Here is a 115343-nt window from a genome sequence, read left to right as displayed (position 1 = left end):
TGAGCTGGCTGGAGTCGGCGAAGCCGGCCGTCTTGAGCCCGCTCGCGCCCTGGAGCTTGATCAGGGCCAGGTCCTTGTCGGGGTCGGTGCCCACGACCCGCGCGGTGTACGTCTTGCCGTCGCCCGCCTTGACGGAGAGCTGCGACGAGCCCGCCACCACGTGGTTGTTGGTGACGATCTCGCCGTCCGACGTGATGATCACGCCGGAGCCCTGCGAGGTGCCGGAGCTGGACGTCGCCGTGATCTCGACGACGGTCGGGGAGAGCGCCTGGGCGACGCCCGCGACCGTGCCCTTGCTGCTCTGCGAGACCGTCGTACCGCTGAAGGCGCTGCTGGTGCCGTCCCCGCCGTTGCCGGTGACATGCTCCACGAGCGCGGCCGAGCCGCCCCCGACGACCGCCGCCGCGATGGCGACAGCGGCGAGGAGACCGACAGGGCCCTTGGCCCGGCGGCCGTGGTGGGCGGTGTGCGCGGTGGGCGCGTACGCCGGGGGCGGCGGGAAGGCCGCCCCGTACGGCTGCGTGTGCTGCGGCGGGGTGTGCTGCGGCTGGGTGTACTCGTGCTGGGTGTACGAGTCCTGCTGCTGCGGTTCTTGCCGGCTGCCGCTGGTGCTGTCGTCGTCGCCGCTGTGGCGGAAGTAGTTGGTCATGTCACTGACTGTCGCCGCCGGACATGAAAACAGGCTGAGTACGCTGTGAGAAGGCCGACAGAACCGCGTTCGCCCCATATAAAGGCGGCCCGAGGGCCAGGGCCGAGGCATCAGGCCCGGAGCGTCAGGGCCGTGGCGTCAGGCCCGGAGCGTCAGGCCCCGGCTGTCACTCGCAGCCGCAGGAGCGCCGCACGATCAGCGCCGAGGGGAACTGCTTCACCCGCTCGCGCCGCGACCCCGCCACCCGCAGCCCGTCGTCCAGCACCAGATCGACGGCGGCCCGCGCCATCGCCGGCCGGTCGGAGGAGACCGTCGTCAGGGGTGGGTCGGTAAGCCCGGCCTCCTTGACGTCGTCGAAGCCGGCCACCGCCAACTGCTGCGGTACGTCGAGACGTAGCTCCCGCGCCGCCCGCAGCACACCGATCGCCTGGTCGTCCGTCGCGCAGAAGATGGCCGGGGGTCTGTCGGGGCCCGCGAGCAGGTCGAGCGCGACGCGGTAGGCGTCGTAGCGGTTGTAGGGCGCCTGGAAGAGCCGCCCCTCCACGGACCGGCCGGCTTCCTGCATCGCCCGCCGCCAGCCCTCCACGTGGTCGGCCACCGGGTCGCCGACGGCCGGCGTCGACTCCATGCCGCCGAGGCAGGCGACGTACGGATGGCCGTGTTCCAGCAGATGGCGGGTGGCGAGCTGCGCGCCGCCGATGTCGTCGGTGACGACGGCGACGTCGTCGATGGCCTCGGGGCGCTCGTGCAGCAGCACGACCCGCGCGTCCCACGCCTCGATCTCGGCCGCCGCGCGCTCACTCATGCCCTGGCTGACCAGGATCAGCCCCGAGACCCGCATCCCGAGGAAGGCCCGCAGATAGTGGACCTCGCGCTCGTCGCGGTAGTCGGAGTTCCCGACGAGGACCATCTTCCCGCGCTCGGCAGCCGCCTGTTCGACGGCATGTGCCATCTCGCCGAAGAACGGCTGCCGGGCGTCGGGGACGATCATTCCTATGAGGTCGGTGCGCCGCGAGGCCATGGCCTGGGCCACCCGGTCCGGGCGGTAGCCCAGCTCCTTGATCGCGTTGAGCACCCGCTCGCGCGTGGCCGGGGCGACCGGCCGGGGTCCGTTGTTGATGACATAGCTGACGACAGCGGTCGAAGTCCCCGCCAGTCTTGCCACATCGTCCCGCGTCACCTTGGCCACGCGCGGCAGTCTACGCGTGGTGAACTACCGGTCGGCAGGCCGTACCTCGGCATGCTCGGCGGGGGTGTCCGCCGCCTCCGAGGAGGGTTCCGCCGATGCCGATGCCGACGCGGGTGCCGATCCCGCCGCTGATCCCGAACGGGCCTGGTGGCCGGGAACTTCGCCCTGGTCGGGCTTCTCCGGCGTGACGAAGCGGTAGCCCACGTTCCGTACCGTCCCGATCAGGGACTCGTGCTCGGGGCCGAGCTTGGCGCGCAGCCGCCGTACGTGCACGTCAACGGTGCGGGTGCCGCCGAAGTAGTCGTATCCCCAGACCTCTTGGAGCAACTGGGCGCGGGTGAAGACCCGGCCGGGGTGCTGGGCGAGGTACTTCAGCAGCTCGAACTCCTTGAAGGTCAGGTCCAGGACCCGGCCCTTGAGCTTCGCGCTGTAGGTGGCCTCGTCAACCGAGAGGTCGCCGTTGCGGATCTCCATCGGGGAGTCGTCCGAGGTGATCTGCTGCCGGCCCATGGCCAGGCGCAGCCGCGCCTCGACCTCGGCCGGCCCTGCCGTGTCGAGCAGCACGTCGTCGATGCCCCAGTCGGCGGTGACGGCGGCGAGGCCGCCTTCCGTCACGACGAGGACCAGCGGGCAGCCGGGGCCCGTGGAGCGCAGAAGCTGGCACAGCGACCGCACCTGCGGCAGGTCGCGGCGGCCGTCGATCAGGATGACGTCGGCACCAGGTGTGTCGACGAGGGCGGGTCCCTCCGCCGGTGCCACCCGCACGTTGTGGAGCAGCAGTCCTAGGGCGGGAAGCACCTCCGCCGACGGCTGGAGGGCGTTGGTCAGAAGCAGCAGAGAACTCATCGCCGCTCACCTGCCGGAGCCGTACAAGCCGTACATAGGTCGTGCGTGGTTCGCTTGCCCATCACGTCGGTTCCTCCTCGGTCCCTGCGAGGACGTATGCGGCACTGTGAATCTGTGTTGCGAGTTCCCGTCTGTTCATCTGTCTGTAACACCGGACGGGAAACACAAAAGGACCCGGGGGCTACGTTGCCCGGATCCTCTTGGAAGCAGAATAGCCCACATGCGTTCCGTGTCAGAGGGGCAATCCCGCAGATCATCTGTTTCCTCCCACCCGGCGGAGCCGGTACGGACCGTCCTGCGCACCGAGGACGGGGTCCGGATCGAGGCGATGTACGAGCCGTGTACGGCAGATGAAGCCGACGATCCCGCACCCGCGCCCGGGACGGCGATCGTCGTCGCGCACGGCTTCACCGGCTGGCTGGAGCGGCCCGCCGTGCGGCGCGCCGCTCGCGCGTTCGCGCAGCGTGCGGCCGTGGTCACCTTCTCCTTCCGGGGGCACGGCGGCTCCGGGGGGCGCTCCACGGTCGGTGACCGGGAGGTGCTCGATCTGGCCGCCGCCGTGGAGTGGGCCAGGGCGCTCGGACACGAGCGGGTGGTGACCGTCGGGTTCTCGATGGGCGGGTCCGTGGTGCTGCGGCATGCCGCGTTGCACAGGGGGCGCACGGAGTCGCGGACGGACGCCGTGGCGTCCGTAAGCGCTCCCGCCCGTTGGTACTACCGGGGTACGGCCCCTATGCGCCGCGTTCACTGGGTGGTAACACGACGGGTCGGCCGGATCGTCGGCCGTTACGGGTTCCACACCCGCATCGTCGACCGCGACTGGGACCCGGTGCCGCTGTCCCCCGTCGAGTCCGTGCCGCTGATCGCGCCGACCCCGCTGCTGATCGTGCACGGCGACCGCGACGGCTACTTCCCGCTGGACCATCCGCGCATGCTGGCGGCGGCCGGGCCGGCGGAGCTGTGGGTCGAGCCGGGGATGGGGCATGCGGAGGACGCCGCCGACGACGAGCTGCTGTCGCGTATCGCTGACTGGCTGATGAAGCAGTGACGAAGCCGGTCGTGAGCCGGCGATGAGCGAGCAATGAGGGAGCAGTGCCCCGCATCGGCCATCATGGGGGGCCACACGAGGCAACGGACCGCCGACCGAAGACGGAACGGGAAGACCGAAGGGAGAGCCGCTATGGCAGCGGGCACGATCCGCTACTGGGCCGCGGCGAAGGCGGCCGCAGGTGTCGCAGAGGAGCCGTATCTGGCCGATGACCTGGCCGCGGCGCTCGACACGGCACGGCAGCGGCACCCGGGCGAGCTGGTCCGGGTACTCCAGCGGTGTTCGTTCCTCGTCGACGGTGACCCCGTCGGGTCCAGGGAGCATGAGACCGTACGGCTTGCCGAGGGCGGCACGGTCGAGGTGCTCCCGCCGTTCGCAGGAGGGTGAACCGCAGAAGATGAGCAGCGATCAGCAGTATCCGTACGGCGAGCAGGGCAGCCGGGGCGGCCGGTACGGCGGTCAGCAGCAGCCGAACCGGCACCAGCAGGCCAACGGCCAGCACCAAGCCAACGGCCAGCACCAGGCCGACGGCCAGCACCAGGCCAACGGCCAGCAGCAGCCGTACGACGAGTACGGCCGGTACACGCAGCGGCAGGCGCCGTACGACCCGGCGCCCCAGGCCCCCTCGTATCCGGACCCCTCCTACCCGGACCCCTCCTACCCGGGCCGGTCGTACCAGAACCCGGCGCAGAACCCGGCGTTCCAGAACCCGGCACAGGACCCTGCGTTCCAGAACCCGGCACAGGACTCCGCGTTCCAGGACCCGGCGTACCACGATCCCGGGACCCAGACGTGGCAGGGCCAGACCTGGGACACCCAGTACCAGCCGCAGATCCAGCCCCAGATCCAGCCGCAGCCGCACGCGCCCGCTCAGCCGCAGCCCCGCCCGCAGCCCCGGCACGCCGCGGCGGCCGACACCGCGTACCTCCCGCCGCAGGGTGCCTACCCGCTGCCGCCCGAGGTCCCTTCGCCGTCCCCGGTCGCGCCGGCCGCCGCCTCGTACGAGCCGTACCAGCCCCCGACGCCGTCACAAGCCGTCCCGCCGCACGCGGCCCCGCCGCAGACCACCCCCCGGTACGCCGCCGCCCCCGCGCCCGGAGCTGCGGCTGCCCCCGATCCCGCCGCCGGTTACAGCGCGCCCACCACGATGGGCAACACCCGCGTCACCGACGCCCAGCGCGCCCGCGCCGAGGGCCGGTCGCCGATCATTCCGCCCGGGATGCAGCCCGCGGGGCTGACCGCCGCGCTCGGCCTGCTGCTGGCCGGCGGCGCCGCCGTCGGGCCGTACGCGCTCGTCGTGCCGCTGGTGATCCTCCAGGCGGTGACCGCGGCCGGCTGGTTCCGGCTGAACGGCATGTGGCCGGCCCGGCAGGGCATCGCGCTCGCCTTCCTCGGCGGGCTCGTCTCCGACGTGGCGCTGCTCGTCGCGGGCAAGGAGAACGCGCCCGCCGCCATCATCGGCACGCTCGGCGTGTGGGTCCTGCTCACCGTCGTCCTCCAACTGCGCAGTCACGCGGCGGGTGACGAGCGCATGCAGAGCCTGATGGCCACCGTCGCCTCCGCCGCGCTCGCCATCATCGCCACCGGCCATCTCGCGGCCCCCTCGGACGCGGTGGTCGTCGGCGGGATCGCGGTGGCCGCCGCCACCGTCGCCCGTGCGCTGCCGCTGCCCGCCGTCGCGTCCGTCGTGGTGGCGCTGCTGGTCTCGGCCGGTGCCGGGATCGCGGTCGGCGGCTTCACCGACCTGGGGTCGGGCGGCGCGCTGCTCGGCCTCGGCGCCGGGGTATGCGCGCTGATCGGACTGCGTGCGGCGAGTTACGACTACCCGTCCCGCTTCGTCCATATGACCGCTGGTGTGGCCCTCCCGCTGGCCGCTGCGGCGCCCGCCGTCTACTTGCTGGGGCGGGCGCTGACCTGATCGTCGCCACGTTAGGCTCACCGTCGTCAGGGGGACCTGTACGACCGATGGTGGGGGACACCGAGCGATGCGTGGGCTTCGAATACTGCTGATTCTTGTCGTGATCCTGGCGGGGCTGTTCGTCGCCGCCGACCGGCTGGCAGTCAATTTCGCCGAGGGCAAGGTCGCCGACAAGATCAAGTCGAGCCAGGGCCTCGACAGCGATCCCCAGGTCTCCATCAAGGGCTTCCCCTTCCTGACGCAGGTGGCCAACTCCCAGCTCGACGAGGTCGACATCACCCTCGACGGGGTCACGGCCACGACCGAGGGCCACTCGGTCCGGGTCACCGAGGTGCGGGCGGTCCTGAAGGACGTCCGGATCAGCAGCAGCTTCTCCTCGGCGACCGCTTCGCAGGCCCACGGCGCCGCGAGCATCTCGTACGCCGACCTCAGCGGCTCGGCGCCGAAGGGCGCGACCGTCAGCTACGCGGGTCCCGAGCGCGCGGCCGACGGGCAGGTCAAGGTGGCGGGCAAGCTGACCGACATCCTCAAGGGCGCGGGCATCCCGATGCCGGACGCGGTCGCCGCCCTGCTCGGCGACCGGGTCTTCACCGCGTACAGCCAGGTGTCCGTCTCGGACGGCAAGACCGTGCGGCTGCGGGCCAAGAGCCTCCCCGACCTGCCGGTGCCGGGCCTGGACGAACAGCTCCAGAAGCTCATCGACTACGACCTGAAGATCGATGGAATGCCGTCGTCGGTCGCGCTCAGCAAGGTGACGGCGTCGCCGGACGGCCTGCGCTTCTCGGGAACGGGCTCGGACGTCTCGCTGACCAGCTAGGCCCGACCCGGCCCGGCTCGGAGCGCTACGCACTCCCGGCCGGATGGTGAGACAACGGTGTCCGGCCCGTAGAAGCCCGCAGAAGAAAGACGACCGGGGGAGCGCCGACAGGCCCGGGAAATCGCATGCGTGAGCCAAAAGTCTCATGAAGCGGACGATCGCGTCTCATCATGTGACACACCGGTGACATTGCCGCCGCCACGTCCTTACGATCGACACCATGCAGTGCTTCATCTGTGGCCTTCCGCAAGGAGGCCGCGCGGATCTCACCAAGCGGCGGGCAGTAGACCTGTGCCGCGTTTCCGCCATGCTCTGTCGCACTGTCTGAGCGGGACATTCGCATTCCCGCATTCCCGGCCCTCGACCGTGTCAGGCGCGTCAGGGCCATCCCCGCGCCGTTCAGCGGGTCTCCGCCCTTCGCGCCTGTGGCGCCCGGAGACTGTCCACGAACCCCGCACCATCTCGCCGCACCTGCCCCGGAGGAGAACAGCATGAGCCGTAGTGACGTCCTGGTAGACGCCGACTGGGTCGAGGCCCACATCGACGACCCGAAGGTCGTCATCGTCGAGGTCGACGAGGACACCTCGGCGTATGACAAGAACCACATCAAGAACGCCGTCAAGATCGACTGGAAGTCCGACCTCCAGGACCCGGTCCGCCGCGACTTCGTCGACCAGGAGGGCTTCGAGAAGCTCCTGTCGGCCAGGGGCATCGGCAACGACGACACGGTCGTGCTGTACGGCGGCAACAACAACTGGTTCGCCTCGTACGCGTACTGGTACTTCAAGCTGTACGGCCACGACTCCGTCAAGCTCCTCGACGGTGGCCGCAAGAAGTGGGAGCTGGACTCCCGCGACCTGGTCGACGCCGTGCCCGAGCGCGCCGCCACCACGTACAAGGCCAAGGCGCAGGACACCTCGATCCGCGCCTACCGCGACGACGCCGTCGCCGCGATCGGCAGCCAGAACCTGGTCGACGTGCGCTCGCCCGACGAGTTCAGCGGCAAGCTGCTCGCCCCCGCGCACCTCCCGCAGGAGCAGTCGCAGCGGCCGGGCCACATCCCGTCCGCCCGCAACATCCCGTGGTCGAAGAACGCCAACGACGACGGCACCTTCAAGTCGGACGACGAGCTGAAGGAGCTGTACGCCGAAGAGCAGGTCGACCTGGCGAAGGACACCATCGCGTACTGCCGTATCGGTGAGCGCTCCGCGCTGACCTGGTTCGTGCTGCACGAGCTGCTCGGTGTGCAGAACGTCAAGAACTACGACGGCTCGTGGACCGAGTACGGATCCCTCGTCGGCGTGCCGATCGAGCTCGGCGCCGCCAAGTAAGCACGCACGACCAGAACGCACGCCCGACCAGAACGCACGCCCCGACCAGCAAGCACGCCTGACCCCGGAGGACTGAACAGTATGTGTGGAGCACAGGCCGGCGGCCCGGACGCCTCGACGATCAAGCCCGGTGAGACCACGATCCAGGGTTCCGTGACCCGCGACGGCGAGCCCGTCACCGGTTACGTACGCCTGCTGGACTCGACCGGCGAGTTCACCGCCGAGGTGCCCACCTCGGCGACCGGCCAGTTCCGCTTCTACGCCGCGGAAGGTACCTGGACCGTGCGCGCACTGGTCCCCGGGGGCACGGCCGACCGTACGGTCGTGGCGCAGACGGGCGGTCTCTCCGAGGTCGCCATCGCCGTCTGACAGTCGCTGCTCGAACGGCCGGAGGGCCGCGCCCCAGGGAGTTGGACGCTCACTGGAAGGGGTGCGGCCCTTCGTGCCGTCGTACGCTGGAAATATGTACACGCGACGGCGTCGCGCTTATTTCCTGCTCATGGGCGGATGCCTGATCCTCTTCGTCTCCGCCTGGTCCTTCGTGCGGCTGTGGTCGGTTCCGGCAGCCGTCGCCATGGCCGTCGTCGCGATGGTGATCCCGCCCGTCGCCGCGATCGTCGGAAACCGGCGGGGCAAGGACGACCGCTGGTGGGACGAGCCGCCGGACGACACCAAGTCGGACGACTGGTGGGACCAGATGGACGGCAAGAAGGGCCCCCGCCGCCCTCAGTAGGCTCCCGCCGTCCTCAGCCGTCATCAGCGGCCCTCAGTAGACGAGGGCCTGTACGCCGTCGGCCATGATCTCGCTGACGAAGACCTGCGCCCCGGCGATCCGTACGCCCTCGATGACATCCTTCTCCGCGATGTCCCGCCGCGCGGCGCACTGGGTGCAGAGCGTGATCCGGCCGCCGGCCTGGATCGACTCGATGAGGTCGGGCAGCGGCGCCGAATGCGGGAGTTCGAACTCGGCGGCGCGGCCGGGCAGCGCGAACCACGCGGATTCGCCCGTCAGCCAGAAGGACACCTCGACACCGCTGGCGACGGCGACGGCCGCCACCGTGAAGGCCTGGGAGCAGCGTTCGGGGGCGTCGGCCCCTGCCGTCACTTTGATCACGAGCTTCTTCGCGGATTGCATATACCGAACTGTAATCCGCCCTGGTACAACCGCGTTCACCTCTCACAAGTCAGCTCTGTGCGCAGGTAATTGGTACCTGCAGCCAGGTCTCGTGGGGGACCCCCTTGAAAACGAAACGAAGACGCGGCCGTACGACGCTGATCGTCGTCGCCGCGGCTGTGCTCGGCGTCGTCGCCGGCACGGCGACCGGCTACGCCGTACAGGCGGACCGCGCGCCGAAGGCGCTGCCGCCGCTGAACCAGCCGGGTCTGGCGTACCCGGCGAAGTCCCTTCCCGAGGGCAGGGAGCCCGAGCCGCTGACCGTGGCGCACGACGCCAGGCTCAAGACCTCGGGCGACCTGCGGAAGCTGTTGATCAGCAAGCCCAGGGGCGCGACCAAGGTCGAGGCGAGGGAGGACGGCTGGATGGCGCTCGACACCTACGCCGGCCACTCCTCCGACCCGGAATCCCTGATCACGTCTCTGGCCCCCAGTTTCCGGCGGGCCGTGAACGCCTCCTGGAACGAAGGCGAGAACCGTGAGGTGGTCGTCACCCTCGTCCAGTTCAAACCCAGCGCGTTCCAGGACGCCGCCGGTTATGCGCTGGACCAGCAGTCGTACATGCCCGAGGCGACCGCGGCCGGCAACAACGGCTCGCTGATCGAGGGCACCGACGACGGCCGCTACTGGGTGTACGACAACCCCCGTCACCTGTCGCGCAACAGGGCCAGAGCCGTGGCCTGGCGCGGCGACATCATGATGGAGATCGACATCTTCGACAGGGGCACGATCCGCGAGAGCGCCATCAGGACGCTGGCCGAGCGGCAGATGGAGCGCCTGTGAACGAGGAAGAAGTCAGCACGCCCACGCCGGAGGCCGCGCCGGTCACACCGGACGACGTTCCGCAGGTCCCCGCGCCCCGCCGCCGTATGCGCCGGATCCTCGGGATCGCCCTGCCTGTCGTACTCGTGCTCGGTGCCGTCGGCGGCGGTGCGGTGTACGTCAAGTCCACCGTCGACGGTGCCGACAGGACCGTCCCCACCAAGCTGTGGCAGGCGGCACGCGCCAAGCCGAACCGGGATCCGGCGGCGAACGCGTACAAGGGCCGCACCGACACCGAGCTGAGCGGGCAACTGCTGCCCGCGCCCGAGGGCTACCGCCTCGGTCCTGACCTCGACGAGTTCGGGAACGACACCTCGCTCTCGGCCCGGCAGGCCAGAGCGCTCCTGAAGGGCAGCGGTGAGGGCCTTCCGAGCAGGGTGCGCACCCAGATGAACAAGGAGATCGAGAAGGTCGGCATCAAGGGCATGGCCGCACGCTCCTACGTGGCTGCGACCGGCGACCTGGTCGTCGAGACGTTCGTGACGCAGATGAAGGACCGCTCGGCTGTGGCGGACATGTACCGGAACGCTTCGAGCATCGGCGGACGCAAGGGTCCTGCCGTCAAGGGCCAGAAGAACGCCAAGTGCTTCCTGGCGCCCCGGGGCTTGGAGTTCGATCTCGGCTTCATGGTGTGCACGGCGTACAAGGGCGAACTCTTCATCAGGGTGAACGCCTTCGGTACGGAGCCGCTCGCGGCGTCCGAGGTCGCCGACCTGCTCGGTGACCAGCTCGACCGTATCGACACCCCGGGGAAGGCCGTATGACCGAGCAGATCACCCCGCTGTCGGCCGACGCGACCATGGCGGCCGCCGAGCCCGCGCCCGTACCGACCGGGGAGTTCCCGCCCCCGCCCACCGAGCCGCCGGTCGTCGGCGTCCGGCCGCCCCGGCGCGTGCTGCGCGCGGTCGCCCGGTGGACACTCGCGGCGGTGGTCTTCGCCGGGGTCGGCGGCGGGGTCGCCTACGGCATCACCGGCATGGACCGCGACGACGTCCCCGGCCTCGCCACGCAGAGCGACGGCCGCTGGGACTACCCGAAGCTGTCCCTGCCCGCGCTGCCCGCGGGCTCCCCGCGCCCCTTCACCGTGGGCAACGACGGCGAGATCCATTACGCCGACCTGCGGAAGCTGCTCCTGCCCGCGCCTGCGGGCGCCGTCCAGGACAAGAAGCTGACCGGCGGCTGGATCAGTAACGCCCAGTACCTCGCGGAGTACGAGGCGGACAGCCGCGAGGTCATGGCGTCGGGCCTGCGCAACCTCCCCGTACGGCACATCGCGGCGCGTGGCTGGACGATGCCGGACGGCACCAGCACGCGGATCTACCTGCTGGCGTTCCTGTCGGTCAGCGCGGCCAACGACTACAAGGACGCGCAGATCCAGTCCCACGCCGGCCTCGACGCCGGCACTCCGCTCACCTCCGCGCCTCAGACCACGCTCGACGGCGGCTGGCCCGGCGATCTCCAGGTCTCGGACACCTCGATCAGCACGTTCACCGAGCTCAAGCCGTACGGGGCCACCCATGTCCGGCAGGCGTACGTACTGGCGGGTGACACCCTCGCGCTGGTGATCGAGGAGAAGAAGGGCACCGCTCCCGCCGTGCCGTTCCACCAGACGCTGCTGCTGCAGAGCCAGCTCCTCGGCTGACCGGCCCACCTCCGGAAGAAGGCCCGGTCCCCACCCATTAGGCTGGGGACCGGCCGTTCCGCTCATCCCGCTCATCCGAGGAGCACTCCGTGCTTGAGGACACTTACACCTCTCTGCTGATCCTGGTCTGCGTCGCCGTGCTCGCCTTCACCGTGCTGGTCGTGAAGAAGCTGTACCAGGGCCAGCGCTAGCCAGCCTTCAGCACCGGCCGCACCGGTACGGCACCGGCAAATCCCAACCAAGAGACTGAGCCGCCATGATCGAGATCCCGTCCGACCTGAACCCGGGCCTTGTCCCCCTCGCCTTCCTCCTCGGCCGCTGGGAAGGCGTCGGCGTCTTCGACTTCCCCGGTGACGAGAAGGCCAACTTCGGCCAGGAAGTCACCTTCAGCCACGACGGCCGGGACTTCATCGAGTACGTCTCGCACACGTGGGCGCTCGACGCCGAAGGCAGCAAGGTCAGCCCCATCGAGTCGGAGTCCGGCTTCTGGCGGATCGACGAGGACCGCAAGGTCGAGGTCGTGATGGTCCGCGACCAGGGCGTGGTGGAGATCTGGTACGGCGAGCTGGCCGACCAGAAGCCGCAGATCGACCTGGTCACCGACGCGGTGGCCCGCACGGCGAGCGCCGGCCCGTACAGCGGCGGCAAGCGGCTCTACGGCTATGTGAACAGCGACCTGATGTGGGTGGGCGAGAAGTCCACCCCCGAGGTCCCGCTGCGGCCGTACATGTCGGCGCATCTGAAGAAGGTCGTCACCCCCGAGCAGGTCGCCGCCTGGGCCAAGGACCTCGGCGACCTCCCCGACGACGGCATCGCCTTCTTCAAGTAGCACCCCTTGGCGTTCTTCCAGCAACTCCCTTGTCCAGCCCCCCCTACACTGGGGGCGTGGTGAGCATCGACTGGAAGAGCGACCTGCGACAGCGCGGCTACCGACTGACGCCCCAGCGCCAGCTCGTCCTCGAAGCCGTCGACTCACTGGAACACGCGACGCCCGACGACATCCTCTGCGAGGTGCGCAAGACGGCGTCGGGCGTGAACATCTCCACCGTGTACCGGACGCTGGAGCTGCTGGAGGAGCTGGAGCTGGTCTCCCACGCCCATCTGGGCCACGGAGCGCCGACGTACCACCTCGCCGACCGGCACCACCACATCCACCTCGTCTGCCGCGACTGCGGGAACGTGATCGAGGCGGACACCGAGGTCGCCGCCGAGTTCGCGGAGAAGCTGCGCGGGGACTTCGGCTTCACGACCGACATGAAGCACTTCGCGATCTTCGGCCGCTGCCGCGACTGCACCGCTCGCGCCGCCCGCACGGCACGCGGCGAGTCGTAGGCGCACGCGCGGAGTCGTAGGGCCGGCACGCGGCGAGTCGTAGGCCGCCGCGCCGAGTCGTAGGCCGCCCGCGCCGAGTCGGAAGCCGCCCGCGCCGAGTCGTAAGCCGCACGTGGAGTCGTACGCTGATAAGCATGAAGAGCCCTCTGCTGTCGCTGCCCGGAGCTGTCGCCGCCGAAGGACAGGACGAAGGTGTCGCCGCCCACTACGGCGATCTGTTCCGTGAACAGCGCGCCCTTGCCGACGGCAAGGGTCTCGTCGACCTCTCGCACCACGGAGTCGTGACCGTCACCGGCGCCGACCGGCTGAGCTGGCTGCATCTGCTGCTCACACAGCACGTCAGCGAGCTGCCCGCAGGACAGGCGACCGAGGCGCTGATCCTCTCCGCCAACGGCCACATCGAGCACGCGCTGTACCTCGTGGACGACGGCGAGACGGTGTGGATCCATGTCGAGCCCGGGACGCAGGAGGCGCTGATCGCCTACCTGGAGTCGATGAAGTTCTACTACCGCGTCGAGGTCGCCGACCGCACCGCGGACTTCGCCGTCGTCCATCTGCCCGCCGGGTCCATCGCGGAGGCGCCGGACGGCGTCGTCGTACGGGAGACCCCGTACGGCCGCGATCTCTTCCTGCCGCGCGCCGACCTCGAAACGTACGCGGCGGCGCACGGCCCGCTCGCCGGGACGCTCGCCTACGAGGCGCTGCGCGTCGAGGGCCACCGGCCGCGCGTCGGCTTCGAGACGGACCACCGGACCATCCCGCACGAGCTGGGCTGGCTCGGCACCGCCGTCCATCTGGACAAGGGCTGCTACCGGGGCCAGGAGACCGTGGCGCGGGTGCAGAACCTGGGGAAGCCGCCGCGCCGGCTGGTCTTCCTGCACCTGGACGGCAGCGACGTCCACCTCCCGGGCCACGGCACGCCCGTACGGCTCGCCGCCGATGGCGAGGACGGCCGCCAGCTCGGCTTCATCACGACGTCCGCCCGCCACCACGAGCTGGGACCGATCGCGCTGGCGCTGGTGAAGCGCAACGTGCCGCTGGACGCCGAGCTGATGGCGGGGGACACGGCGGCGGCGCAGGAGTCGGTCGTCGAGGTCTGAGCGGACCGCGACGACGGCGACCGCCGGGCGTTACATCCCGATCGTCACATCTCCAGTTGCACCGTGAACGGGCCGTGATTCGTGAGCGAGACGCGCATGTCCGCCCCGAACCGGCCCGTTTCGACGTGCGCGCCCAGCGCCCTGAGCTGCGCCACCACCTCGTCCACCAGCGGCTCGGCGACGGCTCCCGGCGCCGCGGCGTTCCAGGTGGGGCGGCGGCCCTTGCGGGCGTCCCCGTAGAGAGTGAACTGCGAAATCACCAGGAGCGGGGCGTTCACCTCCGAACAGGACTTCTCGCCCTCCAGCATCCGTATCGACCAGAGCTTGCGGGCAAGCTGCGCCGCCTTCTCCTCGGTGTCCTCGTGGGTGACTCCCACCAGCACACACAGTCCTTCGCCGATGATCTCGCCGACGGTTTCCGTCCCGGATCCGGTCACGACGGCGACGCTCGCGCCGTCGACTCTCTGCACCACAGCTCGCATACGGACCAACCTATCCGGGGCCGAACGGGTGCAGAGTGCCCGCACGGGCAGCCGCATGAGTGGCACGATGCAGGGAGGCGGTGCGCTCGCGCACCGGTCGAGGGATGGGGGTCTCCCCAGCGGAGTGAGGGGAAGCACGCGCGATGAGCACATCTGGAGCCGGGCAGTCGCCCGGTCCCGTACCGACGACCCGTACGACGATGGGGACCGGCAGCAGCCCCGCCCTCCCGGGCGAGGCGGGCGGGTCGCGACCGCCGGCGCAGCGGCAGCGGACGGGCGGCGACACCGGCCAGGACGGCGCGGCGCCGGCCGGCAGGCCCGTCGCATCGGCCGGTGAGCCCGTCGCGCCGACCGGCAAGTCCGCCGGGCTGACCGCTCTCGCCGCGCTGCCGGCGCCGACCGACCCGCTCCCGTACGACTTCACCGAGCTGGGCCTGCCCGAACTGCGCATGCTGCGCAGGGACTCGCAGCGCGACGAGGCCGATCTCAGCTATCTGCGGCGGCTGTTGCAGGGGCGCATCGACATTCTGCGCGCCGAGCTGTCGCGCCGTAACGCCCCGGAGTCCCTGCCGACCGCCGGCAACCCGGCGCTGCTGGAGACCCCCGTGGTGGACCGGCTCTCCGAGATCCTCACCGACGCGCCCTCGCGCCACCGCTCGTCCGCCCGGCATCTCACCCTGTCCACGCCGCGCAGCGCGGAGTGCCGGCAGTTGGCGGCCGAGACGCTCGCCGAGGTGGAGCTGTCGGATCTGGACGCGCGGACGAGCGAGGAGCTGCACGCCGCGATGGGCCGGCTGGTGCGGCACGAGCGGCAGATCTCCCGCCGCAGGCACCTGCTGCAACGGACGGTCGACGATTGCAGCGCGGAGATCACCCGCAGGTACCGTGTGGGAGAAGCGCAGGTGGACGACCTGCTCACCTAGGGTCTCCCGGTTGGATCAGCCCGGATCGGGCGGATCGACCCGGATGAGCCCGGATCGGGCCTGATCGGCCCGGACCGGGGTCGGGCGGGGGTCCCCAGGCCCCAGCACTCCCGGAAGGCCGACCGACCATGACGACCCACCAAGCCCGCACCGCCCGTACCGCCCGCACCGCGCACAGCGCACACACCGCGCACACCGCTCCCGTCCTGCCGGTCCTGGCCGAGGTCGTACGGTCCGGCTTCGTGGAGGGCCACCACCGAGGCTCGCTGGTGCTGCTCGCCGCCGACGGGGGTGTGGAGTTCGCGCTCGGCGACCCCGGCGTACCGGTCTTCCCGCGGTCCAGCAACAAGCCGATGCAGGCGGCCGCGGTGCTGCGGGCGGGGCTCGATCTGTCGGGGGAGCGGCTCGCGCTGGCCTCGGCGAGCCATTCGGGCGAGGAGTTCCACCTCGCTCTCGTCCGTACGATGCTCGCCGAGCACGGGCTGACGGAGGACGATCTGCAGACGCCGCCCGACCTGCCGCTGGACCGGGAGGCGGCCGAGGCGTATCTCGCCGCGGGGCACGAGCGGGCCAGGATCGCCATGAACTGCTCGGGCAAGCACACGGCGATGCTCGCCGCCTGCCTGCTGAACGGCTGGCCGACGGCCACGTACCTCGACCCGGACCACCCGCTCCAGCGGCTGGTCCGTACGGTCGTGGAGGAGACGTCGGGCGAGGAGGTCGCGGCTGTCGGTACCGACGGCTGCGGCGCCCCGCTGATGGCGCTCAGCCTCACCGGACTCGCCCGCGCCTTCCGGCACTTCGTGCAGACCGACGCCGGTACGGCCGAGGGCCGGGTGGCCGCCGCCATGCGCGCGCACCCCGAGTACGTGGCGGGTACGCGCCGCTCGGACACGTGGCTGATGCGGGGGCTGCCGGGCGCGCTGTCCAAGAACGGCGCTGAGGCGGTCCAGGCGGTCGCGCTGGCCGACGGCCGGACGGTGGCCTTCAAGATCGACGACGGCGGCGGGCGGGCGGTGGGCCCGGTGCTGGCGCGGGCGCTGCGGATGCTGGGCGAGGACGACGAGGTGCTGGAGCGGATCGGCCGGGCGCCGGTGCTGGGCGGCGGCGCGGAGGTGGGCGAGGTGCGGGCGGCGTTCTGACCGTGCCGCCTCACACGGCCTCCGACCGGCGCGTCTGACCCGGCCTCCCACCGGCGCGCGGGGCCTCCGACCGGCGCGTCTGACCCGGCCTCCCACCGGCGCGCGGGGCCTCCGACCGGCGCGTCTCACACAGCCTGCCACCGGCGGAAAACCGAATGCGCGCTCGGACGGGCTTCGCCTAGCGTGGCGGGCATGAGCCTTGAGGTCCGTACGGTCACCGAATCCGAGATCCCCGACTGGCTGCGTGCGCTGGACACCGGATTCCTGCGGCCGCCGGTGGCGTCCGAGGAGGCGGCGGCGGCCAGGCTCGCGTACGGCGACCTGGCGCGGACGCGCGGCGCGTTCGACGACGGGCGGTGCGTCGCGACGTTCCGCTCGTTCGACCAGGAGCTGACGGTGGTGGGCGGCGCCGCGCTGGCGGCCGACGCGATCTCGAACGTGACGGTCTCGCCCACCCACCGCAGGCGCGGGCTGCTCAGCCGCATGATGGCCGACGACCAGGCGCAGGCGAAGGAGCGCGGTGACGCCATCTCGACGCTGATCGCCGCCGAGTACCCGATCTACGGCCGCTACGGCTTCGGCCCGGCCGCCTCGATCACCGAGTGGAGCATCGACGTGCCGCGCGCGGGGCTCGACCCGCGCTGGTCGGGCCCCGACGACGGCGGCAGGATCGATCTGGTCGACGCCGCCGACGTACGCAAGCTCGGGCCGGAGTTCCACGACCGCTTCCGCGCGGCGCAGCCGGGCGCCATCAGCCTCGACGACCTGTGGTGGAAGGTGCACACGGGCCAGGACCCGTTCGGGCGCCCCTGGACCGAGCCGTTCTACGCGGTGTACCGCTCGGCGGCGGGCGAGGTGGAGGGGCTGGCGGCGTACACCGCCGACGCCGAGTGGGGCGATGCGAAGCAGCCCCTGAACACCGTGAGCGTCCGGCGCCTGGTCGGCCTGACCCCGGCAGCGGACCGCGCGCTGTGGCGGTTCATCTGCGCCATCGACTGGGTCAACACGGTCCGCACCGGCCGCCGCGCCACCGACGACCTGCTCCCGTACTTCCTCCCCGACCCGCGCGCCGCGAAGGTCGTCACACAGGCGGACTTCCTCTGGGTGCGGCTCCTCGACGTCCCGCGCGCCCTGGAGGCCCGTACGTACGCCACGTCGGCCACCCTCACCCTGGAGGTCCAGGACAAGACGGGCCTGGCAGCGGGCCGCTTCCGCCTGGACGCCACCCCGCAGGGCGCGAGCTGCACACCGACGACAGGGTCGGCCGATCTCACCCTGGACGTGAGGGAGTTGGGGTCGCTCTACCTGGGTGAGGAGTCGGCACTGCGACTGAGCGCGCTGGGCGCGCTGACGGAAGACACCCCAGGCGCGGCGACAACAGCGGAACACCTCTTCCGCACTCCCCGCCGCCCCTGGTGCCCGGACATCTTCTGAGCGGGCAACCCGAAACGTAGCTGACGGGCAGTCAGTTTGCCTGTCGTCGGGGAGGCGTTGGACCCGTCCCGCGGCCTGCAGATGGTCGAGCAGCGGTATCGCCTGGGGTGCAGCCGCAGTGATTGATAGTCATATGATCGGAGTGTGGGAATTGCTGACGTCACGCGTGAGTACATGCTGCCGACCCAATCAGGGCAGGCGCCCGCCGACTCACCCTTCAGGACGCGTCTGTTGGTCTCTCCTGCGTTCGGCAAGCCCGAGTCGCGGCAGCACTGGAAGGACACGCTGGACCAGCCGGTGCTGTTCACCGAGTCCAAGTACGCCGAGAGGCTGACGGCCGGCCAGCTGGATCGACTGACGCAGCTCCACCCGGAAGGCGAGGCCCGCTTCTGGGGTGCCAGGGCCAGCCATGACGGCAAGATGGCGGAAGTCGCCACAGGGGACGTGGTGTTCTTCACCGGGAAGAATCACGTGCGTGCCATCGGTGAGATCGGGGCGATTTTCCGGAACGGCTCCTTCGCCGACGCGATGTGGCCGCCGAAGCCGGGTGGCGAGAGCTGGCATACGGTCTACAGCTTGCGCCAGTTCGTATCGGCGGACATTCCGTACACCACGTTGAGTGCTCTCCTCGGCTACAAGGCCAACTTCAAGTACCCAGGGCAGTTAGTGCTGTCCGGGGAGCAAGCCCAAGCAGGAATCGACGGTCTGCTCATCACCACCAGGACCGCACTGGAAATGGCCGGGGCCACGGCACCGTCTGACCCTGTCCGTGAGCTACCCCTGGAGCGACAGCACACTCGCTCCACGACGATCGAGCGTGCCGCTCAACAGTTGCTCTTCAACCGGGACGAATCGGCGCTGGTCATCGAATTCTGTCGTACCCTCACCGACACCACGGCGACACGCCGGTCCAGTGCGGCAGGCATCTGCGACATCTTTTTGACTGGTCCCGAGGGACGTGAACTCATCGAGGCGAAGTCCCGGACCGATCGCGGCTACGTGCGCGAGGCATTGGCTCAACTCCTCGACTACGCGCGGTACGTGCCGGAGCGGATCGACCGCCTTTCAGCGCTCTTCCCCCTCCCACTCAAGGCAAAGGAACGCGAGCTGCTGCATCACTACGGGATCGACATCATCCAGCGGGTTGCCCCAGGCAGCTTCGAACGAGTCGCCGCCCCCGCCGAGGCGCGCGAGCAGATGCGTGGTCTGTGGGAGCGAAGTTGATCATTTCGGCGAACGCCACCCGGTATGCGTGATGTTCGCTGTCCGTCTTCCGCAGCTGACTTCAGGTAGTTAAGATCAGCGCCCTGGCTCGATCCTTGGGGGGAAGATGTCAGGGGGGTTAGATGGCTGGTTGCTTGCTGCCGTCGCGGAGTTCGGACGTGTGTCCAAGCTCAAACTGTCGGGGGGCGGAAGCCCTGAAGCCGCCATTCGCGCACCACTTGAGGCCCTTCTCCAAGCCGTAGGCGACCACCATCGGCAGCCAGAGGTCACCTGGCACGATGAGTACCGTCTTGCTGACCTCGGGGTACGCCCCGACTACGCCATCCGTGCCGGCGGAGAGCTGACCGGCTACATCGAACTCAAGAAGCCTGGGCTGTCGGTTGATCCCGACACCTTCAGAGGAAGCAACCGCGAGCAGTGGGAAAAGCTGCGGAACCTTCCGAACCTGCTGTACTCCAACGGAACAGAGTGGCGGCTCTTCCGCGACGGTCGGCAACTCGGTGACACGGTACTCTTCGTCGGATCCTTGAAAACTGCCGGCGACAAGCTCATTCCGGCTGATCCGGCTGCTTTCGACGCCTTGCTGAAGACCTTCCTGCTCTGGAAGCCTCCGCGCATCTCACAAGTCGCCCGGCTCGTACAGCATGTCGCGCCGCTGTGCCGTTTGCTGCGTACAGCCGTTCTCGAACAACTCGACGCCGAGGCCAAGTCATCCAGTCGGGATGACAACGTCCGCGCCCGGCCGTTCACCGGCCTGAAGAACGATTGGCGCCGGATGCTGTTCCCGTCCGCTGACGACAACACGTTCGCGGACGGTTACGCCCAGGCAGTCACCTTCGCCCTACTGTTGGCCCGCTCTGAAAACGTCTTGGTAGAGGGGGCGAGCCTCCACGACATCGGTCGCCTTCTCGATGCCGATCACGCGCTCATGGGCAAGGCACTGCAACTCCTCACCGACAATGTGAACGATCGGTTCACCGTCGCTCTTGAGTTGCTCCAGCGCACCATCACGAAGGTGGACTGGCCGGCCATACGCGCCGGAAACAAGGACGCATACCTGCATCTGTACGAGCACTTCCTCACCGTGTACGACCCGGCTCTGCGGCAGAAGAGCGGCTCCTACTACACGCCGCACGAGGTCGTCGAGGAGATGGTCCGTCTCACTGAGGATGTTCTGCGGACCCGGTTGGGGCAGGCCCGCGGCTTCGGCGAGGAGGCCGTACGGATAGTGGACCCGGCCATGGGCACGGGCACCTACCTTCACACCATCATTGAGCGTGTCGCGGCGCAGGCCGCAGAGCGTCACGGGCCCGCGATGGCGTGCGACGCCATATCGAGGCTTGCCTCTCGCCTGTACGGCTTCGAACTGCAGATGGGCCCGTTCGCCGTCGCGGAATTACGTGCCTCGGAGCTCCTCAAGCGGTACGAATCACCTTTGCCCGATGGGGGACTCAATCTCTTTGTCACCGACACGCTGGACAACCCGTTCGCAGAGGACGAGTACCTGGCGTCCACGTACGGCGCTCTGTCCGATTCCCGCAGGCGTGCCAACAGTGTGAAGGCGAACACCCCGGTAACCGTCGTCATCGCCAATCCTCCCTACGACGACAAGGCAGAGGACCGTGGCGGCTGGGTCGAGAAACGGAGCGCCAAAGGGGACGTGCCTCTGCTCGACGCCTTTCGTCACCCGGGCAACGGACGCTACGAACACGTACTCAAGAACATGTACGTCTACTTCTGGCGCTGGGCCACGTGGAAAGTCTTCGACGCGCATGAGCAGGATCGCCACGGCGTCGTTTGTTTCATCACGCCTTCCGGTTGGGCGACCGGACCTGGCGGCCGAGGCATGCGCGAGTACCTTCGGCAAACGTGCGACGAGGGCTGGATCATCAACCTCTCGCCGGAAGGACAGCGGCCGGACGTCGCCACGCGCCTCTTTCCCGTGGTCGCCCAGCCACTGGCCATCTCCATCTTCGTGCGCAAGGCCGGCGTCGACAGGGGCGACGACCACCGAGCGAAAGTTCACTACCGGGCACTTGAGGGCCGGCGTGCCGACAAGTTCCAGCAACTCCGCCTGATCCGTTTGGACGATGGAGGCTGGCGCGATGCGCATACCCAAGGCGTACGGCCCTTCACTCCGCAAACCCAGTCGGGTTGGGAGGACTTCCCAGCGCTGGACGACCTCTTCCCCTGGGGTACTCCAGGGACCAAGTCGAACCGCTCCTGGGTGAGCGATCCGTCCGCCGAGATCTTGCGTAGGCGCTGGACAACGCTGATACGCGAGAACGATCCAGAGGAAAAGGCCAGACTGTTCAAAGAGACTCGTGATCTCAGCCTGACATCAGATCGAGCGCCGTTACCTGGTCATTCCGCTCATCATGGTCCGATCGCCCGGGAGACATCCTTACGCCCCGAACTCATACGAATGGCGTTGCGGAGCTTCGACAGACAATGGCTGATCGCGGACAATCGTGTACTCGACTACCCGCGCCCCGATCTCTGGGACTCGCTTCGGGACGGGCAGTTCTTTCTCAACCAGCAGTCGTCACACGAGATTCGATCCGGACCTGCCGTTGTCGCAACCCACCTCGTCCCTGACACGCACCACTTCAACGGCCGCGGCGGACGGATCATGCCCGTCCTGCATCCCGATGGCTCCCCCAACGTGTCGCCAGGTCTGCTGAACCACTTGGCTCGTTCCTTGGGAGAGGAGGTCACCGCCCCTCAGCTTGCCGCCTACATCCTGGCCGTTGCCGGACAGAGCGCGTTCACCGAGCGATTCGCCGAGGAACTGCTCACGCCCGGCGTTCGAATACCCCTGACCCTGAACCGGGTGCTATGGCACCGCGCTGTCGCCCTGGGCAAGGAGATTCTGTGGGCTTCGACCTACGGAGAGCGCTGCGCCGACCCAGGCGGCGGGAGACCCGGCGGGAAGGTCGAGTTCGTACCGGGGGACAGCCGGCAGGTCCGCTATCTCACTCCCATCGGTAGCAGAGTCCCGGATCGGCTGAGCTATGACGCTACGGCACAAACGCTCAACGTGGGTGCCGGGTCGTTCGCTCCTGTGCCCGAAGCCGTGTGGGCCTACGAGGTCGGCGGCATGCGGATCGTCACGAAGTGGTTCGGCTATCGCAAGGCCAGTCCCACCAGTAAGCGCACAAGCCCGCTGGACGACATCCATGCTGACAACTGGCCGTATGAGTGGACGACCGAGTTGATCGAGCTGCTCTCCGTCCTACGCCGTCTTACCGACTCCGCCCTCGAGCAGAGTGAACTCACCGAAGAAATCCTGGCTGCTCCCGTCTTGACGCAGAGGGACTTGACGGCGGCCGGAGTTCTGCCGGTGTCCGTTGCCAGTCGCAGGGCACGGCGACTGGGAACTGATGCGCTGTTCACCGAACAGGACGTGACCTGAGCAGGCCAACCTCACACTGGATCACCAAGGCTGGCCTGCGCCTCTGCGAAGGAGCTGGTTCCGTCGGCCAGCCGACGTACTGCCTGAGCAAATCGGGGCGCCAGCGCCCGGTGCAGCTCGGCCAGTTGCGCGACTTCGCCCAGCCGTTCCCTGGACGACTCGAAAAGAGCCCGATACTGGATCGCTGCTCCGAGATCGGTGATCAGGAGACAACCGTCTTGCCGCGCGATGAGCCTCAACCAGATCAGCTCGGGAAGATCGGCACGCACCTGATCAGGATCGAGACCGTGGGGGAGAACGGCTCGGGCGGAAAGCCGACGGTCGCTGGGATCGGGGAGAGTCCCGGACACCAACCGTGCGAGTAGTCGCCACTGCGTATCCGTGAGATCCACGTGGGGTAGAGGGGCGGGGGAGTGCATGACGTCATGCCTAGCACATGGCACTGACACCCCTACGCAGTCTTCGAGACCAGGGTCGGAGTCGGTCCTCCCTCAGGGAAACCGACCCTGGACTGGTGCTTTGGCCGAGAAGCACGGGGGTGCTCCGGAGTCGACTTGGCCCGGTGTATCGACGACCTTCGGCCAGCATTCGCGCCGAACCCCAGCCATCTCGGCCAATGCTCCGAACCACGCCCTGAACCCCTCGCACACACAACCGACGGTGGGATAGAACGGCGAGGTGGATGGGGGAGAGTTCGTGCTTGCAAAGACGAATCACGGGAGGGGACGCTCATGAGCGGTGGGCTGGCGCCTGATGTGAAAGTGATCGCCGAAGGCATGATCCGTAGCGCCATGGGGTTGGCGACCGATGTCATGAGGGGCGCCCGGGACACCGCGATTGCGCTGTCCCACGAGTTGGACCGGCAGAACGGGATGGCTGGTGATGACGACGCGGGACGCGACTTCGCGAAGGTGTACAAGTCCGCGTCGGCGACCACACTCGACCAGATGGGATTCAGTTCCTACGTACTGGGTGAGTCGGGCAGAGGCCTGATGCGCAATGCCCGTGAGTTCATGGCGCAGGAGAGCCGCGTCGTCGCGTCCATCATCGGTAAACAGGCCGACCTGACGGCCGGCATGGGCGACCCGGGTGAGGACTGTACGGAGAACTATCTGGGGCTCGGACAGCAACTGCCCGAAGTGGTGGGCGAGACGGCGTGGTACGACCAGTACGCGCCCGGCGGCCGGAGTGATCGTTTCCGGGGTTCGCCGGAGAAGCTGAGAGACGTGGCCGGTTCGTGGCGGCATGCCGGGACGCTGGTGCAGCGCTTCCTCGAAGACGCCCAGACCTACGCCTCGACAGCGGACAAGGCGCACTCTGGCGAGGCTGCGGATTCCTTCCGGACGTACTTCAAGAACTGTGTGGGGAACACGTGCCCTTCGGACCGGGCCCAGCAGGACGAACCCCTTGTGGTGAACCTGGTGGCAGCCTGTGCTCAACTGGCCAAAGCGTGCGATCGGTACGCCGACCACGTGGAAGCCGCCAAGGAAAAGATCGTTCAGCACCGAACGGAACTTTTCGAGATGGACATGCCCTGGGACCAGCCGATGTTCGGCGGGAACGGGTATGACGGCGGTCTGCGCGATGCCGTGCTCGGGGACCCTTGGATCCACCGGCTCGGAGAGGTCGCTCACGCTCTGGAAGCGTCGGAGGCCCGTATAAGGCTGCCGCACGGCTCGGACGATCCGCGGAGCCCCGGAATGCCCTTCCTCCCTCCGCTGATCCGCATACCCGTCCCCGTGCCCTTGGCGCTCGCGTCCTACCGAGGACAGGCACCGGCTCTGCTGCCTTTGGTCAATCCTGTTGATCCGGGCGTTCCGGTCGCTGACCCGATTCCGCCTGTGCCTGGTACGACCCGGTTGCTCACCACGGCCGAACAGCAGCAGTTCCGCACCTGGATGAACTCCCTCAACCGGGGCGGGCTGGCGGGCGGTGGAGGCCCGACCGATCCGGACAACGCGTACCAACTCCGTATCGCCGGCTATCCCGAGCGGGAGGTGCCGCTGGCCGGGAAAAAGCGTGGACTGATGGCGGACGGCATCCGCCCGGCAGACGGATATCTCGTTGAGGCCAAGCATGTGCGGGATCCGGACTGCAAGAAGAAGAGCTTCCGCTCTCTCGACCGAGTCGAGGGCACGCTGGCGAAGCCCGTCAAGGTGAACGGAAGAGGAGAGATCGCGTGGGACCCCGTCGTGGACGCCATGTACGGCGGTGACGAGAAGGAACTCGTACGCTACAAACAGGCCATGGCCAATCCTGCGAACGGCGAGATCCAGGGCCTGGAGATCGTCACGAACGGACAGGACAACGCTGCCTACTGGCAGTCAATGATGGCTATGACGGGTACGCCCGGCTCGACGCGATACGTGCCCTGAGACCGAGGAAAGACAGTGACCGCTGAGCGGAACATCCGGACCAACTTCGCCTTCTACCCGCCCGAGATGGACGGCGGAGCGTGGCAGGCCACCCTTGATTCCCTGGAGAGGGCGTTGCGGCAGGCGTTTCCCGAACTCACCGTGGAATACCGGAAGTCCGGAATCCATGACATGACCGCGCTCGATTTCGAAGTCGAGCTGGCACCGGACGTATGGGTGGACGGAACGGCCGCAATGCCCAGGCCCGACTACGCCTACATCACCCTCACCGACGTCACGGCCGACGATGCCGCCGCCTTCGCCGTCTGGCTCCGCGACTCCTTCGTCCCCGCCCCGAACCTCGTACGCTTCGCCAGCAGCCTGGCCATGGCCAACGGTGCTGACACTCCAAGGCCTTTGCCGGCCACGGGCGGCACCGAGGAGGTCACGGCCGCGCTGCGTGATTACCTCGACGCCATCGACACGCAGTAGCGGGGGCTGGCGCGTCTCCCGCGCTTAGTGCCGATGATGGCTGCGGAATGCTCAGGGAGTTTCTCCATCCATCTGCCGAGGTGCTCCCGTACGGCCCGCCGACGGAGGTTCGTACGGTGACGTCACCGAGCACACCGCTGGTGGCGCCTTCGAACTTGGGATGGTCCAGCTTCACCGACACGGCCGCCGTCAGCCCTAAGCAAGCACCGCTTCGAGCGTGTGGACCCGTCCGTCTCACTGCTGGCCTACTGACCACGCTAGACGCGTGCCGCCTCCCGCCGCATACCTCACGCCGCGGGAAGCCATGACGGCCACTCCGGCTCAGGTCGGACGGTGGTTCTTCTGGTGCAGGGCCGGCAGGAGGGCGCGTCAGTCGTCCGGCATACCGGATGGTCGACGCTCACTCAGTTTTCTTGTCGCTTTGCTCGTCGTTCCCGCGCAGACGACGCGCTCGCTCGGCGATACCGCTGGAGAGCTTGTTTTTCACCGAGTTGGCCCGATCGAGGGTCTCGTTGCCAAGGCTTACGGCAGCACCAACACCAGTTATTCCTTTTTCCAACGCTCTGTCCTTCACCTCCAGGGCAGCTTCCGTCCATCGCCTCGCCTCAGATGAGTCGCGACCGGACGCGATTCCGAGCCGCACGTGAAAGTCATGGACGCCGGTCGCGACCTGGTTGCTCGACTGGACCACAGCCGGGGATGTGGTCGGGTGCAGCAACACCTTCGCGTTGGCCACGCCAGCAGCGGCGTTCATCCTGGCCAGCAGACTTTCGGTGCTCCGCGCGATGTGCTCCAGCCGGCCCTGCCGGGCGGCCTTCAGGCCGAGGCGATGCCCGTTGAGCTCGTCGGGGGACGTGTCCAACACCCTGTCGAGTTCGAGTACAGCGACCGCGTCCTGCAACTGGAAACAGCGAGCCAGAACGGCGAGCCATTCTCGAACGATGCCCTCAGCCTCCTTGACCATCGTGGCGAGATCGCCGATCTTGGTCTGGCGCTCCATGTTCTCCGCGAGCGCGTCGAGTTGACGCAGCGCGTACGCTTGCGTCTCCGCGATCGTCGCCGGCGCGGCGTGCACCTTCGACCAAGTGACCGCGTCGACCCTGCCCCGCTTCTCTCGGATGGTCATGGCCTCCTCGATCACGAAGCCCACTCCGATCATGCGGGCCAACATAGCGTCCTTCTGCGCACGCAGTACGTCGTCGACCTTCTTGTCGATCGCGGCGAGATAGTCAGTGATCTCGTCCATGGTCTGTTGCATTGCAACCTGCGCCATGAACTTCCCGGCGTTGGCAAGAGTCGCCGGGTTGGACAAGAGCGATCGGGGCGCGTGCGTGAACTCGAGGAATCCCTTGATTTGCCCCTTCTGCCCCTTCAGTACACCCGTGCTGAGCCCCGTCTTCGCGCTCTCCCTCAGGCCATACTTCTTGAGAAGCAGGGCCGACTTCGGGGTCAGCTTCACCCAGTGAGCGGAGTTGGCGGCGATCTCCGATCCTGCCTCGGCGACTGCAGCACCCGTAGCGAAGACGGACTTGTACCATCGCGGTCCGAGGCTTTTGGACGGCAGTCCCTCCGAAGCGAGGAAGCTTTCGACATCCTTCACGCTCCCCATGACTGTCAGCCCATCTTCGTCGCTGATCAGCTGGATCTCGTTGTCCATGGTCCGCTCCTGCCAGTGGCTTCTCGCCGTCGAAGGTGGTCGGGGTTCGCTGCTCTTGCGTCGACGTGGCCGGGCGGGCTCAGCTGTCCGGCATACCGGTAGTGGCCCACTCGTCCGCGAAGTACTCCATCTGCTTCAAGACCAGCTTCACCGACTCCGCACGGCGGTCTGGCGGATAACCGTGGCGGGCCAGCAGGCGCTTGATGCGCTGTGGAGACCGGCACGGACCGGCTCGCGGGCGATCCAGTCCGGCTTGAGCTTCTTCTGGACCTCTGCGACGAGGTCACGGGCGATGCTCGCCAGGACCTCGTCGCCTATGAGCTCCTGAGCCGTGCCGTGCTCGGCCACAGCATCGTAGAAGGCGAGCTCGCGCCAGTTCAACGGCGGCTCGAACTTCTCGCCGCGCCGGGCGTCTTCGACCCCTTCCTTGACCATCTTGACCAGCTCGGTGATGAGTTCGGCACTCGTGTACTGCTGCCGCGTGTACCGGATCATCAGGTCCTGCAGACGGTCAGAGAAGGCCGTGCGGCGGACGATGTTGTGACGCGTGACCTCGCGCATCTTCTGGTCGATGAGCCGCCGCAGTGCCTCCGCCGCAAGGTGGGGAGTGTCGCTGCCCTGGAGCTTGGCGACGAGCGCGTCGTTGAGGTGCGTCAGGTCGGCCATCTCCAGGCCGGCCTCGGAGGTCCGATATCCCGCCGGTCCGGCGCCAGGTCGGGTGGTCCGGGAAACGCTCGCCAATATTCGTGGCGCTGGCGGTCAGCGCGTAGAAGCGCTCCGGGCGGTGGGAGTGCTCGCGAAAGCGCTGGCCGACGGTCTGGCGGGGGTCGTCCAGCTTCTCTGGGTCGTTGCCGGGGGTACGAGGGTTTCGGAGGTACTCGGCGACCCCGCCAGCGGCGTTGACGAATGCCTTCGCTGTCGGCTGTTCAAGACGGGCACGCCAGTTGAAGCCGCGCAGGATGTCGCTGAGGATGTCGTACTCGTTGTGCAGCTCGTCCAGCGCGCGGTCGAGGTCCTGGCCGAGGGTGCGATCCTCCTGGTCGGCGTCCGTGTACTCGGCGATCGCCTTCTGCAGGTTCTCCGTCAGCGGCGCGTAGCCGACAAGCGGACCGTCCTCCTTGCCGCGGAAGCGGCGGTTGACCCGGGCAAGGGCCTGCATCAGGTTGGCGCCCTTGAGCGGACGGTCCAGGTAGATGGTGTGGATCGGCGGGGCGTCGAAGCCGGTCAGCAGCCTGCTGTTGACGATGAGCAGCTCTAGCTCGTCGTCGGGGTCCTTGGCGCGGTTGATGACCGCCTTGCGCTGGCCGTCGGGCAGCGCGCGGTCAAGCAGGCGGTCCTCGTCCTTGCGGGAGTTCGAAGAGAAGACGATCTTCATCGCGCCCTTGGACGGCTCGTCGCTGTGTCACTCAGGCCGCAGCTCGCACAGAGCGTTGTAGACCCGGACACAGATCTCACCAGTCGCGCAGACGACCATCGCCTTGGTAGCCGCTCCGCCCTTCTCGGAGACTCCGACAAACGGCCGCATCCGGTCGCGCCGCTCCTCCCGGTGCGCCACCAGGTCCTCCGTGAGATCCCGGATGCGAGCCGACAAGCCGTACATAGCGCTCATCGTGGCGACAGCCGTCTCGACCCGGAGGCGCTCGGTGTCGTCGAGGCCATCGGTGATGCGGTCGGCCTCCTCGTCGATCTCCGTTGGGTCGACGTCTTTGTCGAGGATGAGCTTGATGAGGCGGCCCTCGTGGAAGACCTTGACCGTCGCGCCGTCGTCGGCGGCCCTCTTGAGGTCGATGTAACCGCCTAGGACCTGTCGAGTGTTGCGGTCGGCCTCGGAGATAGGCGTTCCGGTGAAGGCGAGGAGCGGGGCGTGCGGGAGGGCATCGCGCAGATGACGTGCGTAACCGTCAAGGTTGTCGTAGTGGCTGCGGGGGGCCTCGTCGACGACGACCACGATATTGCGCCGATCGGAGAGCAGCGGGCGGTCGGCCTCCGACTCCTTCTCCTCCTTGGTCCTGCCGAACTTCTGCAGGGTGGGGACCTGATTCACCGCGACGACGGCTCCGGCATGCGGTACGTGGCTCACCGCTACCGCCACATCATCGTTGACGAGGCCCAGGATCTGCGCCCCGCCCACTGGAAGACGCTCCGCGCCATGATGGCGCCGGGTTCCGACGACGACCTCTTCATCGTGGGCGACACCCACCAGCGCATCTACGACCAGCAGGTAACCCTCGGTACGGTCGGTGTCCACATCCGAGGGCGGTCCTCGCGTCTTACCTTCCGCTACCGCACCACCAAGGAAATTCCCTCCCGCGCCATGCGAGTTGTGGACTTCAAGAACACCCGCCCCTACGACGACCTCGACGACGGCTCCGACAATCTCGACGGCTACCGGTCTGTCCTGCGCGGCCCTGACCCGACGCTGGTCGCTTGCAACTCCTGGCAGGACGAACTTGCCCGGCTCGCTGATATCCTCACGGCTTGGCGGGAGGAGATAGCCACCGGCGCCGGTGGCAACGGCCCCCGCCGAGACCCACGAGGCAGTATTGCTGTCTGCGTCGCTGATCGGGACATGGTCAACCAGGTCATGTACTTCCTCGTCACCAAGGCCGGCATCAGTACGGCCGAGCTGACCAAGGATGGCCCCAAGGGCGACGGGGAAGTGCACGTCGGGACCATGCATCGCTTCAAAGGGCTTGAGTACCAACGCCTCGCGATCGTCGGTGCCCGCGACGGCCATCCCCCGTACCGGCGTCATGGACCGCTACCGGGAAACCGATCCCCTGCGCTACAAGCGGGAGGAACTCAGAGCTCGTTCACTCCTCTTCGTCGCGGCCACCCGTGCCCGCGACACCCTTTACATCAGTTGGCACGACAAGCCCAGCCCCTACCTATCGGTATGACCCCCATCAGACAACCAGACAGTCAAACCCGCACCCCGTACACGCCCACCCTGAGTGTGTCGGGCCGACCCGCGCGTACGGCGGCGGTGGTACTCGCTGACAGCGGATCATGCTGGTGTGTGCCTGCGCGGTCGTCGGAGCGAGGAACGGGAACCGTTCAAGACGATCTTGCGCGGGTGGTGGCGAAGGGAGGGTGGATGATCCTTATCCGGCCGCTAGGTTTGCCACTGCTCAAGCCTTAGTTCGATCGGCGATGGCTGGCGCGTGAGTTCTCGCGCTCCCGCTTGGAGGAACCCCCGCCGGGATCGTCTCCCAGATTTCTCCCCAACTATCTCAGGAGACGCAGGAAAGGCCTGACCCTCAGAGAGGATCAGGCCCTTGACCTCGTGCTTTGGCTGTCGGGGTGGCGGGATTTGAACTCACGACTTCTTCGTCCCGAATGAGGGTCGGTTACCGATCTTGCCAGTGTCGATGGTGTTTTCCCAGGTCAGAGCGTCGGTCTGTCGTGGTCTCGGGTGGTGTCAAAGGGGGTGGGGGGCGGGTTGGCTCCCAGATGGCTCCCCGGATGCCCCAGCCACCGCCTCTGGCTGGTCGGCACCGAGATGCGGCCCGGTCGGGAGTCATACCCAGTCCCGTCGTGCAGTCCTAGGCTCACGCAGCCCGCGGTCTCCCAGCTGGCGTCTCGGCTCCAGCAGAGGGCACGAACGTGGATCCCGCTGTGGCGCTTCCACCCTGCCGCAGCTGGAGGCGATGTCCTATCGTTGAGGGCCTGCATTCGCCCGCACCGCTCGGGCGGCCGCTGCAACTCCGAGAGGCCTTTGGCCGCTGGCAGTGCGTCGAACATTCTGCCTCGGGCTGTCAGAGTCTGCAGCTAGTGTTGGTCCGTCGCTGGATGCGCCAGCGCGGTGGTTAACGGAGACGGTGCGGGTGTCGAGTAAGCGGTTGGCGTTGACTTGGTTCAATCAAGACAAGGCCCTGCTGCCGTTGCCAACGGGCGGCTACGAGTGGGTCGAGCGGGACGACCCCCGCGTGACGGAAATCCGGCTCCTCAGCGAGACCAGCCGCGTGGGTGAGGTGGTCGGCACGACCGCTGACAACCTGCTCATCGTGGGAGACTCGTTTCAGGCTCTCAATGCTCTGAATTCCATTCCGGAATACGAGCGGGAGTACAAGGGGAAAGTCAAGCTGGTCTACATCGATCCACCGTTCAATACTGAGCAAACTTTCGGTGAGTTTTACGACGATAACTTTGATCATTCGGTCTGGCTCACCATGTTCCGTGACCGCATTAAACAGTTGAGTCGACTGATGAGCGATTGCGGCGTGATCTGGGTGCATCTCGACGATGCTGAAGTGCACCGTGCGCGAATGGTTCTGGATGATGAATTCGGCATTGAAAACCACTTGGGCACAGTCGTTTGGCAGAAGGCTGACGGGCCGCGAAATGATCTCCCCAATTTCTCGCCAGACCATGACACTTTGCTTGTTTACGGGAAGTCCCCGGAGGCGCAACTTATCCGGTCTGCGCGTGATGAGTCTCTGAATTCAATCTACAAGTCCGTAGATGGTGATCCCCGCCCGTGGTACGACGACAATCCCACAGCACCCTCTGCGCACCGTAACCAGACGTGGGTGTACGCAATCCAGTCGCCTATCACTGGTGATTTGATGTACCCAGCCAATGGGCGTTGCTGGGGCACGAAGCAAGAGACAGTTCTTGCAGCTCTGTCGGAGTACGCGCCCTATAAGCAGGTGGTTCTCGACGATGACGAGAGGCGCGCTGAAGTATGTGGCGTTCCCGTTGAGGAGCTACGCAAGGGCATTCCAGCGTTGCTCTTGGATGTGCCTCTAAAGGAAGCGCGCGAGCTTACCGTGAAGCGGAAAACTGCTGGCGTGTGGCCCGAATACATTATCCGCAATAAAGGGTCGCTCGGCCGTAAGAGGATCCAGCCAGATAAGGGCTCTAACGCTCGAACCATGTGGTTCAACTCAGAAGTTGGCCACAATCGCGAGGCTAAGGCAGAAATCAAGGCGCTCTTCCCGGGTGTGAACCCCTTTTCCACGCCGAAGCCGGAGAGGTTGCTGCGTAAGATCATCGAGGTGACTACGCGGCCGGGAGACATCGTCGTCGACTGCTTCGCGGGATCAGGTACCACAGCCGCAGTTGCGCACAAGCTCGGGCGGCGATGGATCACGGTGGAGGCCGTGAAAACTACGGTGGACAACTTCACGGCGCCACGCTTGACGAAGGTGGTGGACGGTTCCGACATGGGCGGCATCACCAAGCCCAAGGACCGTGTTGCGAGCATTCCCCTCCCGGATGATGTGACAGTGGCTGCCCTCGATGAGGCACGCAAGGTATTCGAGAAGCTTGTAGAGGCGGAAGCGCTGGAAGCCGAAGCTGAAGTGCTTGCTTCCCTCTCCAAGCAGATGAAGACGAAGCCTTCAAAGGAACGACTCTGGCACGGAGGTGGGGGGTTCCGCGTGTTGCGGGTAGAGGAGCCGAAGAGCTTGGTTGCCGGCGGCCGACCGTTCCTTGCAGATGGTGTAACCGAACTGGGCCCGTGGGTTGCTGCGCAGCTGGGCTACACACTCGCGTCTGAAAGGCGCGGAATTGTCGGGTTGAGGAACCGTGATGCCCTCGTAGTAGTAGACGGCCTGGTAGACGAAACGCAGATCAAATATGCCGTTTCCCTGCTCAACGACAACGAGACACTGACCCTCGCTGGTGTCGCTGTACACCCCAATGCCGTCTCCCTGCTTTCGGATGTGCGGGTTGGCTCTCGGGTAATCAAGGTGCCGAACGGTCTCTTCAAGCAGTCAAAGGTGATCCGATGAGTTGGGTTAAGTACGAGCCGCAGCAGGTCGAAGCTATCGCAGCTCGGCTGGACCTCCGTGACGCCAATCGGCGAGCGCTCCACAAGGTTACGGAACACCTTGCGGCGGGTGATGGGCGTGAGTTTATCTGCGACCTAGCCACCGGTGTCGGCAAGACTTACCTTGCCGCAGGTGTCCTTGAGTACCTTGCTGAAGCGGGTGTGCGCAACGTCGTCATGATTGTGCCGCTGGATGTCATCTATGAAAAGACTATCCAGAACTTCACTCCTGGTAGCCGGAAGTACATCGAGGGCACAGCTTGGGAGCCCGTGGTGGTCACGGCTGAGAACTTCAAACAGCGCGTGGACGACATGAATGACCGCACCAAGCTCAAGCTTTTCGTCTTCAAGGTGCAGACCCTCCTCAAGCCGAGCGAAGACATGCGCCGAAAGATTCACGACGAGAACGAGAGTATGGGGGAAGCGCTCTATGCGCACCTGCGGGGGCTCGACGACCTCGTGGTACTGGCAGACGAGCACCACGTTTATTCGGGCGACGCAGAGAAATATGGGACCACTATTCGTGAGCTAAATGCTCGCGCAATCGTAGGGTTGACAGCGACTCCCAACAAGGCCGATGTGAGGTCGGGAAAGGTCGTCTTTCGCTACACGCTTGCGGAAGCCATTGCAGACGGGCTCGTGAAGATCCCTGTCGTGGTCTACCGCGAGGACGGCACTAAGGACACGCACTCACAACTTGCTGACGCTTGCCACCTGCGGGATGTGAAGGAATCTGCATGGCGGGCTTATGCGCAGGCACTTGGCAAGGCGACAGTTGTGCCCGTCCTGTTCGTGGTGTGCGAGGAGGTCAAGAAGGCCGAGCGGGTAGCGGAAACGCTCCGTGCCGAGTTCCTGACCGGCCCCGATCAGGTCTTGCTCATCACTGGTGGATCGAGCGATAAGGCACTTCGGGCGCTCAAAGCGGTGGAGGATCCTACTTCGCCCGTCCGTGCCGTCGTGAGCGTGGACAAGCTCAAGGAAGGGTGGGACGTTCGGAACATCGGTGTCATTGTGAGCTTCCGCCCTCTGCTGTCTGCCACTCTCACGGAGCAGGTACTCGGCCGTGGCCTGCGCCTGCCCTTCGGGGAGCGCACCAGTATCGAGGCTGTTGACACCGTGGATATCGTCGCCCACGAGTCATACCGACAGCTGCTTGCGAGTAAGCGGGCGCTCCTTGAGCAGGTGCTTGAGGACCGTGCTGCTGCGGCCGCGGAGTTGAGCATGACGCCGACTGCCGAGAAGGCAGGTGAGGAGGGTGCTAGGCCGGCTGCTCCTGTGGCAACCCAGCCGGGCTTGACTTTCGTTTTCGACAACACCCACGGCGGCGAGGTGGTCGACCCCTCCGTGCTTCTCATGGTTCAGGAGTACGACACAACGGTGGAGCAGCAGAAAAAGGGCGCTGCCGCCACTGTTCAATTCGTATCGCCGGTCAGTGGGGCTCCCCGCGTCAACTTCCCACGCCTTGAACGACAGGCGATCCCAACGAAGTTTTCCCTGCGTTTGGTCACAGAGCAGCAGGCACGAGATCTCGGACGCAAGTACCTCTCCGATGAGTCGGTTTATATGAAGCGCGTGGCGCTCGATGCCGAACGTGCTATCGATGGCGAGGTGGTGGTGGGCGAGCGCTTCCTGGAGGAGGAAAAAGCCTATATCCAGACGCTGTCCTGGTCCACGGTGAAGAAGCAGCTCGAAGACAAGGTTCTTGGACTAAGCGTAGTTACTTCCACGCTCACCGAGTTCCAAGCCGCAGATGACGTCATTGGCTGGTTTCTCGACGGGGCAGGGGTGACTGGCGATGAACACGCCCAGTGGAGCGTGAAACGCACGGCCCTCGCTACGCGTGCTATTGAGGCCATGATAATCAAGGCGTACGAATTTCGCGCGACGACGCCTACTTGGGAATTTAACGTCATAGAGGTGCCAGTCTTTCCGCCCTCGCGCCCTATGCCTTCTCCAATCCTGAGTAAGTGGGTGGAATTCGCGAAGGGTGTCTGGTACGGAGAGTGGCAGAAGAACATCGAGAACGTCTCAAGCTTCGATGCTCGTACTACGGAGTTTACGTTGGCTCAGATGTTTGACTCTTCTTCGCAAATTAAGTGGTGGTTGCGCATCTACACCAACGGTCCAACGTGGATCGAGTGGGAAGGCGGACGCTACTTCGCCGACTTCATTGCCATCGACACCAATGGGGTTCACTGGCTCGTTGAGGGTAAGGCCGATGATGACGCGAACGACGCGAGCGTAGTGGCCAAGCGGAAAGCTGCCGAAGAGTGGGTAGAGAAGGTCAATGACGTGGGCGCGTATGGCCAGTGGCGGTATCTCTTCGCCACGGAAACTGCCATAAAGGCGGCCACTGGGCGCTGGCTTGATCTCATCAAGTAGGTGATAACTTCGCCAGGTGCGTTGGCATGATCGACGGTGTCATATTGCGGGACTTTATTGGCGTCTGGTGGCGCAAATGATTTCTGCGCCACCAGACGCCATCGCGTCGGCCGATTGAGCGGATCAGGAGCGGCCGAGTTTGGCCATTCGTTGGTCGCCGCCCGACTGCTGGGGCCTCGCTGCTGGTATCGGCAGTCGTGAATGGGTGCGGGTTGCAGAGAATTGCCAGCGCTGCGCTGGCAAGGGGTGTACCTACTGCCCCGTTGTCAGCTTCGAAGCGACGACTCCACGAAGGGGAACGGGCACGGAAGGGTACTGGGCATCGGTAGTCTTAGGGGCATGTCTACTGCCCCGGTTCGCGTTCGTTTTGCCCCGTCTCCGACCGGCATGTTCCATGTCGGTGGCGCGCGGTCCGCTGTCTACAACTGGGCCGTGGCACGACAGTCCGGCGGCACCTTCGTCCTGCGGATCGAGGACACCGACGCGGCCCGGAACAAGCCGGAGTGGATCGACGGCATCATCAGCGCGCTCGCGGCGATCGGCATTCATGGCGAGGACCCGGCGTTCGAGGGGCCGTACTTCCAGTCGCACAACGCGGCCCGGCACAGCGAGGCCGCCCAGCAGCTGTACGCGGCGGGCAAGGCGTACTACTGCGACTGCACCCGGGAGCAGCTGAAGGAGCGCACCGGGTCGGAGCACCTCGGGTACGACGGGTTCTGCCGGGACCGGGGGCTGGCCTTCGAGGCGGGGCGGGCGCTGCGGTTCCAGACACCGGACAAGGGCGAGACCGTCGTGGTCGACCTGATCCGCGGGGAGCCGGCGTTCCCGAACAGTGCGATCGAGGACTTCGTGATCGCCCGTGGTGACGGGTCCCCCGTCTTCCTGATCGCGAACGTGGTCGATGACCTGGATGAGGGCATTACTCAGGTCATCCGCGGCGAGGAGCACCTGTCGAACACGCCGAAGCAGCAGCTGCTGTGGGAGGCGCTCGGTGCCCAGCCGCCGGTGTGGGCGCACCTGCCGGTGATCGTGAACGAGAAGCGGCAGAAGCTGTCCAAGCGTCGCGACAAGGTCGCGCTGGAGGACTACCTCGCTGAGGGCTTCCTTCCCGAGGCGATGGTGAACTACCTGATGCTCCTCGGCTGGGGCCCCGGCGGTGACCGGGAGCTCATGCCGTACGAGGAGCTGGAGCAGCTCTTCCGGATCGAGGACGTCAACACTGCCCCGGCGTTCTTCGACGTGAAGAAGCTGACGGCTTTCAACGGCGACTACATCCGTGCCCTGGCGCCCGCACAGTTCGCCGCCGCCTGCGCGCCGTGGCTCGTCGCCCCGTACGCGCCATGGCAGCCGGAGGCGTTCGACCAGGCCGTCTTTGAGACGGTGGCACCGCTGGCCCAGACCCGGCTGGCGTTGCTGTCCGAGATCACCAACAACGTGGACTTCCTGTTCCTCGACTCGCCGGTCGAGGAAGAGGTGTCGTGGAACAAGGCGATGAAGGCGGGCGCCGATGGCATCCTGGCCGACGTCCGCGCCGAGTTCGCCGGCGTCGCGGAATGGGAAGCGGACGGCCTGAAGGCCCTCACGCTCGCGGTGGGCGAGAAGCACGGGCTGAAGCTGGGCAAGGCCCAGGCACCCATCCGAGTTGCGGTCACCGGCCGAACGATCGGACTCCCGCTGTTCGAGTCCATGGAGCTGCTCGGCCGGGACCGCGTGCTGGCCCGTCTGGACGCCGCAGCCGAGAAACTGGCCGCACAGGCGTAGGCGACGCCGGTCAGGCGACCTGCGCGAGAAGGTCGCCCCAGGCGTCTCCGAAGTAGTGCAGGTCGAACTGGGCCACGGCCTCGTACGCGGCCTTGGCTTCGGTTCGGCGCGCCGTAGCGTGTTCCCGGACCTGCGTCGACAGACGGTCGAGGTCTGGCGCTGGCTGGCCGGTCAGGGCCGCGAGATCGCCGAGTCCGGCGACCGGTCGGATCAGGCAGGGCAGGCCGAGAAGCAGTGCCTCGGCTGCGCAGCGGCTCCAGCCCTCCCGCATCCGGGGCAGGAAGACGCCGACGTCGCATGCCCGCAGCAGCCGCAGGTATCGCTCGCGCTCCACGTCGTAGTGCGCACCGTCGAAGCCGATGGTGTTGCTGCCGCTGGTGATCACTTGGAGCCCGGGTGCGCCGGCCAGGGCCGCCGCGACCTCCGCGGTGCCCTTCCAGTGGACGGCCTTACCCGCGTACACGGCGATAGTGTCCGGAGCCAGGTCGAATTCGGCGCGGCACTCCGCCCGGTCGAGGTCGCGTGCCCGTTCGATCTCGGTCATGTCGAAGGCGTTGTAGATCACCCGTACGTTGTGGACACCGCGGGACCGGAGGAAGTCAGCCCAGTACGGGGATACGCACACCACGGCCGCACACTGTGGCAGCACCCGGAACAGCCGTTCCCAGAGCATGGCCTCCACGGGAGTGGAGTCGTGCTGCAACGGCTCGTAGTGGTGCAGGAGGAACACCGTGCGGGCCCGCATCTCCGGTGTGAAGAGCAGCAGGCTGAGGTCGTCCCACACGAAGGTGCCGGTGGCGGCGGAACTCAGCGCCCGGACGGTCGGGGCCAGTCGGGTGAGGTGGCGGATCTTCCGCCAGCGGCGGACGCGGTAGATGCGCTTGTGGTCCGGAACCGTGCGCCACTCAACATCGCCGGCGGTCGCCTCGTGAAGCATCCGGAGGTAGACCCGGCCGCCGGTCCGACCAACCGGCTCCATCGAGTACACGATCCGTCTCACGGGCGTATCTCCTGTTGGTGGTGGATGTACTCGGCGTTGAGCAGCGTGTGCGCAGCTTCCAGGTGAGGGCTGAGGCGGCGTGCGGCGGCGGCCAGGGGGAGGTGGAAGTCTGTGAGGTTCCGTACGAACTTCCGCCGGCGTTCATGGTTCGGCGAGGCGGCCAGGTCGCGCAGGTTGTGGATGCGGTCGGCCAGCCGTACCAGGAGCTCCTCCGCGGGGAGGGCCGCTGTCTTCACGCGCCATCGGTTCTCGTCGCCCGGAACCTTGGGCCGGCGTTCGAGCCGATGGTCGGGCGTCATCGCGCGTAGGCGTTCAGCGAAGGGTGCCCCCAGCTGGTGGGTGACGAGAGCCTCTGAGCCCGGATCGACCTCAAGGGCGTCGTGCAAAAGGCCGAGGAGGAGGGTTTCGGGCTGTGTGACGCCGAGCTCGGACCGCAGAACCGTGACGACGGCGAGCGGATGCTGGACGTACGGGGTGCCCTGATCTCGGGTATGCCCGGCGTAGATCGCAATGGCCAGACCGGCAGCCACACGGGCGCGGGAACGGTCCCCGACGGCCCATGTGCTGGTGGCGAGCGTGGTCAGGATGTGAGGCAGATTGGCAACGGCCATTTCCGTCACCCCTCTCGTAAGGATGGCTGGGGTAGTGCCCGGGGGTCGGGGACGTGGTCGGCGATCAGGAGGGTGTCTCCGACGGCGAGGGCGTCGAGTCCGAGGCCGCCTGCCGCCTGTACGGCCTGCTCGGCGGATCGCAGGATCGGCGTGCCTTTGAGGTTGAAGGAGGTGTTCAACAGCAGCGGCAGGCCGGTGTGCTCGTGGAACCGCTGGAGGAGTTCGTGCAGGCCTTGGTGGTCTTTGGCCACGGATTGGACGCGCGCAGTGCCGTCGTGGTGGGTGACCGCGGCTATGCGGTCGGCTCGGCACCGGCGGATGTGGGCGACGCGGTTCATGAAGGGGTCGCCCGCCGACATGAACCACTCCGTGGCGTGCTCGGCGAGGACGGCCGGGGCGAACGGGCGGTACGCAGCTCGTTGCTTGATCGCGTTGAGTCGGTCCCGCGTGACGGCGTGGCCCGGGTGGGCGAGGATCGAGCGGTGCCCGAGGGCCCTGGGCCCGAATTCGAGCGGTCCCTGTACCCAGCCGACAACGCGGTGCTGAGCGAGCAGCGCTGCCGCCGCCGGTGCCAGGTCCGCCCCCAGGCCGGTCAGAGCGCGGTACCCGGATGGCATCGCACCCACTTTCAGAGTGCCCGGGTTAGGGCCCCAGGCCGCGTCGGTCGGCACCTGGAGACGTTCCTGCCCGAGCTGGTAGTGCCAGGCGTACAAGGCGGCGCCCACAGCGGTGCCCGCGTCGTGTGGTGCCGGCGCCACGAAGAGGGTGTCGAAGCCGCTGTCGTCGGCCAGTCGGCCGTTGAGGTGGGAGTTCAGGGCGCACCCACCCGAGAACACCAGCGCCGAGGCTCTTGTGAGCCGTTGAAGATGGCGTGCGATGTGGATGACCGACTCGGAGAAGACGTCCTGGACTGCGGCGGCCAGGTCGGCCCGATCCGAGTCGGCTTGCTCCACGACGTTGTCAGCGGTCCAGACGCGGCCACGGAACAGCAGCGGTGTGCTGTTGTCCGCCGAGCCCCAGGGGTGGCCGATCCGGACCTCGCCGTCGTCGCCGAGCCGTACGAGTTCGCGGATCTGCGGCCCGTAACGCTGGGGGTCGCCGAACGCCGCAAGCGCCATCATGCTGCCCTCGGGTTCGTCGCCCGGTGGGATCACTCTGCGGGCCAGGTTTCGGTAGAAGTGCCCGAGGGAGGAGTGAACGCGCCGAGGGCCGACAGGGCCGGGAACCACGGTCGGCATGCTCTGGTGGACGCGGTCGATGCGATCCGGCCGCAGGTCGTAGCCGGTGATGCGTTCCCGCCCCGGACCGAAGTCGGAGCCGAGGGAGGAGCCGCCAGCGTCAATGACGAGGCCCGCCGCGTGGTCGTGTCCGGAGAGCAGGTACCCGGAGAGCACATGGGCGGAGTGGTGGGAGAGGAGGCGGAGATGGTCACCGAGCGGGGCAGGTAAGAGAGCGGCGAGTTCGTCCCGCTCCTCGGTGAGCCACCAGCCGGCGGCAGGATTGGGACGCATGGAGGCGGCCCAGACGGCGTCGATGTCTTGCGGTTCGATGCCGGCGGCCTCCAGACACCACTGAAGGGCACGGACCGGCGCGGCGAGCGTGCCCTTGCGGGTGGGGTGATTGTGCTTGACGCCGCTCCAGCGTTCCTCTTCTGCCGCGTAGAGGCGGCCGTCGACGATCAAGGCGGCGGCGGTGTCGTGGTGGAAGTTCAGCCCGAGGACAGCGGGCATGGTCGTGTACCTCCGGTCTGGAGTCATGCGGTCGGAATGCGGGCAGGCAGGAGAGCGGCGCCCGAGTCGGTGTATTCGTGGCAGCGAAGGCAGAACCGGAAGTGATGGCCTCGGGGAGCGAACACTTTGGCCGCGAAGTCCGCGTCCCAGATGCTGAATTCGCTGTCGACCTTCGCCATGGCGTTGAAGCAGCGGTAGCAGGACCCGTCCATCTCGATCATCAGGTGCTGGTCGAGGTAGCGGTCGCAGATGCCGCGTAGCTCGTTCGACGGCTGGCCGACGTCGACGTGGTGCACGTGGTTGGTGACGTGGATCGCGCCGTACGTGTCGCATAGCCTCGCGAGCTCCACGAGACGGGATGAACTGATGCCTTCCAGAACGCTGTTGACGACCACGGTCTTGCCGGCTTCGCGGAGCCGGGGCACGACGGCGTGCACTTCGGCGTAGTTCTCGTGCTCGTCGTCGCAGCCGATGAGGATCTGGTCGTACGAGCGGAGCGTGGCCTCCATGATCCGCTGGTTGCGGGCCAGCGTGATGGCGTTCGTGCCCAGAACCATGACCTTGTCCGGCAGGCGTGTCCGGGCGGCTTCGCTGAGAGCGGGGAAGTCCCGGTGCACGGTGGGTTCGCCGCCGTTGATGTGCAACTGCTGGAAAGGGATGGTCTCCAGCCGGGCCAGGATGGTGGAGAACAGCTCTGGGGCCATGTTCTCGCCCTGGGCGCCGTCGGCGAAGATACAGAAGTCGCAGGACCGGTTGCACTTCGTCGTGATCTTGATCTTCGCCGTCTTCAGGGCGCGGGGCTGGGACGCACGCGCGGGCATGGCGAGGCTCCTTGTGTCATGGGTGGATGGCGCCGGGCGGGAGGCTGAGGAATTCCTGCACCGTGGACCTCTGCCGGTGCCAGAGCGCGAGGGTGGTGCGCAGGGTGTCGGGAGTCGTCGGTCCGGCGGGGATCAGCCCGGCCATTCGGGCGGCCAGGCGCTGGGCGGGAGCGGTCCCGTCCTCCGCGAGCGCGTTCAGGGTCTGCGCGGCGGAACGGAGTTCCTTCGCCTCCCGCCCGATCAGGTACTCGGTCGCGACACCGGGCGGCGGATCGAGGTAGTACAGCCAGCGGGCGACACGTACGCGGAGCATTCCGGCAGTCATTACCCAGTCGACAGCAGCGGACTCCTTGCCCCTGTCGGGAGGGTGGCTTGCCTGCGGAATGCGGCGCATGGCCGCTTCCAGGGAGACGTGTGCCGCGCGGAGCAGGTGGCGCGGGCTGCGCAGTCGCCCGTCGGGTCCGTCTTCGGAGTGCCGGAGAAACAGCTCGGCGTACGCGTCCAGCCCGTCCGGGCGCCACTGGGTGAGCGCGGCGGTCTTGCCGGGGCATCGCGTCCGTGTCGCGAGTGCGGCGGCGGCGAACCAGCAGGGGGCGAGGTAGTGCCAGGCCACGCAGTGACGCCGGTACGCAGTGATGTCCTCGACCACGTTGTCCGTACTGTCCGCCGCGAGCTGGTACCGGCCTCCGAGCCTCGACTGGAGGATTGCCCGGTAGAAGCGTTCGTCGATCTCGCACCAGGGGGCCATCTGGGCCCGGGACCTCCAGCGTTGCAAGTCGCGGGTGCTACCGCTGATCAGCGACCAGGTCGCCAGCTCAGGTGCGCAGACGAGCCGTCCGTCCGCTTCGGACACGGTGAATGCGAACCCGGGAGGATGCTCCAGAAGCCTCCCGTGGGAGACCTCCCGGCGGACGGCGGACTTATGCGCGGCGGCCAGACGGTGATTCCACTCCTCCCAGTTCGCGGGGGCCTCGGGAAGGAGGACACGCACGTCGATGTCGGAGTGGGGAGCCAGCAGATCGGCCGGCTGCCACTTGTGCGTGAGCATCACGGCCCCGACCCCATGGACGTCCAGCTCGTGTTCGTACAGCGTTCCGAGACCCGGGTAGAGCGGCGGTGCTTCGGCCACGACCATCACCGCTCCCCGGTGGAGGATCGGGTGCACGACGGCTGGGCCGCGTCCGAGGGGAGGACGGGGAGCAGAGGCAGCAGGACCGGGGTGCCCTCGGGACGCTCCATCCGGTCCCAGCGAAGGTCGTAGTCGACGTAATGAAAGCCCTGCCAGGCGTCGTTCGTGTTGCGGTCGAGCATGGCCTGGAAGAGGTGGGCGAAGGCATCGCTGAGGGTGTTGTCGGCGAGGTGGGGCTTCAGGGGGATGTCACGGTTGTGAAGGATGCAGGGACGGGCCACACCAGTGGGCGTGATCTTGATGCGATTGGCGTCGGAGCATGTGGCACAGCTGGAGTTGGAGATGAAGCCAATCGAGCCCGCCCAGCCGTCGGGACGGAGATACTGCCCGGGGCTACGGACCCCGAGCTGTTCACGAGAGACCTCCCCCGCACCCGCGAACCATTCATGGAGACGATTGCGGACGTCCGCCTCGTTGATGAACTCGGTGTCGAACAGCGCCTGTGCGGGCCCGATGTTCTGGAGTTCGATCAGACGGACGGCGACAGGCAGGTCGCGGGCCAACTCGGCCACGGCGAAGGCGTCGTCCAGGTAGGTGCGCTGGAGGACGCAGTTGATCTTCACCCGCATTCCGAGGGAGAGGGTCTCGTCGAGGGTGCGCATAGTCGTACGCGGATCGCCGCCGCCCATGATCGTGGCGGATCGCGTCGGGTCGAGGCTGTGGAGGCTAAGGTTGAGGTAGGTCAGTCCGGCGCGGTGCAGCTTCTCCACGCTCAGCCCGCGGCGTAGGTTGCCGTGGCTCGTCATGCCGATCGCGGCGTCGGACCCGAGGCCGTCGGCGAGGCCCTCGATCACGTCGAGGATGTCCGCCCGCAGGGTCGGTTCGCCGCCGGAGCAGTGCGCCTTCCGGATCTTCCAAATCCCGGCCTCGGCAGCGATGGCCGCGTAGTCGGCGGTGGTCAGGGGGCGGTCTTTGTGCCCGTAGTCCGGCATGCAGCGGGGCTTGCAGAACACGCAGTCCAGATTGCACAACGAGTTCAAGGTGAAGGCCAGGTAGGGGTGGTTGCGGCCGGTAGCCGCGAAGGCGGCAGCCAGGTCACGGTGGCGGGTGGTGGGCATCGGTCAACCTCCTGCGAGGGGAATGTGCGTCGGGTGGTTCGGCCAGACCGGTGAGCGGCTGACCAGCAAGGAAACGGCGCAGGTTCTCGGCGAAGAACGCGACCGCCTTGTCCATGTACGTGTGGCAGAGCGTCGAGCTCTTCGGCGTGAGCACGACCCGGGGGTGGAGCCGCAGCGGATGGCGAGCGGGCAGGGGTCTCGGGTCGGATACGTCCAGCGCGGCGCCCCGCAGGTGGCCGGTATGGAGGGCGGCCAGGAGGGCCGACTGGTCGACGGTTGTCGCACGGCCGAGGTTGAGGAAGACGGCTCCCGGCTTACAGGCCGTGAAGAGGGCGTGGTCGAAGAGATGGTTCGTGGCCCGGGTGGCCGGCAGCAGGTCGACCACCACGTCGGCGATGGCGACGGCCTGGTGCACCGCCGAGGCGTGCATCCAGGTGATCCCGTCCCCCGCCGCCACAGGCGGTGTCCGTCGTACTCCGATCACGTCCATACCGAAGGCGCGCGCGGTACGGGCCAGATGGCCACCGATGCTGCCGCAACCGACGATGGCCATCGTCGACCCGGCCAGGTCGAAGAACTCCTCGGCGAGGTCGTCCTTCCACCAGGTCCGGTTCCGCTGGACGCGCTGGCTCGTGAACAACCCGCGAGAGAAGCCCAGGACCAGCCCCATGGCGTGCTCGGCCATGGGGCGGCCGTGAAACCCGTACGAGCGGGTCAGGGCCACCCCGGCGGAGTGCGCCTCGGCAACGGGCAGATGGTCGGTACCGGCGGCCGGAGACGCGATCCAGTTCAGATGCGGCGAGCCGACCAACCACGATGGTTCGAACCGCCAGCCGAAGTAGATGCTGGCTTCCGCTAGCCCGTACGGCACGTCCTCCTCGGCGGCCGTACGGAAATCCACGCCCGGGAAAGAAGCACGAAGGGAACGCTTGTGCTCGGCGGACAACCGCCAGAACGAGTGCGGGGATTCCAGGCTGATGAGCACCACCGGCCGGCTCATCGGCCCCTGCTTTCCCCGGTGGGCGATGGAGCCAGAGCCCATGGGGCGATGCGGCCGATGGCGGAGCCAATGCTCGCCTCGTAGTCGTGGCGTGAACGCACCAGAGCCGCACCGGCGTTCCGGAGCCGCTCGCGCTCTCTGGGCAGGGTGGTCAGGGCTCGGTGCAGGGCGGACGCCAGAGACTGGGAGTCCCTGGGGGCGGCGGTGAATCCGGTCTCGCCTTCAATGACGGTCTGGGCCAGTCCGCCGGCGCTGGTCGCGACGACCGGCCCCGCCCCCGCCGCGAACGCCTCCAGAGGTATCCGTCCAAAGGGCTCCTCGCGCGAGGGGACGACGACCGCGTGCAGCGCGGGGCTATGCAGCCAGGAGCGGATGGAGGGGGTGAAGCGGGTGATCAGCGTCGCGTCCAAGCCGTAGGCGCGGATACCTGCTGCCAGATGCCTCTGGTACGAGCTCAGATGCTCGTGATCACTCGACGTGACCGCCGCCAGGAGTAGATGCGGCAGGCGGACTCCTCGTTCCTTCAGAAGGTGCAGCGCCTCCAGTAGGTCTTCGAACCCCTTGGTGGGCACCGCGCGCCCCATGGCAAACAGGAAGCCGGCTTGGGCCTTGAAGGGCAGGGGCCGAACATGCGTCGGCCTGGCCATCTCCTCTCGGATCAGCCCGTTCGGGATGTTCACGATGCCCGCCCGCGGGATGGCACAGTTCGTGACGAGGTGGTTTCGCATGTGGGTGGAGATGGCCCCGATACGACCGCCCTGAGCGGCCGCCGCCCGCAGGGCCTCACGTTCCCAGCGGATTCGGGACAGGTCTCCAGGCCGCGTCAGGGCAGCTGCGGAGCGAGGGATGAGCAGCAGATCTGTGGTCGGTGGCGTGTTAGCCGCGAGGCCGAGGAAGGGAACGTCGAGGCCGACGAGCAGGCAGCGGCTCGTGCGATCGGCGACGCGTGCGGCAGCTTTCCCCGCCAGGGCGCACAGGTGCGTTGAGCCGCGCACCGAATCCGGGAGCATCTGGACCTCGGGAATCGTGATCACCTCGGCCTCCGCCTCGTCCAGCATCAGCTGGACCTCGCGGCTCCACCGCCGATCGTGCGCGACCGCTGTTTCAGAGACGGGTGGGGAGATCACGGAGAGGCGGCCCGTCGGCAGGAGGCGAGCGAGCGCCATGAGGAAGGCACGGTTACTGAAGCCGGTGCCCGACTCAGCGCCGTAAAGGCCCTCGTGAAGGGCGACGACTACGCGAGGGTGGCGAACGGCCGTCGGCGCTTCAGCGGACGGGGACGGTGGGGTCGCATGGTCGATGCGCACCGTGTGGTGCCTCCTTCGAAGAAAGGATCTTGCAGGCGCCGGCATCAGAGCGTTCTCGCAGGCGAAGAGCTGGACGCACGCGTCAGCCGGCACCAGGCGCGGGTGCCGTCGGCGCCGGTCGTCAGGGACCAGGCGTCGGCCAGTGCCTCGACGAGGACCAGGCCCCGCCCCGATTCGGCCTGCTCCTCGGACGCCGGGTGAGAGGTAGGCGCGGGTGGAAGGCAGCCACCGTCGGTCACGGTGATCTCGACCTCCAGGCCACCGACGACCGGGCTCCTGCGGTCCACGCACAGGACCAGGGGCGGGTTCCCCGAGGCGAACGCATTCGTTGCGAGTTCCGACCCGATCAGTCGGGCGTCGTCGAGCAGGTCCGCCTCGGTGCCGAGGAGCGCCACAGCGACGGCTTCCCGAGCGACCGCAGCCGCCCTCGGCCCGTAGGGCAGGTCCGTGATCAGCGTGGTCGTACCGCCGCCATCGGCGTACCCGTGTGAGGGCGCGGAGACCGGGCGCCCGGTGTCGCGCTCCAGCACACTGCCCGGACGGTCTCGGGAGGTGCTCGTGTGGTTTCTCAAAGCCCACCTCTTTCTCCGTCGGCGTCGAAGGCGGCGCCTTCCGCTGTGACTCAAGAACACCGGAGGAGGCCGCTCGTGCAGCACCCGATCAGTCGGTCAACTCGGTCAACTTCACTGATAGGCAGGAGATTCGGCAGCTGCCTGCCCCACCATGGGGAGCGCGAAGTGGTCGACGAACCCCTGGGACGCGAGGTGGTCGCACGTGGCACAGCAGGCAGGGGGACCGAACACCGTGCTGTCGGGCTGCCTCGACGAACTCGGCTGGAGCCCCAAGGCGCTTGCTCGCAAGCTCAACAGGGTGTTCGGAGCGGGCACCGTCGCCGAGTCGGCGCCATACCACTGGAGGGACGGCGGTTCCCTTCCGCGTTCGCCGTTACCGATGATGGCTGCCTACGTGCTCTCCCAGGAGTTGGGCAGAGCCATCTCGGTGGCCGAACTGTGGCAAGGCCGCGCGGGCGACTCCTCGGCTCTCGTCCCTGCGGACACGGATCTCGCACGGCCCTGGACCGTGCAGGGCATGGAGGCGATCGTGGGGGACTGGGTGATGGGAGGGCTTGTCGACCGACGTCGATTCCTTGCGATCTCAGGCGCGGGGCTACTCGCGATCGTCGCCCAGTACCTTGACGGAACGGCAGGGCGAGGCCAGTACGCGCCCCGGATAGCTCCGTCGAACGGCGCCGATCCACTTGTCGACCAGGTCGAGCAGCACCTGCCCATGCTCCAGTTGCTTGACGACGAGCACGGAGGCGCGCGACATCTCCCTTACGTAGGTGCACAGTTCCGTGCGGTGGGGCTACTCATTCACGATGGTGGTCACTCGCCCGTCGTGACAAGCAGGCTTATCCGCGCGCTCGCGGAGATCGGCCAGCTGGCCGGATGGATGGCCTTCGACGCCGCCGATCACGGCCTGGCGCAGCGCTACTTCGCCACGGCGCTGAGAGCCGCACATCAGGCCAACGACCTGCCCCTGTGCGCCCACATTCTGGGCGACCTCTCCTTCCAAGCAGCGAGCCGAGGACACCCAGCGGACGCAATCGCCCTCGGCGAGGCCGCCCGCCGCGCCAGCGAAGCCGCTCCGCCTGCCGCCCGGGCATCCGTCCTTTCCCGGCTCGCCTACGCGTATGCCGCAGCCGGCCGTGACAACGACTTCGCGCATACCCGGGGCTCTGCCCGAGAACTGATCGCAAGTCGGGACGGCAGCCAGGAGGAGCCCCGGTGGATGTACTTCCTGACCGACAACCACCTGGACTGCCAGGCCGGCTACGGCTTCATTCAGATGGCGCGCGCGCGGGCGAAGGCGGACGGCGGCACGAAGGCCCGACGATTCCTCGCGCAAGGGACCGAGATGCTCCGGTCCGGGGCATACGACGTTCCGCGTGGCGATCCCAGCCAACGTAGGGCCATGTTCGAGGGTGCCTGGCTGGCCTTGGGGCACAGCGCTCACGGAGAGCTGGAGGCGGCCTGCCAGATCGGACAGATCGCGGCTGACCGCCTTGACGTTGTGCGTTCGCCGAGGAGCGCGGCCCTATTGCACCAGCTTGCCGCGGACCTCCGCCGCCGCCAGCGCAACCCACACGTCCGCAGCTTCCTCCCGGTCCTCGAAGACGCACTCGCCCGACATGCTCCATCGACGCCACCCGGCCGTTAGTGTCGAGATCATGAACGCAGGGGAGCGCGTTGTCGTTGTCGGGGCTGGGGTGGCAGGACTGACCTCCGCCGTCGTTCTCGCCGAGGCCGGGGCCTTGGTGCGAGTGATCGCCGAGCAGGTGCCCGGTGCCACCTCGCTGGCCGCCGGGGCGATGTGGGGCCCGTACCTGGTGGAGCCGAAGGACAAGGTCAACCGGTGGGGGCAGCGGTCCCTGGAGGTGTTCCGGGAGCTGGCCGAGGACCAGGCCACAGGTGTTCGGCTCACCAGAGGCATCGAGGCATCGCGTACGGCCGAGTCTTCACCGGACTGGGCTACGACCCTGCCGGGATTTCGGCCGTGCGAGCCGACCGAACTTCCGACCGGGTTCACCGCCGGGTACCGGTTCACAGTGCCGCTGATCGACATGCCCGCATATCTCGACTACCTCCTGCGCCGGCTGCATGCGGCCGGCGCAACGGTCGAGCAGCGACGTTTGACTTCGCTCGCGGAAGCCGGCCCAGTCCCTGTGATCGTCAATTGCGCGGGCCTGGGAGCCCGCGACCTGGTCCTGGATCCAGAACTGCGGCCGATTCGCGGCCAGCACGTAGTCGTCACCAACCCGGGGCTCACCGAGTTCTTTTCCGAGGACACCGGCACTTCACCGGATCTGTTGTGCTTCTACCCGCATGGAGAGACTGTCGTCCTGGGCGGCACAGCCATCGACGGCGAAGGCGGCCTCGCCCCAGACGGCAAGGCGGCGGCTGGCATTCTGGCTCGATGCGCCAAGGTCGAACCCCGTCTCGCCCGTGCCCGTGTTCTGGAGCACCGGATCGGCGCTCGGCCGACCCGATCCACGGTTTGCGTGGAGGCGGAGCGGAGGGAAGGCGGTGCGCTGTTCGTGCACAACTACGGTCACGGGGGTGCCGGTGTCACCCTGTCGTGGGGGTGCGCCGAGGAGGTTCGGGATTGCTTGCTCTGAACTGACTCTGGGTCTACGGCCGCCAGACGGAGAGCAGCAGACCACTCAGCTCACGGAGGCTTCTGTCCAGCAGGCGCTCGGTGCGGTGGTTGGTGTGGCGGGTGCGCTCGACAGTGTCGAGCTGTACCTCAAGCTTGGCCGCAAGGCGGCTCTCTCCACAGCGACTTCGTTCACGGAGTGCCACCGCGCCTATAGCCCACCCACAGCCGACCGCCGACCTGCTCCAGCACCTCGTCCACGACTTCCACGAGCGGCTCAATCCGCCTCGCCAGTACGTCACGAAGGCCGTCGTGAAGGCGCATGCTGAGTCCCGGCGCCGTGGTCTCAAGACGGCGCGCCAGCCACTTCCCGCCTCCGTTCCAAGATCCGTCGGCGGTCAGCTTCAACTCGCCGGTGCGTCGCACCAATTCGGTGGCAATGAACAACCGTTCGCTCTGATCTTCGCTCCCCGCAAGGTCGTCGAGAAGGTCAGTGATCGCGTAGCGGCGATCATCGATCTCTTCAGCCGACACCGTGGGCGGTCCCGCCGTGGCCATCTTCCGGGCCTCAGCGGCGACGGAGGCGCCGACCCCGTCGTGGTCGAAGAGTAGGATCCCGTCAGCGCACATCCAGAGCAGCGGTGATCTGCGCTTTCGTACTTCCCGTTCGACGAATGCGTGCCACGTTGCCTCGGTGTGCACGAACATCTCCACGGGCCACTCACCGTGCTGAATGCTTGCCCGGTACGGGGCTGGGGATTCATGGAGAAGCACCACGAGGTCGAGGTCCGACATCGCCGTGCAGCGGTCCGTCACGACGCTGCCTCCCAGGAAGGCGGCCCGGGCGTCAGGGTGGTGCTCCTTCGTAACAGCACGTGCGGCGTCGATCGCATCCATGCAGCAACTATTCAGCACTCTGTCTGTCGTGCGCACCGGGTTTCTATGGGGATACGGCAGAGCGGTCCCCTGGGCAGACTGCTGCTCCATCTGGCATGTCTCCAGGCCAGCGGGCCCGTGCCTGCGGGCAAAAGGTGGTGGCCTTGGCCTCCCTCTGCGCTGACATTGACGCGGGATGGGGTTCACGGCTCCTACGCGGCGCTTCCGGCGACGTATAAGCGTCGCCCGTATCCAAGTTGTCCGTTGGCGTCGAACCCAGTCGTCTTGCCATCGAACCGAGCCCCGCCGACTCCGGAATGCCCCCACCCGCAAAGTAGTGACGCCCCATAGACCGCTACGTCATCTCTATAGACAACCCAAGCCCCACTCCGTAACACTATCTATAGCGATCAATAGAGGTCACATAGAGTGCTGGGGGATCCTTTTGAGGTTCACCATTGAAGGTGCGAGCGAGGAGTTCGAGGGCAAACTCCTCGCCCTGATCGCCGAGCACCGAGACGAACTGGCCATGTCCGTCGACACCGCATGGGGTGCCGACCGGGCGATGGTCTTCCTGAACACACTCAATGAGGACGCCCGCCAGTTTGTGCGCCTGGTCGTCGAGTCCGACGGCCATCTGGAGGCCGTCGTGCTGCGCGAGGCTTTCCCGCGCGGACTGCGCGGCCCCACAGTGGCCCTGACCTACGCCCTCAAGCGCGGCTACAAGCACGGCTGGTGGCCCGAAGGTACCGAGGCGCCAGTCACAGTTGTCTACGGCGGTGGCCCACAGGACGGATGGCGGCAGGCATCGGCCTACGAGATGTCCGGTGAGAATCTACCCGTTTTCCGCGCCGCCCTAGGTCACTACGACGCCACCACATCCCGGCCCCCTTGGGACGAGGAGGCACCCTCCGCCTTCGTAGTGCATCCAAGCTGGGCCGATGCTGACGCACCGAGGGTGCTGTACGACGATCCGCCGACCGCCCCCAACTCCCCGGACGGAGAAGCATGATGATCGGGGTTGCGCAGCTAACCCCCGCCTGACGCATCCTCGGCGCGGCCCGTCACAGTGGCGGGCCCCACCCGCCTCGCAGGAGTGATGCCGCCGTGTCCGCGCTCTTGGACAAGTTTCTGATTCCGACTGCAGTTGGCCTGGTCGTCACCGGTCTCGCTGCCGCAGCCAGCTGGCTCTACCGGCGTCGCCGGACCAGCCCGACACCACCCCGCGTGGTGCGCCGCTTCAGTTTGCTTGGAACCGCCGACGCCGGCGGCACTCCTCTGTACTACGAGACCACCCGGGCCCCCGGCAGCGTCGTCACCCGCCGGGTCGGCAGCCTGCCCCAACGCTTCGAGCTAACCGATGCGCCACTCGGCGACGGCACATACGCCGCCGAACCCCTCGACCACTTGTAGGACGGCCAGTGCATGGAGGGTGTGTTACCGCGCGTGTCCTCGTGTTGGGCTGCCCACCAGCACTTTCACCGCACGATTCCGTTAACAACCGAAGCGGCTACGTCCGCTGTCAAACGACTGGATTGAATGACAGCGGACACCAGTTCGCCGGGGGCAGACAGGAAAGAGCCACGAAAGACTGGGCAGCGAGGGCAGAGGGATGTCAACGTAGACGACCCGCCAGAACCACAGGTCAGAGCGCTGATCGGCGTGCCTGCGGCTCCCCCTGGCCGCAGCTCCTCCACTCGTCTGTCTAGCTGGCGGCGCGACGCCGACAGTGGGCTCGGGAGCCTGCCGCTTGAACCCGCCGTCGCCATGAACCGGCAGGCTCCCATCCAGGCGCTGCCGCGCCGCGTTGCCGGCGACCAGTACACCCGAACCCGGCCCTTGGAGGCACTCCTGAATCCGCGCTACCCGTTCGATCCGTCCTTTGCGGCTGGCGCTCTTCCCGCGTAGTGGGTCAGCCCCCGGCGCTTGGCCGGCGATGACGGTCGTCTCTGCGATGTCGTCGCGGACAGTCTCGTCGGTCTGGGCTGGGCGAGTCTGACAGCCGTGCGAGGATGGTGAGACTTCGATGAGCTGGGAGATCACCAGGTGGTGCGCGGCACCGTCCTGCACATCAGTCCCGATGCTCTTCGGTGGGCACAGCGGGTGCTGGCGGACGAGCCGTTCCACCTCGATGGTCTGCCGATCGCGTGGCAGGTCTCGGCCCGCTCGGGCACCGTCAGTTCGCTCGCGGACTGGTCCGCCTATTTCACACAGGCGTACCGGGAGAGGCCATCACCGAGTTTCTCCTGGCGCTCGACCAATGTAACCAGCCCACCACCTTGTACGACGGTCCCGAATTGGTCCTCGCCGCGGCCACCGGGCACGATTGGTTCCGGGACGCTGAGCAACCGCACGCGGCGGCGATGCACCCCACCATCACCGCCCGCCTCAGCCTCAGCGAGGTGCCGCCCCTCATCCAGGATGCCGACCCCAGCGCCCTGACTGCCGCGGGGGAAGGGCAGGTGGCGATGGGCTGTCAGGCGTGGGCTGACCCTGCAATGGGGGCTCCGTACCTGTGGGCCGCCTCATTCAGCGCGAGCGTGCCGCACCGTCTGGTCGCTGCGTTCGCCTCCTCGCTTAGCGACACGGCGCCGGTACTGCGCCGGGTGCTGCCGGAAAGCACGCGGGACCAGCTCCCTGTTGTGTGCCTCCACCAGCTGAGAAGCGCCCCCCCGCGTAACGAAGCCGGGCCTCCCGTCTGGGAGGCCCGGCTTTGTGCTGCTCTAGCAGGTCTTGTGTGCAGCGGACTTGTGGTTGCCGGGGCGGCACCGTGTCAGCACTGGGTGCTATGTCCAGCTTGGTGGCAGCGATGCGAGATGGTGCTATCGGATCTCTCGTCGCTCCGATCGCTGAGGCTGGTAGGGCTCTGGCAGGGTCCATGCCTCGCCGCGGTCGAACAACGACGCGGCCCTTCGTCAGAAGGTGTTGGCGGTGAAGGGGCGCGGGGGTTTGGCTACGAGGCCGAGCAGTCGATTGAACTCGTCTCGGTCAGTTTCGCTCATGAGGTCGTGGGCGTTGCCAATGTCCTTCACCATGAGCTGCTGCACGAACGGGGCGAAGAAGTCCTGCAGAGCTTCCGGGGCGTCAGCCCATTCCTGCCGGTACTTCATGAAGCGCTTGAACTGCGCTTCAAAATCATGCAATTCACTTCGAGTCGCTGTGAGGGCATGAGCCTGTTCGTCCTTGCTGAACGGCCGTCCGTCGCGATGGCTCCACGTGTTGGTGTCGGCTCGGTACTTGAAGTCCGCGTCGGCGAGGAGGGCGATGATGTCGGGTGGATGAGGGTGCGGTCATACGGGTGTGAGGCTCCTTGTGGGACTGGATGGGGAGCATCAATCGTCTGGAGAATCGCCGGTTGAGCTAACCGGCGATCGTCGGCTATGTTGCGCCCGTTTCCCCGGGCCAGTGCCTGCGGCTGGAGTGGTTCGACGCCTGAGCCGCAGGCGGTGTGGCGAGGGCCGGCGTCGGGATGTGCCGGCCGCCTCGGGCGGGCGCCTGCGGTCTGGAGATTCTCGGGTGCTGCTGCGGGCAGGTGGGCGCTGCGGCGCAGGCGCCAGATGAGGACGTCACGAATGGAGTCGGCGCTGCCGAGCTCGCGTCGCCGGGCGGCGTCGGCGAGCAGCGCGGCGGGGTTGTGGCCCGCTTGTCGGGCGTCCGCAAGGGTGGCGGCCAGGGCGGGCCAGCCGGGCTCGGCCTGGATCCGTTCGGCAAGCTCTGGCAGCGCCTGGTGCAGGAGATCGGCCTGCCGCTCTCGAATACGCGGTGCCATCCGCTGGCCTCGCCGACGGAGGGCGGCGATGGGGTGGGCCGCGGCAGCCTGGTAGGCGGAGCGCAGATGCTCGGCAGCTTGCTGGGCTGCCGCTGCCTGCTGGCTGTGGTGCCTCTTGGCGTGCCAGTTCGCTGCGGCGATGGCGAGGAAGACAGACATGTCGATGACCATCGCCGTAGTGGCACCATGGCAGCGAGCAGGGTGTGTAGACCGGTCTAGCGCTTGCCGGTGCCGATGAGCTGCCTGGCCAGCCATGTGAGATCGGTGTCCGCCAGCTTGGCCCATTTCTCAGGGTCGACGTCGGCGGGCACATGGGCGGTGTCCACGTCCCACCACGTCGTTCCCTGTATGCCGTCGGCGGTGCGACCGGTCACGCCCGTAAAGATGTGATTGGCCAGCCCGGTAGGCGAGTAGGAGGCTCCGTCCGCGTCCCAGACCAGTGGCTTGGCGGTGTTGTTGGCCCAGGTGGCGGTCGCTCGACGGGTGTCTTCGGCCACCCAGGAGTGGATGTCGTTGCGTATGGCGTCCGTCACGCCATGGCGCGGCCTCATCAGTAGCCTGGTTCCGTCGGGCAGCAGGCCCGCGTCGACGAGCACGTGGACGGCGTTGCGCGAGCGTGAGCGTTCCTGCAGTTTCTTGGCCGCCGCCTCGCCTTCGACCCGAGCCGGTGCGAGCGTGAACTCCTCCACCTCCGGAGTCGGGTAGACCTTGGTGAAGCCGGCGACGAGGTGACCTTCCACCTTCCACAGGCCCACCTGGATGAGGTCGATGTCGAGGCTCATCTCCGACAGCCAGACCACGGAATGGGTGACCTGCTTGGGGAAGTCGGCGGCGATGATCACTTGGCGGGGGCGCTGGAGCAGCTCCGGGCTCCATTCCCCGTCCACGTGATCGAGTAGGCGCTGCGTGCACGCGTCGATGTTGAGGTCCTGCCCCCTGCGCGACAGGAAGTCGCGGTGCGCCTGGGCCAGGGTGCCGAGGTCGAACCGGGACACCAGAGCGGCATATGTGATCGCCTGGAGGTGCACGTCCCGGTCGGCCGTTCCGCGCTTCAGCTCGACCACGACGAGGCGCCCGGTCGCGTCCAGCCCCAGTACGTCCAGCCTGTCGCGCGCCGGCACCCCGTCCGTGTCGGCCCACCGGTCGTACTCCGCGGTTACCACGAGCACGGACTCCCCGAGCACTTGCGGATGGGCGATCACCCACTCCTGAAGGTGCTGCCGCTCAAGAAGGCTTTCTGCGGCTAGCCCAGTGCGCGATATGGGCGTGGCCGTCTGGCCGGCGACGGTAAAGAGATGATCCACGGTGCCCCCCTGGTACGCGCCCGGTAGTGGTGCGCCGGACCTCCAGAGCCTATGTGGTGGGCTTACCTCTCGAAGGTTCTTTCGCCAGACCACGGACACGTTCTCTCGTCGCCGTCAAGGAGCCGGATTCCGAGATCGGTTCCCAAACGGCTCCAAGACGGCCCCAGGAACGAGTCAGGGACTTGATCCACTTAGTGAATCAAGCCCCTAACCTGGTGTTTTGGCTGTCGGGGTGGCGGGATTTGAACCCACGACCTCTTCGTCCCGAACGAAGCGCGCTGCCAAGCTGCGCTACACCCCGATGTCGCCCGTGTCGCGGCGACATCGATTACTTTAGCCCACCGTCGGCCGGAGGCGAAATCCGATTCGGTTCGGTCAGGGGCGGGCTGTCAGGGTCAGGAGGGTGGCTTCCGGGGGGCAGGCGAAGCGGAGGGGGGTGTAGCGGTTGGTGCCGCAGCCTGCCGAGACGTGGAGGTGGGCCGTGTGGCCTGCTGTGGTGTGGGTGGAGAGGCCCTTCACGCGGGCCGTGTCCAGGTCGCAGTTGGTGACCAGCGCGCCGTAGAAGGGGACGCAGAGCTGGCCGCCGTGGGTGTGGCCGGCCAGGATCAGGGGGTAGCCGTCCGCCGTGAAGGCGTCCAGCGCGCGCAGGTACGGGGCGTGCACGACGGCGATCGAGAGGTCCGCCGACTCGTCCGGGCCGCCGGAGACCCGTTCGTACCTGTCCCGCTTGATGTGCGGGTCGTCCAGGCCCGTGAAGGCGATCTCGTGGCCGTCGATCTTCAGCCGGCCGCGGGTGTTGGTGAGGCCCACCCAGCCCGCCGCGTCGAAGGCGTCGCGCATCGGCTCCCACGGGTTGTGGACCGCGTGGACCGCCGGGGCGTTGCCGTTCAGGCCGTGGCTGCCCTGGGCCTTCTCGAAGAGGTAGCGGGCCGGGTTGCGGAGCTTCGGGCCGTAGTAGTCGTTCGAGCCGAAGACGTACACGCCCGGCCGCTCCAGCAGCGGCCCCAGCGCGTCCAGCACCTCCGGGACACCGTCCGGGTCGGAGAGGTTGTCGCCCGTGTTCACCACGAAGTCGGGGCGCAGCCCGGCCAGCGATTGGAGCCAGCGCCGCTTCTTGTTCTGGCCGCTCACCATGTGGATGTCGGAGACCTGCAGCACCCTGATGTCGTTCATACCGCGCGGCAGTACGGGTACGGTCACCCGCCGCAGCCGGAACGAGCGGACTTCGAATCCGGCGGCGTAGGCGATACCCGCCGCACCGACCGCCGCGATGGACAGGGGTACTCCGTAGCGTGCGCGCATGCGCCCATCGTCGCAGACGCCGCGGGGCGCGGAAATCTGGGCGGGCCGGTAATCGCACCTGCCACACTTGGCCGTATGACCAGCCTCAAGTCCAAGCTGCACGACGACCTCACCGACTCCATCAGGGCGCGTGACGAGCTGCGCTCCGCCACGCTCCGGCTGACCCTCTCCGCCATCACGAAGGAGGAGGTCTCGGGCAAGACAGCGCGCGAGCTCTCCGACGAGGAGGTGCGCAAGGTGATCGCCAGGGAGGCCAAGAAGCGCCGCGAGGCCGCCGACGCCTTCGCGCAGGGCGGCCGGCCCGAGCAGGCCGAGAAGGAGCGGGCCGAGGGCGTCATCCTCGACGCGTATCTGCCGCAGCAGCTCTCCGACGATGAGCTGGGCGCCATCGTCGCGCAGGCCGTCGACGAGGCGCGGGCGGCCGGGGCCGAGGGGCCGCGGGCCATGGGCGCCGTCATGAAGATCGTCAGCCCGAAGGTCGCCGGGCGCGCCGAGGGCGGCCGCGTCGCCGGCGCCGTCAAGCGGCTTCTTGCCGGGTGACGTTCGTGCAGGGCGGGATTCTTGCCGGGTGAGATCTGTCTTCGCCGGGTCCGCTCTCTTCGCCGGGTCTGCTCTCTTTGACGGGTCAGGTCTCTGTGGCGGGTCCGCTCTCTTCCTCGGGCCCGCTTGTCGGATGACCGCGCTGACGCCCGCCTGACACGCCGGAGGGGCGGGCGCCTCTCCGGCGCCCACCCCTCCGTTCACGTCACATCAGCCGCTACGGCCCGTTCCCGCCGCTACGGCCCGTTCCGCCGTTCCCGTTGTTGCCGCCGTCCTGCGGGCCGCCGTTGCCGCCCGTCGTGAAGCCCGGGAAGCCCGGGTTGCCGACGTCGCCCGGCTTTCCGTCGCCGCCCTGGTTCCCACCCTGGTCTCCGCCCTGGTTCCCGCCCTGGTCGCCGCCGCCCTGGTTCGCGCCCTGGTCGGTCCCCTGGTCGCCGCCCTGGTTGCCGCCGTTGTCGCCCGGCTTTCCCTGGCCCTTGTCGGGGTCGTTCTCCTTCGGCGGGTCCGGGATGTTGATCTCGTTGAAGTTCATCACCGGCACGCCCTCCAGAGCGCCGCTCATCGCGTCGCGCCAGATCGGGCCCGGGGTGTCACCACCGAAGACCTTCTCGTGGTACTGCCCGCCGATGGTGATGTTCTCCATCCGCTTCTTGTGCATCGGGTCGCCGACCCACACCGCGGCCGCCATGTTCGGCGTGTAGCCCACGAACCAGGCCGCGTAACGGAAGTCCGTCGTACCGGTCTTGCCCGCGCTCGGGCGGTCGCTGAGGCCCGCCTCCGTACCCGTACCGTCCTCGACCACGCCCTTCAGCAGGGCGCTGACCGTGTCGGCGGTCTTCTCCGACATCGCCCGCTCGCACGTCGACTTCGGCACGGCCATCGGCTTCTTGTTCGGGCCGGTGATCGACTCGATGGCGATCGGGGTGCAGTACGTGCCCCGGCTCGCGAAGGTGGCGTACGCGCCGGCCATCGTCAGCGGCGAGACCTCCTGCGAGCCCAGGGTGATCGACGGGACCTGCTGGATCGGGTTGCCGTCGGCCCGTACGACGCCCATCTTCTTCGACAGTTCCGTCACCGGGCAGACGCCGATCTGGCTGATGAGCTGGACGTAGTAGGTGTTGACCGACTTCGCGGTCGCCTCCTTCATGCCCATCGGGCCCTTCTCGGACTCGTTCTCGTTCTCGACCGGGACGTCCTTGTCCGTCCACGGGCCGTTGCAGGTCTGCACCGGCGTCGGGTACGTCATCTTGTACGGCGCCGGGAACGTCTGCGTCGCCGGAATACCCCGCTCCAGCGCCGCCGCCGCGACGATCGGCTTGAACGTCGACCCCGGCTGGTAGCCGGCGCCGCCGCCCATGTCCTTGTCGACGGACAGGTTGATCTGGGTCTCGTTCTTCTTGAAGCCGTACGGCCTCGACTGCCCCATCGCGAGGATCTTGCCGGTGCCGGGCTGCACGATCGACAGCGCCGTCGCGACCGCGTCGGTCTTGTAGACGTGGTCCTTGATCGACGCCTGCGCCGAGTCCTGCGCCTGCGGGTCCAGTGTCGTACGGACCGTCAGACCGCCCTGGTCCCAGATCGCGGCCCGTTCCTTCGGTGTCTTGCCGAAGACCGGGTCGTTCAGGAAGACCTGCCGCACGTAGTCGCAGAAGAAGCCGGCGCCCTTGACCGCGGTGATGCAGCCGTTCTTCGGCTCGGTCACCTTGAGCTTGATCGGCGTGGCGATGGCCTTGTCCGCCTCGCCCTGCGAGATGTCGCCGACGGCCGCCATCCGCGCCAGCACCGTGTTGCGGCGCTTGGTGGCCTCCTGGACGTCGTTGACCGGGTCGTAGCGGCTCGGCGACTGGACGATGCCCGCGAGCAGCGCCGACTCACCCAGCGTCAAGTCCTTGGCCGACGTGGAGAAGTACCGCTGGGCCGCCGCCTCGACGCCGTACGCCTGCTCGCCGAAGAAGGTGATGTTCAGGTAGTTCTCGAGGATCTTCTTCTTGCCCAGCTCTTCCTCGACCTGGATCGCGTACTTGAGCTCCTGGACCTTGCGGCCGAGCGTCTGCTGGGTGGCCTGCGCGACCTTCGTCGGGTCGTTGCCCGCCTCCTCGACGAAGACGTTCTTCACGTACTGCTGGGTGAGGGTCGAAGCGCCCTCGGAGACCCCGCCCTCCTGCGCGTTGCGGTTCAGCGCGCGCAGGACGCCCTTGAGGTCGACAGCCCCGTGCTCGTAGAAGCGCGAGTCCTCGATGGCGACGAGCGCCTTCTGCATGTACGGCGAGATGGCCTTCAGCGGCACGACCGTACGGTCACGTGAGTAGACCGTCGCGATCTTGCCGCCCTTGGCGTCCAGGATCGTGGTGCGCTGACTCAGCGGCGGCGTCTTGAGGTTGGCGGGGATCTCGTCGAACCCGTCGACGGTTCCCTTGGCGGCCAGCCCCAGCGCCCCGGCGGCAGGCAGGGCGATTCCGGCGAGCACCGCCCCTGCGAGCACGCTGACACCGAGGAACTTGGCGGCCTGCTGGGTCTTGGTCAGACCCCCGCCCGAGCGCTTCTTTGGCATGAGGGCAGCCTACGTTCTCATTCGCCGGACACGCGTCAAGGCTCTGGCCTAAGCTGTACCCAACTGTCACAGCAGTGCGGTTGTGCATCAAGTCACCGGCATGAACTTCCCGTGAACCCGAATCGCGGAAAGCTCTGTCCGATTCCGCCCCTTGCGTCCGCTGACGCCCGTTGTGGCACAAGTGAACTGCCCAGGTATGTCTGGTTGGTCGGTTATGCCACAGGTCACTCCCCTGGGTGATCTCCCGCGTACCCATAGTCCGTTCGGGCCATGCAAGATTGGGCCCGAAGGGGGTGTTGCGCTGTGCCCCCCGGCCGTAACGTCCTCAACTGGCAGCGGTGAATATGCCGCTGCCGCCGTGGGGGAGCCTCGATTCGGGAGAGGACGGCGCCGGCATGGGCTGGGTAACCGACTGGAGTGCGCAGGCAGCTTGCCGCACTACCGATCCGGATGAACTGTTCGTTCAAGGTGCAGCGCAGAACAGGGCCAAGGCGGTGTGCACCGGGTGCCCGGTACGCACCGAATGCCTGGCCGACGCGCTGGACAATCGCGTCGAATTCGGCGTGTGGGGCGGAATGACCGAGCGGGAGCGCCGCGCCTTGCTGCGCAGGCGCCCGACCGTCACCTCGTGGCGACGGCTGCTTGAGACCGCGCGCACGGAGTACGAGCGCAGTGCGGGGATTCTTCCCGTGGGCTTGGAGGACGACGAGACGTACGCGACGTACGCAGCGGTCGGCTGACGCCGCAGGTCAGCGGCGCGGCGAGCTGGCCGACGTCGTAGGTCGGCGGCATCGCGGTCGGCTGACGTCGCAGGTCGGCCGCCAGGCGCTGCCGGCTGCCACCATGCGCTGCGGGCTACTCGTGAGGTCCGTCGCGAGGTTCGTCGCGGGCGGACAGGGGACAGCCGCGCCGTCACCGGGTGACGGCGCGCGGTCCGATGCGTTCGCCTGCCTGTGGAGCAGGGCGTACGAACCGTTGCCCGCGTGCCCGTACGCGCGATCCGTACGACGTCACGCGGACCACCCGTACGTACCTCACGTACGTACGGCCCCTACGCCTTCTGCTGGTCCCTTCCGTACCGCCAACGACTGACTTCCGCCCTGGTCAGGGGCTTTCGGTCAGACGCCAGCGGCGCCCGCTCAGGCCGTGCGGCCCGAACGGCTCGTACCGCCCGCCGCCAGCCGGTCGCCGATCGCCCGCAGACCCGTCAGGTCATGGACGTCGCCGGGCAGGGCGGCCACCTCGACCACGGCGACTTCGGGGTGAAGCGCGGTGAAGCGGTCGCGCGTGCGCTGTTCGCGTGCGAGAACCTGCATGCGCTCGGCATGCAGCCGCAGCAAACCGGCGGTGAGCTGTTCCACAGTTGTGACAGAAGGCGTGTCGGGATGGGGGGTCGGCGACGACGCGGATGTGCTGTTCTCGGTCGAATCGGACACGGTCTCGGGGGCTCCGGCGGCGGTCTCGGGAGAAGAACCGGCCAGAGGTGTGGCGGTGCCAGAGAGACCATTCCCGGCCTCCTGATCCACAATGCCGCCCTCTTCAAGATTTTCCGCAGCCGCCCGCGCGCGCTCGGCCGACAGCCGCGAAGCGCCGCTGCCGTGCACCCGGTTGAGGACGAGCCCGGCGAGCGGCATGCCCTCCGCCGCCAGCCGCTGTACGAAGTAGGCCGCCTCGCGCAGCGCGTCCCGCTCCGGGGCCGCGACCACCAGAAACGCCGTGCCGGGCGCCTGCAGCAGCCGGTACGTCGCGTCGGCGCGCGTCCGGAAGCCACCGAACATCGTGTCCATCGCGGCGATGAACGTCTGCACGTCCTGGAGGAATTGGCCGCCGAGGAGTTTCCCGAGAGTGCCGGTCATCATCGACATCCCGACGTTCAGGAACTTCATCCCCGCCCGGCCGCCCATCTTCGCCGGGGCCATCAGCAGCTTGATGAACTTCCCGTCCAGGAACGAGCCGAGACGTTTCGGCGCGTCCAGGAAGTCCAGCGCGGAGCGCGACGGCGGGGTGTCCACGACGATCAGGTCCCACTCGTCACGGGACCGGAGCTGCCCCAGCTTCTCCATCGCCATGTACTCCTGCGTGCCGGCGAAACCGGCCGACAGGGACTGGTAGAAGGGGTTCTCCAGGATGGAGCGGGCCCGCTCGCCGTCGGCGTGCGCCTCGACGATCTCGTCGAAGGTCCGCTTCATGTCGAGCATCATCGCGTGCAGTTCGCCGGGGCCCTCGACGCCCTTCACCTGCCGCGGGGTGTTGTCGAGGGAGTCGATGCCCATCGACTGCGCCAGCCGGCGGGCCGGGTCGATGGTCAGCACGACCACCTTGCGGCCCCGCTCGGCCGCCCGTACGCCGAGGGCGGCGGCCGTGGTGGTCTTGCCGACGCCGCCCGAGCCGCAGCACACGATGATGCGGGTGGCGGGGTCGTCCAGCAGCGCGTCGACTTCGAGCGGGGCAGCGGCGGAGTCGAGGGTCATGCGAAGACCTCCCCAAGTTTTCTTAGCTCCCCCGCCAGCCGGTAGAGACCCGCGAGATCCATGCCCTCGCCGATCAGGGGGAGTTCGTACGTGGGCAGCCCGAGCTTCGCCAGGACGGCCCGCTGCTCACGCTCCAGCTCGACGCGCTGCGCGTGCTCGGCGGCCTGTTCCAGCAGCGGGCCCACCAGCTTCGTCGGCGCGGAGACCCCGGCGGCGGCGAGCGCCTTGGAGACCTCCTTGCGGCGGTCGCCGGCCGCGGCCTGCACCGCCGCCTCGTCCAGCAGGCGCGGCCGCACCATGTTCACGATCACATTGCCGACCGGCAGCTCGGCCGCCCGCAGCTCGCTGATGCCGTCGGCGGTCTCCTGGACGGGCATTTCTTCGAGCTGTGTCACCAGATGGACTGCGGTCTCGCTCGACCGCAGCACCCGCATCACGGCCTGCGCCTGCTTGTGTATCGGGCCGATCTTCGCCAGACCCGCCACCTCGTAGTTGACGTTGAGGAAGCGGGTGATGCGGCCGGTGGGCGGCGCGTCCATCACGACGTAGTCGTACGCGTACCGGCCGTGCCGGTCCCTGCGCCGTACCGCCTCGCACGCCTTGCCGGTCAGCAGGACGTCCCTGACGCCGGGCGCGATCGTCGTCGCGAAGTCGATCGCGCCGAACTTCTTGAGGGCCCGGCCGGCGCTGCCGAGCTTGTAGAACATCTGGAGATAGTCGAGGAGGGCGCGCTCGGCGTCTATGGCCAGCGCGTACACCTCACCGCCGCCCGAGGCCACGGCGATTTTGCGCTCCTCGTACGGAAGGGCTTCCGTCTCGAAGAGCTGGGCGATGCCCTGTCTTCCCTCGACCTCGACGAGGAGAGTGCGTTTGCCCTCGGTCGCGAGGGCAAGCGCGAGGGCGGCGGCGACCGTCGTCTTACCGGTCCCGCCCTTGCCGCTGACGACCTGGAGCCTGCTCACGTATTCGAGCCTAACCAGTCAGGTCGTGGGCTACGCACGAGGCCGCCACACGGTTACGGCTACAGTCGCCCCCATGACCAAGTGGGAATACGCGACCGTGCCCCTTCTCGTGCACGCGACCAAGCAGATTCTGGACACCTGGGGCGAGGACGGCTGGGAGCTCGTCCAGGTCGTTCCCGGGCCGAACAACCCCGAGCAGTTGGTGGCCTACTTGAAGCGGGAGAAGTCGGCATGAGCGTGTCCACCGGAGCGGATGGCGGGGTCGAGGCCGGCGCCGGGACCGGGTCAGGGGCAGGGGCCGGTGCCGCCCTGGGGGCCGTCGAGTCGTCCCTCGCGAAGCTGGGACTGAGTCTGCCGGCCGTCGTACCGCCATTGGCGTCGTACCAGCCCGCCGTGCAGTCCGGTCTGTACGTCTACACGTCCGGCCAGCTCCCGCTGGTGGAGGGCAAGCTTCCGGTCACCGGCAAGGTCGGCGCCGAGGTCACCGCCGACGAGGCGAAGGCACTCGCCCGCACCTGCGCGCTGAACGCGCTGGCCGCGGTGAAATCCGTCACCGGCGACCTGGACCGCATCGCGCGCGTCGTGAAGGTCGTGGGGTACGTGGCGTCGGCGGCCGACTTCACCGGCCAGCCGGGCGTCGTGAACGGCGCGAGCGAGCTGCTGGGGCAGGTCCTGGGCGAGAAGGGCGTGCACGCGCGGAGCGCGGTGGGTGTGGCGGTGCTGCCGCTGGACGCGCCGGTCGAGGTCGAGGTCCTGGTCGAGCTGACCGAGGCCTGAGCGGCGTGTAGGGCGACGGTGCGGGACGAGCGTGCGGGACGAGCGTGTGGGACGAGGGTGTGGGACGCGGTTCGTGACTGAGTACGTCACGGATGAGGCGCGTGCCACACCCTCTCGAACATCCGCACATCTGCGCATAGCATCCGGCCATGCCCAATGGTCAGTGGTACCCGTCCGAATGGCCGGACCGGATCCGCGCCCTCGCCGCCGGTGAACTGACGCCGGTGACGCCGCGCAGGGCCGCGACCGTGATGCTGGTACGCGACGACCCGGGCGGTGGCGATCCGGGCGGTGTCGACGACGGCAACGCTCCGGGCGGTGTGCGTTTGGGGGGCGGTCTCGCCGTACATATGCTGCGCCGCCAGGCATCCATGGCGTTCGCCGCGGGCGCGTACGTCTATCCGGGTGGCGGGGTCGACCCCAGGGACGCCCCCGGCGCCGACGACCGGCCCGTCGGCTGGGCGGGACCCGGCCGCGACGTCTGGGCGCGGCGGCTCGGTGTGGACGCCGCATCGGCGCAGGCCGTCGTGTGCGCCGCGGTCCGTGAGACGTACGAGGAAGCCGGCGTCCTGCTCGCGGGGGAGAGCCCCACGACCGTCGTCACCGACACCACGGGTGACGACTGGGAGGCAGACCGCGCGGCGCTCGTCGAGCGCGAACTGTCCTTCGCGGAGTTCCTGCACCGGCGGAAGCTGGTGCTGCGCAGCGACCTGCTCGGCGCGTGGGCCCGCTGGATCACCCCGGAGTTCGAACCGCGCCGCTACGACACGTGGTTCTTCGTCGCCACCCTGCCGGCAGGCCAGCGCACCAGGAACGCGTCGACCGAGGCCGACCGCACGGTGTGGATCGCACCGGCCGACGCGCTCGACGCGTACGAGAAGGGCGAGCTGCTGATGATGCCGCCGACGGTCTCGACCTTGCGGCAGCTCGGCCGCAACGCGACGGCGGCGGAGGCGCTGGCGGCGGCCGAGACGTGCGACATGACGCCCGTACTGGCCAAGGCGCGCCTGGAGGGCGACGAACTGGTACTGAGCTGGCCGGGTCACGACGAGTTCACGAAGCGGGTGGCTCCCGGCGCTGCGCCCGGGGCAGGTCCGGACGGCACCTCCGTTGTTGACGCAGGGCCCACCGAGGAGGACTCCCGATGACCGAGGCCGCCGCTCTTCCCGGTCAGCCGCGTGGTGGCGTGCTGTCCGGGCCCGCCACGGCGCGCGCCGTCAACGTACTCGCGCCCAACGCCTCGCCGATGACGCTCGACGGCACCAACACCTGGATCGTCGCCGAACCGGACTCCGACCTCGCGGTCGTCATCGACCCCGGCCCCTTGGACGACCTGCACCTCAAGGCCGTTGTGACGGCGGTGGAGCGGGCGGGGAAACGGGTCGGACTGACCCTCCTCACGCATGGCCATCCGGACCACGCCGAGGGCGCCGCGCGCTTCGCCGAGCTGACCCGTACCGGCGTACGGGCCCTGGACCCGGCGCTGCGGCTCGGGGACGAGGGCCTGGCGGCCGGGGACGTGATCACCACAGGCGGGCTTGAGCTACGGGTCGTACCGGCGCCCGGCCACACCGCGGACTCGCTCTGCTTCCATCTGCCGGCCGACGGGGCCGTACTGACCGGCGACACCGTCCTCGGGCGCGGTACGACGCTGGTGGCGCACCCGGACGGCCGGCTCGGCGACTACCTCGACTCGCTGCGCCGGCTGCGCTCGCTCGCGGTCGACGACGGCGTGCACACCGTCCTGCCGGGGCACGGCCCGGTGCTGGACGACGCGCAGGGCGCGATCGAGTTCTATCTGGCCCACCGGGCGAACCGTCTCGCGCAGGTCGAGACGGCCGTCGAGAACGGCCACCGGACAGCGGCCGACGTGGTCGCCCACGTGTACGCGGGCGTCGACAGGTCACTGTGGCCGGCGGCCGAGCTGTCGGTCCGGGCGCAACTGGCCTACCTGCGGGAACACGGCCTGATCGACGTGCCCGACGACTACTGAGGCTTCGACGGCTACCAAGGGTCCGACGACTACCGAGGTTTCGACAGCTACCAAGGGTCCGACGACTACCGAGCCGGAGAAGGTGTCAGCGCGAGCGCTTCGCGAGGCGTTCCACGTCCAGCAGGATCACCGCACGCGCCTCCAGCCGCAGCCAGCCGCGCTGCGCGAAGTCCGCGAGCGCCTTGTTCACCGTCTCGCGTGACGCGCCGACCAACTGGGCCAGCTCTTCCTGCGTCAGGTCGTGCACGACGTGGATGCCCTCCTCGGACTGCACGCCGAAGCGGCGCGACAGGTCCAGGAGCGCCCTGGCCACGCGGCCGGGCACGTCCGAGAAGACGAGGTCGGACATCTGGTCGTTCGTCTTGCGCAGCCGGCGCGCCACCGCGCGCAGCAGGGCCGTCGCGACCTCGGGCCGGGCGTTCAGCCAGGGCTGGAGGTCGCCGTGGCCGAGACCGAGGAGCTTGACCTCGGTGAGGGCCGTCGCCGTGGCCGTACGCGGGCCGGGGTCGAAGAGCGACAGCTCGCCGATCAGCTCGCCGGGGCCGAGGACCGCCAGCATGTTCTCGCGGCCGTCGGGGGAGGTGCGGTGCAGCTTGACCTTGCCCTCCGTCACCACGTACAGGCGGTCGCCGGGGTCGCCTTCGTGGAACAGCGCGTCGCCGCGGGCGAGCGTCGTCTCACCCATCGAGGCGCGCAGCTCCGAAGCCTGCTCGTCATCGAGCGCCGCGAAGAGCGGGGCACGCCGCAGAACGTCGTCCACGAGTTCTCTCCTATCGACCTGCTCAGGAAATGCTCAGAATGCTCAGGGATCCATGGTCAGGAAACCGTGGTCCCCATGATGCCGTAGGTACTGGTGATGCCGTACGGGCTGCGCCTTTACTCGCTGCCCGGCACCACCTCTCCGATTACGCGCGGTGAAACCGTGCGATCAGTCACAAGTTTGACGCACAGGAGTGTCTGAGCGTGCCCGGGGGGCCGATTCGGGTGGTGATCTCCCATGGCTCGGGCGGATGTCAGTGTCGGGCTTTACGCTGGCCGGGTGTCGAAATCGCCCATGACAGCGCAGGCCAAGGGGGCTGGAAGAGTGTCAGCGGAGCCCAATTCCGCTGTGGGCGAACAGCCCTCGGCGAAAGTGAAAAAAGCCGCAAAAGGTCCAACGAAGAAAGCGGCCAAGGCAGCCACCAAGTCCAGCAAGTCCACCAAGCAGGCGAAGCCCGAGCCGGCCAGGCGGGCAGCGGCGAAACCCGAACCCGCGAAACCCGAACCCGCGAAGCCCGCGTCGGCCAAGCTCAAGCCGGCCAAGCCGGAGTCGCGGCTGGCGATGACCCGCAGGGCCCGCCGGATCAACCGCGAGCTGGCGGAGGTGTATCCGTACGCCCATCCGGAGCTGGACTTCCGCAGTCCGTTCGAGCTCCTCGTGGCCACGGTCCTGTCCGCGCAGACCACCGACCTGCGGGTCAATCAGACGACGCCCGCGCTGTTCGCCGCGTATCCGACCCCGGAGGACATGGCGGCGGCCGTGCCGGAGGAGCTGGAGCAGGTCATCCGGCCGACGGGCTTCTTCCGCGCCAAGGCCAAGTCGCTGATCGGGCTGTCCACGGCGCTGCGCGACCGGTTCGACGGCGAGGTGCCCGGCCGGCTCGCGGATCTGGTGACGCTGCCGGGCGTGGGCCGCAAGACGGCCAATGTGGTGCTGGGCAATGCCTTCGGCGTCCCCGGTCTCACGGTGGACACCCACTTCGGGCGGCTCGTCCGCCGCTGGAAGTGGACGGAGCAGGAGGATCCGGAGAAGGTCGAGGCGGAGATCGCGGAGATCTTCCCGAAGAGCGAGTGGACGATGCTCTCGCACCGGATCATCTTCCACGGCCGCCGGGTCTGCCATTCCCGTAAGCCTGCTTGCGGCGCCTGCCCGATCGCGCACCTCTGCCCCTCGTACGGCGAGGGCGAGACCGACCCGGAGAAGGCGAAGAAGCTGCTCAAGTACGAGCTGGGCGGCCAGCCGGGCCAGCGGCTCAACCCGCCGGCGGACTACCCGGGCGCACCGGCCCCGCCGCTGGGCGCGGACCCCAGCGCCGCGTAAGGCGAATCCGATCGAGCACATCCGATCGAGCACACCTGATTGAGCACATCTGATTGAGCACAGAAGGGAGCAGCGCCGTATCAGCACACGCAAGGATGGTGCAGGACCCGACCGGAACGATCCGGCGGACAGCAGGCGTTGTACGACGGGGGTGCCGATGACGCACGCTGAAGAGATCGTTCAAGAGGGTTACCAAGAGGACTACGTGGCGCCGTACGACGACCCGGCGAGAGCCGCCGGTCATGCCCGTGCCGCCGCTGTCGCCGTCACGGCCGACGGGCTGCCCGGCTGGCTCCGCCCGGTCGAGCGCGCCGCGCGCACGGTGGAGCCGGAGCAGCTCAGCCGCTTCCTGCCGCCGAAGAGCGGCGACGGGCGGCAGTCCGCCGTGCTCATCCTCTTCGGGGAGGGCGAGCGCGGTCCCGAGCTGCTGCTGATGGAGCGGGCCGGCAATCTGCGCTCGCATCCGGGGCAGCCGGCCTTCCCCGGCGGTTCGCTCGACCCGGAGGACGGCGATCCGGCCACCACGGGCCCGCTGCGGGCGGCCCTGCGCGAGGCCGAGGAGGAGACCGGGCTCGACCCTTCGGGCGTCCAGGTCTTCGGTGTGCTGCCCAAGCTCTACATTCCGGTGAGCAGTTTCGTCGTCACTCCCGTACTGGGCTGGTGGCGCACCCCGACCCCGGTCGACGCGGTCGACCTGGGCGAGACCGCGCGGGTCTTCACCGTCCCCGTGGCGGATCTCACCGACCCGGCCAACCGCGCGACCGCCGTGCACCCCAGCGGGCACAGCGGCCCCGCCTTTCTGGTCGAGTCCGCGATGGTCTGGGGCTTCACGGCGGGCGTGATCGACCGGATTCTGCATTTTGCGGGCTGGGAGCGCCCGTGGGACCAGGACCGGCAGGTCCCACTCGACTGGCGCGCATGACAGGCTGGCCCAGCTAACCCACCCCCGCGGCAGTCGTCCCCATCGGGGCGGCGGGGGCGACCGGAGACGAATCTGCGAGGCTATTGACGGTGAACGTGCTGGACATCCTGCTGCTGCTCGCCGCCGTGTGGTTCGCGATCGTCGGCTACCGCCAGGGCTTCGTCGTCGGCATCCTGTCGGTGGTCGGTTTCCTCGGCGGCGGCCTCGTCGCCGTCTATCTGCTCCCCGTGGTGTGGGACCAGATCACGCAGGACGCCGAGGTCTCCACCACGGCCGCCGTCGTGGCCGTCGTGATCGTGATCGTCTGCGCCTCCGTCGGCCAGGCGTTCACCACCCACCTCGGCAACCGGCTGCGCCGTTTCATCACCTGGTCACCGGCGCGCGCCCTCGACGCGACGGGCGGTGCGCTGGTCAACGTACTGGCCATGCTGCTGGTGGCCTGGCTGATCGGCTCGGCCCTCGCCGGTACGTCCCTGCCGACGCTGGGCAAGGAGGTCCGCAGCTCCAAGGTGCTCCTGGGCGTCTCGCGGGTGATGCCCAATCAGGCGTCGACGTGGTTCACCGACTTCTCGTCCGTCCTCGCCCAGAACGGCTTCCCGCAGGTCTTCAGCCCGTTCGCGAACGAGCCCATCAACCAGGTCGAGCCGCCGGACCCGGCGCTCGCCGGCAGCCCGGTCGCCGCGCGTGCGCAGCGCTCGATCGTCAAGGTCGTCGGCACGGCGTCCGGCTGCGGCAAGGTGCTCGAAGGCTCCGGCTTCGTCTTCGCCGACCGCAGGGTGATGACCAACGCGCATGTGGTCGGCGGCGTGGACGAGCCCACCGTCCAGATCGGCGGCAAGGGCCGGCTGTACGACGCGAAGGTCGTCCTGTACGACTGGCAGCGCGACATCGCCGTACTCGACGTACCGGGCCTGGACGTGACCCCGCTCAAGTTCAGCGACAAGGACGCGAGCAGCGGCGACAGCGCGATCGTCGCCGGCTTCCCGGAGAACGGCGGGTACGACGTGCGCTCGGCGCGCGTCCGGGGCCGTATCGACGCCAACGGCCCGGACATCTACCACCGCGGCACGGTACGGCGCGACGTGTACTCGCTCTTCGCGACCGTCCGGCAGGGGAACTCCGGCGGCCCGCTGCTCACCCCCGACGGCCGGGTGTACGGCGTGATCTTCGCCAGGTCGCTGGACGACGCGCAGACCGGGTACGCCCTCACGGCGGACGAGATCCGCCCGGACATCACGCTCGGGCGCAACGCCAACCAAGAGGTCGACACCCAGGACTGCGCGCTGTAGGGGAGTAAGGGTCAGCTCCGCTGGTGGCGCAGCCGGGCGGAGACCCAGCGCGCCCTGCGGCGGAGGATGCGGGAAATACCGAGCCTGGGATCATGGCCCCCGATGTGCGGGGCACCCCCCTGGTGGGTGATCGGCACTGCTGCCGAGCGGCGGTTGCGTGGTGAATCACCGTAGTCGTGCGTCCAGCCCATACACCGACGTGTGCCCGTGGCCCATGGTCGGTAATCGCGCGGACCGCGGCCAATTGGCCTATGCGCGCGGCAATTGGCTGTTCGTAGGACGGGTGTTCGCGCGGGCGGTCGCGGAGATGGGCGACGGCCCTCGGCGGGGGCGGTCAACGGTCGGGTTCGGGGTCCTTGAGCCAGTTGATCAGCTCCGTCGAGAACGCCACCGGGTCCTCTTCCTGCGGGAAGTGCCCGAGCCCCTCGAAGAGGCGCCAGCGGTACGGCGCCTCGACGTACTCCGCCGATCCCGCCGTGCTGCGCGTGCGTACCGCCGGGTCGAGCGCCCCGTGCAGTTGGAGCGTCGGCACCCGCACCGGCCGCTTCATCCGCCGGTTGAACTGGATGCCGTCAGGACGCGCCAGCGATCTGACCATCCAGCGGTACGGCTCGATCGAGCAGTGCGCGGTCGACGGGATCGTCATCGCCCGCCGGTAGACCTCGATCGCCTTGTCGTCGGGCATTCCGGGACCCGTCCAGTCCCGGATCAGCTCACCGACCAGCGCCGCGTTGTCCGCGACGAGCTGACGCTCCGGCAGCCACGGCCGCTGGAAGCCCCAGATGTACGAGCCGGCGCGGCTCTGCGACACGTCGGAGAGCATCGAGCTGCGCCAGCGGCGCGGGTGCGGCATCGAGGACACGACGAGGCGGCGCACCAGCTTGGGCCGCATCACCGCGGCCGTCCAGGCGAGATAGCCGCCCAGGTCATGGCCGACGAGCGCGGCGTCGGGCTCGCCCAGCGAGCGGATCACGCCGGTGATGTCGAGCGCCAGGTTCGCCGGGTCGTACCCCCGGGGCGTACGGTCGCTGCCGCCGACACCCCGGAGGTCCATGGCCACGGCGCGGAAACCGGCGTCCGCGAGCGCGGGGAGCTGATGGCGCCAGGTCCACCAGAACTGCGGGAAGCCGTGCAGCAGCAGCACCAGCGGTCCGTCGCCCATCTCGGCGATGTGGAAGCGGGCACCGTTGGCCGCCACGTCGCGATGGGTCCAGGGGCCGTCGAGGCGTACCGCGGAGGCAACCGTCGCACCAGAGCCTGTAACAGGGGCGGTCATGCAGACGAGCGTGCCACAGTCTTGCCGCTCTCCAGCGCCTCTCGGGCGTGCGGCTTCGCGTTCTGCAGAACGGCGGCCGTCTCCTTGGCTGAGGTGATGGTCTTCTCGGGGGGCTTGATCTTCTTGAACTTCCGCATGGCGAGCAGGCCGAGCACCCCGGCCAGCAGCAGGAACGCGCCGCCCACGATCAGGAACGACCAGGCCAGGCCCAGGCCCAGGTTGTGGATCCCGTACGCGGCGGCGAAGCTCAGCACGGGCAGCGAGAACAGGGCCAGCACCGCCGCGATACCGCCCGCGGCCCCGCCCATCACGCCGCGCTTGACGTCCTGGCGCAGCTCGGCCTTGGCGAGGGCGATCTCGTCGTGCATCAGTTCGGACATCTCGGCGGTCGCGCCGGCGACCAGTTGACCGAGGCTACGGTCGGCACTGACGGCTGGGACGGCGGTGCCGGTCAATACCGCATCGGCAACGTGCTTGCCGGGGTCGCTCATCGGTGACTCCCTTTTCTGGTACTTCTCGTCTTTCGATCCGTTGTCAGATCATGCCGGACTGCGGCCGTCACCGCGCGCTGCCCCTGCGTGTCAGGCCGAGCCGTGCTGCTCCGGTACCCCGAAATGCCCGGCTCATGGATGGGCATGCGACGCGTGCGCGAAGGGGCGCCCGGCAGCACGGTGTGCCGGGCGCCCCTGTCGCAGCTCGTTGCTTGCAGCTTTCTGCGTGCGGCTCTTCGCTTGTGCTCTTGCTCGCAGCTCTTCGCTTGCGGCTCTTCGTTTGCAGCTCTCGCTACGGCTCGCTCAGTCCTCGCTGGTGGCGCCCGGGAGCTGGCTCTGGATCAGCTCCATGACGGACGAGTCGGTGAGCGTGGTGACGTCGCCCAGCGCGCGGTTCTCCGCGACGTCCCGCAGGAGCCGGCGCATGATCTTGCCGGAGCGGGTCTTGGGCAGCTCCTGGACCGGCAGGATCCGCTTGGGCTTGGCGATCGGGCCGAGAACCGTACCCACGTGGTTGCGCAGCTCGGCGACGAGCCCGTCGTCCACGGACGCTGTGCCGCGCAGGATGACGAACGCGACGATGGCCTGTCCCGTCGTCTCGTCGTTGGCGCCGACCACGGCCGCCTCGGCGATCTTCGGGTGCGAGACGAGCGCGGACTCGACCTCGGTGGTGGAGATGTTGTGACCCGAGATCAGCATGACGTCGTCCACCCGGCCGAGCAGCCAGATGTCGCCGTCGTCGTCCTTCTTGGCGCCGTCGCCCGCGAAGTACTTGCCTTCGAACCGCGACCAGTACGTGTCGAGGAACCGCTGGTCGTCGCCCCAGATCGTGCGGAGCATCGACGGCCACGGCTCGGTCAGTACGAGATAGCCGCCACCGCCGTCCGGCACCTCGTTCGCCTCGTCGTCCACGACCGTGGCGGAGATGCCCGGCAGCGCGCGCTGCGCCGAGCCGGGCTTGGTGTGCGTGACGCCGGGCAGCGGGGAGATCATCATGGCGCCGGTCTCGGTCTGCCACCACGTGTCCACGATGGGCGCCTTGCCGCCGCCGATGTTCTGCCGGTACCAGATCCAGGCCTCGGGGTTGATCGGCTCGCCGACCGAGCCGAGGACCCGCAGGGACGTCAGGTCGAACTTGGCGGGGATGTCGTCGCCCCACTTCATGAACGTACGGATCGCGGTGGGCGCCGCGTAGAGGATCGTGACGCCGTACTTCTGGACGATCTCCCAGAACCGGCCCTGGTGCGGGGTGTCGGGCGTGCCCTCGTACATGACCTGGGTCGCGCCGTTGGCCAGGGGCCCGTACACGATGTACGAGTGCCCGGTCACCCAGCCGACGTCGGCCGTGCACCAGTAGACGTCGGTCTCCGGCTTGAGGTCGAAGACCGCGTGGTGGGTGTAGGCGGCCTGGGTGAGATAGCCGCCCGAGGTGTGCAGGATGCCCTTGGGCTTACCCGTCGTGCCCGACGTGTAGAGGATGAACAGCGGGTGTTCGGCGTCGACCGGCTCCGGGGTGTGCTCGGCGGACTGGCGGGCGACGATGTCGTGCCACCAGACGTCCCGGCTGTCGTCGAAGGCGGTGTCCTGGCCCGTACGCCGGACGACCAGCACGTGCTCGACCTGCGGACAGCGCGCCACCGCGTCGTCGATCGCGGGCTTGAGCGAGGTCGGCTTGCCCCGGCGGTAGCCGCCGTCGGCGGTGATGACCAGTTTGGCGTCGGCGTCCTGGATACGGGAGGCGACGGCGTCGGCGGAGAAGCCGCCGAAGACCACGGAGTGCGGGGCGCCGATCCGGGCGCAGGCCAGCATGGAGATGACGGCCTCGGGGATCATCGGCAGATAGACGGCGACGCGGTCGCCCTTGCGCACCCCCAGCTCGACGAGCGCGTTGGCGGCCCGGGACACCTCGTCCTTGAGCTCGGCGTAGGTGATGGTGCGGCTGTCGCCCGGCTCGCCCTCGAAGTTGATGGCGATCCGGTCGCCGTGGCCCGCCTCCACATGGCGGTCGACGCAGTTGTACGCGACATTGAGCTGACCGTCGGCGAACCACTTGGCGAACGGGGGGTTCGACCAGTCGAGCGTCTCGGTGGGCTCGGTGGCCCAGGTGAGCCGCCTCGCCTGCTCGGCCCAGAAGCCGAGCCTGTCCGCCGCTGCCTGCTCGTAGGCCGCCGCTGTCACATTCGCGTGCGCGGCGAGCTCGGCGGGCGGCGCGAACCGTCGCTCTTCTTTGAGCAGGTTGGCCAGGCTTTCATTGCTCACAGCAGCTCCCTTTCCCAGGGCGTCCTTTTGTATCCCGATTGTCCCTGGTCTAGCTCATCAGGCGGATGCCCGGGTGACAAGGGCCTGAAGGCGAATTGGTTTAGACCTATGAGATGACCGGCTGAAACCTATCGCGCTCGGGCGACCAGGACGAGGGCGGCCTCCTCCGGAGTCGGACCGGATGCGACCGGAGTCGGAGTCGGACTCCGAGACCGAGACCGAGAGCGAGTCCGAGTCCGAGGAGGGAAGAGGCCACCCATACTCACGGCGGGAACGGGGGAGCGGTTCAGGCGTTCACCTCGGCCCGTACGGTCGGGGCGACCCGGTTGAACACCTCCTCGCCGCCGACGGGCCCGCTGCCCGAGCCGTCCCCCGCGGTGTTGCCGTCCGCCAGCAGGTACGCCTGCGCCTCGCCGACGTGGAAGTACATTCCGTGCAGCTCCAGCTTGCCCTCGGCGAGGCGCCGGGCGACCGCCTCATGGGCCCGCAGATGGTCCAACTGCTGGACCACGTTGGTGAGACAGAGCTGCTCGACCGCGTCGGCAGGGAGCCGGCCGGAGATCCTGGCCCAGGAGTGGTGCCGGCTGCGCATCCGCTCCAGGCTGGGCATCCCGTGGCGCAGCCAGCGCCGCAACGGGGACGGGGGCGGGGAGTTGAGCCCTCCGTCGGTCTCGTCCGCGCCTTCGTCGGGGCTCTGCAGCAGGGCCTGCATCGCACCGCAGCCGGAATGCCCGCAGACGGTGATGGACTCGACGTGCAGTACGTCGATGGCGTACTCGATGGCGGCGGCCACCGAGTCGTCCCCGCCCTCGGTGCCGGGCAGGGGCACCAGATTGCCGACGTTGCGCACGGTGAAGAGATCCCCGGGACCGCTGGAGGTGATCATGCTGGTCACGAGCCGTGAGTCGGCGCAGGTGAGGAAGAGCTGCGAGGGCCGCTGGCCCTCGCGCGCCAGCCGCGCCAGCTCGTCCCGTACCAGCGGGGCGGTGTTGCGCTGGAAGGAGCTGAGCCCCTCGGCCAGCCGGAGACTGCTCCCGGTCGCCCGTAGCAGCGGGGCCATGACGATGGGCGCCGCGGGCTCGGCGTCCGGGTCCGGCGGCACGGTGGTGGGCCGTCCGGCGGTCGGCTGCCCTGCCATCGACAGGCCCGGCGCGGACAGGCCCGGCGCGGACAGGCCCGGCGCGGGCTGGTCGGCGGCCAACTGCTCGCCGCAGTGGTGGTTGCGCCACGGCGTCCAGGGACGGCAGCAGGCGTGCGCGGCGCCCGAGGCGGGCTCGGCGATCCGGCCGCCGGCCGGGCCGGTGAACTCGGCCTTGCCGCCATGGGCGATGTGCGAGGTCTGCCAGTCGTGCAGGGCCTCGTACGCCGCGTGGTCCATGAAGAAGCCGTCCAACTCGACGACGCAGTCGGCGTGCTGCGGCACCTGATGCAGGACCCGGCTGAGCCTGGGCACCGCGAGGAACGTCAACTGGCCCCGGGCACGCACCCGGTGGACACCGTCCCGCTCCTCGACCGAGACGCGCGTCCTGGCCAGCCGGCGCAGCGCCACGGCCACCGCGACCGCGCCGCCGACCAGCACCCCTTGCAGGACGCCGAACAGGATCACGGAGGCCACCGTCGCCACGTACACCAGGAACTCGCGGTGCTTGTGGACGTTGCGGATATGGGCGTACGACACCATCTGGATGCCGACCATCATCACCAGCGCGGCGAGGGCGGCGAGCGGGATCCACTCCAGCACCGAGACGAGCAGTCCGGCGGCGACCAGCACCCATACCCCGTGCAGCACGGTGGAGGCGCGGCTGGTCGCACCCGCCCGTACGTTCGCGGAGCTGCGCACCGCGCCGCCGGAGACGGCGAGCCCGCCGAGGATGCCGCTGAGCGCGTTGGTGATGCCCTGGGCGCGCAGCTCGCGGTCGAGGTCGGCGCGCGGCGTACGCGGCGTTCCCGCGCCCGTGCTCGTGCCCGGGGAGCCCGTACCGGGCGAGCCCTGCTCCTCGACGGAACCGCGCCGCTCGGCCGCCAGCTTGTCGACGGCGACGGCCGAGAGCAGCGATTCGAGGCTGGCCACGAGGGTCATCGTGAGGACGGCGGTGATCAGTCCGAGGACCGGACCCCGGGGCACTTCCGGCAGCACATGGGCGCTCCAGGACGGCAGGTCGACGCGGGCGATGTCGGGGGCGGCGACGGCGGCGACCGCGGTGGCGACGACGACGCAGGCGAGCGCGGCGGGCACCCGGCGCAGGACCTGTCCGACCCGGCCGGGGATCCGTGGCCAGCCGATCAGTACGACGAGGGCGAGCGCGCCGATGAGCGGTTCGGCGAATCCGACGCGGGTCAACTGCTCGGGCAGTGCGAGGACGTTGTCGAGGGCGGAGCTCTGCGGGGAGCCGCCGAGCACGACATGGAGCTGGGCGAGTGCGATGGCGACGCCGATGCCGGCGAGGGTGCCGTGAACGATGGCGGGACTGACGGCCAGCGCGGAGCGTGCGGCCTTCAGCGACCCCAGCGCGATCTGGAGAAGGCCGGCGCCGATGGTGATCGCGCAGGTCGTACGCCAGCCGTACTGATGGATCATCCCGGCGGTGACGACGGTAAGACCCGCCGAAGGACCGCTCACCAGGAGCGGTGAACCGCCGAGCAGCCCGGCGACGATGCCGCCGAGCCCCGCGGACAGCAGTGCGGCCCCCAGGGGAGCGCCCATGGCGACGGCGAGGCCGAGGGACATCGGGATGGCGAGCAAGAACACGGTGATGGACGCGGACACATCGGCGCCCGCGATACGGAATCGGCGGCGGCCTCCGGGGCCGTCACCCGACCCGGGCGGTGTCGGTGGCGTGTGGGACGTACGAGTGGGGACGCAGGCAGACATGTTCCCGTCTCCTCCGGGGCGGCGCGGTCGCGGAAAGTTGGGTCGCGGCCGTGAGTCACGGCGTGCAGCGGCGGGATGCGCAATTTCTACTCTCGGTAAATGGATCGTAATGGAGAGTAAAGACTTTGGCATGACTTTCGAGGCAAATGGGGCAATCATTCACCCGGAATGGTGATTAGTCATTTTGTACGGCTTGTCGTTTCTTTGCCTCTTCCACCCCGGTGCGATGTTGACGGCGCTCGGCGCCGTGCCGGCAAACCGCCGCTCGGCACTTCGGTAGGTAAATCTGAAGGAAGAGGGTGGGCGGATGCTGGCCGCCAGAAAAGGAATCGCTTTCGGCGCCGCTGTGATGGCGCTTTCCGTGGGTCTCGCCGGCTGTTCCGGGCTCGGTGCCCCGGAGGCCGGAAAGCCGGCGGGACAGGACACGGAGAAGGGTGCCCCCGGCGCGAAGAAGGCCCCCGTAGCGCCCAAGCGCCCCGTACAGCTCATCGGTGACGGCTCGACCGCCTTCACCGGCGTCCAGCCGAATCTGCCCCGCGCGCAGCGGCTGAAGCCGGGCCAGAGGCCCCCGCAGTTCGTCGTGTTCTCGTGGGACGGCGCGGGCGAGGACAACCAGAAACTCTTCTCCCACTTCCGCAAGGTGGGCAAGGAGTACGGCGCGAACATGACGTACTTCCTGAGCGGTGTCTATCTGCTGCCCAAGGACAAGGCGCTGCAGTACGACCCGCCGCACCATGCGCGGGGCAGCTCCGACATCGGCTTCAACGACACCGAAGGCATCACGAACACGCTGCGGGAGGTGCGCGGCGCCTGGCAGGACGGCAACGAGATCGGCACCCACTTCAACGGCCACTTCTGCGGCCCCAACGGCGGGGTCGGCACCTGGACCGTCGAGGAGTGGAAGAGCGAGATCAGCCAGGCCAAGTCCTTCGTGAAGAGCTGGAAGACCAATTCGGCCCTGCCGGGCGAGGCCCCGCTGCCCTTCGACTACGACAAGGAACTCGTCGGCGGTCGCGCGCCCTGTCTCGAAGGGCAGCGGAACCTGCTGCCCGCTGCGCGTGACATGGGCTTCCGATACGACTCCAGCGGCACCGGAACGCAGGTCTGGCCCAGCAAGCTCGACGGCCTCTGGAACATGCCGCTCCAGGCGGTCCCGGTGCCGGGGCGCGCCTTCGAGACCCTGTCGATGGACTACAACTTCATGTTCAACCAGTCCAAGACGGTCAACGGCGACCCCGCCAAGCACGCCTACTGGGGCAACCAGATGCGCGACGGCCTGATCAAGGCCTTCGACCGGGCGTACCTGGGCAACCGCGCCCCGCTGATCATCGGCAACCACTTCGAGTCCTGGAACGGCGGCACGTACATGCGCGCCGTCGAGGAGACGATCAGGACGGTCTGCGGCCAGAAGGACGTGCGGTGCGTGTCCTTCCGGCAGTTGGCCGACTGGCTGGACGCGCAGGACCCGGCGACGCTGGACAAGCTCCAGGCCCTCGCCGTCGGGCACGCCCCCAAGGCCGGCTGGGAGTCGTATCTGGCAGCGGCGGCCCCGGCCTCGCACACCGGCTGATCAGCCGAACTGAGCCGTGGCCGGTGTCTCGCCGAGGACGAACGAGGGGTCGACCTGGGCCGCCAGGTCGATCCCCGTCTTCGCGTTGCCCCAGCTCTCCGCGTTCCGCAGATGGAAATGGACCATCTGGCGGGTGTAGCGCTCCCAGTCGCGCTGCTCATGGCTGTCCTCGGCCGCGTCCTGGAGGACCTGCAGCGCGAGCCGGTTGTCCGCCTCCAGCAGCTCGAAACGGGCCGGGCGCCCTTTCTCCATGGTCCTGACCCAGTCGGAGTGGCCGACGGCGACCAGCAGGTCGTCGCCGACCTCGGTCCGCAGGAAGTCCAGGTCGTCCTGGCCCTGCACCTTGTTGCCCACGACCTTCAGCGCGATGCCGAAGTCCCGTGCGTACTCCTTGTACTGGCGGTAGACGGAGATGCCCTTCAGGGTCGGCTCGGCCACCAGGAACGTCATGTCGAACCGGGTGAACATGCCGGAGGCGAACGAGTCGGAACCCGCCGTCATGTCGACCACGACATATTCGTCGGGGCCGTCCACCAGGTGGTTGAGGCACAGCTCGACCGCCCCGACCTTGGAGTGGTAGCAGGCCACCCCGAGATCCGACTCGGTGAAGGGCCCCGTGGCCATCAGCCGGATCTCGCCGTCGTCGAGCTGGACGGGCCGGGCACAGGCCGCGTACACCGGGTTGTCCTCGTCGACCCGGAGCAGCCGCGATCCCTCGCCCGGCGGGGTCGTCTTGATCATTGCTTCGGCCGAGGCGATCCGAGGATTGCTGCCGCGCAGATAGTCCTTGATCAGGGGGAGATGCGCGCCCATGGCGGGCAGCTCGGCGACGGCCGCCTCGTCCAGGCCGAGCGCGGCCCCGAGATGCTGGTTGATGTCGGCGTCCACCGCTAGTACGGGAGCCTCGTTGGCGGTCAGATGACGGATGAAGAGCGAGGACAGCGTCGTCTTGCCGCTGCCGCCCTTCCCCACGAAAGCGATCTTCATGTTCACGTAGGGTAGTCGCAACGTCGCTGGACGTGGTCGACTTCCGTGAAGAAGACCACTCCAACGTGGCGCTGCGGCGCCGGGGCGTAGCCTCGCTACCTATGAGTACGACAGCCTCAGACGCCTCCTCCGCCCCTCGGCGGGAGGATCCCCTGGCCGCGCTGGCCTCCCTGTCGGGCGTGCCCGGCGCGGTGGATTCGGTCCGCAAGGCCGTCGACCGCGTCTACGGACACCGCGTGATGCGACGCCGCAGCAACGAGGTGACCTCGGAGGCGGCGCTGCGTGCGGCGCGTGGCTCGGCCGCGCTGTCCGGCGCCGACTGGGCGCTAGAAGAGGTGCGCAGGCGCACGGACTTCGGGGCGGAGGCGCAGGCCCGTACGGTCGGTGCCGCGCTGCGGCTGACCGCCGAGTCCGGCCAGCTCCTGTCCATCTGGCGGCAGTCCCCGGTGCGGGTGCTGGCCAGACTCCACCTCGTCGCCGCGGGCAAGGCCGGCGTCGACGACGGGACGGTCGGCCGGCCGAGGCTCGCGGGCGAGCCCGTCGTCGAGGCTCCGGGAACCGACATCAACGGGCCGCTGACGGAGGCGCCGCTGCCCGGTGCAGCCGAGGTGGCGGGCCGGCTGGACGGGCTCGCCCGGCTCGTGATCGCCGGAAGCGAGGCGCCGGCGCTGGTGACGGCGGCGATCGTGCACGGCGAGCTGCTGGCGCTGCGCCCCTTCGGGTCGTACAACGGCCTGGTGGCGCGGGCGGCCGAGCGGATCGTGCTGATCGGCAGCGGGCTGGACCCCAAATCCATCTGCCCGGCGGAGGCCGGCCATGCCGAGCTGGGGCGCGCGGCCTACGCGGCGGCGTTCGAGGCGTATCTGTCGGCCACCCCGGACGGCATGGCCGCGTGGATCGCGCACTGCGGGCGCGCGGTCGAGCTGGGGGTCAGGGAGTCGACGGCCGTCTGCGAGGCACTGCAACGCGGGGCGGCTTGAGGTGGGAGCGTGTGGCGGCGCCCGGACGGCGCCGCCACACGCTCAGGCGGTGAAGACCCGGGGCGAATGGCGCCGCCGGCTCGCGTACCAGACGAGTCCGGCGGTGGCCGCAGCGGCGCCCACCGCGGCGACCGCGACGAGTGCCGGACGGGGCGGCATGGAGAAGCCGGGCAGCCGCTGCTTCAGCCGCACCGGACGGTTGAAGACAAGGACGGGCCAGTCGCGGGTGGTCGCCTCACGCCGCAGCGCACGGTCGGGGTTGACCGCGAACGGATGCCCGACCGATTCGAGCATGGGTACGTCGGTGATGGAGTCGCTGTACGCGTAGCAGCGCGCCAGGTCGTACCCCTCGGACGCGGCGAGGGCCCTGACCGCCTCGGCCTTCGTCGGCCCGTACGCGTAGTACTCCACCTCCCCGGTGAAGCAGCCGTCCGCGCCGACGGCCATGCGCGTCGCCACGACCCGGTCGGCGCCGAGGAGTTCGCCGATGGGCTCGACGACCTCCGCGCCCGAGGTGGAGATGATCACGACGTCACGGCCCGCCGTGTGGTGCTCTTCGATGAGGGAGGCGGCCTCGTCGTAGATGATCGGGTCGATCAGGTCGTGCAGGGTCTCGGCGACGATCTCTTTCACCTGCTGGACGTTCCAGCCTTTGCACAGCGCCGACAGGTACTGGCGCATGCGTTCCATCTGATCGTGATCGGCGCCTCCGGCGAGGAAGACGAACTGCGCGTAAGCCGTCCGCAGTACGGCGCGGCGGTTGATCAGACCGCCTTGGTAGAACGACTTGCTGAAGGTCAAGGTCGATGACTTCGCAATGACCGTCTTGTCCAGGTCGAAGAAGGCTGCTGTACGCGGCAAGGAGTGGTTTTCCACGAGCCGAGCATAGGCGCCCACCATTCGGCGTAAGGTCTGGCGTGTGGGTTTGCTTGAGAAGCCTCTCGGGTACACCATGGAAGTCACGGATCGTTCGCGACCGTGTCTAACCCGGTCCGACTCCTCCCCCCCCGAGTCGGCCGTGGGGACGACCCCCGCTCTCCCCCCCGGCGGGGGTCGTCGCATGTCCGGACCCATTTCCTGCTCCTGGATCTGGCCGTCCCCCCTTTCCTTGTCGCCGCGCTGCCGGTGTCTCTGTCCAGTTCTACCCGTCACGCTCCGTGATGGGTGTGCTGCGCTGTGGAAGTCACCGGTATGAGCTAGCGGGATATTCACATTCGGCGAGTTGTCCACAGTTTTCCAGCAAGATCCACACGATTTCCCGTGGCCCGGCACGGTGATTGCGGCCGCGAAAGTGCGCGGTTAGCCGGAATCACCGATACCGGATCTGTCCGGGACCGCTTGCAGAAGCACGCGCGGATCCCGGTTCGACGGAGAAAAAGGGGGCGGAGAGCGTGGCTGGATCCATGACATCCGATCGGTCCCAGGTCGCGGAAGGACGCAGGGCCGGTCCGCTGATCGTCACCGAGGACGTGGCGCTTCTCGACGATCTGCTGCGGCTGTGCGCCGCGGCCGGCGCCGAGCCGCAGGTGCACCACTCGGTCCCGGAGCGGAAGGGCAGTTGGGAGGAAGCGCCGATGGTCCTCGTCGGGGACGACGCCGCGGCGCGGTGCCGGGGAGCCACCCGCAGGCGGGGGGTGATGCTCGTCGGCCGCGACCAGGACGATCCGGACGTGTGGCGGCGCGCCGTGGAGATCGGGGCCGACTGCGTGCTGCGGCTGCCCGACGCGGAGAGCTGGCTCGTCGACCGGATCGCGGACGCCGCCGAGGGCGTGGGCAGACAGGCGCTGACCGTCGGGGTGATCGGCGGCCGGGGCGGTGCCGGTGCCTCCACGCTCGCGTGCGCGCTCGCCGTCACCGCTGCCCGCTCCGGGCGGCGCACCATGCTTGTCGACGGGGATCCGCTCGGCGGCGGGCTCGACGTGCTGCTCGGCGGGGAGCAGGCCGAAGGCAGACGGTGGCCGGACTTCGCGGGGTCCAAGGGGCGCGTGGCCGGCGGCGCGCTGGAGGAGTCGCTGCCCCGGCTGCACGATCTGCGCGTGCTCAGTTGGGACAGGGGCGACAGCGTCGTGATCCGTCCCGAGGCCATGCGGTCGGTGCTCGCCGCCGCGCGCCGGGGCGGCGGCGTCGTGGTGGTCGACCTGCCGCGCCGGGTGGACGAGGCGGTGGCGGAGGCGCTGGCCCAGCTCGATGTGGGGCTGTTGGTGGTCCCCGGTGAACTGCGCGCTGTCGCCGCGGCCGGCCGGGTGGCCTCGATGGTCGGCATGGTCCTCCAGGACCTGCGCGCCGTGGTCCGAGGGCCGTACGCCACCGGTCTCGACGAGCGGTGGATCGCTGACGCGCTCCGGCTGCCGCTCGCGGGCGAACTGCCTCTGGAACCCGGCCTGTCGCAGGCCCAGGACAACGGCTCCCCGCCGGGATCGCGGGCGCGCGGACCCCTGGCCGTTTTCTGTACGGCCTTCTGGGAGCGGGCACTTGCCGGGGACGGGAGCGTGACGTCATGACGGTCGAGCGCTTCACTGCCGGGCGCACCCCGGCCGACGGCGGGCTGCTGGACGCCGTACGGCAGCGGCTCGCGGAGAGCGGGGCCGACCCGACACCGGCGAGGGTGGCGGCGGCGCTGCGCGCCCAGGGGCGGCTGCTCGGGGACGCGGAAGTGCTGGGCGTGGCGGAGGAGTTGCGCTGCGAGCTGGTCGGTACGGGCCCGCTGGAGCCGCTGCTCGCCGATCCCTCGGTCACGGATGTGCTGGTCTGCGCGCCCGACCGGGTGTGGGTGGACCGGGGCGGCGGTCTCGAACTGACAGCGGTGACGTTCGCCGACACCGCCGCCGTACGGAGGCTGGCGCAGCGGCTGGCGGCCGTGGCGGGGCGCCGGCTGGACGATGCCAGGCCCTGGGTCGACGCCCGGCTGCCGGACGGCACCCGGATGCACGCGGTGCTGCCGCCCGTCGCCGTCGGCTCGACGTATCTGTCGCTGCGGGTGGTGCGGCCCAAGGCGTTCTCCGTGGCCGAACTCGCCGCGGCGGGGACGGTCCCGCCGGGCGGCGAGCGGGTGCTGCGGGCGCTGATCAGAGCCAGGCTGTCGTTCCTGATCAGCGGCGGTACGGGCTCCGGCAAGACCACGCTTCTGTCGACGCTGCTCGGTCTGGTGGGCGAGCGGGAGCGGATCGTACTCGCCGAGGATTCGGCGGAGTTGCGGCCCGACCATCCGCATGTGGTGCGGCTGGAGTCGCGGCCGGCGAATCAGGAGGGCGCCGGTGAGGTGACCTTGCGGGATCTCGTCAGGCAGGCGCTGCGGATGCGGCCCGACCGGCTGGTCGTCGGCGAGGTGCGGGGCGGTGAAGTGACGGAATTGCTGGCCGCCTTGAACACGGGCCACGGGGGCGGTTGCGGCACTGTCCATGCGAACACGGCGGCGGACGTACCGGCTCGTCTTGAGGCGCTCGGGACCGCGGCCGGGCTCGACCGGGCCGCGCTGCACAGCCAGTTGGCGGCGGCGTTGTCCGTGGTCGTCCATCTCGTACGGGACAGGACCGGGCGACGGCGGATCGCCGAGGTGCATGTCCTGGAGCGGGACGCCGCGGGGCTCGTCGTGCCGGTTCCCGCGCTGCGCTGGAGCGTCCAAGGGTTCGTGTACGAGCGCGGCTGGCCACGGCTCTCGACATTGCTTGGGGGTGCGCTGTGACGGCGGTTTCCCTGTCGGCTTCCGCGTATGCCGCGGCGCTGTGCGCGGGTGCGGCGACCTGGCTCGTCGCCGGGCCGAGCCGGGCGCTGCGCAGGGCGAAGCTGCTGCTGGCGGACGTGGCTGCGGCGGGCGGTGCGGCGGCGGGCGGGCCGCGGGCGCCGTCGTGGGAGCGGTGGTCGGGACAACTGCGGCTGCGGGCCCGGCGGATCGGAGGGGAGTGGCTGTGTCTGCCGGTGGGGCTCGTCCTGGCCGTGCTGGGCGCGTCGGTACTGCCGGTGGTCGCCTGTGCGGGCGCGGTGCCGTTGGTACGGCGCCGGCTGCGGGCCAGGGAGCTGCGGGCCGCGCGGGAGCGCCGTGCTGACGGCGTCGTGGCGCTGTGCGGCGCGGCTGCGGGCGAGTTGAGGGCGGGTCAGCAGCCCGCACAGGCGCTGCTGGCGGCTGCGGCGTCCACCGGTGGCCTGGGTGGCGCGGAGGCCGCCGTACTGGCCGCTGTGCGCTTCGGCGGCGACGTACCGGACGCGCTGCGGCGTGCGGCGGCCGAGCCCGGGGCCGAGGGGCTGCTGGGGCTGGCAGCGTGCTGGCGGGTGGCCGTGGACGGCGGGGCCGGGCTCGCCGCGGGATTCGACCGGCTGGAAGGCGCGCTGCGCGCCGAGTGCGCGCAGCGGGACGGACTGCGCGCCGAGGTGGCCGGCGCCTGGTCGACGGTCGCCGTGCTGGCGCTGCTGCCGGCGGTGGGCCTGGCGATGGGCTGGGCGCTGGGCGCCGATCCGCTGCGGGTCCTGCTGCACACCCCGGGCGGTCTGGTGTGCCTGGCCGTCGGCGTCGCGCTGGAGGGCGTCGGGCTGTGGTGGGCGTCGTGCGTCGTGCGGGCGGGAGAGGCGTCATGACCGGGTCGCTCGTCCACAGCCTGTGGGTGGCGGTGTCCGCGTTGGCGGCGCTCGGTTCGCTGGCCTCCGCCATAGCTGCCGGGCGCAGGGCGCGGAAGGTGCGCGGACGCGGCGCCGAGCTGCTGGCCGTGGTGCCGGCAGGACGAGCGCGGGTGCGGGTCCGTGCGGCTGCGGTTGCGGCGGGGTGGGTCCGGCGCTGGGGGCCACCGCTCGCCGCGCTCGCCACCGGCTGGGTGCTGTTCGGTGGCATGGCGGGCTGCGCGGCGGGCCTCGCGGGCGCGTACGGGGTGCGGCGCTGGCTGCGCACCAGGAAACGGGACGACGGCCGCCTGGACGAGCGGACGATACGTCAACTTCCGCTGGCAGCCGACCTGCTGGCCGCCTGTGTCGCGGCCGGCGCCGGACCGAGGGAGGCGGCCGAGGCGGTGGGGGAGTCACTCGGCGGACCGGTCGGCGACCGGCTGGCCAGGGCGGCGGCCGAGGTCCGGCTCGGCGGTGAACCGGCCGAGGCGTGGGGGAGGTTCGGCGAGATACCGGGCGCCGCAGGTCTCGCCCGCTGTCTGGAGCGGGCAGGGGCCAGCGGAGCGCCGGCCGCCGAACAGGTGTCGCGGCTGGCGGACGGCCTGCGGGCGGAGCGGGCGCGCCGGGCGACTGCCCGCGCCCATCGGGCACAGGTGCTGATCACCGCGCCGGTCGGGCTGTGCTTTTTGCCCGCCTTTCTGGCGGTCGGTGTGGCGCCCGTGGTCATCGGTCTGGCGAGCGGACTGCTCGGCGGCGGCTGACCGACAGCGGATCAACGGCAGACCAATGCGTGAAACAAAGCAAATAAAAACGGGAGGCCGAAATGTGGACGCGTATGCGAAAGGGATGGCTGCGCCGGATTCGGCGGGGCACGGAATCGGGTGACGCGGGAATGACCACGTCGGAATACGCGATGGGCACGATCGCCGCGTGTGCCTTTGCCGCGGTGCTGTACAAAGTGGTCACGAGTGGAGCTGTGTCACAGGCGCTCCAGTCGGTGATCGGCAAGGCCCTCAATGTCCAGGTCTGATGCGGCGGTACGGGTCGCGGATCGGGACGACCGCGGATATGTCACGGCCGAAGCGGCTGTGGCGGTGCCGGCGCTGGTGGTGTTCGCCATGGCGCTCGTCTGGGCGCTGACAGCGGCGGCGGCACAGATCCAGTGCGTGGACGCCGCGCGGGCGGGGGCGCGGGCCGTCGCCAGGTCCGAGCCGCGGGAAGCGGCGCTGAACGCTGCCCGGTCGGCCGCCCCCGAGGGCGCCGAGATCACCCTCGGCCGGTCCGGTGATCTGTGGCGGGTGCGGGTGGCGGCTCCGACGCCGGGCCCGGGGGCGCTGGCGCTCACCCTGACGGCCGAGGCCGCTGCGTCGGCGGAGGACGCGGTGGACGCCGCAGGGCCGGCTCCAGGGGCCCCTCCAGCGGAAGGGGCGCGCCATGAGCCGTGACGGGGATGGCCGGCGCGGCGCCGACCGGGGCGCGGCGACGGTCTGGGTGGCGATGGCGGCGGCCACGATATGCGCCGTGTTCGCCGTGGTGCTCGCGCTGGGCCAGGCGGTCGCTGCCCGCCATCGCGCGGGGGCCGCGGCCGATCTGGCGGCCCTCGCCGCCGCCGACCGCGCCCTGTCGGGCCCGGTGGAGGCCTGTCGCAGGGCGGTCGAGGTGGCGGCGGCGCAGCGGGCGGAGGTCACGAGCTGCGTGGTGAGCGGGGAGATCGCGGACGTGACGGCCAGCGCCCGCGTCGGGCCGTACGCCCCCGCTGTCAGGTCGCGGGCGGGCCCACCGGCTGTGTCGCCGCCTCCGGCGACGTCGAGGGCCTGGGAAAGCCCTCGACCGCCGCCAGAGCGTCAGGGGCGCCCCTGAGCAGCTCCGTCAGCAGGCGTACGGCACCTCGCTTGTGCAGGGGATCGTTGCCGTTGCCGCACTTGGGTGACTGGATGCACGAGGGGCAACCCGCGTCGCACTCGCAGGAAGCGATGGCCTCGCGGGTGGCGGTGAGCCATTCGCCGGCCGTCTGGAAGGCGCGCTCGGCGAAGCCGGCACCGCCCGGCTGGCCGTCGTACACGAAGACCGTCGGCAGCAGGGTGTCCGGGTGCAGCGGCACGGACACGCCGCCGATGTCCCAGCGGTCGCAGGTGGCGAAGAGCGGCAGCATCCCGATGGAGGCGTGTTCGGCGGCGTGCAGGGCGCCGCCCAACTGCTCGGGGTTGACGCGGGCCGCGTCCAGTTGGTCCTCGGTGACGGTCCACCAGACGGCGCGGGTGCGCAGGGTGCGCGGCGGCAGATCGAGCTTGGTCTCGCCGAGCACTTCCCCGGTGATGAGTCTGCGGCGCAGAAAGGAGACGACCTGGTTGGTGACCTCGACGGACCCGTAGCAGAGGCGTCCGTCACCCCACGGAATCTCGGTGTCCGTTTCGAGCACGGAAATGGCGGTGGTGTCCCGGGCAGTCGTCGAGTACGGCGGGTCGGCCTCCTCGACGAGCGCGACCGAGTCGGCCAGATCCAGCCGTTTCACCAGATACGAACGGCCCTGGTGTAGGTGGACGGCGCCGTCGTGGACGGCCGTGTGGGACGCGGCCTCGTCGACCGTGCCCAGCAGCCGGCCCGTCGCCGCCTCGACGATCTGGACCGGGCTGCCGCCCTCCCCGCGGATGTCGGCCAGGTCGGCGGCTCGCTCCCTGCGGGTCCAGTACCAGCCCGCCGCGCGCTTGCGCAGCAGTCCGGCGGTGACGAGCTGGGGGAGCAGGTCCGGTGTCGCGGGGCCGAACAGCGCGAGGTCGTCCTCCGTGAGCGGCAGCTCGGCCGCCGCCGCGCACAGGTGGGGGGCGAGGACGTACGGGTTGTCCGGGTCCAGGACGGTCGACTCGACGGGCTGCTGGAACAGCGCCTCGGGGTGGTGGACGAGGTAGGTGTCCAGCGGGTCGTCGCGGGCGACCAGGATGGCCAGCGCGCCCTGCCCGGCGCGCCCCGCCCGGCCCGCCTGCTGCCACAGGGAGGCGCGGGTGCCCGGATAGCCCGCGATGAGGACGGCGTCCAGGCCGGAGACGTCGATACCCAGCTCCAGGGCGGTGGTGGCGGCCAGGCCGAGCAGTTCGCCGGAGTGCAGGGCCCGCTCCAGGGCGCGGCGCTCCTCGGGGAGGTAGCCGCCCCGGTAGGCGGCCACCCGGCGCGACAGCGAGCGGTCCACCGCCGCCAGCCGCTCCTGGGCGATGAGGGCGATCAGTTCGGCGGCGCGCCGGGAGCGTACGAAGGCGACCGAACGGACGCCCTGCACGGTCAGGTCGGTGAGCAGGTCGGCGGTCTCGGCCGTGGCCGTGCGGCGTACGGGCGCGCCCTTCTCGCCGTGCAGTTCGGTGAGCGGGGGCTCCCAGAGGGCGAAGACGAGTTCGCCGCGGGGTGACGCGTCGTCGGCGACCTCGGTGACGGGCAGTCCGGTGAGTCGGCCGGCCGCCAGGGCGGGCTCGGCGGCGGTGGCCGATGCCAGCAGGAAGACCGGGTCGGCGCCGTAGCGGGCGCAGACGCGCCGCAGCCGGCGCAGTACTTGCGCCACGTGCGAGCCGAACACGCCCCGGTAGGTGTGGCACTCGTCGACGACGACATAGCGCAGGGAGCGCAGGAAGGAGGCCCAGCGGGGGTGGGACGGGAGTATCCCCCGGTGCAGCATGTCGGGGTTGGTCAGGACGTAGTTCGCGTACTGCCTGACCCATTCGCGCTCTTCCACCGGCGTGTCGCCGTCGTACACGGCCGGCCGTACGGCGTTGCCGAGCGGCGCGGCCAGATCCTTGACGGAGCGTCGCTGGTCGGCCGCGAGCGCCTTCGTCGGCGCCAGGTAGAGCGCGGTCGTACCCCGGCCGTTCGGTGCCTCCGAGCCGTCAAGGAGGGTGCTGAGCACGGGCGCGAGGTAGGCGAGCGACTTGCCCGAGGCGGTGCCGGTGGCGATGACGACGGATTCGCCGTCCAGGGCGTGCTCGGCGGCCGCGGCCTGATGGGCCCACGGATGTTCGATTCCGGCCTGCTGGATGGCGTTGATCACTTCCGCGCGGATGCGATCAGGCCAGACGGCATGACGCCCCGCACGTGGGGGCAGGTGCTCCGTATGGGTGATGCGCGCAGCCCGGCCCGCCCCCGCGGTGAGCCGGTCGAGGACCATACTCGGGGAGGGGCGGTTGTCCCCGCTCGCGGGGAGTCGACTGGGGCGGTGATTCCTGGCCATCGGCATCGAGTGTGTCACTGGCATGACGGACAATGGCCCCAAGGCGTCGTGCGTGGCCGCTGGTAAGTGATTGAATGCCATCGCGGCTGGCGATACGTCCCCTGGCTCCGTCGGGGAGACCCGAGGGGCGACCGCTCGATAGCAAGGTGCTGGAGGATCCGTGGACCTGTCCCTGTCGACTCGCAATGTGTCCGGCCCTGGTGGCGACCGTACGGTCGTCGAGGTCGGTGGCGAGATTGATGTGTATACCGCGCCAAAGCTGCGCGAGCAGTTGGTCGAGTTGGTGAACGACGGCAGCTACCACCTGGTGGTCGACATGGAAGGCGTGGACTTCCTGGACTCGACCGGGCTCGGCGTGCTCGTGGGTGGCCTGAAGCGTGTGCGTGCCCATGAGGGCTCGCTGCGCCTGGTCTGCAACCAGGAGCGCATTCTCAAGATCTTCCGGATCACGGGTCTCACCAAGGTGTTCCCGATCCACACCACGGTCGACGAGGCCGTTGCCGCCACCGACTGAGGTCGGTGCCGGCTTCCGGTCCGGAGGATGACGGCAGGAGACCCGGGCGTTCCGCCCGGGTGCCTGCCGCCTTTGAGAGTGGTTGAGAGTGCACGCTCGTACGTTCGAGGGGGATCGCATGGCCACCGTTGAACTCCGCTTCAGCGCCCAGCCCGAGCATGTCAGGACGGCCCGTCTGGTGGCGGCCGCCGTGGCGCGCAGGGCCGGGGTCGACGAAGCTGTGTTGGACGAGGTCAGACTCGCGGTCGGTGAAGCATGCAGCCGGGCCGTCGGGCTGCATCGCAGCCATGGCATCACGGCCCCGGTGCGCGTCGTCCTGACCGAGGAGGAGAAGACCTTCTCCATCGAGGTCGGTGACGAGGTGCCGGGATCCGGCAGCGGAGCGTCCGGCGTGCCCGGCGCCCGTAACGGAGTGCCGTCGGGCGATCTCTTCGAGACCGACGCCGAGGGCGAGGACGAGATGGGGCTCGCGGTCATCAGCGGGCTCGTCGACGATGTCGAGGTCACCTCGGGCGACGACGGCGGCGTGATCAGAATGAGCTGGCCGACCACACCGGCCATTCCGCTCCCCTGATTGATCCAATTCTTGGAAAGGCCCTGCCTGAGCAGGGCCTTTCTTGCTTTTGTAGATCGTCGAACACGTTTATCCCATTACCCTTTTCCCGACTGTTTTCGGCCGCAAGGTCAATTTAAATGTAAGCACTCTGTTTTGATCGTCTCCGGCTCCCTACAATCCGTCCATCTTGAGCGCTGAGCGTCAAGGAGGACGAATGGCGGGGCACTTCCAACCACAACTGTCCGACCACCCCACATCTCTCGCCGCCGCGGTACTCACCGACGGCAACCGGCTGATCGTGATCGTCGTCGCCGTCGTCGCACTGGCGGCGCTGTTCCTGGCCTCGCTGCTGGTGCGGCAGGTACTGGCGGCCGACGAGGGCACCGAAGCCATGAAGAAGATTGCGGCCGCCGTACAGGAAGGCGCGAATGCCTATCTGGCACGGCAGTTGCGCACTCTCGGCATCTTCGCCGTCGTGGTGTTCTTCCTGTTGTTGCTGCTGCCGGCCGACGACTGGTCACAACGCGCGGGCCGTTCGCTGTTCTTCCTGGTGGGTGCGGGATTCTCGGCGGCCACCGGATATATGGGCATGCGGCTTGCCGTACGCAGCAATGTACGGGTGGCGGCTGCCGCCCGTGAGGCGACTCCGGGAGAAGGCGAGCCGGAAAAGGATCTGACGGCCGTCTCGCACAAGGCCATGAAGATCGCATTCCGTACCGGCGGTGTGGTCGGCATGTTCACGGTGGGCCTCGGCCTGCTCGGCGCCTCCTGCGTGGTGCTCGTCTACGCGGCCGACGCGCCCAAGGTCCTGGAGGGGTTCGGCCTCGGCGCCGCGCTGATCGCGATGTTCATGCGGGTCGGCGGCGGCATCTTCACCAAGGCGGCCGACGTCGGCGCCGACCTCGTCGGCAAGGTCGAACAGGGCATTCCGGAGGACGACCCGCGCAACGCGGCGACCATCGCCGACAACGTGGGCGACAACGTCGGGGACTGCGCCGGCATGGCGGCCGACCTCTTCGAGTCGTACGCCGTGACCCTCGTCGCCGCCCTCATCCTCGGCAAGGCGGCCTTCGGCGACTTCGGTCTCGCCTTCCCGCTGATCGTCCCCGCGATCGGGGTGATCACCGCCATGGTCGGCATCTTCGCCGTCGCACCGCGCCCCTCCGACCGCAGCGGAATGAGCGCCATCAACCGCGGCTTCTTCATCTCGGCCGTCATCTCGCTCGTCCTGGTGGCCGTCGCGGTCTTCGTCTATCTGCCGTCCTCCTACGCGGACCTGGACGGCGTCAGCGCGAAGGAGATCCTCGGCCACGGCGGCGACCCGCGGATCCTCGCCCTCGTCGCCGTCGCCATCGGGATCGTGCTCGCCGCGCTGATCCAGCAGCTCACCGGCTACTTCACCGAGACCACCCGGCGCCCCGTCAGGGACATCGGCAAGTCCTCGCTGACCGGCGCGGCGACCGTCGTACTCGCCGGCATCGCCATCGGCCTGGAGTCCGCCGTCTACACGGCCCTGCTGATCGGCCTCGCGGTGTACGGGGCGTTCCTGCTCGGCGGTACGTCGATCATGCTCGCGCTGTTCGCCGTGGCCCTCGCCGGCACCGGACTGCTCACCACCGTCGGCGTCATCATCGCCATGGACACCTTCGGTCCCGTCGCCGACAACGCCCAGGGCATCGCCGAGATGTCCGGCGACGTGCAGGGCGCGGGCGCGCAGGTGCTCACCGACCTCGACGCGGTCGGCAACACCACCAAGGCCATCACCAAGGGCATCGCCATCGCCACCGCCGTACTCGCTGCGGCGGCGCTCTTCGGGTCGTACCGGGACGCCATCGCCACCGCCGTCTCCGACGTGGGGGCCAGGGCGGGTGAGATGACTCTCAGTATGGACATCTCCCAGCCCAACAACCTGGTGGGGCTGATCCTCGGCGCCGCTGTCGTCTTCCTCTTCTCCGGACTCGCCATCAACGCCGTCTCGCGGTCGGCCGGTTCGGTCGTCTACGAGGTGCGGCGGCAGTTCCGCGAGCACCCCGGGATCATGGACTACACCGAACAGCCCGAGTACGGACGCGTCGTCGACATCTGTACCAAGGACGCGCTGCGCGAACTGACCACCCCGGGGCTGCTCGCCGTCCTCACCCCGATCGCCGTCGGCTTCTCGCTCGGCATCGGGGCGCTCGGCTCGTTCCTCGCGGGGGCGATCGGCACCGGCACGCTGATGGCCGTCTTCCTCGCCAACTCCGGCGGCGCCTGGGACAACGCCAAGAAGCTGGTCGAGGACGGCAACTACGGTGGCAAGGGCAGCGACGCCCACGCCGCGACCGTCATCGGCGACACGGTCGGCGACCCGTTCAAGGACACGGCGGGCCCCGCCATCAACCCGCTGCTCAAGGTGATGAACCTGGTGGCGCTGCTCATCGCCCCGGCTGTCGTGCAGTTCAGTTACGGGGACGACGCGAACGCCTGGATCAGGGCGCTGATCGCGGTGATCGCCATCGTCGTGATCGTCGCCGCGGTGTACGTGTCCAAGCGGCGCTCGGTGACGGTGGACGACGCGGGCGACGGTACGGGCGGCAGCACGACCGCAGGCCCGGCGGGCGCGGCCACGGCAGCGCAGGACTCGGCGGTGACCACGACGTAACGGCTGGTCAGAGGAGCCAAAGAGCGGGCGGAACTGGCGAATTGACGCCAGATTCGCCCGCTCTGGGCGTGCGGCGGCGCAGATGGCGTGAGTTGTCTCTCCTCTGGTGCAAATGGTGCCAATGGCCTATCGATCGGACGTTCGGTGCGCGAAGGCCGGCCGCCCGGCGTGTATGTTCCGGGGCCGAGAGCCTTGGAAGGGAACCAATCCGGTGAACAAGAAGCTCGTATCCGCGCTGTCCGGCGGTGCGGTACTGCTCATGTCGCTGTCCGGTTGCAGCGACGACAGCGACAGCAAGGTGAACGACTGGGCCAAGCAGGTCTGCGACCAGGTCCAGCCGCAGCGGAAGAAGATCGAGGCCGCCGACGCGTCCATCCAGCAGGCGACGTCGGGCAACATCAAGCCGGCCGAGGTGCAGAAGACCGACTCGGCGGCCTTCGGGGCCAAGGCCGAGGCCTTCAAGGCGCAGGCCGCGGCGCTGCAGAAGGCGGGCCCGCCGCCCGGGGGCGACGACCAGAAGAAGACCCAGCAGGCGGCGGTCGCCGAACTCAACGCCACGTCGGGGGCGTACACCGCGCTCCAGAAGCAGGTCGACGCGCTCGACACCAAGGACCAGGCGAAGTTCGCCGACGGTCTCAAGGATGTCGGTGAGCAGTTGCAGAAGGTCAGCCAGGGCAGCGACCAGGCGCTGCGCAAGCTGCAGTCGGGCGATGTGGGCAAGGCCATGGCCAAGCAGCCGAGCTGCCAGCTCCAGACCCCGTCGGCCCAGGCGTCACCCTCGCCGTCTGCCTGACCCGGCCCGGCCGGGGGCGGGCGCAGGCGCGATGTCAGTGGCAGCGGTCACAATGGCCAGGTGAGCACGAACAGCCTTCCCACGCCCGACGGCCCTTCCACGCCTGACAGCCTGCCCGCGTCCGACGGCCTCCCGGCCGCCGCCGGGCTGCCGGCGCCCGACCACGCGGCCCGGCTCCGCGCGGCCCTGCTCGCCGCGGGGTTCACCGTCGACGGCCTGCTCGACGTGCTGGGCGCCGCCGCGTACGCGGCGCTGGCGCGCAGCGAGACCGTGCCCGCGCTGCGCGCCACCCGCGGCGATTCGCCGCTGGAGACGCTCGTGCGGCTCTTCCTGCTCCAGTTGCCGGTGCCGGCCGCGCGGGCGGAAGCGGCGCTCCCGCTGGCCGAGGCGCTCGCCGACGGCTGGGTCGTACGGGACGACGCGGCGGACGGTTCCGGGGCCGGGGACGGGCCCGGGGCGAGGCAGATCCGCGCCACGGTGGACGTGCGGCCGTACGGCGGTCCCGAGGGCCAGGACTGGTTCATCGTTTCCGACCTCGGCCTGTCGGTCGGCGGTGCGGGCGGCGCGAGCGGCCATGACGAAGGGGTCGTGCTCGGCGTCGGCGGCGCCTCCACGACGCTCGCCGGGCTCACCGTACGGACCCCCGTCGGCTCGGCGCTCGACCTCGGCGCCGGATCCGGGATCCAGGCGCTGCATGCCGCCCAGCACGCCACCCGGGTCACCGCCACCGATCTGAACCCCAGGGCGCTCGCCTTCACCCGGCTCACGCTGGCGCTGTCCGGGGCGCCTGCCGCCGAGCTGCGCGCGGGCTCGCTCTTCGAACCGGTCGCGGGGAAGACGTACGACCTGATCGTCTCCAACCCGCCCTTCGTCATCTCGCCCGGCGCCCGGCTCACCTACCGCGACGGCGGGATGGGCGGGGACGACCTGTGCCGCACGCTCGTCCAGCAGGCGGGGGAGCGGCTCAACGACGGCGGCTTCGCGCAGTTCCTCGCCAATTGGCAGCATGTGGAGGGCGAGGAGTGGCAGGACCGGCTGCGCTCCTGGGTGCCGCGCGGCTGCGACGCCTGGATCGTGCAGCGCGAGGTGCAGGACCCCACGCAGTACGCGGAGCTGTGGCTGCGGGACAGCGGCGACCACCGCACGGACCCCGCCGAGTACGCGGCACGGTACGAGGCCTGGCTGGACGAGTTCGAGGCGCGCAGGACGACGGGGATCGGCTTCGGCTGGATCACCCTGCGGAAGTCGGGCGCCGCCCGGCCCTCGGTCGTCGTCGAGGAATGGCCGCATTCGGTGGAGCAGCCGCTCGGCGAGACCGTACGGGCGCATTTCGAGCGGCAGGACTATCTGCGCACCCATGACGACGCGGCGCTGCTCACCGGCCACTTCCTGCTGGCGCCCGAGGTCGTCCAGGAGCAGGTCGGGCTGCCGGGCGCCGAGGACCCGGAGCATGTGGTGCTCCGTCAGCACCGCGGCATGCGGCGGGCGACCGAGGTCGACACGGTCGGCGCCGGCTTCGCCGGGGTCTGCGACGGGACGCTGAGCGCCGGCCGGATCCTGGACGCCATCGCACAGCTCGTCGGGGAGGATCCGGTGCTGCTCCGCGACCGCACGCCGCAGTCGATCCGGCTGCTGGTCGAGGAGGGCTTCCTGACGCCGACCGCCCCGCCCGCCCCGGGCGGACCGGGCGGACCGGACGGACCGGACGGACCCGCTGCGGAAGCGGCCGGGTGAAGCCGTGCGCGGCGTTCACCCGCAGTTCGCGTCCCTGACGTCACGAGGTGCCAGCCTCAGCCTTCTGCCTGTTGGGCAGGGGTTCAGGCGGCACGACGGGACGGCGAGGTACGGACATGGAGAGCGGCCCGGCGATCTTCGCGGGTGCGGTGTTCGCGCTGTTCGGCGCCGCGCTGCTGCTGTGGACCGGAGCGCGCGTCCTGCACCGCGCGCCGGTGGCCCACGGAGTGCGGCCTGCGACGTCCATCACGCTCGCGACACTCTCGGGCGTGGTCTTTCTCGCTCTCGGCGTGTGGTGCTTCAGTCGTATGTGATCCAAGCGCCCTGCCGCCGGCACGTTAATCGGCGGAGTCGGCCAGCACTGCCCGACCATGATCGACCAGCTCCGCCGCGCGGCCCCGACAGGCCGCCGGACCTGCACGGGACCCGCTTGCGTGCCCGGCGCACCGACCGTCCCGCCGCACCGCGCCGGAGCCGTCGGCCGGGCGGCCCGGCGCGGCAGGTAGCGGGGTCCGGGCGGCAGGAATGGCTGGAGTCGGGTTACCGTTCGAGGGTCCGTTGCGGGTTTTGCCGTTTGACACGGGGGCGGGTTGTACCGTCACACTCCGCAGCGGAGCAGCGTCACAGCGAGGCCAGGGCGGGCCCGCGGTGCCGTGCCGTACAGCAGTACGGGCCCACCGAGCGCCGATCCGGAGAGAAGAGCGAAGTTGTCCCCGACCAGCGAGACCGCACACGGCGGCCGCCGACTCGTCATCGTCGAGTCGGCGACCAAGGCGAAGATGATCGAGGGCTACCTCGGCCCCGGCTACGTCGTCGAGGCGAGCGTCGGGCACATCCGCGACCTCCCGAACGGCGCGGCCGAGGTGCCCGAGAAGTACACCGGCGAGGTGCGCAGGCTCGGCGTGGACGTCGAGAACGACTTCGAGCCGATCTACGTCGTCAACGCCGACAAGAGGGCCCAGGTCAGGAAGCTCAAGGACCTGCTGGCCGAGTCCGGCGAACTCTTCCTCGCGACGGACGAGGACCGCGAGGGCGAAGCCATCGCCTGGCACCTCCAGGAAGTGCTCAAGCCCAAGGTCCCCGTCCACCGGATGGTCTTCCACGAGATCACCAAGGACGCGATCAAGGCCGCCGTCGCCAACCCGCGTGAGCTGGACACACGCATGGTCGACGCCCAGGAGACCCGCCGCATCCTCGACCGCCTCTACGGCTACGAGGTCTCGCCCGTCCTGTGGAAGAAGGTCATGCGCGGCCTGTCGGCCGGCCGCGTCCAGTCCGTCGCCACCCGCCTCGTCGTCGAGCGTGAGCGCGAGCGCATCGCGTTCCGCTCCGCCGAGTACTGGGACCTGACGGGCACGTTCAACACCGGCCGCGCCGGCGACGCGTCCGACCCGTCCCAGTTGGTCGCGCGGCTCTCCGCCGTCGACGGCCGCAGGGTCGCCCAGGGCCGTGACTTCGGCTCCGACGGCCGGCTCAAGTCCGAGCAGGTCCTGCACCTGGACGAGACGAACGCCCTCGCGCTCGCCGCCGCCCTGCGCGAGACGTCCTTCGCCGTGCGGTCGGTCGAGTCGAAGCCGTACCGCCGCTCCCCGTCCGCGCCGTTCCGTACGACGACGCTCCAGCAGGAGGCCTCGCGCAAGCTCGGCTTCGGCGCGAAGTCCACCATGCAGGTCGCCCAGAAGCTGTACGAGAACGGCTTCATCACCTACATGCGTACGGACTCCACGACCATCTCGGACACCGCGATCTCGGCGGCCCGCGCGCAGGTCACGCAGTTGTACGGGGCGAACTACCTGCCGGACAAGCCGCGCACGTACGCCAACAAGGTCAAGAACGCGCAGGAGGCGCACGAGGCGATCCGCCCGTCGGGCGACCGCTTCCGTACTCCCGCCGAGACCCGTCTCACCGGCGACCAGTTCAAGCTCTACGAGCTGATCTGGAAGCGGACCGTCGCGTCCCAGATGAAGGACGCGGTCGGCAACAGCGTCACCGTCAAGATCGGCGGCCTGTCCAGCGACGGCCGGAACGCCGAATTCTCCGCCTCCGGCAAGACCATCACCTTCCACGGCTTCATGAAGGCGTACGTCGAAGGCGCCGACGACCCGAACGCCGAGCTGGACGACCGCGAGCGGCGGCTGCCGCAGGTCACCGAGGGCGACCCGCTGACGGCGGACGACATGTCGGTCGACGGCCACGCCACAAAGCCGCCGGCGCGCTACACCGAAGCCTCGCTGGTCAAGGAGTTGGAAGAGCGCGAGATCGGCCGCCCGTCGACGTACGCCTCGATCATCGGCACCATCCTCGACCGCGGCTACGTCTTCAAGAAGGGCACGGCGCTCGTGCCGTCCTTCCTCTCCTTCGCCGTGGTCAACCTGCTGGAGACGCACTTCGGCCGGCTCGTCGACTACGACTTCACGGCACGGATGGAGGACGACCTCGACCGCATCGCGCGGGGCGAGGCGCACTCCGTGCCGTGGCTGCGGCGCTTCTACTTCGGCCAGGGCGACGAGGAAGCCGGCGCCGCGTCGGCCGCGGGGAACGGCGACGGGGACCACCTCGGCGGCCTGAAGGAACTCGTCGCGGACCTCGGCGCGATCGACGCCCGGGAGATCTCCTCCTTCCCGATCGGCGACGGGATCATGCTGCGCGTCGGCCGCTACGGCCCGTACGTCGAGCGCGGCGAGAAGGACGAAGAGGGCCACCAGCGGGCCGACGTGCCCGAGGACCTGGCTCCTGACGAACTGACCGTCGAGTACGCGGAGGAGCTGCTGGCCAAGCCCAGCGGCGACTTCGAGCTGGGCGCCGACCCCGAGACCGGGCACCAGATCATCGCGCGGGACGGCCGGTACGGCCCGTACGTGACGGAGGTGCTGCCCGACGGCACCCCGAAGACCGGCAAGAACGCGGTCAAGCCGCGCACGGCCTCGCTCTTCAAGTCCATGTCCCTGGACACGGTCACGCTGGCCGACGCCCTCAAGCTGATGTCGCTGCCCCGGGTGGTCGGCACGGACGCCGAAGGTGTCGAGATCACCGCGCAGAACGGCCGCTACGGCCCGTATCTGAAGAAGGGCACGGACTCGCGCTCGCTGCAGACCGAGGACCAGCTCTTCGACATCACGGTCGACGAGGCGCTGGCGATCTACGCGCAGCCCAAGCAGCGCGGCAGGGCCGCTGCCAAGCCGCCGCTGAAGGAGCTGGGCACGGACCCGGTCAGCGGCAGCCCGGTCGTCGTCAAGGACGGCCGCTTCGGCGCGTACGTGACGGACGGCGAGACGAACGCGACGCTGCGGACCGACGACAGCGTCGAGGAGATCACGCCTGAGCGGGGCTACGAGCTGCTCGCCGAGAAGCGCGCCAAGGGCCCGGCCAAGAAGAAGACGACAGCGAAGAAGGCCGCCGCCAAGAAGGCACCGGCGAAGAAGACGGCGGCGAAGAAGACCACCGCCAAGAAGACGGTCGCCAAGACGACCGCCAAGAAGTCGGCGGCGAAGAAGTCGACGGCGAAGTCGACGGCGTCTTCGGCCTCCCAGCCGGACGAGTAGACCGTCCGGTCGGGCGAGCAGACCGCCGCCGGGCCGGGCGAGCAGACCGCGCTGCCGGGGGAGTTGACCCTCCGGCGGAGCGCTGTGGCGATACGCGGCGGGGCGAGTTGCGCCCTGCCGCGTCCGTTTGTTCGGACGGGGTCGTCATGGTGTCGGAGGCTCCGGATAGGCTGGGCGAATGACGCGAGCCGAGCAGCCAACGGTCGTGAGCCCCACCTCCGACTCCGACGCACTTGCCGCAGACTCACGAGAGCGCGCCGTACGATCTTTGTTGCGCCTCCCTCCGCTCCGGCGGCTGTGGGGCGCTCAGCTCGTCGGCGGGATCGGCGACGTACTCGCCGTGTTCGTGCTTCTGCTGCTGTCGTTGCAAGCGGCGGTCGCCGAGGGCTCGTTCGGTGCCGGATACCGAGGGGTGGCCTTCGCGGTCGCCGCTGTGTTCGGCGCCCGGATCCTTGCCACGCTGTTGTTCGGGTCCCTGCTCCTGGGCCCGATCACCGCGTTGCTGACCCCGGGCGCACGACCGAAGACGACCACCCCTGACGCCACCGATCCCGCACCGTCCGGCGCTTCCGCCGCTTCCGGCGCGAGTCCTGCGGGCGCCGCGGTGCCCACGCTCGACGCCGGGCCGGCCAAGGCTCCCAAGCGCGTCAAACCGGCGCGGGAGGGCGGTCCGTTCGACCGCCGCTGGACGATGATCGTCGCGGACGTGCTGCGGGTCGCGCTGCTCATCGTCGCGCCCCTGTGGATCACATGGACGCCCGACCGGGCCCTGCCGATCCTGCTGAGCACGGTCTTCGTGGCCGGGGTCGCCGAGCGTTTCTGGACGGTCGCGAAGGAGAGCGCGGCGCCCGCCCTGCTCCCCGCCCCGCCGCTGGAGGGCGCCGCCGTACGGCCGCTGCCCGACCACCTCGACGCGCTGCGCCGGCTGTCGCTGCGTACGACCTTCCTCGCCGTACCGGCCGCTGCCGCTGTCCTGCTCGTCGCCGCGCTGATCAGCAATTTGCTGGGCACCGGCATCGGCTGGTTCTCGCTGCACCAGGCGGCCCTCGCCTCGTACGTGGCGGCCGGGCTGTTCGCCGCGTCCGTCTCGACCCTGTACTTCCTGGAACTGCCCGGCGGCCGGACGCCCCGTCCGCGCTCCCCGCTCGAAGGGCTGCGCCGGCCCGTCAGCGGACCCGGCGGCCACCGCGACGGACTCGACAAGGGCCGTACGGGCGCCGTCCCGCTGCTCGTGCTGGCCTGCTCGGCGATCGCCGCGGCCATCGCTTCCGCCGTCGCCGTGTCCGTACTGCACGCCAAGGACCTGGGCGGCGGCCCCGTCGCCTTCGCCCTGCTCGTCCTCGCCCTCACGGGCGGTACGGGTCTGGGCATCCGGTCGGCGGCCAAGGTGCTGCCCAAGCTGTCCCGCAGCCGACTGCTCGTGCTGGCCATCGCGGTCACCGGCATCGCCCTGCTCGTCATGGGCCTCGTCCCGGACACGGCCACGGTGCTGTTCCTCGCGCTGCTCGCCGGTTACGCGGCGGGCGTCGCCGCCAACACCGGCCACACGCTCATCGACCTGCAGAGCGAGGACTACCGGCGCGGCCGGGTCACCGACCATCTGCACGCGGTCGTCCGGGTCTTCGTCGGCCTCGGCGTCGTCATCGCGCCGCTGGTCGCCGCCGCGATCGGCCCGCACCGCTTGGCCAACGGCGACTTCGTCTTCGCCCACGGCGGAGCCGCATTCACCCTGATGCTGGTCGGCGCGCTGCTGCTGCCCGTCGCCGCCGTCGTCCTCGCCAAGACGGACGACCGCTCCGGCGTGCCGCTGCGGCACGACCTGCGGGACGCGCTGCGCGGCGGCGCCGACCCGGTGCAGGCTCCCGCCGCCACCGGCTTCTTCCTCGCGATAGAGGGCGGGGACGGCGCCGGCAAGTCGACGCAGGTCGAGGCCGTCGCCGAATGGATCCGCGCGAAGGGCCACGAAGTGGTCGTCACGCGCGAACCCGGCGCGACCCCGGTCGGCAAGCGGCTGCGCACGATCCTGCTCGACGTGTCGAGCGCTGGTCTGTCGAACCGCGCCGAGGCCCTGCTGTACGCGGCGGACCGCGCCGAGCACGTCGACTCGGTCGTACGCCCCGCCCTGGAGCGCGGCGCGATCGTCATCTCCGACCGGTACATCGACTCGTCCGTGGCCTACCAGGGCGCGGGCCGCGACCTGTCACCGATCGAGATCGCCCGGATCTCGCGCTGGGCCACGGCGGGACTCGTACCGAATCTGACGGTGCTGCTCGACGTCTCGCCCGAGGCGGCGCGTGAGCGCTTCACCGAAGCGCCCGACCGGCTGGAGTCCGAGCCCGCCGAGTTCCACCAGCGGGTGCGGACCGGCTTCCTGACCCTGGCCGCCGCCGACCCCGGTCGCTATCTCGTGGTGGACGGTGCCCAGGAGCCGGGTGCGGTCTCCACCGTCGTACGCCACCGCCTCGACCAGATGCTGCCGCTGTCCGAAGCCGAGATCCAGGCCCAGGAGGACGCGCGGAAGGCCGCGATCGAGGAGGCCCGCCGGCGCGCCGAGGAAGAGGCGGCGCGCAAGGCGGAGGAGGAGCGGCTGGAGCGCGAGCGGCAGGCGCAGCTCGCCAAGCTCCGCGCCGAGGAGGAGGAGCGCAAGCGCCGCGAGCTGGAGGAGGCGCGGCAGCGCGAGGCCGAACGGCAGGCGGAGGAGGCCAGGCAGCGGGCGGAGGAAGCCCGTCAGCAGGCCGAGGAGGACCGCAGGCGCCGCGAGGCCGAGGAGCAGGCGTACGAGACGGAGCAGGCGCGCCTCAGGAAGCAGGCCGAGGAAGAGGCCAAGCTGCGCGCCGAGGCCGAGGAGCGCCGGCTGGAGAAGCAGCGCAGGGCGGAGCAGGCGCTGCTGCGTGCCGAGGAGGCACGGCGGCTGGCCGAGGAGTCCGCCGCCGCGGCGGCGGCTGCGGCCGCCGAGAAGTCGGCCGCGGACGAGCGGAGTAAGGACAAGCCGACCGCCGGTGAGCGGGATGCCGACAAGCCCGGTGCCGGTGAGCGGAGTGTCGCTCCGGACGACGTGACGCAGGAGGTCCCGGCGGTACGGCCCGACGCGACGCGGCCGGACGACGCCGAGACGACGGTGATGCCGCAGATCAGGGACGTGCCGGAGAGCGGCGCGCAGGGCGGGTCGCAGGACAGCCCTGAGCCGGGTCGGAAGCCTGACGGGCCGGCTTCCGGCAGGTCGGCGTCCCACGGGTCGGGATCCGACAGGTCGGCTTCCGACAGGTCGGTGGACGAGACCGCCAAGCTGGCGCCCGTACCGCCGTCGGCCGCCGCACCTGCGTCTGCTCCCGCACCTGCTTCTGCCGCCAGGAGGGACACCGACCCGGCGGACCGGGTTCCGCACGGTTTCTTCCGCGACGACGCGGCGCGGCACGACTCGGCCCAGCCCGCCGACGCGGGCAACGACCGGACCAGGGAGCTGCCGCAGATCGCCCCGGAGCCGCCGGCCCAGCCGGCCCAGCCGGCGCCCCGCCGTCGCTCCGACTGGGCGGAGGAGACCCCGCTGGACGATCTCCCGACCCTGGCCGACGAGCTGCTGGGCCCGCACGACGACGAGGAGGACACCGGCGGACGGCGTGGTCGCCGCCGCTGATTGTCAGACCCCGCCCGCACAATGGATCCAGCGACGAATCCAGCAACGACATGACGCGCGGAGGCGGTGACGGCGGATGACCGTTTGGGACGACCTGGTCGGACAGGAGCGTGTCCGGGACACGCTCGCCGCCGCCGCCCGTGACGCCGACGCCAGGGTCACCGCGGAGGCCGAGGGCACCGCACCGCCCGAGGCGTCCAAGATGACGCACGCCTGGCTGTTCACGGGCCCGCCGGGGTCGGGGCGCTCCACCGCCGCGCGGGCCTTCGCCGCCGCCCTCCAGTGCACGAGCCCGGACCGTGCGCTCGGCGGCGAGCCGGGCTGCGGATTCTGCGACGGCTGCCATACGACCCTGATCGGCACGCATGCGGACGTCGACATCATCCGCACGGACCTGCTGTCCATCGGTGTGAAGGAGACCCGCGAGCTGATCCGCCGCGCCGGGCTCTCCCCTGCGGGCGGGCGCTGGCAGGTCAACATCCTGGAGGACGCCGACCGGCTCACCGAAGGCGCGGGCAACGTACTGCTGAAAGGCGTCGAGGAGCCCGCGCCCCGTACGGTCTGGCTGCTCTGCGCGCCCTCCCTGGAGGACGTTCTGCCGACGATCCGCTCCCGCTGCCGCCATCTCGTCCTGCGTACGCCCCCGGTGGACGCCGTCGCCGACGTCCTGATCAGACGGGACGGCATCGAGCCCGAGGCCGCGCACGCGGCGGCGCGCGCCACCCAGGGCCATATCGGCAGGGCCCGCCGCCTCGCCACGGACGAGCGGGCCCGTGCCCGGCGCGCCACGGTCCTGAAGCTCCCGCTGCGGGTGGCGGACATCGGCGGCTGCCTCAGGGCGGCGCAGGAGCTGATCGACGCGGCGACGGAAGACGCGAAGCAGGTCGCGGAGGACGTCGACGTGAAGGAGACCGAGGACATGAAGGCGGCCCTCGGCGCGTCGGCGGGCGGCCGGATGCCGCGTGGCACGGCCGGGGTGATGAAGGAGCTGGCGGACCGTCAGAAGCGCCGTTCGACCCGTACGCAGCGCGACAGCCTCGATCTCGCCCTCACGGACCTCACGGGCTTCTACCGGGACGTGCTGGCCATCCAGGTCGGCTCGAAGGTCCAGCTCGCCAACGAGGACGTACGGGACGCGCTGGACCGGGTGGCCCGCGATTCCACCCCCGAGCGTACGCTGCGCCGGATAGAGGCGGTCGTCGCCTGCCGCCAGGCGCTGGACCGCAATGTGGCGCCGCTGCTGGCGGTGGAGTCGATGGCGGTCTCCCTGCGCGCCGGCTGACTCTCGGCGGTGCACCGACTCTCCGCGGTGCCCGCTCCCTCACCCGTACGAGGAGTTCCGGCGGGCGCCGGACCTGCCGGGGCGGTTAGGCTCCGCTGATGGACACCAGGCGCCTGTTCCGTTCCTCCGCCACAGCCATCGTCGCGGTCGGCCTGCTCATCTCCGGCTGCAGCTCGGGCAGTTCCTCGCCGAAGGCGTCGGCCTCCGACGCGGCGTCCGGCGCCGCCTCGGGCACGGCCCCGGCGGGGAGCGCGGCACCGGAAGGCGGGGCGGGTCCCGTGGACCAGGCGGCCCTGAAGAAGTACTACGAGCAGAAGCTCGACTGGCGCTCGTGCGGCCCCTCGGGCTTCCAGTGCGCCACGCTGAAGGCCCCGCTCGACTACGCGAAGCCTTCCGGCGCCGAGATCGACCTGAAGGTGGCCCGCAAGAAGGCGACGGGCCCCGGCAAACGCCTCGGCTCCCTCCTCGTCAACCCGGGCGGCCCCGGCGGTTCGGCCATCGACTACCTCACGGGGTACGCGGGCATCGGCTACCCGGCCCAGATCCGCGCCCGGTACGACATGGCGGCGGTCGACCCGCGCGGCGTCGCCCGCAGCGCCCCGGTCGAATGCCTCACCGGCAAGGAGATGGACGCCTACACCCAGGTCGACCAGACCCCCGACGACCAGGCCGAGACGACGGCACTCTCGGCGGCCTTCAAGAAGTTCGCCCAGGGCTGCGAGAAGCGGTCGGCGAAGATCCTCCCGCATGTCTCCACCGTCGACGCCGCCCGTGACATGGACATCTTCCGGCAGACGCTGGGCGACAAGAAGCTCTCCTACGTCGGCGCCTCATACGGCACCTTCCTCGGCGCGACGTACGCGGGCCTGTTCCCCGAGCACACCGGCCGGCTCGTCCTCGACGGCGCGATGGACCCGTCCCTCCCGGCCCGCGAACTCAACCGCGACCAGACCGCCGGCTTCGAGACGGCCTTCACGTCCTTCGCCGACGACTGCGTCAAGAAGAGCGACTGCCCGCTGGGCACGAAGTCGGCCGCCGACGCCTCCAAGCGGATGAAGACGTTCTTCCGCACCCTGGACGCCAAGCCGATCCCGACCGGCCAGAGCCGGAAGCTGGGCGAGTCCCTGGCCACCACAGGTGTGATCGAGGCCATGTACGACGAGTCGGCCTGGCCGCAACTGCGCGACGCGCTCAGCAGCGCGATGACCGGCGACGGCGCCGCGCTCCTCGCCATGGCCGACTCGTACTACGAGCGCGAGAGCAACGGCAGCTACGCGAACCTGATGTTCGCCAACTCCGCCGTGAACTGCCTCGACCTCCCGCCGGCCTTCGCCACGCCCCAGGACGTCGAGGCCGCGATCCCGTCGTTCGAGAAGGCGTCCCCGGTCTTCGGCGAAGGCTTCGCCTGGGCCTCCCTGAACTGCGCCTACTGGCCCACCAAGGCCACCGGCACCCCGCACCGCATCACCGCCGCCGGCGCGCCCCCGATCGTCGTGGTAGGCACCACCCGCGATCCGGCGACCCCCTACAAATGGGCCCAGTCCCTGGCAGCCCAGCTCTCCTCGGGCACCCTCCTCACCTACAACGGCGACGGCCACACGGCCTACGGCCGAGGCAGCGACTGCATCGACACGGCGATCAACACGTACCTCCTGGAAGGCACACCCCCGGCAGCCCACAAAAAGTGCTCCTGACCTGCCCAAAGGCCCCCAAGGGGGGCGTGTACGGACCACCCCTCGAAACTGTGTAGACTTGGCGTCGCCGCTGATCGCACCATGGTGCAGACGGCACGCCGCCTTAGCTCAGTTGGCCAGAGCAACGCACTCGTAATGCGTAGGTCTCGGGTTCGAATCCCGAAGGCGGCTCTGTGGAAGCCCCAGGACTCACTCGCCGTGACCTGGGGCTTTTGCTTGGGGTTTTTCTACTGTACGGCGTAGAGGTGGCCGTTTCGGGTGGCTATGTAGGTCAGGCCGTTCATGATCGCCGGGGAGTTCACCCAGTCGGTGGCGGGGAACGTCCGGTGCAGGGCGCCGGTGGCTGCGTCCACTGTGTAGAGGGTGAAGTCCCAACTGCCGAAGTGGACCAGGCCGTCGGCCACGACTGCGGGGGATGCCACCGCGCCTTCCGCGGGGAACTTCCAGCGGGGCTCTCCGGTGGCGGCTTCCACCGCGTACAGGTGGTTGTCCCAGCTTCCGCAGTAGACGAGGCCGTTCGCGACCACCGGGGACGCGGTCACGTAGTGGGCGGTGCGGAACTCCCATTTCTGGTGGCCGGTGCGGGCGTCCACCGCGTACAGGCTGCTTCCGCTGCCGACGTAGACGGCGCCGTCCGCTACCGCCGGGCCTGAGCCTTCGCCCCATTCGCGGCCCGTGGTGAACCTCCAGTGCTGGTGGCCGGTGGCGGCGTCCAGGGCGTACAGGCCGCCGCCGGCGCGCTGGCCGGCGTGGACGTACAGCACTCCGTCGGCCGCTGCCGGACGCGGGGATATCGGGCAGGGGGTGAACTCCCAGCGCTGGTCTCCGGTGGTGGCGTCGAGAGCGTGCAGGCCCCTTTCGCCGCCCACGTACAGCGTGCTGTCGGCCACCAGGGGGGTGGAACTCATGGGGGCGCCGGCGGTGGTTCGCCAGCGTGGGTGTCCTGTCGCCGCGTCCAGGGCGTACACGTGGCCGTCCGCGTGGTCGGTGCCGACGTACACCGTGCCGTCGGCCACCGTCGGGTGGGTCGTGCCGATCCGGTCACCGCCCGCGGTGAAGCTCCAGCGTTGCTCGCCGGTGGCCGCGTCCACCGCGTACACCTCGGGTCCGCTGCTGACGTACACCCCGCCGGCCGCCGCGGACGGTGCCGAGAGCGCGCGGGTGCCGGGGGAGAAGTGCCAGCGCTGTCTCTCCGCGTCCGCGTGCGCCATCCTCGTCCCCCTCCCGCGGTCCGGCGGGGCGCCGATCGCCGCTTACCTGGCAGAGTCCCGTACAACGGTGGGAAACGGAAGTTTCTTGGTTTGGGGTGACTCAAATTGGGTGTGTCGGGGGACACGTTGCGCTAGCGAATCTAACCATTCTGCAACGACCCTGCGGGCTTGGATGATCAGTCAAGTCGCCGCGCCGGGGCGGATCGTGAGCGTTCGGTTGGGCGTGTGTGGGGTCAGCGCGAAGTGGATGAGGCCTGGTCAAGGGGGGTTTGGCGGACTTATTCGGCCAATTGCCGTGGCCTGCGGCCAGGTTGTTGTGGTGGCGTCGGTGACCGTGTTGGATCGACTTTGTTCTGGTGTGTGCGCCCATTTTTCGCCGATGCCGCGTCTGTGGTTACGTGCTACGGCTTAGGATCAAGCCGCGCCACTGGGGCCCCATCCGCACCGTGAGCACCATGACCGGAGTTCCCGCGACACCCCCACGACCCGTTAACAGGTATCTGCGTTGACACCGATACTCGGCAGTGGTTCCGGCAACGGAGCCGCCCAGTGAAAATCAATCGTCGCCTCGTCCTGCTGGTCACCGCGCCTCTTACTGTGGCGGTCACCTTCTCGGTGCTGGCGCTCGCGCCGGCGACCGATCAGGCGGTCCAGGCCAACCGGCTGACCACCATGGTCGACGTCGCGGCCAGTGCGGGCGAGCTGACCCGTCAGCTTCAGGGCGAGCGGGTGGCAGCCACCGCGCTGGTCTCCAAACAGGGAGATTTGGATGCGTTTCGCGTAAGTACCACCAAGACCGACAAGAGCGTCGCCGATTTCCGCAGGGACGCCCGGAAGCTGTCCGATGTGCCCGGGAGCGCGCAAGGGGCGCTGGACCGTATCCAGCGCTTCATCGACGAGATGCCCGCCCTGCGCGCCCAGGTGCGCTCGGGCAGCAGCACCATCTCCGCGCTCGCCTTCGGCTACCGCATCGTGATCGCCGACCTGAACAACTACCGCGACGGCATCGCCCAGGCCAACGGTGTCGACGCCGACATCGCTGACCAGATCCGGGCCGCGGCCGCCCTGTCCAAGGCGGCCGAGTACCGGGCGCAGGACCAGGTCACGGTCATGAGGGCGCAGTCCGCCGGCGGCTTCACGACCGCATCGCAGCGGACGTTCGAGGGCGGCCAGCTCGGCTACACCGAGTCGATCGGCGTCCTGTACGACCTCGGCCCCGCCGAGTGGCGGACCTGGCTGGAGCGCACGCTCTCCGGCCCGAAGGCGCTGGAGGCCCGGCGCCTTGAGGACAAGATCGGCCGTACGGGCACGAGTCAGGACATCGACGTCACGCCGTCGGCGTGGCAGAAGGCGTCCACCGACCGGCTCTCGCTGCTGGGCGAGGTGGAGAAGCAGATCGACGCGGCCGTCTACGTGACGGTCAAGGACGCCCGCTCCAAGCTCCTTTGGACGGCCGGGGCCGAAGCGGCCCTGGTGCTGCTGACCCTGTTCGGCGCCGTCTTCGTCGCCATCCGGCTGGGCCGCGTCATGATCCGCCGGCTGCGCGACCTGCGCAACGCCGCGCACGAGGTGGCCCACACCGGGCTGCCCGCCGTCATGAACGAGCTGTCCCAGCCGGGCGCGTTGAGATCCGCGTCGCCCGAGGAGATGGCCGCGCGGACCGGCAACCCGGTCAAGACCACGGGTGACGACGAGATCGGCGAGGTCGGCGAGGCGTTCAACGCCGTCCACCACGAAGCCGTCCGACTGGCCGCGCAACAGGCCCACATCCACGAGCAGTTCGCCGAGACACTGGTCCGTGTCGCCCGAAGGGGCGCGCAGTTGACCACCGTCATGGTGTCCGAACTCGACGCGGTGCAGCGTGACGAGGCCGACCCCGAGCGCATGAAGACGCTCTTCGCCCTCGACCACCTCGCCATCCGCATGGAGCGCAACACCAACAACCTGCTGGTGCTGGGCGGTTACGGGAACGCCCGGGTGCGCGCGAGCGACATCGACTGCTCCACCGTCATCGTGGCGGCCGCGCAGCAGATCGAGCGCTTCGACCGCGTGTCGCTCGGCGTCATCGAGGCGGGGATCGGCATCGCCGCCCGCGCCGTGCACGACGTCGCGCACATCCTGGCCGAACTCCTCGACAACGCCACGCGGTTCTCGCCGCCCGACAAGCAGGTCGGGGTCGCCGTATGGCGGCTCTCCGACCGGGCCGTCGTGCAGATAGTGGACGAGGGCGTCGGCATCAAGGCCGAGCGCCGCGCCGTACACAACGCCGCGCTACGCGAGCCGCAGGCGGGCATCGGCGACGTACGGTCCATGGGCCTGCACGTGGTCTCGCGGCTCGCCGCGCGGCACGGCATCGTCGTCGAACTGCGCGACTCGTCGGGACCCGGCACCATCGCCGAGGTCACCCTGCCGTCGAACGTACTGGCCACGATGCCGCAGACGGCGCCGCCAGCGCCGCAAGGCGTGTTCGGCGAGGAACGCGCCCAGGAGGACCGCGGCAACGCGGTGAGCTACGAGGCGCCCCGGCGCATCGCGGCGCCGGGACAGAACGGCCGCAGGCAGCCCGTCGAAGCCGGCGGGTGGCCCGAGCACGACAGGAACGGCTCGAACGGCCAGAACGGCCCGCACGACCGGAACGGCCAGAGGGGCCCGAACGGCCAGAACGGCTCGTCCGCCGGTATGCCCGAGCGGCCGAACGGTCCCATGCGTACGCCCGAACGCCCCGGCGCCCCCGTCGGAGCCGGTGTCGGAGCAGGTGCCGGTCCGGGTGCCGGTACGGGAGGTACGCCCGTGGGCGGCCGTCCGTCCGCCGGTCAGGCGCCCGGTGGCCAGGGGCCCGGCGGTCAGCCGCCCGGCGGATACCCGGGCGGAGTCCGCCACGGCACCCCGCCCGGCGGGCGCCCGGTGCGCGACCCCGTGCGCGACGAACCGGTCTCGCGTGTCGCCGGCGTCAGCTCCTCTGGACTGCCGCTGCGGCAGCGCAACACCCCGCAGCAATGGCCCACCTTGGGCAACAAGGACAGTGCCGAACCGCGCTCGGCAGCCGCCGCACCGAGGCCGTCACCCCGCCGCCGGGACTCCCGGCAGGTCTCTGATGTCCTGGCGGCATACACCCAGGGGATCAGCAGGAGTACGAACCGCGGGCGCTCCGCCAGCGACGCCGACACCGAACGGAGCAAGAAATGACCTCACCCACCGACCTGAGCTGGATACTGAGCGGCTTCGCCGGACGCATTCCGGAAGTCTCCTCGGCCATCGCGGTGTCCGTGGACGGGCTCGCCCTGGCCTACACCGGCGTGAGCCAGGACGACGCCGACCGGCTGGCCGCCATCTCCTCAGGCGTGGTCAACCTGCTGTCCGCGGCTGCGCACTTGACGAACACCGATCCCGTCGAGCACAGCCTCACCGCGATGGAGGGCGGCTACATGTTCTCGATGGCCGTCTCCAGCGGTGCCTCCCTGCTGGTGACCACCACCAGGGACGCGGACATCGGTGAGGTCAGCTACATGATGTCCGAACTGATCAACCAGGTGGGCGACTCGCTGTCGCCCCAGGTCCGCGACCCGAGCACGCTGCCCGGCTGATCGCCGCGCCGTATTCGTATCCGTATCCGTATCCGTATTCGTATCCGCTTCACCGTACGACCGTGCCACTCGCCCGAACCGTACGTAGCCGTCCGTCCTGACCACTCCACTGATGAGAGCTTTCATGTTCTTCGACATATCCCCTTCGCGCCGCCGCAGATTCCGGCCGGTCGGCGCCACCGTCCTCGTTCTCGGCCTGGCGGCCGCGAGCGGGTGCAGCGGCAGCAGCAGCGCCGCCGGCGACGACACCGTGAAGGTCGGCCTGGTGGCCTCCCTGTCCGGCACGTACAAGCCGGTCGGCACCGAGCTTGAGGCCGGCTTCAAGCTCTACCTCGACACCCACGACAACAAGTTGGGCGGCCGCAAGGTCGAACTCCTCGTGGCCGACGAGGGCGACGGCCCGCCCACCGCTGTGCCCGCGGCCACCAAGCTGGTGAAGAAGGACAAGGTCGACGTCCTGACGGGGCTCGTCAGCGGTGGTTCGGTCGCCGCGGTGATGCCGCTGGTCGACCAGGCCAAGATCCCCTTCCTGGGGTCGAACGCCCGGCCGCCCATCAAGGACATCAGCAACGTGTGGACGACGAGCTTCCTGTCCGACGAGCCGGGCAAGGCCATCGCCCCGTACGTCAAGGAGAAGGTCGACGGACCGGTCTACGCGATCGGCCCCGACTACCAGGGCGGCTACGACGAACTGCGCGGTTTCACCGACGAGTTCAAGCGCATCGGCGGCAAGCTCGCCAACCCCGACGGCAAGACCGCCTGGACGCCGTTCCCGCAGACCACCAACTTCATGCCGTACTTCGCGAAGATCGCGCAGACCGACGCCAAGGCGGTCTACAGCTTCTACGCCGGTAAGGCCGCGATCGACTTCGCCAAGCAGTACGCGCAGTCCGACATCGCCGACCTGCCGCTGTACACGGCCTTCGTCACCGAGGGCAGCGTGCTCCAGGCGCAGGGCCCCGCGGCGAAGGGCATCTACTCGGTCCTCAACTACGCGGCCGACCTGGACAACCAGGCCAACCGTACGTTCGTCGCCGACTGGACGGCCGAGCACGACTCGCAGCCCACCACGTACGCGATGGCCTCGTACGACGCCGCTTCCGTCCTGGACAAGGCGATCGCCGACGCGGCGAAGAAGGGCGACGTGACGCCGCAGACCATCAACAAGGCCATCGGCGGCCTGGGCCAGATCGACAGCCCGCGCGGCGCCTGGGAGTTCGGCGACAAGGCGCACTCGCCCGTGCAGTCCTGGTACCTGCGTCAGGTGCGCCCCGACGGTGACCAGCTCGCCAACGTCGTGGTGCAGGACCTGGCGACACTCGGTAGCTGACATGGGATCCATCGATGCCCACCTCATGCCGGCGGTGGACGGAGTGGCCTACGGGCTGCTGCTGTTCGTCGTCGCCGCCGGCCTGAGTCTCGCCTTCGGCACCGCGGGGGTGCTGAACCTGTCGCACGGCACGCTGTACGCGATCGGCGCGTACACGGGAGCCGAGCTGAGCGACGGGACCTGGGGCGGTCTCGCCCTCGGGCTGGCCGCCGGGACCGCGGCGGCGTGCGCGGCGGGGGCGGGTCTGTCCGCCGCGACCGCGCCGCTCGCCCGGCGTGGGCATCTCGCGCAAGCACTGCTGACGTTCGGGCTCGCCCTGATCGGCGGTGATCTGCTCATCCAGTTCTTCGGGGCGGACGAGCTTCCCGTCCGCGTCCCCGAGGCGCTCGACTCGTCGGTGACGCTGCTGGGCCACCGGTACCCCGCGTACCGGCTCTGCTTCATCGTGATGGCGGTGCTGCTCGCCGCGTTCGGTACATGGGTGCTGACCAGGACGCGCGTCGGCGCCGCGGTACGTGCCGCCGCCGACGACCCGCAGATGCTGGCGGCGACGGGCCACAACCCGCGGGCGGTGCACATGGGCGTCCTGGCCGCCGCGGGTGCGCTGGCCGGTGCGGCGGGCGTGCTCGGGGCGCCGATCATCGGTCCCGGGCCCGGTACGTCCGAGAACGTGCTGATGCTGTCGCTCGTGGTGGTCGTCCTCGGCGGGCTGCGCTCGCTGTGGGCGACGCTCCTCGCGGCGATCGCGGTGGGCGAGGTCCAGACCCTGGGTGTCTCGATCGCTCCGGACCTGGCGCCCTACCTGCTGTTCGCCGCGATGGCGGCGGTGCTGGTGCTCCGCTCCCGCCTCGCGGAACCGGCGGCCGTGCACGGCCCGGAGGGGCCGTCCGCCGACCCGTTGGCCCGGCTCCGGCGGCAGTTGGCCGGGCGGATACGGTCGCGCCGCGATGCTTCTGGTGCGGTGGCGGCGAGTTCGGCGCCCGCCGCTTCGTCGCCCGTCCAGTCCACGCCCGTATCGTCCACGCCCGTCCCGTCCTCGCCCGTCCCGCCCACCAAGCGGGTGGGCCCCTTCGCCGCCCTCAACCGGCTGCCGGGCGGGGCCGCTTGGCGGCAGGCCGCTCCGTTGCTCGTCCTGCTCGTCCTGCTGATCGCGCTGCCGGGGATGCTCGACGCGTACAGCATCACGCTCGCCGGCTCCGCCCTCGCGCTGGGGCTGCTCGCGGTCAGTGTCACCATCCTCACCGGGTACGCGGGGCTGCCCACCCTGGGCCAGACCGCGCCGTTCGCCGTCGGCGCGTACGCCACAGCGAACCTCGCGGACGCCGGGTGGAACATGGGCCCCGTCCAGGTGGTCCTCTCGGCGCTCGCCGCCGCCGTCTTCTCCCTGGCGACCGGGCCCGCCGTGATCCGGGCGCGCGGCACGACCGTGCTGATGATCACGCTCGCCATCGGTGAGCTGAGCAGCGCGGTCATCAACCAGTTCAAGTCCGCCACCGGCGGCGCCGACGGTCTCGTCGGCTTCCCATCCACGCAGGCGCTGTGGGGCGGGGAGGGGATGTCCGACGAGAGCCAGGTCTACAACTACGCGCTCGTCGTCGCCGTCATCGCCGTCGCCGTCACCCTGCTCGTACTGCGGTCCCCGGCGGGGAAGTTGCTCACCGGCACCAGGAGCGCGGAGGCGCGGATGCGCGCCTCCGGGCACCCGGTCGGGCGTTATCTGCTGGTGGCGCACATCTGCGCGGGCGCGCTCGCGGGCATCGGCGGCTCGCTGATGGTCACCGTCCAGCAGTACCTGTCACCCGCCGACGTGGGCTTCGAGATCGCCGCCTTCGCGCTGCTCGCTGTCGTCATCGGCGGTTCGACGTCCGTGATCGGCGCGCTGCTGGGCGCCGGGCTGATCGTCGCCACCCGCGACTGGGTGGCCAGTTCATGGCCGGGCCACGGTCCGCTGCTGCTCGGCGCGCTGTTCGTCGCCGCCGTGTACCTGCTGCCGCGGGGCCTTGCCGGTCTGCGCGGGGCGCCGCGGCGGGGCGGCGCGCAGGACGATCTCACCCCGACCCTCGCCGGGAAGGTCTCCTCATGACGTCCGCACCGCATGACGCGTCGACCGAGGCGCCGACCGAGGCGCCGACCGAGGGCCCGCCCGGCGTACCGACCGACGCTCCGGCGCCTCCGGTGCTGGACCTCACCCAACTCACCCGCAGGTACGGCAGTCTCACCGCCGTCGACGACGTCAGCCTGCGGCTTCCGGCCGGCGCCCGGCATGCCGTGATCGGCCCCAACGGCGCGGGCAAGACCACCCTGCTCAACCTCATCGCGGGTACGGACAAGCCCGACCACGGCACGATCGTCCTCGGCGGTACGGACGTCACCCGCAGGTCAACGGCCAGGCGCAGCCGCCTCGGTATCGCCCGCAGCTTCCAGCAGCCGGTCGTCATACCCGAGTTGACGGTGCTGGACAACGTCGTACTGGCCGGCTGGCCGCACCACCCGAAGCGCCGCGGTGCCTGGCGCAGCCCGTCCCGGCTGCGCCTGCACACCGAGTCCGCGCTGCGCCATCTGGAGGCCGTCGGTCTCGCCGACATCGCCCGCCGGCCGGCCTCCACGCTCTCCCACGGCCAGCGCCGGATGCTCGACCTCGCCGCAGCACTGGCGGGCGAGCCGCGCCTGCTGCTGCTGGACGAGCCGGCCGCCGGGCTGACGGACGGTGACATCGGGCGGCTGCTCGGCATCCTCGGCGGGCTGCCGGCGAGCGTCGCGATCATCCTGGTCGAGCACCATGTCGAGGTGGTCGCACAACTCGCCACGGACGTAACCGTGTTGGCGGCGGGACGGGTGGTCGTCACCGCACCGACGCAGGAAGCGCTCGCGCACCCCGAGGTCCGCGAGGTGTACCAGACCGGTACGAAGGCCGACGTGTCCGCCGCTTCCGCTGACGAGAGAGGATGACCGGCCCCCGATGCTCGAACTCTCCGGTCTGACCGCCGGTTACCACGGCGGCACCGTCCTGCACGGCCTCGACCTGTCGGTGGCCGCGGGTGCGGTCCACGCCGTCGTCGGCCACAACGGCGCCGGCAAGACCACGCTCGTCCACACCGTCGCGGGGCTGATGCGCCCCAGCGCCGGTACCGTACGGCTCGACGGCCGTGACGTGACGGGGCAGCCCGCGCACCTGATCGCCCGCGCCGGGATCGGTCTCGTACCGCAGGGCCGCCGCGTGTTCGCCGGGCTCACCGTCGCGGAACACCTGCGGCTGTCCCACCGCCCGCCGCGCCGTGGCGACACCACGCGCCCCAGCGTGTGGACCCCGGCGCGCGTCCTGGAACTGCTGCCCCGGCTCGGCGAGCGGCGGGACAACCGCGGGGCGGATCTGTCCGGCGGCGAACAGCAGATGCTGGCACTCGCCCGCGCGCTGCTCGGCTCGCCGAGCGTGCTGCTGCTCGACGAACCGACGGAGGGCCTCGCCCCCGCCCTCGTCCAGCAGGTGTACGAGCTGGTCGTCACGCTGGCGGACGAGGGCATCGCCGTCCTCCTGGTGTCCCCCAGCCCGGCGCGCGCGGTCGAGTGCGCCCGCACGATCACGGTGCTCACGTCGGGACGGATGACGCTACGACTCGACGGCGCGGACGCCCGTACGGACGCCACGGAACTGCACGCCGCACTCGAACTGGCCCCGCAGGCAGGCTGATCCGGGCGCGGTGGGGTGCGGCGCGGTATGGCGCGGTACGCGTCCCGGAACCGGACGCGAGTGCAGGTACCGGAGCCGGCCCGGGTGCCGTACCAGGGCGGGGCCCGGTGCCGTCCCGGGCCGGAGCCGCACCCTGGCCCGGAACCGGAACCGGAACCAGAACCGGAAGCGGGTGCGGCGTCCTCGGCCGCCGCACCCTGCCCGTTCCAGCGGCTACTTGGCCTTCATGCTGTGGCCGCCGAAGCCGCTGCGGCGGTCTGAGCCGCTGTTCTGGTCCTGCCACCATGC

The 115343-nt window shown here is 69.3% G+C and carries 98 protein-coding genes, 2 tRNA genes and 3 pseudogenes (2 of these 103 running past the window's edge); 65 read left to right on the top strand and 38 right to left on the bottom strand.

What is annotated here, in order from left to right; translation table 11 throughout:
- The 3 genes from ACZ63I_RS26825 to ACZ63I_RS26815 all read right to left on the bottom strand — a co-directional run.
- On the bottom strand, window positions 1-649 hold the 5' portion of the coding sequence (locus ACZ63I_RS26825) for a S1C family serine protease (RefSeq protein ID WP_469341605.1). 455 nt of this gene lie to the left of the window's left edge; only the first 649 of its 1104 coding nucleotides appear in the window; the start codon lies at window positions 647-649; its stop codon lies beyond the left edge, outside the window.
- Window positions 650-815: 166 nt separating this feature from the next.
- Window positions 816-1838, bottom strand: a complete 1023-nt coding sequence (locus ACZ63I_RS26820) for a LacI family DNA-binding transcriptional regulator (protein WP_469341603.1) — start codon at window positions 1836-1838, stop codon at window positions 816-818.
- A gap of 24 nt (window positions 1839-1862) precedes the next feature.
- A complete protein-coding gene (locus ACZ63I_RS26815; RefSeq protein WP_469341602.1) occupies window positions 1863-2684 on the bottom strand; it encodes a response regulator transcription factor in 822 nt (273 codons plus the stop codon).
- 220 nt (window positions 2685-2904) lie between these two features.
- Here ACZ63I_RS26815 and ACZ63I_RS26810 point away from each other — a divergent pair, with 220 nt between their 5' ends.
- The 7 genes from ACZ63I_RS26810 (at window position 2905) to ACZ63I_RS26780 (ending at window position 8531) form a co-directional block, all read left to right on the top strand.
- Window positions 2905-3732: an alpha/beta hydrolase gene (locus ACZ63I_RS26810; RefSeq protein ID WP_469341600.1), complete on the top strand. Its 828-nt coding sequence runs from the start codon at window positions 2905-2907 to the stop codon at window positions 3730-3732.
- A 132-nt stretch (window positions 3733-3864) separates the two neighbouring features.
- On the top strand, window positions 3865-4119 hold the full coding sequence (locus ACZ63I_RS26805; protein WP_469341599.1) for a MoaD/ThiS family protein: 255 nt from the start codon (window positions 3865-3867) through the stop codon (window positions 4117-4119).
- A 10-nt stretch (window positions 4120-4129) separates the two neighbouring features.
- A complete protein-coding gene (locus ACZ63I_RS26800; RefSeq protein WP_469341598.1) occupies window positions 4130-5650 on the top strand; it encodes a hypothetical protein in 1521 nt (506 codons plus the stop codon).
- A 67-nt stretch (window positions 5651-5717) separates the two neighbouring features.
- Window positions 5718-6467: an LmeA family phospholipid-binding protein gene (locus ACZ63I_RS26795; RefSeq protein WP_469341596.1), complete on the top strand. Its 750-nt coding sequence runs from the start codon at window positions 5718-5720 to the stop codon at window positions 6465-6467.
- Between the two features lie 491 nt (window positions 6468-6958).
- Window positions 6959-7798, top strand: a complete 840-nt coding sequence (locus ACZ63I_RS26790; RefSeq protein ID WP_469341594.1) for a sulfurtransferase — start codon at window positions 6959-6961, stop codon at window positions 7796-7798.
- An 81-nt stretch (window positions 7799-7879) separates the two neighbouring features.
- Window positions 7880-8167 (top strand): DUF1416 domain-containing protein, encoded by a 288-nt coding sequence (locus tag ACZ63I_RS26785; protein ID WP_028439550.1) that lies wholly within the window; start codon window positions 7880-7882, stop codon window positions 8165-8167.
- Between the two features lie 94 nt (window positions 8168-8261).
- Entirely contained in the window at window positions 8262-8531 is a 270-nt protein-coding gene (locus ACZ63I_RS26780; RefSeq protein WP_469341593.1) for a DUF3099 domain-containing protein, read from the top strand.
- 33 nt (window positions 8532-8564) lie between these two features.
- On the opposite strand, the gene ACZ63I_RS26775 is transcribed toward ACZ63I_RS26780, so the two are convergent.
- Window positions 8565-8933 carry a DsrE family protein gene (locus ACZ63I_RS26775; protein ID WP_469341591.1) on the bottom strand — a complete coding sequence of 123 codons (369 nt, stop codon included), beginning with the start codon at window positions 8931-8933 and terminating at the stop codon, window positions 8565-8567.
- 104 nt (window positions 8934-9037) lie between these two features.
- Between ACZ63I_RS26775 and ACZ63I_RS26770 the strand changes: the two genes are divergently transcribed.
- The 6 genes from ACZ63I_RS26770 (at window position 9038) to ygfZ (ending at window position 13867) form a co-directional block, all read left to right on the top strand.
- Window positions 9038-9754 carry a hypothetical protein gene (locus tag ACZ63I_RS26770; protein ID WP_469341590.1) on the top strand — a complete coding sequence of 239 codons (717 nt, stop codon included), beginning with the start codon at window positions 9038-9040 and terminating at the stop codon, window positions 9752-9754.
- A complete protein-coding gene (locus ACZ63I_RS26765; RefSeq protein ID WP_469341589.1) occupies window positions 9751-10557 on the top strand; it encodes a hypothetical protein in 807 nt (268 codons plus the stop codon). Before ACZ63I_RS26770 ends, ACZ63I_RS26765 begins: the two co-directional genes overlap by 4 nt.
- A complete protein-coding gene (locus ACZ63I_RS26760; RefSeq protein ID WP_469341588.1) occupies window positions 10554-11435 on the top strand; it encodes a hypothetical protein in 882 nt (293 codons plus the stop codon). Before ACZ63I_RS26765 ends, ACZ63I_RS26760 begins: the two co-directional genes overlap by 4 nt.
- Before the next feature lie 256 nt (window positions 11436-11691).
- Window positions 11692-12264 (top strand): heme-binding beta-barrel domain-containing protein, encoded by a 573-nt coding sequence (locus ACZ63I_RS26755; protein ID WP_469341586.1) that lies wholly within the window; start codon window positions 11692-11694, stop codon window positions 12262-12264.
- 56 nt (window positions 12265-12320) lie between these two features.
- Window positions 12321-12767 carry a Fur family transcriptional regulator gene (locus ACZ63I_RS26750; protein WP_469341584.1) on the top strand — a complete coding sequence of 149 codons (447 nt, stop codon included), beginning with the start codon at window positions 12321-12323 and terminating at the stop codon, window positions 12765-12767.
- A gap of 134 nt (window positions 12768-12901) precedes the next feature.
- On the top strand, window positions 12902-13867 hold the full coding sequence (ygfZ, locus tag ACZ63I_RS26745; RefSeq protein ID WP_469341583.1) for a CAF17-like 4Fe-4S cluster assembly/insertion protein YgfZ: 966 nt from the start codon (window positions 12902-12904) through the stop codon (window positions 13865-13867).
- A gap of 44 nt (window positions 13868-13911) precedes the next feature.
- On the opposite strand, the gene dtd is transcribed toward ygfZ, so the two are convergent.
- Window positions 13912-14349: a D-aminoacyl-tRNA deacylase gene (dtd, locus tag ACZ63I_RS26740; RefSeq protein WP_469341581.1), complete on the bottom strand. Its 438-nt coding sequence runs from the start codon at window positions 14347-14349 to the stop codon at window positions 13912-13914.
- A 143-nt stretch (window positions 14350-14492) separates the two neighbouring features.
- Between dtd and ACZ63I_RS26735 the strand changes: the two genes are divergently transcribed.
- From ACZ63I_RS26735 to ACZ63I_RS26715, 5 genes are all read left to right on the top strand, one after another.
- Window positions 14493-15272: an RsiG family protein gene (locus tag ACZ63I_RS26735; protein ID WP_469341579.1), complete on the top strand. Its 780-nt coding sequence runs from the start codon at window positions 14493-14495 to the stop codon at window positions 15270-15272.
- A gap of 128 nt (window positions 15273-15400) precedes the next feature.
- Window positions 15401-16414, top strand: coding sequence for an asparaginase (locus ACZ63I_RS26730; RefSeq protein ID WP_469341578.1), 1014 nt, complete (start codon window positions 15401-15403; stop codon window positions 16412-16414).
- 192 nt (window positions 16415-16606) lie between these two features.
- Window positions 16607-17848 (top strand): GNAT family N-acetyltransferase, encoded by a 1242-nt coding sequence (locus tag ACZ63I_RS26725; RefSeq protein WP_469341577.1) that lies wholly within the window; start codon window positions 16607-16609, stop codon window positions 17846-17848.
- Window positions 17849-17992: 144 nt separating this feature from the next.
- On the top strand, window positions 17993-19072 hold the full coding sequence (locus ACZ63I_RS26720) for a hypothetical protein (protein ID WP_469341575.1): 1080 nt from the start codon (window positions 17993-17995) through the stop codon (window positions 19070-19072).
- A gap of 160 nt (window positions 19073-19232) precedes the next feature.
- Complete coding sequence (locus ACZ63I_RS26715) at window positions 19233-22487, top strand: type ISP restriction/modification enzyme (protein WP_469341574.1); 3255 nt, start codon at window positions 19233-19235, stop codon at window positions 22485-22487.
- 11 nt (window positions 22488-22498) lie between these two features.
- Here the strand turns inward: ACZ63I_RS26715 and ACZ63I_RS26710 are convergent, their stop codons facing one another.
- Window positions 22499-22756: a hypothetical protein gene (locus ACZ63I_RS26710; protein ID WP_469341573.1), complete on the bottom strand. Its 258-nt coding sequence runs from the start codon at window positions 22754-22756 to the stop codon at window positions 22499-22501.
- A gap of 462 nt (window positions 22757-23218) precedes the next feature.
- Between ACZ63I_RS26710 and ACZ63I_RS26705 the strand changes: the two genes are divergently transcribed.
- Together ACZ63I_RS26705 and ACZ63I_RS26700 are read left to right on the top strand one after the other, a co-directional pair.
- Window positions 23219-24862 (top strand): restriction endonuclease fold toxin-2 domain-containing protein, encoded by a 1644-nt coding sequence (locus ACZ63I_RS26705; protein WP_469341571.1) that lies wholly within the window; start codon window positions 23219-23221, stop codon window positions 24860-24862.
- Window positions 24863-24877: 15 nt separating this feature from the next.
- Entirely contained in the window at window positions 24878-25333 is a 456-nt protein-coding gene (locus tag ACZ63I_RS26700) for a hypothetical protein (protein WP_469341570.1), read from the top strand.
- Window positions 25334-25733: 400 nt separating this feature from the next.
- Here the strand turns inward: ACZ63I_RS26700 and ACZ63I_RS26695 are convergent, their stop codons facing one another.
- From ACZ63I_RS26695 to ACZ63I_RS26680, 4 genes and pseudogenes are all read right to left on the bottom strand, one after another.
- Window positions 25734-26990 (bottom strand): hypothetical protein, encoded by a 1257-nt coding sequence (locus tag ACZ63I_RS26695; protein ID WP_469341569.1) that lies wholly within the window; start codon window positions 26988-26990, stop codon window positions 25734-25736.
- A 79-nt stretch (window positions 26991-27069) separates the two neighbouring features.
- A pseudogene (locus ACZ63I_RS26690) lies at window positions 27070-27611 on the bottom strand (type I restriction enzyme endonuclease domain-containing protein); the annotation flags it as partial.
- On the bottom strand, window positions 27502-28365 hold the full coding sequence (locus ACZ63I_RS26685; protein ID WP_469341567.1) for a type I restriction enzyme subunit R domain-containing protein: 864 nt from the start codon (window positions 28363-28365) through the stop codon (window positions 27502-27504). The pseudogene ACZ63I_RS26690 and the gene ACZ63I_RS26685, both read right to left, overlap by 110 nt.
- Window positions 28366-28392: 27 nt before the next feature.
- Window positions 28393-29034 (bottom strand): hypothetical protein, encoded by a 642-nt coding sequence (locus tag ACZ63I_RS26680; protein WP_469341566.1) that lies wholly within the window; start codon window positions 29032-29034, stop codon window positions 28393-28395.
- Here ACZ63I_RS26680 and ACZ63I_RS26675 point away from each other — a divergent pair.
- From ACZ63I_RS26675 to gltX, 4 genes and pseudogenes are all read left to right on the top strand, one after another.
- Window positions 29017-29890, top strand: a pseudogene (locus tag ACZ63I_RS26675) (3'-5' exonuclease); the annotation flags it as partial. The gene ACZ63I_RS26680 and the pseudogene ACZ63I_RS26675 sit on opposite strands and share 18 nt — an antisense overlap.
- Window positions 29891-30817: 927 nt before the next feature.
- On the top strand, window positions 30818-32728 hold the full coding sequence (locus ACZ63I_RS26670) for a site-specific DNA-methyltransferase (RefSeq protein WP_469341565.1): 1911 nt from the start codon (window positions 30818-30820) through the stop codon (window positions 32726-32728).
- Window positions 32725-35148, top strand: coding sequence for a DEAD/DEAH box helicase (locus ACZ63I_RS26665; RefSeq protein WP_469341563.1), 2424 nt, complete (start codon window positions 32725-32727; stop codon window positions 35146-35148). The genes ACZ63I_RS26670 and ACZ63I_RS26665 overlap by 4 nt, the downstream gene beginning before the upstream one ends.
- 387 nt (window positions 35149-35535) lie before the next feature.
- Entirely contained in the window at window positions 35536-36909 is a 1374-nt protein-coding gene (gltX, locus tag ACZ63I_RS26660; protein ID WP_469341561.1) for a glutamate--tRNA ligase, read from the top strand.
- A 10-nt stretch (window positions 36910-36919) separates the two neighbouring features.
- Here the strand turns inward: gltX and ACZ63I_RS26655 are convergent, their stop codons facing one another.
- From ACZ63I_RS26655 to ACZ63I_RS26615, 9 genes are read right to left on the bottom strand one after another with little or no spacing between them, the layout of a single operon-like run.
- Entirely contained in the window at window positions 36920-37909 is a 990-nt protein-coding gene (locus ACZ63I_RS26655; protein WP_469341559.1) for a glycosyltransferase, read from the bottom strand.
- Window positions 37906-38520: an HD domain-containing protein gene (locus tag ACZ63I_RS26650; protein WP_469341558.1), complete on the bottom strand. Its 615-nt coding sequence runs from the start codon at window positions 38518-38520 to the stop codon at window positions 37906-37908. Before ACZ63I_RS26650 ends, ACZ63I_RS26655 begins: the two co-directional genes overlap by 4 nt.
- Window positions 38521-38525: 5 nt before the next feature.
- A complete protein-coding gene (locus tag ACZ63I_RS26645; RefSeq protein WP_469341556.1) occupies window positions 38526-40250 on the bottom strand; it encodes a carbamoyltransferase C-terminal domain-containing protein in 1725 nt (574 codons plus the stop codon).
- A 23-nt stretch (window positions 40251-40273) separates the two neighbouring features.
- Entirely contained in the window at window positions 40274-41071 is a 798-nt protein-coding gene (locus ACZ63I_RS26640) for a radical SAM protein (protein WP_469341554.1), read from the bottom strand.
- Between the two features lie 16 nt (window positions 41072-41087).
- Window positions 41088-42206 (bottom strand): hypothetical protein, encoded by a 1119-nt coding sequence (locus tag ACZ63I_RS26635; protein ID WP_469341553.1) that lies wholly within the window; start codon window positions 42204-42206, stop codon window positions 41088-41090.
- Entirely contained in the window at window positions 42206-43318 is a 1113-nt protein-coding gene (locus ACZ63I_RS26630; RefSeq protein ID WP_469341552.1) for a radical SAM protein, read from the bottom strand. The genes ACZ63I_RS26635 and ACZ63I_RS26630 overlap by 1 nt, the downstream gene beginning before the upstream one ends.
- On the bottom strand, window positions 43296-44318 hold the full coding sequence (locus tag ACZ63I_RS26625) for a D-2-hydroxyacid dehydrogenase (RefSeq protein WP_469341550.1): 1023 nt from the start codon (window positions 44316-44318) through the stop codon (window positions 43296-43298). Before ACZ63I_RS26625 ends, ACZ63I_RS26630 begins: the two co-directional genes overlap by 23 nt.
- Complete coding sequence (locus ACZ63I_RS26620) at window positions 44315-45625, bottom strand: glycosyltransferase family 4 protein (protein ID WP_469341548.1); 1311 nt, start codon at window positions 45623-45625, stop codon at window positions 44315-44317. Before ACZ63I_RS26620 ends, ACZ63I_RS26625 begins: the two co-directional genes overlap by 4 nt.
- A 44-nt stretch (window positions 45626-45669) precedes the next feature.
- A complete protein-coding gene (locus ACZ63I_RS26615; RefSeq protein ID WP_469341546.1) occupies window positions 45670-46197 on the bottom strand; it encodes an ATP-binding protein in 528 nt (175 codons plus the stop codon).
- A gap of 202 nt (window positions 46198-46399) precedes the next feature.
- Here ACZ63I_RS26615 and ACZ63I_RS26610 point away from each other — a divergent pair, with 202 nt between their 5' ends.
- Both ACZ63I_RS26610 and ACZ63I_RS26605 read left to right on the top strand, forming a co-directional pair.
- Complete coding sequence (locus ACZ63I_RS26610; RefSeq protein ID WP_469341545.1) at window positions 46400-47845, top strand: carph-isopro domain-containing protein; 1446 nt, start codon at window positions 46400-46402, stop codon at window positions 47843-47845.
- 10 nt (window positions 47846-47855) lie between these two features.
- Window positions 47856-48803, top strand: a complete 948-nt coding sequence (locus ACZ63I_RS26605; RefSeq protein ID WP_469341543.1) for an FAD-dependent oxidoreductase — start codon at window positions 47856-47858, stop codon at window positions 48801-48803.
- Between the two features lie 170 nt (window positions 48804-48973).
- On the opposite strand, the gene ACZ63I_RS26600 is transcribed toward ACZ63I_RS26605, so the two are convergent.
- Entirely contained in the window at window positions 48974-49678 is a 705-nt protein-coding gene (locus ACZ63I_RS26600; RefSeq protein WP_469341542.1) for a nucleotidyltransferase domain-containing protein, read from the bottom strand.
- Window positions 49679-50102: 424 nt separating this feature from the next.
- Here ACZ63I_RS26600 and ACZ63I_RS26595 point away from each other — a divergent pair, with 424 nt between their 5' ends.
- The 3 genes and pseudogenes from ACZ63I_RS26595 to ACZ63I_RS26585 all read left to right on the top strand — a co-directional run.
- Window positions 50103-50669 (top strand): hypothetical protein, encoded by a 567-nt coding sequence (locus ACZ63I_RS26595; protein WP_469341540.1) that lies wholly within the window; start codon window positions 50103-50105, stop codon window positions 50667-50669.
- A 95-nt stretch (window positions 50670-50764) separates the two neighbouring features.
- Window positions 50765-51070, top strand: a complete 306-nt coding sequence (locus tag ACZ63I_RS26590) for a hypothetical protein (RefSeq protein ID WP_469341538.1) — start codon at window positions 50765-50767, stop codon at window positions 51068-51070.
- Between the two features lie 591 nt (window positions 51071-51661).
- Window positions 51662-52293 (top strand): annotated as a pseudogene (locus tag ACZ63I_RS26585) (SPDY domain-containing protein); the annotation flags it as partial.
- A 279-nt stretch (window positions 52294-52572) separates the two neighbouring features.
- Here the strand turns inward: ACZ63I_RS26585 and ACZ63I_RS26580 are convergent.
- On the bottom strand, window positions 52573-52800 hold the full coding sequence (locus tag ACZ63I_RS26580; RefSeq protein WP_469341661.1) for a hypothetical protein: 228 nt from the start codon (window positions 52798-52800) through the stop codon (window positions 52573-52575).
- A gap of 389 nt (window positions 52801-53189) precedes the next feature.
- Between ACZ63I_RS26580 and ACZ63I_RS26575 the strand changes: the two genes are divergently transcribed.
- The gene (locus ACZ63I_RS26575) at window positions 53190-53645 is read left to right on the top strand and encodes a hypothetical protein (RefSeq protein ID WP_469341536.1); all 456 of its coding nucleotides are present in this window, start codon (window positions 53190-53192) and stop codon (window positions 53643-53645) included.
- Here the strand turns inward: ACZ63I_RS26575 and ACZ63I_RS26570 are convergent.
- The 3 genes from ACZ63I_RS26570 to ACZ63I_RS26560 all read right to left on the bottom strand — a co-directional run bounded on the left by ACZ63I_RS26570 (window position 53642) and on the right by ACZ63I_RS26560 (window position 56032).
- Window positions 53642-54628: a DNA-binding protein gene (locus ACZ63I_RS26570; RefSeq protein WP_469341535.1), complete on the bottom strand. Its 987-nt coding sequence runs from the start codon at window positions 54626-54628 to the stop codon at window positions 53642-53644. The genes ACZ63I_RS26575 and ACZ63I_RS26570 overlap by 4 nt on opposite strands.
- Before the next feature lie 329 nt (window positions 54629-54957).
- Window positions 54958-55031: transfer RNA gene (locus tag ACZ63I_RS26565), tRNA-Pro, on the bottom strand.
- 74 nt (window positions 55032-55105) lie between these two features.
- The gene (locus tag ACZ63I_RS26560) at window positions 55106-56032 is read right to left on the bottom strand and encodes a metallophosphoesterase (RefSeq protein ID WP_469341533.1); all 927 of its coding nucleotides are present in this window, start codon (window positions 56030-56032) and stop codon (window positions 55106-55108) included.
- A 75-nt stretch (window positions 56033-56107) separates the two neighbouring features.
- Between ACZ63I_RS26560 and ACZ63I_RS26555 the strand changes: the two genes are divergently transcribed.
- Window positions 56108-56572 carry a GatB/YqeY domain-containing protein gene (locus ACZ63I_RS26555; protein ID WP_469341531.1) on the top strand — a complete coding sequence of 155 codons (465 nt, stop codon included), beginning with the start codon at window positions 56108-56110 and terminating at the stop codon, window positions 56570-56572.
- 217 nt (window positions 56573-56789) lie between these two features.
- Here ACZ63I_RS26555 and ACZ63I_RS26550 read toward each other — a convergent pair whose 3' ends face one another.
- The gene (locus tag ACZ63I_RS26550) at window positions 56790-59123 is read right to left on the bottom strand and encodes a transglycosylase domain-containing protein (protein ID WP_469341530.1); all 2334 of its coding nucleotides are present in this window, start codon (window positions 59121-59123) and stop codon (window positions 56790-56792) included.
- A gap of 395 nt (window positions 59124-59518) precedes the next feature.
- Here ACZ63I_RS26550 and ACZ63I_RS26545 point away from each other — a divergent pair, with 395 nt between their 5' ends.
- Entirely contained in the window at window positions 59519-59863 is a 345-nt protein-coding gene (locus tag ACZ63I_RS26545) for a WhiB family transcriptional regulator (RefSeq protein WP_052457047.1), read from the top strand.
- 399 nt (window positions 59864-60262) lie between these two features.
- Here the strand turns inward: ACZ63I_RS26545 and bagB are convergent, their stop codons facing one another.
- On the bottom strand, window positions 60263-61594 hold the full coding sequence (gene bagB, locus ACZ63I_RS26540) for an ATPase BagB (RefSeq protein ID WP_469341529.1): 1332 nt from the start codon (window positions 61592-61594) through the stop codon (window positions 60263-60265).
- Window positions 61591-62556, bottom strand: coding sequence for an ATPase BagA (gene bagA / locus ACZ63I_RS26535; protein WP_469341528.1), 966 nt, complete (start codon window positions 62554-62556; stop codon window positions 61591-61593). The genes bagB and bagA overlap by 4 nt, the downstream gene beginning before the upstream one ends.
- Window positions 62557-62629: 73 nt before the next feature.
- Between bagA and ACZ63I_RS26530 the strand changes: the two genes are divergently transcribed.
- The 4 genes from ACZ63I_RS26530 to ACZ63I_RS26515 all read left to right on the top strand — a co-directional run bounded on the left by ACZ63I_RS26530 (window position 62630) and on the right by ACZ63I_RS26515 (window position 65326).
- Window positions 62630-62791: a DUF4177 domain-containing protein gene (locus ACZ63I_RS26530; protein WP_075033571.1), complete on the top strand. Its 162-nt coding sequence runs from the start codon at window positions 62630-62632 to the stop codon at window positions 62789-62791.
- A gap of 74 nt (window positions 62792-62865) precedes the next feature.
- On the top strand, window positions 62866-63333 hold the full coding sequence (locus tag ACZ63I_RS26525) for a RidA family protein (RefSeq protein WP_469341659.1): 468 nt from the start codon (window positions 62866-62868) through the stop codon (window positions 63331-63333).
- Window positions 63334-63482: 149 nt separating this feature from the next.
- Window positions 63483-64481 (top strand): NUDIX hydrolase, encoded by a 999-nt coding sequence (locus tag ACZ63I_RS26520; protein WP_469341527.1) that lies wholly within the window; start codon window positions 63483-63485, stop codon window positions 64479-64481.
- Window positions 64478-65326, top strand: a complete 849-nt coding sequence (locus ACZ63I_RS26515; protein ID WP_469341526.1) for an MBL fold metallo-hydrolase — start codon at window positions 64478-64480, stop codon at window positions 65324-65326. The genes ACZ63I_RS26520 and ACZ63I_RS26515 overlap by 4 nt, the downstream gene beginning before the upstream one ends.
- Window positions 65327-65411: 85 nt before the next feature.
- Here the strand turns inward: ACZ63I_RS26515 and ACZ63I_RS26510 are convergent, their stop codons facing one another.
- Window positions 65412-66086, bottom strand: a complete 675-nt coding sequence (locus ACZ63I_RS26510) for a Crp/Fnr family transcriptional regulator (protein ID WP_041986606.1) — start codon at window positions 66084-66086, stop codon at window positions 65412-65414.
- Between the two features lie 294 nt (window positions 66087-66380).
- Between ACZ63I_RS26510 and nth the strand changes: the two genes are divergently transcribed.
- From nth to ACZ63I_RS26495, 3 genes are all read left to right on the top strand, one after another.
- A complete protein-coding gene (gene nth / locus ACZ63I_RS26505) occupies window positions 66381-67406 on the top strand; it encodes an endonuclease III (RefSeq protein WP_469341658.1) in 1026 nt (341 codons plus the stop codon).
- A 157-nt stretch (window positions 67407-67563) separates the two neighbouring features.
- A complete protein-coding gene (locus tag ACZ63I_RS26500; protein WP_469341524.1) occupies window positions 67564-68328 on the top strand; it encodes an NUDIX hydrolase in 765 nt (254 codons plus the stop codon).
- An 89-nt stretch (window positions 68329-68417) separates the two neighbouring features.
- Window positions 68418-69617, top strand: coding sequence for a MarP family serine protease (locus ACZ63I_RS26495; RefSeq protein ID WP_469341523.1), 1200 nt, complete (start codon window positions 68418-68420; stop codon window positions 69615-69617).
- 11 nt (window positions 69618-69628) lie between these two features.
- Here ACZ63I_RS26495 and ACZ63I_RS26490 read toward each other — a convergent pair whose 3' ends face one another.
- The 5 genes from ACZ63I_RS26490 to ACZ63I_RS26470 form a co-directional block, all read right to left on the bottom strand.
- Entirely contained in the window at window positions 69629-69808 is a 180-nt protein-coding gene (locus tag ACZ63I_RS26490; RefSeq protein WP_469341521.1) for a hypothetical protein, read from the bottom strand.
- Window positions 69809-69951: 143 nt separating this feature from the next.
- Complete coding sequence (locus tag ACZ63I_RS26485; protein WP_469341520.1) at window positions 69952-70893, bottom strand: alpha/beta fold hydrolase; 942 nt, start codon at window positions 70891-70893, stop codon at window positions 69952-69954.
- Window positions 70890-71384 (bottom strand): phage holin family protein, encoded by a 495-nt coding sequence (locus tag ACZ63I_RS26480; protein WP_469341518.1) that lies wholly within the window; start codon window positions 71382-71384, stop codon window positions 70890-70892. The genes ACZ63I_RS26485 and ACZ63I_RS26480 overlap by 4 nt, the downstream gene beginning before the upstream one ends.
- Before the next feature lie 303 nt (window positions 71385-71687).
- Window positions 71688-73643, bottom strand: coding sequence for an acetate--CoA ligase (gene acs / locus ACZ63I_RS26475; protein ID WP_469341517.1), 1956 nt, complete (start codon window positions 73641-73643; stop codon window positions 71688-71690).
- 286 nt (window positions 73644-73929) lie between these two features.
- Window positions 73930-76515, bottom strand: a complete 2586-nt coding sequence (locus tag ACZ63I_RS26470; protein WP_469341515.1) for a SulP family inorganic anion transporter — start codon at window positions 76513-76515, stop codon at window positions 73930-73932.
- 307 nt (window positions 76516-76822) lie between these two features.
- Between ACZ63I_RS26470 and ACZ63I_RS26465 the strand changes: the two genes are divergently transcribed.
- On the top strand, window positions 76823-78085 hold the full coding sequence (locus tag ACZ63I_RS26465; protein WP_469341514.1) for a polysaccharide deacetylase family protein: 1263 nt from the start codon (window positions 76823-76825) through the stop codon (window positions 78083-78085).
- On the opposite strand, the gene ACZ63I_RS26460 is transcribed toward ACZ63I_RS26465, so the two are convergent.
- Window positions 78086-79072, bottom strand: a complete 987-nt coding sequence (locus tag ACZ63I_RS26460; protein WP_469341513.1) for an ATP-binding protein — start codon at window positions 79070-79072, stop codon at window positions 78086-78088.
- A 101-nt stretch (window positions 79073-79173) separates the two neighbouring features.
- Here ACZ63I_RS26460 and ACZ63I_RS26455 point away from each other — a divergent pair, with 101 nt between their 5' ends.
- Window positions 79174-80052: a Fic family protein gene (locus ACZ63I_RS26455; RefSeq protein ID WP_469341511.1), complete on the top strand. Its 879-nt coding sequence runs from the start codon at window positions 79174-79176 to the stop codon at window positions 80050-80052.
- A 42-nt stretch (window positions 80053-80094) separates the two neighbouring features.
- Here ACZ63I_RS26455 and ACZ63I_RS26450 read toward each other — a convergent pair whose 3' ends face one another.
- Window positions 80095-80952 (bottom strand): HAD family hydrolase, encoded by an 858-nt coding sequence (locus tag ACZ63I_RS26450; RefSeq protein ID WP_469341509.1) that lies wholly within the window; start codon window positions 80950-80952, stop codon window positions 80095-80097.
- Between the two features lie 503 nt (window positions 80953-81455).
- Here ACZ63I_RS26450 and ssd point away from each other — a divergent pair.
- The 7 genes from ssd (at window position 81456) to ACZ63I_RS26415 (ending at window position 86502) form a co-directional block, all read left to right on the top strand.
- Window positions 81456-82553 (top strand): septum site-determining protein Ssd, encoded by a 1098-nt coding sequence (gene ssd, locus ACZ63I_RS26445; protein WP_469341508.1) that lies wholly within the window; start codon window positions 81456-81458, stop codon window positions 82551-82553.
- A complete protein-coding gene (locus ACZ63I_RS26440) occupies window positions 82550-83734 on the top strand; it encodes a TadA family conjugal transfer-associated ATPase (RefSeq protein ID WP_469341507.1) in 1185 nt (394 codons plus the stop codon). The genes ssd and ACZ63I_RS26440 overlap by 4 nt, the downstream gene beginning before the upstream one ends.
- Window positions 83731-84621: a type II secretion system F family protein gene (locus ACZ63I_RS26435; protein WP_469341505.1), complete on the top strand. Its 891-nt coding sequence runs from the start codon at window positions 83731-83733 to the stop codon at window positions 84619-84621. The genes ACZ63I_RS26440 and ACZ63I_RS26435 overlap by 4 nt, the downstream gene beginning before the upstream one ends.
- Window positions 84618-85403 carry a type II secretion system F family protein gene (locus ACZ63I_RS26430; RefSeq protein WP_469341504.1) on the top strand — a complete coding sequence of 262 codons (786 nt, stop codon included), beginning with the start codon at window positions 84618-84620 and terminating at the stop codon, window positions 85401-85403. Before ACZ63I_RS26435 ends, ACZ63I_RS26430 begins: the two co-directional genes overlap by 4 nt.
- Before the next feature lie 74 nt (window positions 85404-85477).
- Window positions 85478-85672, top strand: coding sequence for a DUF4244 domain-containing protein (locus ACZ63I_RS26425; protein WP_469341502.1), 195 nt, complete (start codon window positions 85478-85480; stop codon window positions 85670-85672).
- Complete coding sequence (locus ACZ63I_RS26420; RefSeq protein ID WP_469341500.1) at window positions 85659-86087, top strand: TadE family type IV pilus minor pilin; 429 nt, start codon at window positions 85659-85661, stop codon at window positions 86085-86087. The genes ACZ63I_RS26425 and ACZ63I_RS26420 overlap by 14 nt, the downstream gene beginning before the upstream one ends.
- A complete protein-coding gene (locus ACZ63I_RS26415; RefSeq protein WP_469341499.1) occupies window positions 86077-86502 on the top strand; it encodes an Rv3654c family TadE-like protein in 426 nt (141 codons plus the stop codon). The genes ACZ63I_RS26420 and ACZ63I_RS26415 overlap by 11 nt, the downstream gene beginning before the upstream one ends.
- Here the strand turns inward: ACZ63I_RS26415 and ACZ63I_RS26410 are convergent.
- Entirely contained in the window at window positions 86402-88933 is a 2532-nt protein-coding gene (locus ACZ63I_RS26410; protein ID WP_469341498.1) for a DEAD/DEAH box helicase, read from the bottom strand. The genes ACZ63I_RS26415 and ACZ63I_RS26410 overlap by 101 nt on opposite strands.
- A gap of 79 nt (window positions 88934-89012) precedes the next feature.
- Here ACZ63I_RS26410 and ACZ63I_RS26405 point away from each other — a divergent pair, with 79 nt between their 5' ends.
- The 11 genes from ACZ63I_RS26405 to ACZ63I_RS26355 all read left to right on the top strand — a co-directional run bounded on the left by ACZ63I_RS26405 (window position 89013) and on the right by ACZ63I_RS26355 (window position 105413).
- Window positions 89013-89366 (top strand): STAS domain-containing protein, encoded by a 354-nt coding sequence (locus ACZ63I_RS26405; RefSeq protein ID WP_003967428.1) that lies wholly within the window; start codon window positions 89013-89015, stop codon window positions 89364-89366.
- Between the two features lie 118 nt (window positions 89367-89484).
- Window positions 89485-89940 carry an ATP-binding protein gene (locus tag ACZ63I_RS26400; protein ID WP_469341497.1) on the top strand — a complete coding sequence of 152 codons (456 nt, stop codon included), beginning with the start codon at window positions 89485-89487 and terminating at the stop codon, window positions 89938-89940.
- A 196-nt stretch (window positions 89941-90136) separates the two neighbouring features.
- Entirely contained in the window at window positions 90137-92563 is a 2427-nt protein-coding gene (locus ACZ63I_RS26395) for a sodium-translocating pyrophosphatase (protein WP_469341496.1), read from the top strand.
- Between the two features lie 211 nt (window positions 92564-92774).
- Window positions 92775-93356, top strand: coding sequence for a small secreted protein (locus ACZ63I_RS26390; protein ID WP_469341494.1), 582 nt, complete (start codon window positions 92775-92777; stop codon window positions 93354-93356).
- A 111-nt stretch (window positions 93357-93467) separates the two neighbouring features.
- On the top strand, window positions 93468-95090 hold the full coding sequence (locus ACZ63I_RS26385; protein WP_469341657.1) for a DUF7059 domain-containing protein: 1623 nt from the start codon (window positions 93468-93470) through the stop codon (window positions 95088-95090).
- A gap of 116 nt (window positions 95091-95206) precedes the next feature.
- Window positions 95207-95404, top strand: coding sequence for a hypothetical protein (locus tag ACZ63I_RS26380; RefSeq protein ID WP_469341492.1), 198 nt, complete (start codon window positions 95207-95209; stop codon window positions 95402-95404).
- Window positions 95405-95797: 393 nt separating this feature from the next.
- Window positions 95798-98632, top strand: coding sequence for a type I DNA topoisomerase (gene topA / locus ACZ63I_RS26375; RefSeq protein WP_469341491.1), 2835 nt, complete (start codon window positions 95798-95800; stop codon window positions 98630-98632).
- A 178-nt stretch (window positions 98633-98810) separates the two neighbouring features.
- Window positions 98811-102266 carry a dTMP kinase gene (tmk, locus tag ACZ63I_RS26370; protein WP_469341489.1) on the top strand — a complete coding sequence of 1152 codons (3456 nt, stop codon included), beginning with the start codon at window positions 98811-98813 and terminating at the stop codon, window positions 102264-102266.
- A 76-nt stretch (window positions 102267-102342) separates the two neighbouring features.
- On the top strand, window positions 102343-103548 hold the full coding sequence (locus ACZ63I_RS26365; RefSeq protein WP_469341488.1) for a DNA polymerase III subunit delta': 1206 nt from the start codon (window positions 102343-102345) through the stop codon (window positions 103546-103548).
- A gap of 98 nt (window positions 103549-103646) precedes the next feature.
- Entirely contained in the window at window positions 103647-105242 is a 1596-nt protein-coding gene (locus ACZ63I_RS26360; RefSeq protein WP_469341487.1) for an alpha/beta hydrolase, read from the top strand.
- A gap of 97 nt (window positions 105243-105339) precedes the next feature.
- Window positions 105340-105413, top strand: a tRNA-Thr gene (locus tag ACZ63I_RS26355).
- A gap of 56 nt (window positions 105414-105469) precedes the next feature.
- On the opposite strand, the gene ACZ63I_RS26350 is transcribed toward ACZ63I_RS26355, so the two are convergent.
- Window positions 105470-106453, bottom strand: coding sequence for an outer membrane protein assembly factor BamB family protein (locus ACZ63I_RS26350; protein ID WP_469341485.1), 984 nt, complete (start codon window positions 106451-106453; stop codon window positions 105470-105472).
- A gap of 549 nt (window positions 106454-107002) precedes the next feature.
- On the opposite strand from ACZ63I_RS26350, the gene ACZ63I_RS26345 reads away from it, so the two are divergent.
- The 6 genes from ACZ63I_RS26345 to ACZ63I_RS26320 all read left to right on the top strand — a co-directional run bounded on the left by ACZ63I_RS26345 (window position 107003) and on the right by ACZ63I_RS26320 (window position 115055).
- Complete coding sequence (locus ACZ63I_RS26345) at window positions 107003-109639, top strand: sensor histidine kinase (RefSeq protein WP_469341484.1); 2637 nt, start codon at window positions 107003-107005, stop codon at window positions 109637-109639.
- Window positions 109636-110037: a roadblock/LC7 domain-containing protein gene (locus ACZ63I_RS26340; protein WP_469341482.1), complete on the top strand. Its 402-nt coding sequence runs from the start codon at window positions 109636-109638 to the stop codon at window positions 110035-110037. The genes ACZ63I_RS26345 and ACZ63I_RS26340 overlap by 4 nt, the downstream gene beginning before the upstream one ends.
- A 124-nt stretch (window positions 110038-110161) precedes the next feature.
- Window positions 110162-111367 (top strand): ABC transporter substrate-binding protein, encoded by a 1206-nt coding sequence (locus ACZ63I_RS26335; RefSeq protein WP_469341655.1) that lies wholly within the window; start codon window positions 110162-110164, stop codon window positions 111365-111367.
- A 1-nt stretch (window position 111368) separates the two neighbouring features.
- Window positions 111369-113450: an ABC transporter permease subunit gene (locus tag ACZ63I_RS26330; RefSeq protein WP_469341480.1), complete on the top strand. Its 2082-nt coding sequence runs from the start codon at window positions 111369-111371 to the stop codon at window positions 113448-113450.
- Window positions 113447-114316 carry an ABC transporter ATP-binding protein gene (locus ACZ63I_RS26325; protein ID WP_469341478.1) on the top strand — a complete coding sequence of 290 codons (870 nt, stop codon included), beginning with the start codon at window positions 113447-113449 and terminating at the stop codon, window positions 114314-114316. Before ACZ63I_RS26330 ends, ACZ63I_RS26325 begins: the two co-directional genes overlap by 4 nt.
- A gap of 10 nt (window positions 114317-114326) precedes the next feature.
- A complete protein-coding gene (locus ACZ63I_RS26320; RefSeq protein ID WP_469341477.1) occupies window positions 114327-115055 on the top strand; it encodes an ABC transporter ATP-binding protein in 729 nt (242 codons plus the stop codon).
- Between the two features lie 213 nt (window positions 115056-115268).
- Here ACZ63I_RS26320 and ACZ63I_RS26315 read toward each other — a convergent pair whose 3' ends face one another.
- On the bottom strand, window positions 115269-115343 hold the final stretch of the coding sequence (locus ACZ63I_RS26315; protein WP_469341476.1) for an FAD-dependent monooxygenase. Its footprint extends 1143 nt past the window's final position; 75 of the gene's 1218 nt are visible here — the last part of the coding sequence; the start codon falls outside the window, past its right edge; it ends in the stop codon at window positions 115269-115271.

The sequence above is a fragment of the Streptomyces sp. NPDC087906 genome (genome assembly GCF_055584925.1).
This window is presented reverse-complemented; position numbering and strand designations above follow the sequence as displayed.

What these genes read in the sequence shown, in the direction of transcription:
- bagB (WP_469341529.1), bottom strand. Translation starts at nt 61,594, where the DNA reads ATGACCCTCGACTCCGCCGCTGCCCCGCTCGAAGTCGACGCGCTGCTG.
- ACZ63I_RS26520 (WP_469341527.1), top strand. Translation starts at nt 63,483, where the DNA reads ATGCCCAATGGTCAGTGGTACCCGTCCGAATGGCCGGACCGGATCCGC.
- ACZ63I_RS26600 (WP_469341542.1), bottom strand. Translation starts at nt 49,678, where the DNA reads ATGGATGCGATCGACGCCGCACGTGCTGTTACGAAGGAGCACCACCCT.
- ACZ63I_RS26485 (WP_469341520.1), bottom strand. Translation starts at nt 70,893, where the DNA reads ATGACCGCCCCTGTTACAGGCTCTGGTGCGACGGTTGCCTCCGCGGTA.
- ACZ63I_RS26515 (WP_469341526.1), top strand. Translation starts at nt 64,478, where the DNA reads ATGACCGAGGCCGCCGCTCTTCCCGGTCAGCCGCGTGGTGGCGTGCTG.
- ACZ63I_RS26635 (WP_469341553.1), bottom strand. Translation starts at nt 42,206, where the DNA reads ATGGTCGTGGCCGAAGCACCGCCGCTCTACCCGGGTCTCGGAACGCTG.
- ACZ63I_RS26410 (WP_469341498.1), bottom strand. Translation starts at nt 88,933, where the DNA reads ATGGCATTCAATCACTTACCAGCGGCCACGCACGACGCCTTGGGGCCA.
- ACZ63I_RS26460 (WP_469341513.1), bottom strand. Translation starts at nt 79,072, where the DNA reads ATGAAGATCGCTTTCGTGGGGAAGGGCGGCAGCGGCAAGACGACGCTG.
- ACZ63I_RS26795 (WP_469341596.1), top strand. Translation starts at nt 5,718, where the DNA reads ATGCGTGGGCTTCGAATACTGCTGATTCTTGTCGTGATCCTGGCGGGG.
- ACZ63I_RS26480 (WP_469341518.1), bottom strand. Translation starts at nt 71,384, where the DNA reads ATGAGCGACCCCGGCAAGCACGTTGCCGATGCGGTATTGACCGGCACC.
- ACZ63I_RS26640 (WP_469341554.1), bottom strand. Translation starts at nt 41,071, where the DNA reads ATGCCCGCGCGTGCGTCCCAGCCCCGCGCCCTGAAGACGGCGAAGATC.
- ACZ63I_RS26330 (WP_469341480.1), top strand. Translation starts at nt 111,369, where the DNA reads ATGGGATCCATCGATGCCCACCTCATGCCGGCGGTGGACGGAGTGGCC.
- ACZ63I_RS26335 (WP_469341655.1), top strand. Translation starts at nt 110,162, where the DNA reads ATGTTCTTCGACATATCCCCTTCGCGCCGCCGCAGATTCCGGCCGGTC.
- ACZ63I_RS26730 (WP_469341578.1), top strand. Translation starts at nt 15,401, where the DNA reads ATGACGACCCACCAAGCCCGCACCGCCCGTACCGCCCGCACCGCGCAC.
- ACZ63I_RS26780 (WP_469341593.1), top strand. Translation starts at nt 8,262, where the DNA reads ATGTACACGCGACGGCGTCGCGCTTATTTCCTGCTCATGGGCGGATGC.
- ACZ63I_RS26340 (WP_469341482.1), top strand. Translation starts at nt 109,636, where the DNA reads ATGACCTCACCCACCGACCTGAGCTGGATACTGAGCGGCTTCGCCGGA.
- ACZ63I_RS26755 (WP_469341586.1), top strand. Translation starts at nt 11,692, where the DNA reads ATGATCGAGATCCCGTCCGACCTGAACCCGGGCCTTGTCCCCCTCGCC.
- ssd (WP_469341508.1), top strand. Translation starts at nt 81,456, where the DNA reads ATGACATCCGATCGGTCCCAGGTCGCGGAAGGACGCAGGGCCGGTCCG.
- ACZ63I_RS26685 (WP_469341567.1), bottom strand. Translation starts at nt 28,365, where the DNA reads ATGAAGATCGTCTTCTCTTCGAACTCCCGCAAGGACGAGGACCGCCTG.
- ACZ63I_RS26415 (WP_469341499.1), top strand. Translation starts at nt 86,077, where the DNA reads ATGAGCCGTGACGGGGATGGCCGGCGCGGCGCCGACCGGGGCGCGGCG.
- ACZ63I_RS26545 (WP_052457047.1), top strand. Translation starts at nt 59,519, where the DNA reads ATGGGCTGGGTAACCGACTGGAGTGCGCAGGCAGCTTGCCGCACTACC.
- ACZ63I_RS26440 (WP_469341507.1), top strand. Translation starts at nt 82,550, where the DNA reads ATGACGGTCGAGCGCTTCACTGCCGGGCGCACCCCGGCCGACGGCGGG.
- ACZ63I_RS26455 (WP_469341511.1), top strand. Translation starts at nt 79,174, where the DNA reads ATGAGTACGACAGCCTCAGACGCCTCCTCCGCCCCTCGGCGGGAGGAT.
- ACZ63I_RS26500 (WP_469341524.1), top strand. Translation starts at nt 67,564, where the DNA reads ATGACGCACGCTGAAGAGATCGTTCAAGAGGGTTACCAAGAGGACTAC.
- ACZ63I_RS26605 (WP_469341543.1), top strand. Translation starts at nt 47,856, where the DNA reads ATGAACGCAGGGGAGCGCGTTGTCGTTGTCGGGGCTGGGGTGGCAGGA.
- ACZ63I_RS26450 (WP_469341509.1), bottom strand. Translation starts at nt 80,952, where the DNA reads ATGGTGGGCGCCTATGCTCGGCTCGTGGAAAACCACTCCTTGCCGCGT.
- ACZ63I_RS26425 (WP_469341502.1), top strand. Translation starts at nt 85,478, where the DNA reads ATGCGAAAGGGATGGCTGCGCCGGATTCGGCGGGGCACGGAATCGGGT.
- ACZ63I_RS26815 (WP_469341602.1), bottom strand. Translation starts at nt 2,684, where the DNA reads ATGAGTTCTCTGCTGCTTCTGACCAACGCCCTCCAGCCGTCGGCGGAG.
- ACZ63I_RS26735 (WP_469341579.1), top strand. Translation starts at nt 14,493, where the DNA reads ATGAGCACATCTGGAGCCGGGCAGTCGCCCGGTCCCGTACCGACGACC.
- ACZ63I_RS26420 (WP_469341500.1), top strand. Translation starts at nt 85,659, where the DNA reads ATGTCCAGGTCTGATGCGGCGGTACGGGTCGCGGATCGGGACGACCGC.
- nth (WP_469341658.1), top strand. Translation starts at nt 66,381, where the DNA reads ATGACAGCGCAGGCCAAGGGGGCTGGAAGAGTGTCAGCGGAGCCCAAT.
- ACZ63I_RS26555 (WP_469341531.1), top strand. Translation starts at nt 56,108, where the DNA reads ATGACCAGCCTCAAGTCCAAGCTGCACGACGACCTCACCGACTCCATC.
- gltX (WP_469341561.1), top strand. Translation starts at nt 35,536, where the DNA reads ATGTTCCATGTCGGTGGCGCGCGGTCCGCTGTCTACAACTGGGCCGTG.
- ygfZ (WP_469341583.1), top strand. Translation starts at nt 12,902, where the DNA reads ATGAAGAGCCCTCTGCTGTCGCTGCCCGGAGCTGTCGCCGCCGAAGGA.
- dtd (WP_469341581.1), bottom strand. Translation starts at nt 14,349, where the DNA reads ATGCGAGCTGTGGTGCAGAGAGTCGACGGCGCGAGCGTCGCCGTCGTG.
- ACZ63I_RS26810 (WP_469341600.1), top strand. Translation starts at nt 2,905, where the DNA reads ATGCGTTCCGTGTCAGAGGGGCAATCCCGCAGATCATCTGTTTCCTCC.
- ACZ63I_RS26400 (WP_469341497.1), top strand. Translation starts at nt 89,485, where the DNA reads ATGGCCACCGTTGAACTCCGCTTCAGCGCCCAGCCCGAGCATGTCAGG.
- ACZ63I_RS26365 (WP_469341488.1), top strand. Translation starts at nt 102,343, where the DNA reads ATGACCGTTTGGGACGACCTGGTCGGACAGGAGCGTGTCCGGGACACG.
- ACZ63I_RS26380 (WP_469341492.1), top strand. Translation starts at nt 95,207, where the DNA reads ATGGAGAGCGGCCCGGCGATCTTCGCGGGTGCGGTGTTCGCGCTGTTC.
- ACZ63I_RS26645 (WP_469341556.1), bottom strand. Translation starts at nt 40,250, where the DNA reads ATGCCCGCTGTCCTCGGGCTGAACTTCCACCACGACACCGCCGCCGCC.
- ACZ63I_RS26725 (WP_469341577.1), top strand. Translation starts at nt 16,607, where the DNA reads ATGAGCCTTGAGGTCCGTACGGTCACCGAATCCGAGATCCCCGACTGG.
- ACZ63I_RS26350 (WP_469341485.1), bottom strand. Translation starts at nt 106,453, where the DNA reads ATGGCGCACGCGGACGCGGAGAGACAGCGCTGGCACTTCTCCCCCGGC.
- ACZ63I_RS26760 (WP_469341588.1), top strand. Translation starts at nt 10,554, where the DNA reads ATGACCGAGCAGATCACCCCGCTGTCGGCCGACGCGACCATGGCGGCC.
- ACZ63I_RS26490 (WP_469341521.1), bottom strand. Translation starts at nt 69,808, where the DNA reads ATGGGCTGGACGCACGACTACGGTGATTCACCACGCAACCGCCGCTCG.
- ACZ63I_RS26470 (WP_469341515.1), bottom strand. Translation starts at nt 76,515, where the DNA reads ATGTCTGCCTGCGTCCCCACTCGTACGTCCCACACGCCACCGACACCG.
- ACZ63I_RS26665 (WP_469341563.1), top strand. Translation starts at nt 32,725, where the DNA reads ATGAGTTGGGTTAAGTACGAGCCGCAGCAGGTCGAAGCTATCGCAGCT.
- ACZ63I_RS26325 (WP_469341478.1), top strand. Translation starts at nt 113,447, where the DNA reads ATGACGTCCGCACCGCATGACGCGTCGACCGAGGCGCCGACCGAGGCG.
- ACZ63I_RS26560 (WP_469341533.1), bottom strand. Translation starts at nt 56,032, where the DNA reads ATGCGCGCACGCTACGGAGTACCCCTGTCCATCGCGGCGGTCGGTGCG.
- ACZ63I_RS26650 (WP_469341558.1), bottom strand. Translation starts at nt 38,520, where the DNA reads ATGGCCGTTGCCAATCTGCCTCACATCCTGACCACGCTCGCCACCAGC.
- ACZ63I_RS26465 (WP_469341514.1), top strand. Translation starts at nt 76,823, where the DNA reads ATGCTGGCCGCCAGAAAAGGAATCGCTTTCGGCGCCGCTGTGATGGCG.
- ACZ63I_RS26360 (WP_469341487.1), top strand. Translation starts at nt 103,647, where the DNA reads ATGGACACCAGGCGCCTGTTCCGTTCCTCCGCCACAGCCATCGTCGCG.
- ACZ63I_RS26395 (WP_469341496.1), top strand. Translation starts at nt 90,137, where the DNA reads ATGGCGGGGCACTTCCAACCACAACTGTCCGACCACCCCACATCTCTC.
- ACZ63I_RS26625 (WP_469341550.1), bottom strand. Translation starts at nt 44,318, where the DNA reads ATGAGCCGGCCGGTGGTGCTCATCAGCCTGGAATCCCCGCACTCGTTC.
- ACZ63I_RS26550 (WP_469341530.1), bottom strand. Translation starts at nt 59,123, where the DNA reads ATGCCAAAGAAGCGCTCGGGCGGGGGTCTGACCAAGACCCAGCAGGCC.
- ACZ63I_RS26800 (WP_469341598.1), top strand. Translation starts at nt 4,130, where the DNA reads ATGAGCAGCGATCAGCAGTATCCGTACGGCGAGCAGGGCAGCCGGGGC.
- tmk (WP_469341489.1), top strand. Translation starts at nt 98,811, where the DNA reads ATGACGCGAGCCGAGCAGCCAACGGTCGTGAGCCCCACCTCCGACTCC.
- ACZ63I_RS26530 (WP_075033571.1), top strand. Translation starts at nt 62,630, where the DNA reads ATGACCAAGTGGGAATACGCGACCGTGCCCCTTCTCGTGCACGCGACC.
- ACZ63I_RS26705 (WP_469341571.1), top strand. Translation starts at nt 23,219, where the DNA reads ATGAGCGGTGGGCTGGCGCCTGATGTGAAAGTGATCGCCGAAGGCATG.
- ACZ63I_RS26320 (WP_469341477.1), top strand. Translation starts at nt 114,327, where the DNA reads ATGCTCGAACTCTCCGGTCTGACCGCCGGTTACCACGGCGGCACCGTC.
- ACZ63I_RS26785 (WP_028439550.1), top strand. Translation starts at nt 7,880, where the DNA reads ATGTGTGGAGCACAGGCCGGCGGCCCGGACGCCTCGACGATCAAGCCC.
- ACZ63I_RS26695 (WP_469341569.1), bottom strand. Translation starts at nt 26,990, where the DNA reads ATGGACAACGAGATCCAGCTGATCAGCGACGAAGATGGGCTGACAGTC.
- ACZ63I_RS26790 (WP_469341594.1), top strand. Translation starts at nt 6,959, where the DNA reads ATGAGCCGTAGTGACGTCCTGGTAGACGCCGACTGGGTCGAGGCCCAC.
- ACZ63I_RS26630 (WP_469341552.1), bottom strand. Translation starts at nt 43,318, where the DNA reads ATGCCCACCACCCGCCACCGTGACCTGGCTGCCGCCTTCGCGGCTACC.
- ACZ63I_RS26775 (WP_469341591.1), bottom strand. Translation starts at nt 8,933, where the DNA reads ATGCAATCCGCGAAGAAGCTCGTGATCAAAGTGACGGCAGGGGCCGAC.
- ACZ63I_RS26805 (WP_469341599.1), top strand. Translation starts at nt 3,865, where the DNA reads ATGGCAGCGGGCACGATCCGCTACTGGGCCGCGGCGAAGGCGGCCGCA.
- ACZ63I_RS26430 (WP_469341504.1), top strand. Translation starts at nt 84,618, where the DNA reads ATGACCGGGTCGCTCGTCCACAGCCTGTGGGTGGCGGTGTCCGCGTTG.